This window comes from Microbacterium deferens (assembly GCF_045517775.1).
Classification (GTDB): domain Bacteria; phylum Actinomycetota; class Actinomycetes; order Actinomycetales; family Microbacteriaceae; genus Microbacterium.
On record NZ_JBEUWT010000004.1, the window covers coordinates 1 to 113,388 of the forward strand.

General features: G+C 70.0%; 108 protein-coding genes and 1 riboswitch (1 of these 109 only partly in view). Of the genes, 33 read left to right on the forward strand and 75 right to left on the reverse strand.

Translation table 11 applies throughout. The features are described from left to right. Positions 1-311: 311 nt before the first annotated feature. The 20 genes from ABTU82_RS13780 to infC all read right to left on the reverse strand — a co-directional run bounded on the left by ABTU82_RS13780 (position 312) and on the right by infC (position 20,077). Positions 312-1,130 carry a DUF4184 family protein gene (locus tag ABTU82_RS13780; RefSeq protein WP_116647305.1) on the reverse strand — a complete coding sequence of 273 codons (819 nt, stop codon included), beginning with the start codon at positions 1,128-1,130 and terminating at the stop codon, positions 312-314. 12 nt (positions 1,131-1,142) lie between these two features. Then, on the reverse strand, positions 1,143-2,414 hold the full coding sequence (gene tyrS / locus ABTU82_RS13785; protein WP_116647629.1) for a tyrosine--tRNA ligase: 1,272 nt from the start codon (positions 2,412-2,414) through the stop codon (positions 1,143-1,145). A gap of 60 nt (positions 2,415-2,474) precedes the next feature. Continuing rightward, entirely contained in the window at positions 2,475-3,905 is a 1,431-nt protein-coding gene (gene argH, locus ABTU82_RS13790; protein WP_116647306.1) for an argininosuccinate lyase, read from the reverse strand. Positions 3,906-3,909: 4 nt separating this feature from the next. Further along, entirely contained in the window at positions 3,910-5,043 is a 1,134-nt protein-coding gene (locus ABTU82_RS13795) for a heparan-alpha-glucosaminide N-acetyltransferase domain-containing protein (protein ID WP_407173865.1), read from the reverse strand. Next, positions 5,022-5,945, reverse strand: a complete 924-nt coding sequence (gene argF / locus ABTU82_RS13800; protein ID WP_407173866.1) for an ornithine carbamoyltransferase — start codon at positions 5,943-5,945, stop codon at positions 5,022-5,024. Before argF ends, ABTU82_RS13795 begins: the two co-directional genes overlap by 22 nt. Then, entirely contained in the window at positions 5,942-7,189 is a 1,248-nt protein-coding gene (locus ABTU82_RS13805) for an acetylornithine transaminase (protein WP_116647309.1), read from the reverse strand. The genes argF and ABTU82_RS13805 overlap by 4 nt, the downstream gene beginning before the upstream one ends. Then, entirely contained in the window at positions 7,186-8,088 is a 903-nt protein-coding gene (argB, locus tag ABTU82_RS13810; protein ID WP_116647310.1) for an acetylglutamate kinase, read from the reverse strand. Before argB ends, ABTU82_RS13805 begins: the two co-directional genes overlap by 4 nt. Next, entirely contained in the window at positions 8,085-9,242 is a 1,158-nt protein-coding gene (argJ, locus tag ABTU82_RS13815; RefSeq protein WP_407173867.1) for a bifunctional glutamate N-acetyltransferase/amino-acid acetyltransferase ArgJ, read from the reverse strand. The genes argB and argJ overlap by 4 nt, the downstream gene beginning before the upstream one ends. Continuing rightward, complete coding sequence (argC, locus tag ABTU82_RS13820; RefSeq protein WP_407173868.1) at positions 9,239-10,285, reverse strand: N-acetyl-gamma-glutamyl-phosphate reductase; 1,047 nt, start codon at positions 10,283-10,285, stop codon at positions 9,239-9,241. The genes argJ and argC overlap by 4 nt, the downstream gene beginning before the upstream one ends. Positions 10,286-10,575: 290 nt before the next feature. After that, positions 10,576-13,080 (reverse strand): phenylalanine--tRNA ligase subunit beta, encoded by a 2,505-nt coding sequence (gene pheT / locus ABTU82_RS13825; RefSeq protein ID WP_407173869.1) that lies wholly within the window; start codon positions 13,078-13,080, stop codon positions 10,576-10,578. After that, the gene (gene pheS / locus ABTU82_RS13830; RefSeq protein ID WP_407173870.1) at positions 13,080-14,120 is read right to left on the reverse strand and encodes a phenylalanine--tRNA ligase subunit alpha; all 1,041 of its coding nucleotides are present in this window, start codon (positions 14,118-14,120) and stop codon (positions 13,080-13,082) included. Before pheS ends, pheT begins: the two co-directional genes overlap by 1 nt. 69 nt (positions 14,121-14,189) lie before the next feature. After that, complete coding sequence (locus tag ABTU82_RS13835) at positions 14,190-15,122, reverse strand: amino acid ABC transporter permease (protein ID WP_407173871.1); 933 nt, start codon at positions 15,120-15,122, stop codon at positions 14,190-14,192. Next, positions 15,119-15,766, reverse strand: a complete 648-nt coding sequence (locus ABTU82_RS13840) for an amino acid ABC transporter permease (RefSeq protein WP_407173872.1) — start codon at positions 15,764-15,766, stop codon at positions 15,119-15,121. The genes ABTU82_RS13835 and ABTU82_RS13840 overlap by 4 nt, the downstream gene beginning before the upstream one ends. Positions 15,767-15,833: 67 nt before the next feature. Beyond that, positions 15,834-16,700: a glutamate ABC transporter substrate-binding protein gene (locus tag ABTU82_RS13845; RefSeq protein ID WP_407173873.1), complete on the reverse strand. Its 867-nt coding sequence runs from the start codon at positions 16,698-16,700 to the stop codon at positions 15,834-15,836. Between the two features lie 75 nt (positions 16,701-16,775). Then, positions 16,776-17,570: an amino acid ABC transporter ATP-binding protein gene (locus tag ABTU82_RS13850; protein WP_407173874.1), complete on the reverse strand. Its 795-nt coding sequence runs from the start codon at positions 17,568-17,570 to the stop codon at positions 16,776-16,778. A gap of 82 nt (positions 17,571-17,652) precedes the next feature. Next, the gene (locus tag ABTU82_RS13855) at positions 17,653-17,883 is read right to left on the reverse strand and encodes a hypothetical protein (RefSeq protein WP_407173875.1); all 231 of its coding nucleotides are present in this window, start codon (positions 17,881-17,883) and stop codon (positions 17,653-17,655) included. Between the two features lie 5 nt (positions 17,884-17,888). Continuing rightward, a complete protein-coding gene (locus ABTU82_RS13860) occupies positions 17,889-18,692 on the reverse strand; it encodes a TrmH family RNA methyltransferase (RefSeq protein ID WP_407173876.1) in 804 nt (267 codons plus the stop codon). A gap of 107 nt (positions 18,693-18,799) precedes the next feature. Then, positions 18,800-19,183 (reverse strand): 50S ribosomal protein L20, encoded by a 384-nt coding sequence (rplT, locus tag ABTU82_RS13865; RefSeq protein ID WP_121150511.1) that lies wholly within the window; start codon positions 19,181-19,183, stop codon positions 18,800-18,802. A 29-nt stretch (positions 19,184-19,212) separates the two neighbouring features. Continuing rightward, positions 19,213-19,407 carry a 50S ribosomal protein L35 gene (gene rpmI / locus ABTU82_RS13870; RefSeq protein ID WP_055835219.1) on the reverse strand — a complete coding sequence of 65 codons (195 nt, stop codon included), beginning with the start codon at positions 19,405-19,407 and terminating at the stop codon, positions 19,213-19,215. Positions 19,408-19,453: 46 nt separating this feature from the next. Then, positions 19,454-20,077: a translation initiation factor IF-3 gene (gene infC / locus ABTU82_RS13875; RefSeq protein ID WP_116647320.1), complete on the reverse strand. Its 624-nt coding sequence runs from the start codon at positions 20,075-20,077 to the stop codon at positions 19,454-19,456. A 241-nt stretch (positions 20,078-20,318) separates the two neighbouring features. Between infC and ABTU82_RS13880 the strand changes: the two genes are divergently transcribed. Continuing rightward, complete coding sequence (locus ABTU82_RS13880) at positions 20,319-20,735, forward strand: DUF1844 domain-containing protein (protein WP_187266807.1); 417 nt, start codon at positions 20,319-20,321, stop codon at positions 20,733-20,735. Between the two features lie 347 nt (positions 20,736-21,082). Here ABTU82_RS13880 and ABTU82_RS13885 read toward each other — a convergent pair whose 3' ends face one another. The 6 genes from ABTU82_RS13885 to ABTU82_RS13910 are packed head-to-tail and all read right to left on the reverse strand — an operon-like array spanning position 21,083 to position 25,343. After that, a complete protein-coding gene (locus ABTU82_RS13885; protein WP_407173877.1) occupies positions 21,083-21,853 on the reverse strand; it encodes an SseB family protein in 771 nt (256 codons plus the stop codon). After that, complete coding sequence (gene priA / locus ABTU82_RS13890; RefSeq protein WP_116647322.1) at positions 21,837-22,583, reverse strand: bifunctional 1-(5-phosphoribosyl)-5-((5-phosphoribosylamino)methylideneamino)imidazole-4-carboxamide isomerase/phosphoribosylanthranilate isomerase PriA; 747 nt, start codon at positions 22,581-22,583, stop codon at positions 21,837-21,839. Before priA ends, ABTU82_RS13885 begins: the two co-directional genes overlap by 17 nt. Before the next feature lie 45 nt (positions 22,584-22,628). After that, positions 22,629-23,279 (reverse strand): imidazole glycerol phosphate synthase subunit HisH, encoded by a 651-nt coding sequence (gene hisH / locus ABTU82_RS13895; RefSeq protein ID WP_407173878.1) that lies wholly within the window; start codon positions 23,277-23,279, stop codon positions 22,629-22,631. Beyond that, the gene (gene hisB / locus ABTU82_RS13900) at positions 23,276-23,884 is read right to left on the reverse strand and encodes an imidazoleglycerol-phosphate dehydratase HisB (protein ID WP_407173879.1); all 609 of its coding nucleotides are present in this window, start codon (positions 23,882-23,884) and stop codon (positions 23,276-23,278) included. The genes hisH and hisB overlap by 4 nt, the downstream gene beginning before the upstream one ends. Continuing rightward, positions 23,881-24,966, reverse strand: coding sequence for a histidinol-phosphate transaminase (locus ABTU82_RS13905; protein ID WP_116647325.1), 1,086 nt, complete (start codon positions 24,964-24,966; stop codon positions 23,881-23,883). The genes hisB and ABTU82_RS13905 overlap by 4 nt, the downstream gene beginning before the upstream one ends. 20 nt (positions 24,967-24,986) lie before the next feature. Beyond that, positions 24,987-25,343 (reverse strand): LysM peptidoglycan-binding domain-containing protein, encoded by a 357-nt coding sequence (locus ABTU82_RS13910; RefSeq protein ID WP_407173880.1) that lies wholly within the window; start codon positions 25,341-25,343, stop codon positions 24,987-24,989. 267 nt (positions 25,344-25,610) lie between these two features. Between ABTU82_RS13910 and lexA the strand changes: the two genes are divergently transcribed. Beyond that, entirely contained in the window at positions 25,611-26,288 is a 678-nt protein-coding gene (gene lexA, locus ABTU82_RS13915; RefSeq protein WP_116647327.1) for a transcriptional repressor LexA, read from the forward strand. A gap of 32 nt (positions 26,289-26,320) precedes the next feature. Continuing rightward, the gene (locus tag ABTU82_RS13920; protein WP_407173881.1) at positions 26,321-28,240 is read left to right on the forward strand and encodes a S9 family peptidase; all 1,920 of its coding nucleotides are present in this window, start codon (positions 26,321-26,323) and stop codon (positions 28,238-28,240) included. A 65-nt stretch (positions 28,241-28,305) separates the two neighbouring features. Here the strand turns inward: ABTU82_RS13920 and hflX are convergent, their stop codons facing one another. Beyond that, positions 28,306-29,823 (reverse strand): GTPase HflX, encoded by a 1,518-nt coding sequence (gene hflX, locus ABTU82_RS13925; RefSeq protein WP_121150497.1) that lies wholly within the window; start codon positions 29,821-29,823, stop codon positions 28,306-28,308. 103 nt (positions 29,824-29,926) lie between these two features. On the opposite strand from hflX, the gene ABTU82_RS13930 reads away from it, so the two are divergent. Then, entirely contained in the window at positions 29,927-30,613 is a 687-nt protein-coding gene (locus ABTU82_RS13930) for a class I SAM-dependent methyltransferase (protein WP_116647330.1), read from the forward strand. Here ABTU82_RS13930 and dapF read toward each other — a convergent pair. The 7 genes from dapF to ABTU82_RS13965 form a co-directional block, all read right to left on the reverse strand. Beyond that, positions 30,586-31,455, reverse strand: coding sequence for a diaminopimelate epimerase (gene dapF / locus ABTU82_RS13935; RefSeq protein ID WP_407173882.1), 870 nt, complete (start codon positions 31,453-31,455; stop codon positions 30,586-30,588). The two genes, ABTU82_RS13930 and dapF, sit on opposite strands and share 28 nt — an antisense overlap. A gap of 10 nt (positions 31,456-31,465) precedes the next feature. Beyond that, positions 31,466-32,431, reverse strand: a complete 966-nt coding sequence (miaA, locus tag ABTU82_RS13940; RefSeq protein ID WP_407173883.1) for a tRNA (adenosine(37)-N6)-dimethylallyltransferase MiaA — start codon at positions 32,429-32,431, stop codon at positions 31,466-31,468. Continuing rightward, a complete protein-coding gene (gene miaB, locus ABTU82_RS13945; RefSeq protein WP_407173884.1) occupies positions 32,428-33,978 on the reverse strand; it encodes a tRNA (N6-isopentenyl adenosine(37)-C2)-methylthiotransferase MiaB in 1,551 nt (516 codons plus the stop codon). Before miaB ends, miaA begins: the two co-directional genes overlap by 4 nt. 65 nt (positions 33,979-34,043) lie before the next feature. Beyond that, positions 34,044-35,768 (reverse strand): choice-of-anchor G family protein, encoded by a 1,725-nt coding sequence (locus ABTU82_RS13950; RefSeq protein WP_407173885.1) that lies wholly within the window; start codon positions 35,766-35,768, stop codon positions 34,044-34,046. After that, a complete protein-coding gene (locus ABTU82_RS13955) occupies positions 35,768-36,502 on the reverse strand; it encodes a hypothetical protein (protein WP_407173886.1) in 735 nt (244 codons plus the stop codon). The genes ABTU82_RS13950 and ABTU82_RS13955 overlap by 1 nt, the downstream gene beginning before the upstream one ends. Positions 36,503-36,513: 11 nt before the next feature. Beyond that, positions 36,514-37,113 carry a signal peptidase I gene (locus tag ABTU82_RS13960; RefSeq protein WP_165817953.1) on the reverse strand — a complete coding sequence of 200 codons (600 nt, stop codon included), beginning with the start codon at positions 37,111-37,113 and terminating at the stop codon, positions 36,514-36,516. Between the two features lie 8 nt (positions 37,114-37,121). Beyond that, the gene (locus ABTU82_RS13965) at positions 37,122-37,811 is read right to left on the reverse strand and encodes a SipW-dependent-type signal peptide-containing protein (protein WP_407173887.1); all 690 of its coding nucleotides are present in this window, start codon (positions 37,809-37,811) and stop codon (positions 37,122-37,124) included. A 333-nt stretch (positions 37,812-38,144) separates the two neighbouring features. On the opposite strand from ABTU82_RS13965, the gene ABTU82_RS13970 reads away from it, so the two are divergent. Next, positions 38,145-40,775 carry a LuxR C-terminal-related transcriptional regulator gene (locus ABTU82_RS13970; RefSeq protein WP_407173888.1) on the forward strand — a complete coding sequence of 877 codons (2,631 nt, stop codon included), beginning with the start codon at positions 38,145-38,147 and terminating at the stop codon, positions 40,773-40,775. A 29-nt stretch (positions 40,776-40,804) separates the two neighbouring features. On the opposite strand, the gene ABTU82_RS13975 is transcribed toward ABTU82_RS13970, so the two are convergent. From ABTU82_RS13975 to ABTU82_RS14025, 11 genes are all read right to left on the reverse strand, one after another. Then, the gene (locus tag ABTU82_RS13975) at positions 40,805-41,551 is read right to left on the reverse strand and encodes a regulatory protein RecX (protein ID WP_116647338.1); all 747 of its coding nucleotides are present in this window, start codon (positions 41,549-41,551) and stop codon (positions 40,805-40,807) included. 1 nt (position 41,552) lies between these two features. Next, on the reverse strand, positions 41,553-42,602 hold the full coding sequence (recA, locus tag ABTU82_RS13980) for a recombinase RecA (protein WP_116647339.1): 1,050 nt from the start codon (positions 42,600-42,602) through the stop codon (positions 41,553-41,555). Positions 42,603-42,858: 256 nt separating this feature from the next. After that, positions 42,859-43,083: a DUF3046 domain-containing protein gene (locus ABTU82_RS13985; protein ID WP_116647340.1), complete on the reverse strand. Its 225-nt coding sequence runs from the start codon at positions 43,081-43,083 to the stop codon at positions 42,859-42,861. A gap of 18 nt (positions 43,084-43,101) precedes the next feature. Further along, positions 43,102-43,410: a helix-turn-helix domain-containing protein gene (locus tag ABTU82_RS13990; protein ID WP_116647341.1), complete on the reverse strand. Its 309-nt coding sequence runs from the start codon at positions 43,408-43,410 to the stop codon at positions 43,102-43,104. Between the two features lie 157 nt (positions 43,411-43,567). Continuing rightward, entirely contained in the window at positions 43,568-44,095 is a 528-nt protein-coding gene (locus tag ABTU82_RS13995) for a CinA family protein (protein ID WP_116647342.1), read from the reverse strand. Next, on the reverse strand, positions 44,092-44,661 hold the full coding sequence (gene pgsA, locus ABTU82_RS14000; protein WP_407173889.1) for a CDP-diacylglycerol--glycerol-3-phosphate 3-phosphatidyltransferase: 570 nt from the start codon (positions 44,659-44,661) through the stop codon (positions 44,092-44,094). Before pgsA ends, ABTU82_RS13995 begins: the two co-directional genes overlap by 4 nt. After that, positions 44,661-47,297, reverse strand: coding sequence for an FtsK/SpoIIIE family DNA translocase (locus tag ABTU82_RS14005; protein ID WP_116647344.1), 2,637 nt, complete (start codon positions 47,295-47,297; stop codon positions 44,661-44,663). The genes pgsA and ABTU82_RS14005 overlap by 1 nt, the downstream gene beginning before the upstream one ends. Before the next feature lie 50 nt (positions 47,298-47,347). Further along, entirely contained in the window at positions 47,348-47,839 is a 492-nt protein-coding gene (locus ABTU82_RS14010) for a GNAT family N-acetyltransferase (protein WP_116647345.1), read from the reverse strand. Positions 47,840-47,884: 45 nt separating this feature from the next. After that, positions 47,885-49,561 carry a ribonuclease J gene (locus tag ABTU82_RS14015; RefSeq protein ID WP_116647346.1) on the reverse strand — a complete coding sequence of 559 codons (1,677 nt, stop codon included), beginning with the start codon at positions 49,559-49,561 and terminating at the stop codon, positions 47,885-47,887. A gap of 74 nt (positions 49,562-49,635) precedes the next feature. Continuing rightward, positions 49,636-50,613 (reverse strand): 4-hydroxy-tetrahydrodipicolinate synthase, encoded by a 978-nt coding sequence (gene dapA / locus ABTU82_RS14020; protein ID WP_116647347.1) that lies wholly within the window; start codon positions 50,611-50,613, stop codon positions 49,636-49,638. A 136-nt stretch (positions 50,614-50,749) separates the two neighbouring features. Next, complete coding sequence (locus tag ABTU82_RS14025) at positions 50,750-51,511, reverse strand: SDR family NAD(P)-dependent oxidoreductase (RefSeq protein WP_407173890.1); 762 nt, start codon at positions 51,509-51,511, stop codon at positions 50,750-50,752. 35 nt (positions 51,512-51,546) lie between these two features. Between ABTU82_RS14025 and ABTU82_RS14030 the strand changes: the two genes are divergently transcribed. After that, positions 51,547-52,092, forward strand: coding sequence for a DUF6578 domain-containing protein (locus tag ABTU82_RS14030; RefSeq protein WP_133241716.1), 546 nt, complete (start codon positions 51,547-51,549; stop codon positions 52,090-52,092). Here ABTU82_RS14030 and thyX read toward each other — a convergent pair whose 3' ends face one another. Continuing rightward, positions 52,093-52,842 (reverse strand): FAD-dependent thymidylate synthase, encoded by a 750-nt coding sequence (gene thyX / locus ABTU82_RS14035; RefSeq protein WP_116647633.1) that lies wholly within the window; start codon positions 52,840-52,842, stop codon positions 52,093-52,095. 103 nt (positions 52,843-52,945) lie between these two features. Between thyX and ABTU82_RS14040 the strand changes: the two genes are divergently transcribed. The 4 genes from ABTU82_RS14040 (at position 52,946) to ABTU82_RS14055 (ending at position 55,404) form a co-directional block, all read left to right on the forward strand. Then, positions 52,946-53,383, forward strand: a complete 438-nt coding sequence (locus tag ABTU82_RS14040) for a TlpA family protein disulfide reductase (protein ID WP_116647350.1) — start codon at positions 52,946-52,948, stop codon at positions 53,381-53,383. Beyond that, positions 53,376-53,963, forward strand: a complete 588-nt coding sequence (locus tag ABTU82_RS14045) for a DUF4395 domain-containing protein (RefSeq protein WP_407173891.1) — start codon at positions 53,376-53,378, stop codon at positions 53,961-53,963. Before ABTU82_RS14040 ends, ABTU82_RS14045 begins: the two co-directional genes overlap by 8 nt. Before the next feature lie 117 nt (positions 53,964-54,080). Continuing rightward, positions 54,081-54,506 (forward strand): OsmC family peroxiredoxin, encoded by a 426-nt coding sequence (locus tag ABTU82_RS14050; protein ID WP_407173892.1) that lies wholly within the window; start codon positions 54,081-54,083, stop codon positions 54,504-54,506. After that, positions 54,499-55,404: a TIGR01777 family oxidoreductase gene (locus ABTU82_RS14055; RefSeq protein ID WP_116647353.1), complete on the forward strand. Its 906-nt coding sequence runs from the start codon at positions 54,499-54,501 to the stop codon at positions 55,402-55,404. Before ABTU82_RS14050 ends, ABTU82_RS14055 begins: the two co-directional genes overlap by 8 nt. 7 nt (positions 55,405-55,411) lie before the next feature. Here ABTU82_RS14055 and ABTU82_RS14060 read toward each other — a convergent pair whose 3' ends face one another. Beyond that, positions 55,412-55,861 (reverse strand): tetratricopeptide repeat protein, encoded by a 450-nt coding sequence (locus tag ABTU82_RS14060; RefSeq protein ID WP_116647354.1) that lies wholly within the window; start codon positions 55,859-55,861, stop codon positions 55,412-55,414. Then, positions 55,858-56,688, reverse strand: a complete 831-nt coding sequence (gene dapB / locus ABTU82_RS14065; protein WP_116647355.1) for a 4-hydroxy-tetrahydrodipicolinate reductase — start codon at positions 56,686-56,688, stop codon at positions 55,858-55,860. The genes ABTU82_RS14060 and dapB overlap by 4 nt, the downstream gene beginning before the upstream one ends. A 30-nt stretch (positions 56,689-56,718) precedes the next feature. Between dapB and ABTU82_RS14070 the strand changes: the two genes are divergently transcribed. Further along, positions 56,719-57,189, forward strand: a complete 471-nt coding sequence (locus ABTU82_RS14070; RefSeq protein ID WP_116647356.1) for a GNAT family N-acetyltransferase — start codon at positions 56,719-56,721, stop codon at positions 57,187-57,189. 38 nt (positions 57,190-57,227) lie between these two features. After that, complete coding sequence (locus ABTU82_RS14075; RefSeq protein WP_407173893.1) at positions 57,228-57,596, forward strand: hypothetical protein; 369 nt, start codon at positions 57,228-57,230, stop codon at positions 57,594-57,596. A 166-nt stretch (positions 57,597-57,762) separates the two neighbouring features. Here ABTU82_RS14075 and ABTU82_RS14080 read toward each other — a convergent pair whose 3' ends face one another. The 3 genes from ABTU82_RS14080 to ABTU82_RS14090 form a co-directional block, all read right to left on the reverse strand. Further along, positions 57,763-58,365, reverse strand: coding sequence for a histidine phosphatase family protein (locus ABTU82_RS14080; RefSeq protein WP_116647358.1), 603 nt, complete (start codon positions 58,363-58,365; stop codon positions 57,763-57,765). 79 nt (positions 58,366-58,444) lie between these two features. Further along, positions 58,445-59,470: an aldo/keto reductase gene (locus ABTU82_RS14085; RefSeq protein ID WP_116647359.1), complete on the reverse strand. Its 1,026-nt coding sequence runs from the start codon at positions 59,468-59,470 to the stop codon at positions 58,445-58,447. Between the two features lie 224 nt (positions 59,471-59,694). Continuing rightward, the gene (locus ABTU82_RS14090; RefSeq protein ID WP_116647360.1) at positions 59,695-61,992 is read right to left on the reverse strand and encodes a polyribonucleotide nucleotidyltransferase; all 2,298 of its coding nucleotides are present in this window, start codon (positions 61,990-61,992) and stop codon (positions 59,695-59,697) included. Between the two features lie 387 nt (positions 61,993-62,379). On the opposite strand from ABTU82_RS14090, the gene ABTU82_RS14095 reads away from it, so the two are divergent. Both ABTU82_RS14095 and ABTU82_RS14100 read left to right on the forward strand, forming a co-directional pair. Continuing rightward, positions 62,380-63,519 (forward strand): aggregation-promoting factor C-terminal-like domain-containing protein, encoded by a 1,140-nt coding sequence (locus ABTU82_RS14095; RefSeq protein ID WP_407173894.1) that lies wholly within the window; start codon positions 62,380-62,382, stop codon positions 63,517-63,519. Positions 63,520-63,546: 27 nt separating this feature from the next. Next, a complete protein-coding gene (locus ABTU82_RS14100) occupies positions 63,547-63,735 on the forward strand; it encodes a DUF5302 domain-containing protein (protein ID WP_116647361.1) in 189 nt (62 codons plus the stop codon). A 45-nt stretch (positions 63,736-63,780) separates the two neighbouring features. Here ABTU82_RS14100 and ABTU82_RS14105 read toward each other — a convergent pair whose 3' ends face one another. After that, positions 63,781-64,473 carry a FadR/GntR family transcriptional regulator gene (locus ABTU82_RS14105; RefSeq protein ID WP_407173895.1) on the reverse strand — a complete coding sequence of 231 codons (693 nt, stop codon included), beginning with the start codon at positions 64,471-64,473 and terminating at the stop codon, positions 63,781-63,783. A gap of 52 nt (positions 64,474-64,525) precedes the next feature. Here ABTU82_RS14105 and ABTU82_RS14110 point away from each other — a divergent pair, with 52 nt between their 5' ends. Continuing rightward, positions 64,526-66,328: a 2-isopropylmalate synthase gene (locus ABTU82_RS14110; protein ID WP_479724362.1), complete on the forward strand. Its 1,803-nt coding sequence runs from the start codon at positions 64,526-64,528 to the stop codon at positions 66,326-66,328. Here the strand turns inward: ABTU82_RS14110 and ABTU82_RS14115 are convergent. Continuing rightward, positions 66,277-68,235, reverse strand: a complete 1,959-nt coding sequence (locus tag ABTU82_RS14115; RefSeq protein ID WP_407173896.1) for a GDSL-type esterase/lipase family protein — start codon at positions 68,233-68,235, stop codon at positions 66,277-66,279. The two genes, ABTU82_RS14110 and ABTU82_RS14115, sit on opposite strands and share 52 nt — an antisense overlap. 134 nt (positions 68,236-68,369) lie before the next feature. On the opposite strand from ABTU82_RS14115, the gene ABTU82_RS14120 reads away from it, so the two are divergent. Continuing rightward, positions 68,370-68,975, forward strand: coding sequence for a DedA family protein (locus ABTU82_RS14120; RefSeq protein WP_116647363.1), 606 nt, complete (start codon positions 68,370-68,372; stop codon positions 68,973-68,975). Here ABTU82_RS14120 and ABTU82_RS14125 read toward each other — a convergent pair. Then, the gene (locus tag ABTU82_RS14125; protein ID WP_407173897.1) at positions 68,972-69,733 is read right to left on the reverse strand and encodes a fructosamine kinase family protein; all 762 of its coding nucleotides are present in this window, start codon (positions 69,731-69,733) and stop codon (positions 68,972-68,974) included. The genes ABTU82_RS14120 and ABTU82_RS14125 overlap by 4 nt on opposite strands. 228 nt (positions 69,734-69,961) lie before the next feature. On the opposite strand from ABTU82_RS14125, the gene ABTU82_RS14130 reads away from it, so the two are divergent. Further along, entirely contained in the window at positions 69,962-70,774 is an 813-nt protein-coding gene (locus ABTU82_RS14130; RefSeq protein WP_407173898.1) for a DNA/RNA non-specific endonuclease, read from the forward strand. 14 nt (positions 70,775-70,788) lie between these two features. Here the strand turns inward: ABTU82_RS14130 and ABTU82_RS14135 are convergent, their stop codons facing one another. Beyond that, complete coding sequence (locus ABTU82_RS14135; protein ID WP_407173899.1) at positions 70,789-71,454, reverse strand: CE1759 family FMN reductase; 666 nt, start codon at positions 71,452-71,454, stop codon at positions 70,789-70,791. 1 nt (position 71,455) lies between these two features. Beyond that, the gene (locus tag ABTU82_RS14140; protein ID WP_407174014.1) at positions 71,456-72,661 is read right to left on the reverse strand and encodes an LLM class flavin-dependent oxidoreductase; all 1,206 of its coding nucleotides are present in this window, start codon (positions 72,659-72,661) and stop codon (positions 71,456-71,458) included. Positions 72,662-72,847: 186 nt separating this feature from the next. On the opposite strand from ABTU82_RS14140, the gene ABTU82_RS14145 reads away from it, so the two are divergent. Next, positions 72,848-73,870: an isopenicillin N synthase family dioxygenase gene (locus tag ABTU82_RS14145; RefSeq protein WP_407173900.1), complete on the forward strand. Its 1,023-nt coding sequence runs from the start codon at positions 72,848-72,850 to the stop codon at positions 73,868-73,870. Positions 73,871-74,119: 249 nt separating this feature from the next. On the opposite strand, the gene rpsO is transcribed toward ABTU82_RS14145, so the two are convergent. Beyond that, a complete protein-coding gene (gene rpsO / locus ABTU82_RS14150; RefSeq protein WP_056121136.1) occupies positions 74,120-74,389 on the reverse strand; it encodes a 30S ribosomal protein S15 in 270 nt (89 codons plus the stop codon). 192 nt (positions 74,390-74,581) lie between these two features. Between rpsO and ABTU82_RS14155 the strand changes: the two genes are divergently transcribed. Beyond that, positions 74,582-75,889, forward strand: a complete 1,308-nt coding sequence (locus tag ABTU82_RS14155) for an MFS transporter (protein WP_407173901.1) — start codon at positions 74,582-74,584, stop codon at positions 75,887-75,889. A gap of 83 nt (positions 75,890-75,972) precedes the next feature. Further along, positions 75,973-76,893 (forward strand): DMT family transporter, encoded by a 921-nt coding sequence (locus ABTU82_RS14160; protein WP_240606860.1) that lies wholly within the window; start codon positions 75,973-75,975, stop codon positions 76,891-76,893. A gap of 57 nt (positions 76,894-76,950) precedes the next feature. Here ABTU82_RS14160 and ABTU82_RS14165 read toward each other — a convergent pair whose 3' ends face one another. Together ABTU82_RS14165 and ABTU82_RS14170 are read right to left on the reverse strand one after the other, a co-directional pair. Then, on the reverse strand, positions 76,951-77,511 hold the full coding sequence (locus ABTU82_RS14165) for a YceI family protein (RefSeq protein WP_116647369.1): 561 nt from the start codon (positions 77,509-77,511) through the stop codon (positions 76,951-76,953). A 141-nt stretch (positions 77,512-77,652) separates the two neighbouring features. Continuing rightward, a complete protein-coding gene (locus tag ABTU82_RS14170; RefSeq protein WP_116647370.1) occupies positions 77,653-78,018 on the reverse strand; it encodes an FKBP-type peptidyl-prolyl cis-trans isomerase in 366 nt (121 codons plus the stop codon). Positions 78,019-78,222: 204 nt separating this feature from the next. Then, a riboswitch (TPP riboswitch) is annotated at positions 78,223-78,321 on the forward strand. Here ABTU82_RS14170 and thiM point away from each other — a divergent pair. From thiM to ABTU82_RS14185, 3 genes are all read left to right on the forward strand, one after another. Next, on the forward strand, positions 78,304-79,119 hold the full coding sequence (gene thiM, locus ABTU82_RS14175) for a hydroxyethylthiazole kinase (RefSeq protein WP_407173902.1): 816 nt from the start codon (positions 78,304-78,306) through the stop codon (positions 79,117-79,119). Its footprint overlaps the riboswitch before it by 18 nt. Next, positions 79,116-79,760: a thiamine phosphate synthase gene (gene thiE / locus ABTU82_RS14180; protein ID WP_116647371.1), complete on the forward strand. Its 645-nt coding sequence runs from the start codon at positions 79,116-79,118 to the stop codon at positions 79,758-79,760. Before thiM ends, thiE begins: the two co-directional genes overlap by 4 nt. Further along, positions 79,757-81,238, forward strand: a complete 1,482-nt coding sequence (locus ABTU82_RS14185; RefSeq protein ID WP_407173903.1) for a bifunctional hydroxymethylpyrimidine kinase/phosphomethylpyrimidine kinase — start codon at positions 79,757-79,759, stop codon at positions 81,236-81,238. Before thiE ends, ABTU82_RS14185 begins: the two co-directional genes overlap by 4 nt. Positions 81,239-81,254: 16 nt before the next feature. Here the strand turns inward: ABTU82_RS14185 and ABTU82_RS14190 are convergent, their stop codons facing one another. Further along, positions 81,255-82,412 (reverse strand): PrsW family intramembrane metalloprotease, encoded by a 1,158-nt coding sequence (locus ABTU82_RS14190; protein ID WP_116647373.1) that lies wholly within the window; start codon positions 82,410-82,412, stop codon positions 81,255-81,257. Positions 82,413-82,461: 49 nt separating this feature from the next. Here ABTU82_RS14190 and ABTU82_RS14195 point away from each other — a divergent pair, with 49 nt between their 5' ends. Further along, positions 82,462-83,328, forward strand: coding sequence for a fumarylacetoacetate hydrolase family protein (locus tag ABTU82_RS14195; protein ID WP_116647374.1), 867 nt, complete (start codon positions 82,462-82,464; stop codon positions 83,326-83,328). A 20-nt stretch (positions 83,329-83,348) separates the two neighbouring features. On the opposite strand, the gene ABTU82_RS14200 is transcribed toward ABTU82_RS14195, so the two are convergent. After that, positions 83,349-84,839, reverse strand: coding sequence for an aspartate ammonia-lyase (locus ABTU82_RS14200; RefSeq protein WP_116647375.1), 1,491 nt, complete (start codon positions 84,837-84,839; stop codon positions 83,349-83,351). Between the two features lie 118 nt (positions 84,840-84,957). Beyond that, the gene (locus ABTU82_RS14205; RefSeq protein WP_407173904.1) at positions 84,958-85,869 is read right to left on the reverse strand and encodes a phosphodiesterase; all 912 of its coding nucleotides are present in this window, start codon (positions 85,867-85,869) and stop codon (positions 84,958-84,960) included. A gap of 80 nt (positions 85,870-85,949) precedes the next feature. Between ABTU82_RS14205 and ABTU82_RS14210 the strand changes: the two genes are divergently transcribed. Both ABTU82_RS14210 and ABTU82_RS14215 read left to right on the forward strand, forming a co-directional pair. After that, positions 85,950-87,524, forward strand: coding sequence for a molybdopterin-dependent oxidoreductase (locus tag ABTU82_RS14210; protein ID WP_407173905.1), 1,575 nt, complete (start codon positions 85,950-85,952; stop codon positions 87,522-87,524). A 41-nt stretch (positions 87,525-87,565) separates the two neighbouring features. After that, entirely contained in the window at positions 87,566-89,686 is a 2,121-nt protein-coding gene (locus tag ABTU82_RS14215; protein WP_116647378.1) for a S9 family peptidase, read from the forward strand. Between the two features lie 126 nt (positions 89,687-89,812). Here the strand turns inward: ABTU82_RS14215 and ABTU82_RS14220 are convergent, their stop codons facing one another. From ABTU82_RS14220 to ABTU82_RS14230, 3 genes are all read right to left on the reverse strand, one after another. Next, positions 89,813-90,841, reverse strand: a complete 1,029-nt coding sequence (locus ABTU82_RS14220) for a 6-phosphofructokinase (RefSeq protein WP_116647379.1) — start codon at positions 90,839-90,841, stop codon at positions 89,813-89,815. A gap of 137 nt (positions 90,842-90,978) precedes the next feature. Further along, complete coding sequence (locus ABTU82_RS14225; RefSeq protein WP_116647380.1) at positions 90,979-93,138, reverse strand: DEAD/DEAH box helicase; 2,160 nt, start codon at positions 93,136-93,138, stop codon at positions 90,979-90,981. Between the two features lie 296 nt (positions 93,139-93,434). Continuing rightward, positions 93,435-95,708, reverse strand: a complete 2,274-nt coding sequence (locus ABTU82_RS14230; RefSeq protein ID WP_407173906.1) for a heavy metal translocating P-type ATPase — start codon at positions 95,706-95,708, stop codon at positions 93,435-93,437. An 85-nt stretch (positions 95,709-95,793) separates the two neighbouring features. Between ABTU82_RS14230 and ABTU82_RS14235 the strand changes: the two genes are divergently transcribed. Both ABTU82_RS14235 and deoC read left to right on the forward strand, forming a co-directional pair. Then, positions 95,794-97,155, forward strand: coding sequence for an MFS transporter (locus ABTU82_RS14235; RefSeq protein ID WP_407173907.1), 1,362 nt, complete (start codon positions 95,794-95,796; stop codon positions 97,153-97,155). A 10-nt stretch (positions 97,156-97,165) separates the two neighbouring features. After that, positions 97,166-97,882 carry a deoxyribose-phosphate aldolase gene (deoC, locus tag ABTU82_RS14240; RefSeq protein ID WP_116647382.1) on the forward strand — a complete coding sequence of 239 codons (717 nt, stop codon included), beginning with the start codon at positions 97,166-97,168 and terminating at the stop codon, positions 97,880-97,882. Positions 97,883-97,980: 98 nt separating this feature from the next. On the opposite strand, the gene ABTU82_RS14245 is transcribed toward deoC, so the two are convergent. The 5 genes from ABTU82_RS14245 to ABTU82_RS14265 all read right to left on the reverse strand — a co-directional run bounded on the left by ABTU82_RS14245 (position 97,981) and on the right by ABTU82_RS14265 (position 101,323). After that, positions 97,981-98,946, reverse strand: coding sequence for a bifunctional riboflavin kinase/FAD synthetase (locus ABTU82_RS14245; RefSeq protein ID WP_116647383.1), 966 nt, complete (start codon positions 98,944-98,946; stop codon positions 97,981-97,983). Then, positions 98,943-99,398 (reverse strand): hypothetical protein, encoded by a 456-nt coding sequence (locus ABTU82_RS14250; RefSeq protein ID WP_116647384.1) that lies wholly within the window; start codon positions 99,396-99,398, stop codon positions 98,943-98,945. The genes ABTU82_RS14245 and ABTU82_RS14250 overlap by 4 nt, the downstream gene beginning before the upstream one ends. A 64-nt stretch (positions 99,399-99,462) precedes the next feature. Continuing rightward, entirely contained in the window at positions 99,463-99,831 is a 369-nt protein-coding gene (locus tag ABTU82_RS14255; RefSeq protein WP_407173908.1) for a hypothetical protein, read from the reverse strand. Further along, positions 99,828-100,724 (reverse strand): tRNA pseudouridine(55) synthase TruB, encoded by an 897-nt coding sequence (gene truB, locus ABTU82_RS14260; protein ID WP_407173909.1) that lies wholly within the window; start codon positions 100,722-100,724, stop codon positions 99,828-99,830. Before truB ends, ABTU82_RS14255 begins: the two co-directional genes overlap by 4 nt. Next, on the reverse strand, positions 100,724-101,323 hold the full coding sequence (locus ABTU82_RS14265; RefSeq protein ID WP_116647387.1) for a nucleoside/nucleotide kinase family protein: 600 nt from the start codon (positions 101,321-101,323) through the stop codon (positions 100,724-100,726). Before ABTU82_RS14265 ends, truB begins: the two co-directional genes overlap by 1 nt. A 48-nt stretch (positions 101,324-101,371) precedes the next feature. Here ABTU82_RS14265 and ABTU82_RS14270 point away from each other — a divergent pair, with 48 nt between their 5' ends. Beyond that, positions 101,372-102,241 carry an HhH-GPD family protein gene (locus ABTU82_RS14270; protein ID WP_407173910.1) on the forward strand — a complete coding sequence of 290 codons (870 nt, stop codon included), beginning with the start codon at positions 101,372-101,374 and terminating at the stop codon, positions 102,239-102,241. Positions 102,242-102,324: 83 nt separating this feature from the next. Here the strand turns inward: ABTU82_RS14270 and rbfA are convergent, their stop codons facing one another. The 4 genes from rbfA to nusA form a co-directional block, all read right to left on the reverse strand. Next, on the reverse strand, positions 102,325-102,759 hold the full coding sequence (rbfA, locus tag ABTU82_RS14275; protein WP_116647389.1) for a 30S ribosome-binding factor RbfA: 435 nt from the start codon (positions 102,757-102,759) through the stop codon (positions 102,325-102,327). Between the two features lie 163 nt (positions 102,760-102,922). After that, positions 102,923-105,739: a translation initiation factor IF-2 gene (infB, locus tag ABTU82_RS14280; RefSeq protein ID WP_407173911.1), complete on the reverse strand. Its 2,817-nt coding sequence runs from the start codon at positions 105,737-105,739 to the stop codon at positions 102,923-102,925. A 93-nt stretch (positions 105,740-105,832) separates the two neighbouring features. Further along, positions 105,833-106,084: a YlxR family protein gene (locus ABTU82_RS14285; RefSeq protein ID WP_116647391.1), complete on the reverse strand. Its 252-nt coding sequence runs from the start codon at positions 106,082-106,084 to the stop codon at positions 105,833-105,835. Between the two features lie 42 nt (positions 106,085-106,126). Further along, entirely contained in the window at positions 106,127-107,116 is a 990-nt protein-coding gene (gene nusA, locus ABTU82_RS14290) for a transcription termination factor NusA (protein ID WP_116647392.1), read from the reverse strand. Positions 107,117-107,232: 116 nt separating this feature from the next. Between nusA and ABTU82_RS14295 the strand changes: the two genes are divergently transcribed. Beyond that, positions 107,233-108,042, forward strand: a complete 810-nt coding sequence (locus ABTU82_RS14295; RefSeq protein ID WP_116647393.1) for a DUF1206 domain-containing protein — start codon at positions 107,233-107,235, stop codon at positions 108,040-108,042. A gap of 6 nt (positions 108,043-108,048) precedes the next feature. Here the strand turns inward: ABTU82_RS14295 and ABTU82_RS14300 are convergent, their stop codons facing one another. Further along, a complete protein-coding gene (locus ABTU82_RS14300; RefSeq protein WP_407173912.1) occupies positions 108,049-108,870 on the reverse strand; it encodes an aldo/keto reductase in 822 nt (273 codons plus the stop codon). A 159-nt stretch (positions 108,871-109,029) separates the two neighbouring features. Here ABTU82_RS14300 and ABTU82_RS14305 point away from each other — a divergent pair, with 159 nt between their 5' ends. The 3 genes from ABTU82_RS14305 to ABTU82_RS14315 all read left to right on the forward strand — a co-directional run. Then, on the forward strand, positions 109,030-111,591 hold the full coding sequence (locus tag ABTU82_RS14305; protein WP_407173913.1) for a metallophosphoesterase: 2,562 nt from the start codon (positions 109,030-109,032) through the stop codon (positions 111,589-111,591). A 99-nt stretch (positions 111,592-111,690) separates the two neighbouring features. Then, the gene (locus tag ABTU82_RS14310) at positions 111,691-112,314 is read left to right on the forward strand and encodes a hypothetical protein (protein ID WP_407173914.1); all 624 of its coding nucleotides are present in this window, start codon (positions 111,691-111,693) and stop codon (positions 112,312-112,314) included. An 88-nt stretch (positions 112,315-112,402) separates the two neighbouring features. Further along, positions 112,403-113,388: the 5' portion of a COG1470 family protein gene (locus ABTU82_RS14315; RefSeq protein WP_407173915.1), read on the forward strand. The gene runs 523 nt beyond the window's last position; only the first 986 of its 1,509 coding nucleotides appear in the window; the start codon lies at positions 112,403-112,405; its stop codon lies off the right edge, out of view.

The following is a 113,388-nucleotide window of genomic DNA, read 5'->3' on the forward strand; positions in this document are numbered from 1 at the left end:
CCTCGCCCGCAGGGCAACTTCACTACCTTATCCCACCCACACCGACTGTCAAATCGACGTTTTCGACTCCGTGAAGAGCCGAGAGCGCGCCGAATCGACGCCCGTGTGGCGGGCAACCCGATTCCCTGACCTGACGGCCAGCCGCACTCTACGTGCGAAGGATTCGGGAGGTGTTCTCCGCTTGAGGGTGGGGCAAGTCTTTCGGACTTTCCGCTCTTCCCTGTGGGGCGAACAGATAGAAACTTACGCGGGATGCGGCGTCTCGGCGAATCGTGGTGCATCCCGGGCGTGTCGCGGCGTCGGAACGGCCGTCATCCGGTAGTAGATCCGCGTGATTCCGCGGATCGAGAGCGAATCACCGTCACCACTGCGGCGAGCACGAGCGTTGCCGCTCCCCACGCGCCGGCAGCCGCCGGAAGAACGCGATACGCCAGGTGCTGGATCGTCCACTCCGGCGTGATCGGTCCGTACGTGACGAGCCCCACCGCCCACGCGGAGACGAGGACGAGCGGCAGGGACAGCCACCACACCGCGCGAACAGCCGACGGCAGCATCCGGTGCACCTCGCTCGCGTCGCGACGGCCGATCCACACCGCCGCCCAGATGCCGATGATCACCAGGCCGATGACCGACGAGCCGTGCTGGAGCCACTTGTAGCCGATCATCGGACCCCAGGTATCGGCGAGCGCCGGGAACAGCGCAACGCCCCACCGCCCCTCGTGGGTGAAGAGATCCCAGACGATGTGCGTGATCACGCCGAACAGCAGCGACACGACGAGCAACACCACCGACGGCACCGTGATCCTGTCGCGGGCGTCGGCGAAGGTTTCGCGGAGCGCGCCCCGCGGGCCGGCCGACCACGACGCCGGAAGCCGCTCGGCGACCCATCGCGGCGAGAGCTCTCCCGCCGCCGGGCGCAGCACGCAGCGCCACACCAGCAGCAGCACAAGGGCGACGGCGACCGTCACCGGGAGTGCCGACGCGCTGTGCGTGATGCCGTAGAGCGGGAGCCCGGTGCGGACGAACAACGGAAGATCGGGCGTCATGGCGCCAATCGCGATGGCCGCGGGGATCAGCGGCGTGCGCACGAACGGCAGAGCCACCACGGCATGGCTCGGCGTGAACGGCATGATGCGCCCGGGTCAGCCCGCGACGAAGAGGCCGGCGAGGGTCTTCTTGCCCCGCCGGAGTACCGACACTCCCCCGGGCAGGCTCCCGGTGACCACCGCGTCGTCGGCCTCGATCCGTTCGCCGTCGAGCGAGACGCCGCCCTGGGCGATCGCCCGACGCGCTTCGCCCAGGCTCGAGACGAGTCCGGTCTCCACCAGCGCCTGCACCACCGTCGTCCCCGGCGCGACCTCCGCGTGCGGCAGCTCGTCGAGGGCTTCGCGCAGCGTCCGCGCATCGAGACCCGACAGGTCGCCCTGCCCGAAGAGGGCGTCGGATGCGGCGATCACGGCCGCCGTCGCATCTGCACCGTGGACGAGGGTCGACACCTCCGACGCCAGACGCTTCTGCGACGCACGCCGGAAGGGCTCGGCCTCCACGAGACGCCCGTACTCCTCGATCTCGGCACGGGTCAGGAACGTGAACACCTTCAGTCGCTCGACCACGTCGGCGTCGTCGGTGTTGAGCCAGAACTGGTAGAACGCGTACGGGCTCGTGAGATCGGCGTCGATCCAGATCGCGTTGCCCTCGCTCTTGCCGAACTTCGTGCCGTCGGAGTTCGTGATCAGCGGTGTTCCGATCGCGTGCACCGAGGTGCCCTCGACGCGGTGGATCAGATCGGTGCCGCTGGTGAGGTTGCCCCACTGGTCGCTGCCGCCGGTCTGCAGCACACAGCCGTACTGGCGGTGCAGCTCGAGGAAGTCGAGCCCCTGCAGGATCTGGTAGCTGAACTCGGTGTAGCTGATCCCCGCCTCGGAGTTGAGACGCGCGCTCACGGCGTCTTTCTTCAGCATCGTGCCGACGCGGTAGTGCTTGCCGATCTCGCGGAGGAAATCGATCGCGCTGAGGGGCGCGGTCCAGTCGAGGTTGTTGACCATGCGCGCGGCGTTCTCGCCATCGAAGCTCAGGTAGCGCTCGACCTGCTCGCGCAGGCGTTGCACCCACTCCGCGACGGTCTCGCGGGAGTTGAGAGTGCGCTCGGCCGTCGGTCGCGGGTCGCCGATCAAGCCGGTCGATCCCCCGACGAGCCCGAGCGGACGGTGCCCGGCCAGCTGCAGGCGTCGCATGGTGAGCAGCTGCACGAGGTGGCCGAGGTGCAGACTCGGAGCCGTCGGGTCGAACCCGCAGTAGAAGACGATCGGCGGCCCGGCGAGCGCCTCGCGCAGGGCCGACTCGTCGGTCGAGACGTGCACGAGTCCTCGCCAGACGATCTCGTCCCAGACGTTGTCGAAGGTCGGATCGATCATCGGTTCGGCGGCGTCAGACACGACGTCGAGCGTATCAAGCGGGACGGTGACCGCCCGACGTCACAGCCCGAGCTCGTGGGCGAGTGTCTGGGCGCGGGCGACGAGCTGCGCGCGCTGCTCGGCGACGCGCTCGGGAGCGGTGCCGCCGACCCCGGTGCGACGGCCGACCGAGCCTTCGATGGACAGCACCTCGCGCACGGCCGGCTCCAGCAGGGGAGAGACCGACGCGAGCAGCGCGTCGTCGGCGTCTTCGAGCCCGATCCCGCGGTCTTCGCACGCGCGCACGAGCTCGCCCGACACCTCGTGGGCGTCGCGGAACGGCACGCCGCGGGTGACGAGCCATTCGGCGACGTCGGTCGCGAGCGAGAAGCCCTGAGGGGCGAGTTCTGCCATGCGGTCGGTGTCGAAACGCAGGGTCGCGATCATCCCGGTGAAGGCGGGAAGTACCGTCTCGAGGGTGGCGACGGTGTCGAAGACCGGCTCCTTGTCTTCCTGCAGGTCTCGGTTGTACGCGAGCGGGAGCCCTTTCAGCGTGGCGAGGAGCCCCGCCACGTTGCCGATCAGGCGACCCGACTTGCCGCGCGCGAGCTCGGCGATGTCGGGGTTCTTCTTCTGCGGCATGATGCTCGAGCCGGTCGAGTACGCGTCGTCGAGGGTGACGAAGGAGAACTCCCGCGTGTTCCAGAGGATGATCTCCTCCGACAACCGTGACAGATCGACCCCGATGAGCGCTCCGACGAAGGCGAACTCGGCCACCACGTCGCGCGCGCTCGTGCCGTCGATCGAGTTCTCGGACGGGCGGGCGAGACCGAGTTCGTCGGCCACCAGCTGCGGGTCCAGGCCCAGCGTGGACCCGGCGAGCGCACCGCCGCCGTAGGGAGAGACCGCCGCGCGCGCCGACCAGTCGCGCAGTCGTTCGAGGTCGCGCACGAGCGGCCAGGCGTGCGCTTGCAGATGGTGTGCGAGCAGCACCGGCTGCGCGTGCTGCAAGTGCGTGCGCCCGGGCATGATCGCGTCGGCGTGGGCGTCGGCCTGCGACACGAGGGCGTCGATGAGCCGCACGACGTCGCGGGCGATCACCCGGGCGTGGTCGAGGAGGTACAGACGCACGAGGGTCGCGATCTGGTCGTTGCGGCTGCGCCCGGCGCGGAGTTTGCCGCCCAACGCAGGACCCACGATGTCGATGAGGGCTCCTTCGAGGGCGCCGTGCACGTCTTCGTCGTCGGGTGCGGCGACGAGCGAGCCGTCGGCGACGCGGCGACCGAGCTCGTCGAGCCCCTCGTGCATGGCGGCGGCTTCGTCGGCGGTGAGGTAGCCGGCGGCGGTGAGCGCGGTGGCGTGCGCGTGCGATCCGGCGATGTCGTACGGCGCGAGCACCCAGTCGAAGTGGGTCGATCGGCTCAGGGCGGCAAGCTCGGGCGACGGCCCCCCGGCGAATCGGGCGCCCCAGAGCGCTCCCTCGTTCGTACCGTGACCGCTCGTCGTGCTCATCCTCTCAGCCTACCGAGGGCGCCACGCGGCTCCCGTCCGGGTCGCGCACCATCCAGCGCGCCGCGCGGTCGATCGCCGCCTCCAGCGGCCCGCGCCCGATGAAGAGCGCCCATAGCGTGCACCCGACGATGAGGCCGAGGGTCAGCGGCCAGAACGGTTCGAGCCCCCGGAAGGCGGTCAGCGCACTGGTCTCGCCGAGGACGGATCCGGCCCAGAGCGCCCACACGATCAGCTGTGCGCTGTACGCGGTGAGCGGCATCGCCCCGACTGCGCGCAGCGGCACGACGACCCAGCGCAGCGGTGTTCGACACAGCAGCAGGCACCCGGCGATCACTGCCACGGCGAAGGCACCCGAACCGACGACCTCCAGCAGACCCGTCGAGTGCGCTTCGGCGGTCCAGACCGAGGCGAGGTAACCGCGATCGAACGTCGGGTCGGCCCCCGTGGTCACGGCGAGCGCCGAGAAGACGGTGGCGATCCCGGCCCCGACGGCGAGCATCGCCCCTTGCGCGGACAGGGAGCGCAGATCGATGCGGCCGAGGGCCATTCCGGTGAGCAGGAAGGCGATCCAGGTCGGGAACGGGTAGGCCCATCCGATCGAGACGGCCACCGTCTCTCCCAGGGTCGTCTCCCAGAACGGGAGGGCGTCGAGCCAGGCCTGCGCGAACGGCATCACCACCGCGACCGCCGCCGCGATGCCGAACAGCGCGGGCGCACGAAGGCCCAGGAACGGCAGGGACAGCAGGAAGAGGATCGCGTAGGCGGGAAGGATGACGTAGACCGGAACGCCGGTCGCCGCGAGCAGGAGACCCAGCACCCACAGCACGCCCGCCCGCACGGCGAGCCTGCCCGACGCACGGGCGCGGGCCCCGCCGCGCAGCGGCGTGCGCCCGCCGGTCACCAGCGCGATCGACACTCCCGCGAGGGTCGCGAACAGGATCGACGATCGCCCGTTCGCGATGTCGACCCACGTCTCGGGGCGCGCGGAATCCCACGGCTCGATCGACAGGAGGTGGGCGGCCAGCATCCCGACGACGGCCAGGCCACGTGCGAGGTCGAGCCCGGCCAGACGGCCGGGCCCGTCGAGGCGCGCCCATCGCGAGCGCACCCAGGAGGTCATTCCTGCCGCAGCAGCCACACCAGGAGGGCCTTCTGCGCGTGCAGACGGTTCTCGGCCTCGTCCCAGACCACGCTCTGCGGTCCGTCGATGACCTCGGCCTCGACCTCGTACCCGCGGTCGGCGGGCAGGCAGTGGATGAAGATCGCGCCGGGGTCGGCGAGCGTCATGAGCTCGCGCGTGACCTTGTAGGCGCCGAGGTCGCGCAGGCGCGCCTGCTTCTCCTCTTCTTTGCCCATCGACACCCAGGTGTCGGTGACGACGACGTCGGACCCTTCGGCCGCGCGCACCGGGTCGGCTTCGAGCACGACCGAACCACCCGTGCGGGCGGCGATCGCCTGCGCATCGGCGACGACGTCGACCCGCGGGGCGTACTCCGCGGGAGAGGCGACCCGCACGTGCATTCCGGCGGTGACCCCGGCCAGGAGGTACGAGTGCGCCATGTTGCTGCGCCCGTCACCGAAGAACGACAGCGTCAGCCCGGTGAGCTCCCCCTTGTGCTCGCGGATCGTGAGCAGGTCGGCCAGCAGCTGGCACGGGTGGAAGTCGTCGCTGAGGGCGTTGACCACCGGCACCCGCGTGCCCCGCGCCATCTCCTCGAGCCCCGACTGCGCGTAGGTGCGCCACACGATCGCGGCCACCTGACGCTCCAGCACGCGCGCGGTGTCGGACGGGGTCTCCTTGCCGCCGAGCTGGCTGTTCGCCGTGGAGATGATCAGCGGCGAGCCGCCGAGATCGGCGATGCCGACCGCGAACGAGACCCGCGTGCGGGTGGAGGACTTGTCGAAGATCACCGCGACCGTCTGGGGTCCGGCGAGCGGCTTCTGCGCCCACCGGTCGCGCTTGAGCTCGATCGCGAGGTCGAGGATCTCGGCCTGCTCGGCCGGGGTCAGGTCGTCATCGCGAAGCAGATGGCGGGTCACGCGGGTACCTCCGCAGGTGTATCGGGTGTGGCGTCGGGCGTCTCGTCGAGGATCAGGGCGTCGCCCACGGTCGCCAGCGACGCGGCGAAGAGGGCGAGGAACTCGCTCACCTCGGCATCGCCGATCGTGAGCGGTGGGGCGAGGCGGATCGTGTCGTCGTTCGCGGCGTTGACGATGAGCCCGTGCTCCTGGGCCGCAGCGACGACGGCCTTGGCGACCGGGTGGGTCAGCGCGACGCCGAGCAGCAGACCCGCCCCGCGGATGCCGCCGACGAGCGGCGACCCCAGGCCCATGATGCCTGCGCGGAGCTCTTCTCCGCGCGCGGCGGCGTTCTGCACGAGACCGGCCCGCTCGATCTCGTCGAGCACGGCGCCGGCGACGGCCGTCGCCAAAGCGTTGCCGCCGAAAGTGGAACCGTGGGTGCCGGGGAAGAACAGGTCGCTCGCGTGGCCGAAGGTCACGAGCGCGCCGATCGGGAACCCGCCGCCCATGCCCTTGGCGAGCGTGATCGCATCGGGCACGATGCCGGCGCGCTGGAAGGCGAACCACTCCCCCGTGCGCCCGGCGCCGGTCTGGATCTCGTCGATGATGAGCAGCGATCCGGATGCTTCGGTCAGCCGTCGAGCGGCCTCGAGGTATCCCTCCGGCAGCTCGACGACGCCGGCCTCGCCCTGGATGGGCTCGACGAGCACCGCGGCGACGCGCTCGTCGAGCGCCGCCTCGAGCGCCTCGATCGTCGGGTCGATGTGCTCGACGCCCGGGGTCATCGGCAGGAAGTCGGCCTGGAGCGCCGGCTTGCCGGTCAGCGCGAGGGTTCCCATCGTGCGTCCGTGGAAGCCGCCCTTGAGCGTCAGGATGCGGGGTCTGGCCGAGCCGCCGTGCAGGCGCGCCAGCTTGAAGGCCGCTTCGTTGGCTTCGGCCCCGGAGTTGCCGAAGTAGACCCGGCCCTCCGGCCCCGTGCCGGCGAGACGCTTCAGCCGAGCGGCGAGCGCCAGCTGCGGCGGGGTGGCGAAGTAGTTCGACACGTGCGCGAGGGTCGCCGCCTGCCGTGACACCGCGTCGACGAACACCGGGTGCGCGTGCCCGAGCGAATCGACCGCGATACCGGCGAGGAAGTCGAGGTACCGACGCCCCGTGTCGTCGAAGAGGTGGGAGCCTTCGCCGCGCACGAACAGCGCCATGCGGTCGCCGAAGCTCCGCACCAGGTCGCGTCCGGCGTCTTCCTGCCAGGTGGTGTCGGTCATGCGACGACCTCCGTTCCGATTCCCTTGCTGGTGAACAGTTCGACGAGCACCGAGTGCGGCACGCGCCCGTCGACGATGGCGGCCGTCGGAACGCCCCCGTCGACGGCATCGAGGCATGCCTGCATCTTCGGAATCATGCCCGACTCGAGCCGCGGCAGCATCGCGCGCAGTTCGGTCGAATCCAGGTGCGAGACGAGCGACTCCCGGTTCGGCCAGTCGGCGTACAGGCCCGCGACGTCGGTGAGCACCACGAGCTTCGTCGCGCCGAGCGCGACGGCGAGGGCCGCGGCCGCAGCATCCGCGTTCACGTTGAGCGAATGACCCGGGTGATCGAGATCGGGGGCGATGCTCGAGACCACCGGGATGCGCCCGGCGTCGAGGTGGTCGAGCACCGGGCGCGGGTCGACCGACACGACGTCGCCCACCCGTCCGAGGTCGTGCTCGACGCCCGCGACGGTGACACCGCGGCGCCGTCCGCCGAAGAGCCCGGCGTCCTCGCCGCTGAGCCCCGTCGCGAGGGGCCCGTGTGCGTTGATCTTCGCGACGAGCTGCGGATTGATCTGACCGGTGAGCACCATGCGCACGACGCTGATCGCCTCGGTCGAGGTGACGCGGTAGCCGCCCTTGAACTCACTCGGGATGGCGAGCCGGTCGAGCATGGACGAGATCTGCGGACCGCCGCCATGCACGACGACGGGCTTGACGCCGACGTAGCGGAGGTAGGCGATGTCTGCGGCGAAGGCATCCTGCAGCTCGTCGCTGACCATCGCGTTGCCGCCGTATTTGACCACCACGATCTGGTCGCGGAACTTCTGCAGCCAGGGCAGCGACTCCACCATGGTGGCCGCCCGCGCACTGGCGGTCGCGGGATCGGTGTCTTGCAGGTCGATGTCGCTCATGAGGAGTAGGCGCTGTTCTCGTGGACGTAGTCGTGCGTGAGGTCGTTCGTGTAGATCGTCGCGGTGGCGTCGCCGACCTTGAGGTCGATGACGACGTCCGTCTCGCGCGGCGTCAGGTCGACCTCCTCTCGAGGCCGGTCGGGCCCGCCGTTCGAGCACACGCGCACCCCGTTCATCTCGACGTCGACCGCGTAGGGATCGAACTCCGCCTGGGTGGTGCCGATCGCGGCGAGCACCCGGCCCCAGTTGGGATCGTTGCCGAAGATCGCGGCCTTGAAGAGGTTGTTGCGGGCGACGGAGCGCGCCACCTCGACGGCTTCGTCTTCGGTGGCGGCGTGCACGACGGTGATCCGGATGCTGTGGCTCGCACCTTCCGCGTCGGCCTGCAGCTGCACGGCGAGGTCGAGACAGACCTCGGTCAGCGCACGCCGGAACGCGTCGGGGTCGGGGACGACGCCGGAGGCGCCGCTGGCGAGGAGCGTGACCTGATCGTTCGTCGACATGCAGCCGTCGGAGTCGAGCCGGTCGAAGCTGACGCGAGTGGCGGCACGCAGGTGCGCGTCGGCGTCGGCCGCGTCGAGGACGGCATCGGTCGTCAGGACGACGAGCATCGTGGCCAGGCCCGGCGCCAGCATCCCGGCGCCCTTCGCCATACCGCCGATGGTCCATCCGTCGTGGCTGCGCACGACGGTCTTCGAGACCGAGTCGGTCGTCATGATCGCCTCGGCGGCGGCCTGACCGCTCTCGGCGTCCAGCGCCGCGACGCTCTGGGCGACACCCTCGAGCACCTTGGCGCGGAAGACCTCGTCACCGGTGCCGATGAGTCCGGTCGAGCAGACGAGCACGTCGCCCGCGCCGACCTCGAGCAGTTCACCGACGCGCTCGGCCGTCAGGTGCGTGGTCTGGAAACCGAACGCCCCCGTGAAGCAGTTGGCCCCGCCGGAGTTGAGCACGATGGCTTCCACGACACCGTCGCGGATCACCTGCTCCGACCAGAGGATGGGGTTCGCCTTGGCCCGGTTGGAGGTGAAGACGGCGGCGCCGACCTTGAGCGGTCCGCGGTTGACGACGAGGGCGACGTCGCGCTTTCCGGTCGACTTGAGGCCGACGGCCACTCCGGCCGCGTCGAATCCTGCGGGGGCGGTCACGGTCACGGGGCGACTCCGTTCACGGTGAGGGCACGGCCTTCGGGAAGACCGAGCGCGATGTTGAGCGACTGCACGGCGGCGCCGGCGGTGCCTTTGACGAGGTTGTCGAGCGCGGCGACGATGACGACGCGGTTCGCCGCCCGGTCGATCGCGAGGCCGAGAAGAGCGGTGTTCGCACCCAGCACGTCGGCGGTGCGAGGGAATTCGCCCTCGTCGAGCAGCTGGACGAAGGTCTCGCCCGCATATGCGTCGGCCCATGCCGCACGGATCTCGGCGTCGGTGACACCGGGGGCGATCGGCGCGGTCGAGGTGGCGAGGATCCCGCGCGCCATCGGGACGAGGACGGGCGTGAACGAGATGCGCACGTCGCCGACGGCTCCGGCGCCCACGAGCGCCTGCCGGATTTCGGGAATGTGCCGGTGCGAGCCCCCGACGGCGTAGGGGTTCGCCGACCCGAGGATCTCGCTCGCGAGCAGGTTGGTCTTGAGGCTCTTGCCCGCGCCCGACGGGCCGACGGCCAGGACCGTCACGATGTCGGACGCATCGATCACTCCCCCGGCCACGCCCGGCGCGAGGCTCAGAGCGACGGTGGAGGCGTTGCATCCCGGGGCGGCGATCCGCGTCGCACCCGCGAGGAGGTCGCGCTGCTTACCGCCGCCGACGACGAGTTCGGGCACGCCGTACGCCCACGGCGCGTGGAACTCGCCGCCGTAGAACTGCGCCCAGGCCGACGCGTCGGTGAGGCGGTGGTCGGCACCCGCGTCGATCACGATCGGTGTCTCGGCCAGCGCGTCGGTGTACTGACCCGACTGCCCGTGCGGGAGCGCGAGCACCACGATGTCGTGGCCGGCGAGCACCTCGGGTGTGGTGTCCTGCAGCGTGAGGTGCGAGAGGGAGCGCAGGTGCGGCTGGTGACGAACGAGCGGCTGGCCGGCGTTCGAGTGCGCCGTGACGGTGCGGATCTCGATGTCGGGGTGCGCGGCGAGCAGGCGCAGGATCTCGCCGCCGGCATAGCCGGATGCGCCGGATACGGCGACCGAATAGGTCATGCTTCCACCTTATTGTCTGGGTTCACGGGCCAAAGACGGCGACGCCCGTGCCGCACGACGGCGGGAAGCGGGGTCGCCTAGAGTCGGCGGCCGCGGCGCACGCCCACAACGCTCGTGACGAGCGAGACGGGGGCGGCGGAAAGCATGTCCCGACGATAGCCGCGCGGCCGCAGCATCCGCAAATCCTCCCGCCGAAGCGGCGAATCCACACTCACACGCTCGAATCCACACCCACGCGCTGCCGCGGAGTGCGGATTCGAGCGAGATCGGGTGGATTCGCTCGCGTGATGCTATTCGCGCAGGGTCGCACCGAAACGCTCGGCGGCGACGGCCACGCCCGCCAGGCGCGCCTCCGACGCCTCGGCCGCGGTAAGGGTGCGGTCGGGCGCGCGGAAACGCAGTGCGAACGTGAGGCTCTTGCTGCCGTCGGGGAGCCCCTGACCGCGGTAGTCGTCGACGAGGCGGAGCGACTCGAGCAGGCCTCCGGCCCCCTCGACGAGGGCGGCGCGCACGTCGCCCGCGGGAAGGGTCGCATCCACGACGAGCGAGACGTCCTGGGTCGCGGCGGGGAACCCCGAGAGCGACGCGGCGACGACGCGGTCTCCGCCGAGCGTCAGGAGCAGATCGAGATCGAGCTCGGCGACGACGACGCGACCGGGGAGGTCAGCGGCTTCGGACACGGCGGGCAGCAGCTCGCCGACGTAGCCGACCTCGGTCGCGCCCACCGTGACCACGCCCGCGCGCCCCGGGTGCAGCGCCGCACGGGTGGTCTGCGCCAGCTCGATCTCGACGCCGGCGGCCCCGGCGATGATCCGCACGGCGTCGATCGCGTCGGCGAGCCCGGCCGTGACGGCCGGCTGACCGGGCTGCTTGTCGACGATCGGCCCGGTGAGGAGCACGGCGACGTGACGGCGCTGCGGCGGGATGGATGCGTCGAGCGCGACGAGCGTCGCCGCGTCGGGACGCGCGCCCAGCGGCGGCACCGAGTCGGTGCCGTAGGTCACGCCGGGCTCGGGGAGGAACACCGCGCCGGCTTCGAAGACCGCGAGGTCGGTGAGACCGCGGGCGACGTTGCGGTGCGCCGCCTGCAGCAGAGCCGGCACGAGCGAGCGCCGCAGGAACGGCGCCTGCCCGTCGAGCGGGTTTGCCATCTTCACGCTCGGCAGGTGCTCACCGGTCGGCGAGCCGTGCAGATCGTTCTGCTCCTCCGTGGTGAACGGGAACGAGGGCGTCTCGACGTAGCCCGCAGCCGCGAGAGCGTTCGAGACCCGGCGACGACCCTGCTGCGCGGCGGTGAGGCCACGGCCCGAGGGCGGAACGGGCAGCACCGAGGGGATGAGGTCGTACCCCTCGATGCGCGCCACTTCTTCGGCGAGCGTCCACTTGTCGGTCACGTCGGGGCGCCACGACGGCGGCACGACGGCCCACGGTTCGACGGAGGTGTCGACGTCGCAGCCGACCAGGCGCAGGGCCGCGGCGATCTGCTCGTCGGTGTAGTCGACGCCGATGAGGCCCGAGACGAAACCGCGCGGCAGGGCGATCGCGTCGCGCTCGTACGTCGCTGACAACGATCCGCCGAGTTCGGTGTCGAGCGTGCCGCCGGCCAGCTGCACCATGAGCTCGGCGACGCGTTCGGCGGCGACGAACGGCACGAGCGGGTCGACGCCGCGCTCGAAACGACGGGATGCTTCGGACGGCAGCTTGTGACGGCGTGCGGTGCGCGCGATCGAAACCGTGTCGAAGGTGGCCGCCTCGATGAGCACGTTGCGGGTCGCGTCGCCCATCTCGGTCGTGCCGCCGCCCATCACCCCGGCCAGGCCGATGGGGCCCGACTCGTCGGTGATCAGGAGGTCTTCGGGGTGGAGCGTGCGCACCTGGCCGTCGAGGGTCTTGAGCGACTCGCCCGGCTCGGCGCGACGAACGGTGATGCCGCCGGTCAGGGCGTCGAGGTCGTAGCCGTGGATGGGCTGGCCGAGCTCGAGCATCACGTAGTTGGTGATGTCGATCAGCACGCCGAGCGAGCGGATACCCGCGAGCGACAGGCGCGCGATCATCCACGCCGGCGTGAGCCTGGTCGCATCCACATCGCGGACGATGCGGGCGACGAACTCCGTCGCGCCCACGCGGCCCCGGATGGGGAGGCGGTCGTCGACGACGATCGAGAATCCCGCGGGGGTGCGTGACGCCGCATCCGCGTGCCCGGCTCCGGGATCACGGAAGGCGGCTCCCGTGGCGTGGGAGTACTCCCGCGCCACACCGCGCATCGACAGCGCATACCCGCGGTCGGGGGTGACGTTGATCTCCACAGCGACGTCGTCGAGCCCGAGCAGCGCGATCGCGTCGGTGCCGGTGGCCGCGTCGATGCCCAGTTCGACCAGACGCAGAATGCCCGAGTGCTCCTGGCCGAGCCCGAGCTCCTTCGCCGAGGCGATCATGCCGTCCGAGACGTGCCCGTAGGTCTTGCGCGCCGCGATCGGGAAGGGCCCGGGAAGCACCGAACCCGGGAGGGTCACGACGACCTTGTCACCGGGGAAGAAGTTGCCCGCGCCGCAGACGATCCCCCGCGGGGAGTCCTCGCCGACGTCGACCTGGCACCAGCGGATCGTCTTGCCGTTGGACTGCGGTTCCTCGACGAACTCGAGCACCTGTCCGACGACGATCGGCCCCTGCAGCTCCAAGCCGTGGACGTCCTCCTCCTCGAAACCGACGCGCACGAGCGAGGCGAGCACGTCTTCGGGCGTGGCCTCGGGGGCGACGTCGACGAACTCGCGCAACCAGGAGAGCGGGACGCGCATCAGACCACCATTCCGAACTGTTCGCTGAAGCGCACATCGCCCTCGGCCATGTCGCGCATGTCTTGCACGTCGCTGCGGAACATCAGGGTCCGCTCGATGCCCATTCCGAACGCGAAGCCGGAGTAGACCTCGGGGTCGATGCCCGCCGCGCGCAGCACGTTGGGGTTGACCATCCCGCATCCGCCCCACTCGATCCAGCGCGCACCGCCCTTGAACGTCGGGTGCCAGAGGTCGAGCTCGGCGCTCGGCTCGGTGAAGGGGAAGAAGTTCGCACGGAACCGGGTCTTGGCCTCGGGCCCGAAGAGCACGCGGGCGGCGTGGTCGAGGGTTCCCTTGAGGTTCGCCATCGTGATGCCCTTGTCGATGACGAGTCCTTCGAACTGCGTGAACACGGGCAGGTGGGTCGCATCGAACTCGTCGGTGCGGTAGACCCGCCCCGGGCACAGCACGTAGATGGGCAGATCGCGCTCGAGCATCGATCGCACCTGCACCGGCGACGTGTGGGTGCGCATGACGAGGTGGCGGTCGACGGGGTCGACGAAGAACGTGTCCTGCATCTGACGCGCGGGGTGATCGACGTCGAAGTTGAGCGCGTCGAAGTTGAACCACTCGTGCTCGAGCTCGGGGCCTTCGGCGATCTCCCACCCCATGCCGACGAAGATGTCGGAGATCTGCTCCTGCAGGAGCGAGATCGGATGCCGCGCACCCACGCGCGCGCGGCGCGCCACAGCGGTGATGTCCACGCGCTCGGCCTCGAGCTTCGCGGCCGTCTCAGCCTCGGCGAGCTCGGTCTCCCGGGCGCCGAGCGCCTGGGTCACGCGCCCGCGGGCTTGGCCGACCAACTTGCCGAAGGCGGCCTTGTTCTCGGGGGCGACCTGGCGCAGCCCCGCGTTCAGCCGCGCCAGGGGCGAGCCTTCCGCGGTGTGCGCCGCTCGCGCGGACTTGAGGTCGGCGGTGGTGGTCGCGGCGGCGATGGCAGCGAGGGCTGCATCGACCGCGGCGGCTACCGCTTCAGGGGTGATCTCGGGGGCATCGGACACGAGAGACGAGTCTACCGACGGGCGGATGCTGCGTTCCGCGCACGCGGAACGTGGAGCCGCTGGACGAGGTCAGATGTTGCCGCCCTGGTGGGGCGATTGCTTCGCGGCCGCGGTCGCCTGGGCGGCGAGTATCGCCTGATCCGGATCGACCGGTCCGCCTCCCCGCTTCGTGCTTCGTCCGCCGCCGCTCGCCGTGCGGCGCGACAACCACCGCGCGAACCACGACAAGGTCAGGTTGATCGCGAGGTAGATGACCAGCGCCACCACGAACAGGGTGAACAGGTAGCGGTTGCCGAGCGCCGAGGAAAGCTGGTTCATTGTGGTGCGGATGAGCTCGTGGTATCCGACGATGTAACCCAGCGATGTGTCTTTGAGTAGCACAACCAGCTGCGCGACGATGATCGGCAGCATCTGGCGGAAGGCTTGCGGGAACTCCACCAGTCGCTTGGACTGGAATTCGCGCATTCCGATGCTCAGCGCTGCTTCCCGTTGCCCCTTCGGAAGCGCGACGAGCCCGGCGCGCAGGGCCTCCCCGATCAGCGTTCCGTTGTAGAGGATCAGTGCGATGACGACCGCCCAGAACGCACCCGTCGACGCGATGAGCAGGATGAACAGCATCATCAGCAGCACAGGCATGCCGCGGAGGAACTCGATGAGCCAGGCGGTGGGTACGCGTACCCACGGGATCGTCGAGCTGCGCATCAGCGAGAAGAGAACCCCCAGGACGAGCGCACCCACGGCCGCGACCGCTGCGGCGGAGAGGGTCGCGAGCACGCCGGCACCGACGATCTCCCAGAAGCGCGCGAGAGCGAGGGCTTCCCACCGGGAAGCGTCGAACATGCCGGGCAGGATGACGCCGCCCGACTCGCGCGGTGCCGCGAGCGTGACTACGAGCCACACGACGCCGCCGAGGATGAGCACGCCGGTCACGATCGACAGGATCAGCGAGAGCCGTCGCGCCCGTGGGCCGGGCGCATCGAAGAGAACGCTCTGACTCGTCATCGCTGCACCACCACTCGTCGCTCCAGCTGCCCGGCGAGAAGACCGAGCGGAACCGTGATCACCAGGTACAGGGCTGCCGTCGTGACAAGGATCGGGATCACCATGTTTCCGTTGTCGTTCGTGAGCGCGCGGGTCGCGGCGAAGAGCTCGACGACGAAGAATCCGCCGGCGACCGAGGTGTTCTTCGTGAGGGCGATGAAGACGTTGATCAGCGGCGGGATCGTCATGCGGAACGCCTGCGGAAGCACGACGAGCGAGACGGTCTGACCGAAACCGAGCCCGATGCTGCGCGCAGCCTCAGCCTGGCCGACCGGCACGCCGTTGATGCCCGAGCGGAGCGCCTCCGCGACGAAGGGCGACGTGTAGTAGGTGAGGGCCAGGACGGCCAGAGGGATGAACGCCCAGCGCAGACCGAGGAACGGCAGCACGAAGGCGCAGAAGAAGAAGACGAGGGTCAGCGGTGTGTTGCGCGCGATCTCCACCCAGACGGCGCCGAAGACGCGCAAGGAGGCGACCGGGGAGATGCGCATGGCGGCGATGAGTGTACCGAGGACGAGCGCGAGCACGCCGGACACAGCAAGCAGGAGGAGGGTCATGCGGAAGCCCTCCCAGTAAGTCGGCCAGAGGCTCAGATACTGATCCACTGCGTCCTCTCTAGGTCGAAATGACAGGGAGCGCCCCGGCCGAGCGGATCGGCCGGGGCGTTCCTCGTCAGTAACGGTCGGGCGTGGGCGGGGTGACGAACGGCAGAACCGTGCCCGCGGTGGCATCCCAGGCGGCCTGGTAGCTACCGTCCTCGTAGGACTCCTCCAGGACGTCGTTGATCCACATGCGGAAATCGGTGTCGTCCAGCGCAAGGCCGATGCCGTAGGGCTCCTCGGTGAACGGTTCGCCGACGACCTTGAACTCGCCCTCATTCTGCGCGGCGAGACCGGCGAGGATGACGTTGTCGGTCGAGACCGCGACGACGGCGCCGTTGCGGAGCGGCTCGAGGCAGTTCGAGTAGGTGTCGGTGAGGACGACGTTCGCTCCGAGCTCCGTCAGGTTGGCCGCGGGCGTCGAACCCGTCACGGAGCACACCGGCTGTCCGACCAGATCCTGCTCGCTCGTGATGTCCTCATTGTCGGAGAGCGTCAGGATCGACTGGCCCGCCATGTAGTACGGACCGGCGAACGAGACGACCTCTTTGCGCTTGTCGTTGATCGTGTAGGTCGCGATGACCATGTCAACCTCGCCGTTCTGGATGAACGGCTCGCGGTTGGCCGAAACGGCTTCCACCCAGTTGATGTTCTCCTCGGAGATACCCAGCTTGGCGGCGATGATCTTGCCGATCTCGACGTCGAAGCCCTCGGGTCCGTCGAGACCGTTCAGACCGAACAGGGGCTGGTCGAACTTCGTTCCGATGGTGATCTCGCCGGCCTCTGCGAGCTCGGCCATCGTCGTGCCGGCCTCGAAGGTGTCCTCGGATTCGGGAGTGACCTCGGGTGCTGAGCCGCCCAGATCGCCCGACGCGCACGCCGTGAGGGCGAGCATGCTGGCGGCGGCAAGACCCAGGAGGGAGAGTCGCGTTCGCTTCATCTCGGTTCCATCCTTTGCTGTGTGGACCGTCGTGCGGTCGCTGTGGGTTCTCGGCCGTTGGTCGGCCGAGTCTGATCAGTGCTCGAGGATCTTCGAGAGGAAGTCCTGAGCCCTGGTGCTCTGGGGGTTGGTGAAGAACTCCTCGGGAGTGGCCTCTTCGACGATCGCGCCTTCCGCCATGAAGAGCACGCGATCGGCAGCCTTGCGTGCGAAGCCCATCTCGTGGGTGACGACGATCATGGTCATGCCGTCGGCGGCGAGGCCCACCATGACGTCGAGCACCTCGTTGATCATCTCGGGATCGAGAGCGCTCGTGGGCTCGTCCATGAGGATGAGCTTCGGCTCCATCGCCAGCGACCGCGCGATGGCTACCCGCTGCTGCTGTCCGCCGGAGAGCTGGTTCGGCATCTTCTTCGCCTGGTTCGCGACACCGACGCGGTCCAGCAGCGCCATCGCGCGCTCCTCGGCGTCCTTCTTCTTCAGTCCTCGCACGCGCATCGGGCCGAGCGTGACGTTCTCGAGCACCGTCTTGTGCGAGAACAGGTTGAACGACTGGAACACCATGCCGACATCGGCGCGCAGCTGGGCGAGCGCCTTCCCCTCCTCGGGGAGCCGCGCGCCATCGATCGTGATCACACCCGAGTCGATGGTCTCGAGACGATTGATCGCGCGACAGAGCGTGGACTTACCGCTTCCGGAAGGACCGATGACGACGACGACCTCACCTCGGTCGACGACCGTGTTGATGTCCTTGAGCACGTGAAGTTCGCCGAAGTGCTTCTCCACGTGCTCGACCACGACGAGCGGCTCGCCACGACGGGCGGTGATGTTCGACGTCTTGGGATGCGCGGAAGGCTGGGCGGTCGACATACGTCCAACCTAAGGACTTGCTGCGCAACCACCCAGCCGAACGCTCGAGCGTTACTGAGCCGTAACCGGCCCGGAACAAGATCTACCGCACGTAAGACCCCGAGGAATTGAGGGGCTCGTAGGGGTCGGTGTGGATCCCGGTGAGCAGATCACTGGTGACCACGTCGTACGTATTGGTCCCAGCGGGCGCGTTCGCGGTGATGTACAGGGTGCAGTTGAGGTCGTGCGTGCCGGTGCCCAGATCACGCGGAAGAACGCACTGGTGATGGTCGAGCTGCAGGTGAACGAACCGCGAGGCGGGCAGGGCTCGCAAGGACCCTAGCGAGCGTTTTCGCGCTGCGCGAACGCCGTCTCGTACAGGCACACGCTCGCCGCGGTCGCCAGATTCAACGACTCGGCCCGACCGTAGATCGGCAGTCGGAGCGCCAGGTCGGCGTGGGCCAGGGCCGGCTCTTCGAGCCCGCGCGCCTCGTTGCCGAACAGCCACGCGGTGGGCTCGGCGAGCAGGTGCCGTGAGGCGAGGAAGTCGGTGCCGTCGACGTCGGCGGCGACGACCCGCATGCCGGCGGCGTGGGCGCGCTCGACGGCCGCCTCGAGCTCGCCGCCCACCGCGATCGGCAGGTGGAAGAGCGATCCGGTCGTCGACCGCACGACCTTCGGGTTGTACGGATCCACGGTGCGCCCGGTGAGGACGACGGCGTCTGCGCCCGCAGCATCCGCCGCTCTGATGATGGTGCCCAGATTGCCGGGGTCGCGCACCTCTTCGCAGATCGCCACCAGCCGCGGGTTCGAGGCGAACACCTCGCGCATCGACGTGGGCTGCTGACGCGCGACGGCGACGATCCCCTGCGGGGTCACCGTGTCGGCCATCGCGTCGAGCACCGCCTCGGTGGTGTACTCCACCTCGAGGTCGGCGGCGCGCGCCGCGTCGCGGATGTCGGAGTGCCTCTCCATCGCCGTCGGCGTCGCGAAGAGGTCGACCAGCGACTCGGGCGCATACTGCAGCGCCTCGCGCGCGGCCTGCGGACCCTCCAGGAGGAAAAGACCCGTCTCTTCACGCGCACTGCGCTTGGCCAGCTTCGCGACCGCGCGGACGCGCGGCGAACGGGGATTCTCGAGCACGGGGCCAGCCTAGGGCTCCCGCGCGGTCCGCTCCGCGACCGACGCGGTCGGGGCAGCAGAAAGGGCGCCCTCCCGAAGGAGGACGCCCTTTCTCGAAAAACGGATGCTTACGCGGTCTTGGCTGCGTTCACATCGGCCGGGAGCGCGGCCTTCGCGGTCGCGACGAGCGACGCGAAAGTGGCGGGCTCGTTGACCGCGAGCTCGGCGAGCATGCGACGGTCGACCTGGACACCCGCGAGGCCGAGGCCCTGGATCAGACGGTTGTACGTGAGGCCGTTCTGACGCGATGCCGCGTTGATGCGCTGGATCCACAGACGACGGAAGTCGCCCTTGCGCTTGCGACGGTCACGGTACGCGTAGACGAGCGAGTGGGTGACCTGCTCCTTCGCCTTGCGGTACAGGCGCGAACGCTGTCCGCGGTAACCGGAGGCGCGCTCGAGGATGACGCGACGCTTCTTGTGGGCGTTTACTGCCCGCTTGACTCTAGCCATTTCTTATCGTTCCTAACGTGCGTCGGCGCTCAAAGGCCGAGGAGCTTCTTCGCGACCTTGGCGTCGCCCTTGGCCAGGACCTGCTCCTGGTTCAGACGGCGGGTCCGCTTCGAGGCCTTGCCCTCGAGGTTGTGCCGCATGCCGGCCTGCTGCTTCATGAGCTTGCCGCTACCGGTCAACTTGAAGCGCTTCTTGGCACCCGAGTGGGTCTTCTGCTTCGGCATCTGTCTTTCCTTCGTTGGGTTTCCCGCGAGGCGGGAGTCTGGGGGCCTACTCGGCGGATGCCGCGGCAGGCTCGGAGTCGGAGGAGTCCGGGCGCGAACCCGAGCGGGCCGCTTCCTTCGTCGCAGCGCGCTGAGCGTTCTGCTCCGTCTTGACCTCGGACTTGTTCTTGTGGGGTGCGACCACCATCACCATGTTGCGGCCGTCGATCGTCGGGTTCGACTCGACCGTGCCGAACTCGGCGACATCCTCCGCGAACTTGCGGAGCAGGCGCACACCCTGGTCGGGACGCGACTGCTCGCGACCACGGAACAGGATCATCGCCTTGACCTTGTCGCCCGCCTGGAGGAAGCCCTCAGCGCGCTTGAGCTTGGTTATGTAGTCGTGGGCCTCGATCTTCAGACGGAACCGCACCTCTTTGAGGACGGTGTTCGCCTGGTTGCGACGCGCTTCCTTTGCCTTCTGCGCAGTCTCGTACTTGAATTTGCCGTAATCCATGATCTTGACCACGGGCGGCTTCGAGTTCGGGGCTACCTCGACGAGATCGAGGTCGGCCTCCTGGGCCAGGCGCAGTGCCACCTCGATGCGGACGACGCCGACCTGCTCACCAGCGGGACCCACGAGGCGGACCTCGGGGACGCGGATGCGGTCATTGGTGCGGGGATCGCTGATGCGGGACTCCTCTTACGTTGCGGGAGACCACCGCGACACGGGAGCGTCGCGGGCGGAAGAAGACGCATTCCACCCGACTCGACGTGCGAAACGCCGGCTCTACACCCGTGCAACCCCGGGCGACCGGAGCGGAGTGCGTGGACCCGGTAGCCTTGAGCGGCAAGCGCGGGTGGGATGTGATCCTCTTTCGTTCGGAACAGAAAAGCTCCGAAGCCCGCCACAGTCTAGCAGAGAGAAACACGTGCACACGATTCCCGGTAACGACGCCCCCTCCGACTCCCCCGAGGGCGGCGACGAACGACTCACGCGATGGGAGGAGGACGGCGAACGCTCGGCCGAATCGGCGGGACGCGACCTCGCCGACGTCCCCGCCGTCGAGGTGATCACCACCACCGCCGTGCACCTCATGAGCGCCGCCGCCGTCAAGGTCGGTCTCGCCGACGACCCGGCGCACCAGACCGACCTCGACGAGGCCCGCAAGCTCATCAACGCACTCGCGGGCCTCATCACCGCCGCCGCGCCCGAGATCAGCGACATGCACGCGCGCTCGCTCCGCGACGGCCTGCGCTCACTGCAGCTCGCCTTCCGCGAAGCATCCGTCATCCCCGACCCCATCGGCAAGGGTCCGGGCGAGAAATGGACCGGGCCGGTCAACTGATCTTGGACACACGGGGCGGGTGACGCGGCGACGCGCTCCGGGCTCCGACTCCGGGCTCCGGGATGTTCCCCTCGAGCCAAGAGAGGGGCCCCTACCCCGATTGGCTCGAGGGGAACATCCCTGCGCCCTCCGTCGGAGTCCGGGGCGCTCCGTCGTGCTACCCACCCCGGCCGCGATCGTCGACCTCGGGAGAGGAGGGCGGATGCTGCGCATCCGATTGGCTCGGGGACGACATCCCTGCACCCTCCGGCGCGGCCCGCAGACCTCCCGCGTCGCGCGCTCCCGGCCGCGATCGTCGACCTCGGGAGAGAGGCGGATGCGGCGCATCCGCGGGCGTGGGAGCGGGGCTACTCGCGGTGGAGTTTGACCGTGAGGGAGTCGACCAGCACGGCGATGCGGTCGTCGGCGGCCCAGCGGCGGGCGAGACGGGCGAGGACGGCGTCGAGCTCGTCCTGCTCGAGACCCTGCATGAGCTGCAGGTGGACGATGAGCTCGGGCCCCCGGAGGCGATCGGTCGGGTCTCCCGGCTCGACGGCGAAGTCGAGCACCGCGAGCTCGGCTCCGACGCTCTGCTGCAGCCCCGTGAACACCTCGGCCGACGTGTGACTGGGCTCCCACGCGATGCCCTGGCCGATCGCCCACACCGCCGGCCGACGAAGCACGAACTCGGTGTCGGAGCCCGGGTCGATCACGATCAGCTCGGTGTCGTCTCCGGCCGCGGCGACCGCCGTGCGCACGCCGTCTGCGGGGATGGGCCTGGCCACAGAATCCCACCGCTTCATCGCGTCCACCGACGTGAAGACCGGCAGCACCTTGCGCCCGTCGGGGGCCGCCACGGTGACGATGGAGAGTTCCTGCGTCTTGTCCACGACGAGACCGTGCGGACCCACGCCCTCGTCGCCCTTGTCGGCGACCAGCGGAATGAGCAGGCGAGCGGTGCGATAGGCCTCGACGACCGCGCGCGCATCCCGCGCACCGTCGGCGTCGGCGGTCAGCGCGACCAACAGCGCCGGATCGGCGGAACCGTCGTCGGCCGCGTGGCGATTGTCTTCGAAGCGTCGCCCCTCCCAGGGGACCCCTGCGGAGTCGCCCGCGGGAGTGTCAGCCTCCGGCGACATCCAGTGCCTCAGCCAGGGTGAACGCCCCGGCGTAGAGTGCCTTGCCCACGATCGCGCCTTCGACGCCGAGCGGCACGAGTTCGCGAAGGGCCGCGATGTCGTCGAGGCTCGAGACGCCGCCCGAGGCCACGACAGGCTTGGGTGTGCGCTCGGCGATCTCGCGGAGAAGGTCGATGTTCGGGCCCTTGAGCGTGCCGTCCTTCGTCACGTCGGTGACGACGTATCGGCTGCAACCGGCGTCTTCGAGACGCGCGAGGACGGTCCAGAGGTCACCGCCGTCGCGGGTCCATCCCCGCGCGGCGAGTGTCGTCCCACGCACGTCGAGGCCGACAGCGATCGCGTCGCCGTAGCGGCCGATGACGTCGGCGGCCCACTCGGGGTTCTCCAGCGCCGCGGTACCGAGGTTGATGCGGCTGGCGCCGCTGTCGAGAGCGGCCTCGAGCGAGCGGTCGTCTCGGATGCCCCCGGAGAGCTCCACCTGGACGCCGCGCACCTGCTTGATGACTCGACGCATCACCGCGGTGTTGTTGCCGCGCCCGAAGGCCGCATCGAGGTCGACCAGATGGATCCAGCCCGCGCCCTGGCGTGCGAAGTCGGCGGCCGCATCGACCGGATCGCCGTAGTTCGTCTCGGTACCCGCCTCGCCCTGCGTCAGCCGCACGGCCTTGCCGCCTGCGACATCGACAGCGGGGAGGAGGATCAGCTCGGGTGTTGACGCGAAATCGTTCATGGCTCCTCGTGCACGCGGACGCCGGTCGCTCGCTGTGGCACGAGGTTAGACAGTAGCGGCGCCGAGGCCGTCGATCCAATTGGCGAGCAGGCGGATGCCCGCATCCCCCGATTTCTCGGGGTGGAACTGCGTTGCGGCCAGCGGACCGTTCTCGACCGCGGCGAGGAACGGCTCGCCGTAGTCGCACCACGTCAGCGACGGCGCCGGGAAAGGCGGCTGCACGTCGAGTTCCCAGCGCTGGGCGGCGTACGAGTGCACGAAGTAGAAGCGCTCGTTCTCGATGCCGGCGAACAGGCGCGACCCCGCATCGGGGCGAACGGTGTTCCACCCCATGTGCGGCAGGACAGGCGCCTCGAGCTGGGTCACGGCACCCGGCCACTCCCCCAACCCCTCGCTGTCGACGCCGCGCTCGACGCCCCGCTCGAACAGCACCTGCATACCGACACAGATACCGAGCACGGGGCGGCCTCCGGCGAGGCGCCGATCGATCAGATCGCCCCCGCGGTGAGCGCGCAGCGCCCCCATGACGGCCTCGAAGGCGCCGACCCCGGGCACGACCAGGCCGTCGGCCTCCAGCACGAGATCGCGATCACGAGTGAGGCGCGCGTCGGCACCGGCTGCCACCAGAGCCTTGACGGCGGAGTGGACGTTGCCCGATCCGTAGTCGAGCACCGCGACGACGGGACGCGAGCTCACAGGGCGCCCTTCGTGCTCGGGATGCCGTCGACCAGGCGGTCAAACGCCTTCGCCTGGCGGAATGCACGCGCGAACGCCTTGTACTCCGCCTCCGCGATGTGGTGAGGGTCACGGCCGCCCAGAACGCGGACGTGCACAGTGAGGGCGCCGTTGAACGCGATCGCCTCGAACGTGTGGCGAACCAGCGAGCCTGTGAAGTGCCCTCCGATGAGGTGCTGCTCGAAACCGTCGGGTTCACCCGAGTGCACGAGGTAAGGGCGTCCGCTGATGTCGACGACCGCCTGAGCGAGGGCCTCGTCGAGCGGCACCAGGGCATCGCCGTACCGCGAGATGCCGGCCTTGTCGCCGAGGGCCTCGCGGATCGCCGTGCCGAGCACGATCGACACGTCCTCGACGGTGTGGTGGGCGTCGATGTGCGTGTCACCCGCCGCGCGGACGGTGAGATCGGTCAGCGAGTGCTTCGCGAACGCCGTCAGCATGTGGTCGAAGAAGGGAACCGACGTGTCGATCGAGCTCTTGCCCGAGCCGTCGAGGTTGAGCTCCAGCTCGACGCTCGACTCGCTGGTCGCGCGGCGGATCGAGGCGGTTCGGGAGGGGCCGGTCATGAGCCCGATCCTACCGAGGCCAGTGCGTCGAGGAACGCGGTCGTCTCGTCGGCCGTCCCTGCCGTGACCCGCAGGTGGTGAGGGATGCCGATGTCACGGATCAGCACTCCACGGTCGTACAACGCCTGCCAGGTCGCTGCCGGGTCTGATACGCCCCCGAACAGCACGAAGTTCGTCCACGACTCGTGCGCCTGATATCCGAGGGCTTCGACGGTCGCGGAGATCCGGTCGCGCTGCGACACGATCTCGTCGACCATGCCGAGCATCGTGGCGGCGTGTCCGAGAGCCGCCGTCGCCGCCGCCTGGGTGAGCGCACTCAGGTGATACGGCAGCCGTACGAGTCGTAAGGCGTCGATCAGCGCGGGATCGGCCGCGAGGTATCCGACCCGTGCTCCCGCGAAGGCGAAGGCCTTGCTCATCGTGCGAGACACGACCAGGCGCTCTCGCCCGGGGAGGAGGCTGACCGCCGAGGGCGCGTCGTGCGGGGCGAACTCCTGATACGCCTCGTCGACGATGACGATGCCCTCGGTCGCGTCATAGGCGGCCTCGATCACGTCGAGCGACATCGGGGTTCCGGTTGGGTTGTTCGGCGCGCAGAGGAAGGTCACGTCAGGGCGCACCTCCGAGATCTGCTCGGCCGCCGAGGCGGCCGACACGGTGTAGTCGTGCGACCGCGCACCCGACACCCATCGGGCGCCCGTGCCTCGCGTGAGCAGCGGGTACATCGAATACGTCGGATCGAACGAGAAGGCGGTGCGACCGGGCCCCGCGAAGGCCTGCAGCAGGTGCTGAAGTACCTCGTTCGACCCGTTACCGGCCCAGATCTGCTCGCGAGTGAGCCCCTCGCCCAGGTAGTCGGCGAACGCTTCGCGAAGTGCGGTGAACTCGCGGTCGGGGTAACGGTTCACATCGCGCAGGGCACGTGCCACCGCGTCGAGGATGTCACCGGCGACGTCGTCGGGCACCGGATGCGTGTTCTCGTTCACGTTCAGAGCTACCGGCAACGCCGCCTGGGGCGCACCGTAGGGTTTCATTCCGCGCAGATCGTCGCGGAGCGGAAGGTCATCGAGCCTCGTGGTCACCCTTCGATGGTAGGGCGGGCTCAGGGGGCCGAGGAGTACTCCGCAGGAATGGCGAGCCGCTGGCCCGCGGAGAGCTCCACCCCATCGAGGGCGTTCAGTCGCACGATCGCGTCGACCACGTCGCGCGGATCGGCGGACGGCGCGACCTCCTGGGCGATGCCCCAGAGCGACTCACCGGCCATGACGGTGACCTCGGTGAACGTGCCCGCTGGCGCACCCGCATCGCGGGATGCCAGCGCAGAACCGCCGCTGATCGCCGCGACGGCGATGGCCACCACGAACGGGAACGCGGCGAGACCGGTGAGCACCCGGCGACCGCGCGCAGTCAGACGAAGACGCGTGGTCGGGACGACGGGGGCGATGCCGATGCTGGTCATGGGGTTCCTCCTCAGGTGAGAGATTCGCATCCGGCGCTCGGGCCGGAGTACCGGATGCGAAGCTCTCTTCCGAATCTATCTTCGATACAGTCAGGGTGTCAACACCGTTCTTCTCGGAGATGGATCGAACGCGACACGCGGCAGGCAGCCGCTGAGTGCGTGCGAATCCGTATACGGTTTCGACAGGGAGACACCATCACGGACCTCCGACATTCGAAGACCGGCGCCCCTCGGGCGCGAGAGGGAGCAGCCAGAATGAGCGACGCGATGCCGTCCGGCGCCCGGGATAAACCGCAGACCCGCCGCCGCAAGAGCCTGAGCGACAAGCAGATGGCGATCCTCGAAGTGATCCAGCGCTCGATCAGCCGTCACGGGTACCCGCCCAGCATGCGAGAGATCGGCGACGCGGTCGGACTCAAATCGCTCTCCAGCGTCACGCACCAGCTCAACCAGCTCGAATTGAGCGGCTACCTCCGTCGCGACCCCGGCAAGACGCGCGCGATGGAAGTGCTGATCGACCTCCCCGGCACGTCGGTCGAGAACCCCGCCGACAACGCCCCGGCCGTGGGCGACGCCGCGCTCGTCCCCCTCGTCGGGCGCATCGCCGCCGGAGTTCCCATCACCGCCGACCAGCAGGTGGATGAGATCTTCCCCCTGCCCCGACAGCTCGTGGGCAAGGGCGATCTGTTCATGCTGAAGGTCTCGGGCGAGTCGATGATCGACGCCGCCATCTGCGACGGCGACTGGGTGGTCGTGCGTTCGCAGCAGAACGCCGAGAACGGCGAGATCGTCGCGGCGATGCTCGATGACGAGGCCACGGTGAAGACGTTCCGCCGACGCGACGGCCACACCTGGCTCCTCCCGCGCAACAGCGCCTTCGAGCCGATCCTCGGCGACGACGCCGTCGTCCTCGGCAAGGTCGTGGCGGTGCTGCGGGCCGTCTGATCCCCGTCCGACCCCCGCCCTAGGGTGAGGGGATGGATTCCCCGCTCCCCTACGGTTCCTGGCCCTCCCCCTTCCGTGCGACGTCTGTCGCCGCTGCGTCTCCGCGCACCGACGGAGCACGTTTCGTCGGCGACGACATCTGGTGGGGTCAGACGATGCCCTCCGAGGGCGGACGAACGACGGTCCTGCGCCGGCGACCCGACGGATCGATCGACGATCTACTCCCCGCTCCGCTCAGCGCGCGCTCGCGCGTCCACGAGTACGGAGGCGGTGCGTGGACGGCCGCCGACGGCGAGCTGGTCTTCTCCGAGAAATCCGACCAACGCGTGTGGGCACTCACGCCCGGCGGTCGCCCGCGCCCGCTCACCCCCGATGACCCCTCCGCGCGATTCGCGGGACTCACGTGGGGCGCAGGGACGCTGCTGGCCGTCCGCGAACGCCACGAAGGAGCCCCGGTACCCGCTCGCGACATCGTGCGGATCCCGCTCGACGGGTCGGCCGCCGACGATGCCGATCGCCTCGTGAGCGTGGCGGGCGGCACCGACTTCGTCGCGCAACCCGCGATCTCTCCCGACGGCGCGCGTCTGGCCTGGGTCGCGTGGAACCACCCCGACATGCCCTGGGATCGCACGCAGCTGCGCATCGCCGAGATCGTCGACGGCCGCGCATCCGCTCCGCGGACGATCAACGCCCGCGGCACGGCCGCGCTGCAGCCGGTGTGGACGGCCCCGAACGAGGTGACCTACTCCGATGACCCGACCGGACGGTGGAACCTCTGGCGTGCAGACGGCGACGCCGCGCCCGTCGCCCTGGCTCCGGCAGACGCCGACACCGGCGGCGCGCTCTGGGTGCTCGGTACGCGCTGGTTCGGAGCGCTCGACGACGGTCGCCTCGTCGCGGTCCGCACGAACGGGGCCGACGAACTCGTCATGGTCGACGGCGACCGGGTCGACCCGCTGCCGGTACCGATCGTCGCCGGCGCTGCCGTCGAGGACGTCTCGACGACGCGCGCGCTCGTCTCGGGTGCGACCGCCTCGGGCGGCGCCGGTCTCTGGCTCGTCGACGCGAGCGATCTCGGTGCTCCGACGGTGGAACGCCTCGCCGGCGGCTCGAACGGCCCGGGCCCGGAGTGGTTCCCGACCGCGCGGTCGATCACCGCCCCCGGACCCCACGGGCCGGTGCATGCCTTCGCCTACCCGCCGACGAATCCCGAGGTGACCGCCCCGGCGGATGAGAAGCCGCCGTACCTCGTGCTGGTGCACGGGGGTCCGACGTCGCACGTGGGTCCTGCGGCGTCGGCCAAGATCGCGTACTTCACAAGCCGCGGAATCGGTGTGCTCGACGTCAACTACGGCGGTTCGACCGGCTACGGACGCCCCTACCGCGATCGCCTTCGCGGGCAGTGGGGCGTCGTCGACGTCGACGACGTGGCCGCCGCCGCGACCGCTCTCAGCGACGACGGGCTCGCCGACCCGTCGCGGATCGCGATCGAGGGCGGCTCCGCCGGCGGATGGACGGTGCTGTCGGCCCTCGTCCGCACCGACGTCTTCGCGGCCGGTATCTCGCGGTACGGCGTCGGGGACGCCCGTGCCCTCGCCGCCGACACGCACGACTTCGAAGCGCGCTATCTCGACGGCCTCATCGGCCCGCTCCCCGAGGCCGAGCCGCTCTACATCGAGCGCTCACCGCTGACGTCGGCCGACCGATTCCGTGTGCCGATGCTCATCCTCCAGGGGTCGGAAGACGCCGTCGTACCGCCCGCGCAGGCCGAGGCCATCCGCGATGCCCTCGTCGCGCGAGGGGTCCCGCACGCGTACGTCCTGTACGACGGCGAGGGGCACGGCTTCCGCACCGCCGAAACGATCGTCCACGCTCTCGAGAGCGAACTGGCGTTCCTCGGTGCGGCCTTCGGATTCGACACGCCCGACGTGCCCGAGCTCACTCTCGACTGACGACTCGTCCGCAGCATCCGGCCCCGGCACAGACGGATGCTGCGGAGACGGATGCTGCGGAGAGGTCAGGCCAGGAACGGCTGCAGGTCGGAGGCCAGCTTCGCCCCGACGTGGGCGTGCAGGAATGTTCCTTCGGCCTGGTGCTCCTGCGAGACGATGATGCCGCTCTCGTGCGCCGCGGAGACCAGATCACCGCGGTCGTACGGCACCACGGCGCGCACCTCCACGGCGGGCAGAGGCAGGGCCTCCTCGATCACCGCGCGCAGCTCGTCGATTCCCTCGCCGGTACGCGAGGACACGAACAGCGCGGAGGACTCGAGGCCGCGCAGCACGAGACGCGAGTCGGCATCGATGAGATCCGCCTTGTTGAAGACGACGATCTCGCGTGTCGATCGCGCACCGACGTCGCCCATGACATCGCGAACCGTCGCGAGCTGCGCGGCGGGGTCGGGGTGCGAGCCATCCACCACGTGCACGATGACGTCGGCGTCGCCGACCTCCTCGAGCGTGGAACGGAACGCCTCGACCAGCTGGTGCGGGAGGTTGCGTACGAAACCGACGGTGTCGGTCAGCGTGTACACGCGCCCGTCTGCGGTCTCGGAGCGGCGCACGGACGTGTCGAGCGTGGCGAACAGCGCGTTCTCCACGAGGACACCGGCGCGAGTCAGACGGTTCAGGAGGCTCGACTTGCCCGCGTTGGTGTATCCCGTGATCGCGACGGCCGGAATGGTGTTGCGCTTGCGCTCGGCCCGCTTCGCTTCGCGCGCGGGCGCGAAGTCGCGGATCTGGCGGCGCAGCACGGCCATCTTGGTGCGGATGCGCCGGCGATCGAGCTCGATCTTCGTCTCACCCGGACCACGAGACCCCATACCGGCACCGCCGGCACCGACCTGGCCACCGGCCTGGCGGCTCATCGAGTCACCCCAGCCGCGCAGGCGCGGAAGGAGGTACTCGAGCTGGGCGAGTTCGACCTGCGCCTTGCCCTCGCGGCTCTTGGCGTGCTGGCTGAAGATGTCGAGGATGACGGTGGTGCGGTCGATGACCTTCACCTTGACGACGTCCTCGAGCGCGCGCCGCTGGCTGGGTGCGAGCTCGGTGTCGACGATGACCGTGTCGGCGCCGACCGACGCGACGATGTCGCGCAGCTCCTGCGCCTTCCCACTGCCGATGTAGGTCGCGGGGTCGGGGTTCGGACGCCGCTGCAGCACGCCGTCGAGAACGACCGCGCCCGCGGTCTCCGCGAGGGCGGACAGCTCGCGCAGCGAGTTCTCGGCCTCTTCCTGCTGTCCTTGCGGGTGCACGCCGACGAGAACGACGTTCTCGAGGCGCAACTGTCGGTACTCGACCTCGGTGACGTCTTCGAGCTCGGTGGACAGACCGACCACGCGGCGCAGGGCGGCGCGGTCCTCGCGGTCCCACTGGTCGCCGTCGGTGTCACCGTACGAAACGGTTCTGTCGTCCTGGAGCGCCTGGGCTGCTCCGAACACACGCACCCCGGAGTGCGCTTCGGCGCGCGCGAGCACTCGATCCACCGGGTCGACCGGCATCTCATCCGCGCTCTGGGGGATTGTGGTGTCTGTCATCTGTTCCTTCCATCGCGCCGCCCTCGGCCGAAGGCCGGGGCCGCAGCATCCATAAACTCTAATCCTCCCGTCGGGAGGACGATCTCTCCGATACGCTCTCCGCATGGGGAGCGACCACTACTTCACCGGGTCTCCCTCCAGCGCAGAGAACCTCCGGCGCCTGCGAGTGACCCTCGCCGGCCGCGATGTCGAGGTTGTCACCGCTGGTGGCGTCTTCAGTCCCGACCGTCTCGATGCCGGCACCGCCGTGCTGCTGGCCAACACGCCGTCGCCCCCTGCAGGCGGCGATTTCCTCGACCTCGGGAGCGGGTGGGGGCCGATCTCGCTGTCCCTCGCACTCGACGCCCCGCACGCCACGGTGTGGGCGGTCGATGTCAACGAGCGAGCACTCGACCTCGTGCGTCGCAACGCGGAGATTCTCGGGCTCACCAATGTGAACGCCGTGCGGCCCGAGAATGTTCCCGCCGACGTGGCCTTCCGCACCATCCGCTCGAATCCCCCGATCCGAGTGGGCAAGAACGAACTGCACGGAATGCTGGAAACCTGGCTCCCCCGGCTCGAGGAGAGATCGGACGCGTGGCTCGTCGTGCAGCGCAACCTCGGCTCGGACTCCCTGCAGCGCTGGCTCGGTGCCACGCTTCCGCGGGGCTTCAGCGTTCAGCGCGCGGCGACGGGGCGCGGGTACCGCGTGCTGAAGGTGCGCCGACACGGTACGCCCGCGACTGCGGCGATCGACATCGTCTCGGCCGACGACGGCGACGTTCAGACTAGCGAGACCTCACCCGAGTAGACGAGCACCGCCGGTCCTGACAGCAGGACGTGCTCGCCGTCGGACTCATCGACGATGCGCACGCCCAGCGTGCCGCCGGGTACGTCCACCTGCCACCGTCGCGGAGCCGCAGGACCCGCCCAGTGCCGCACCGCGAGAGCGGCGGCCGCGACGCCCGTGCCGCACGAGAGGGTCTCGCCGACGCCCCGTTCGAACACGCGCATCCGCACTTCGCCGACGCCGTCGCGCACCAGCGGGTCGCCGGGCACGACGAACTCGACGTTCGCACCGTGGCGCGGCTCGGGGTCGAGGATCGGGCGGTAGGACAGGTCGAGCGCGTCGAGCTCGGTAGGCGACGACAGAGCGACCACGACGTGCGGGTTGCCCACATCGATGCCCGTGCCCGGCCGGGCGACATCGAGGCCGCGTGCGCGCACCAGGATGTCGTCCGGCTCCGCACGCCAGACCCCGAGGTCGACCTCGAATCCGCGGTCACTGCGGGTGAGCGTCTTCACGCCCGCTCGGGTGCCGATGCGCAGGCCGCCGTCGATGGAGGCGAGACCGGCGTCGACGAGGTAGCGGGCGAACACTCGCGTTCCGTTGCCGCACATCTCGGCCTTCGAACCGTCGGCGTTGCGGTAGTCCATGAACCACTCGGCCCCGGATGCTGCAGCCTCGGCTCCTTCGTCGATCGCCGTGGAGCGGACGACGCGGAGGAGGCCATCGGCGCCGATGCCCATGTGCCGATCGCAGAGCGCGGCGATCTGGTCGTCGGTGAGGTCGAGGGAGCCGTCAGGGTCGGCGATCACGACGAAATCGTTGCCGGTACCGTGACCCTTCGTGAACGGGAGGGTGCGCGACATGCGACCCAGTCTACGAGTCGTGCGAACCGGGGTCGGGAGCCTGGGTCGCGCCGACAAGAGTTCGCTCGACGAGCGCCGCGGTGTCGACCGAGCGGGAGTCGACCCACGCGACGTCGCGATAGCGCCGGAACCACGACACCTGTCGTCGGGCGTAGCGGCGGGTCAGCGCCTGCGTCTGGGCGATCGCCTCCGACTCGGTGAGTTCGCCTCTGAGTTGCCCGAGGGCCTGCGCGTAACCGATGGCCCGACGCGCCGTGACGCCATCCTCGAGCCCGCGTTCGCGCAGCGCCGCGGCCTCGGCGACGAGGCCGTCGCGCCACATGCCCTCCACGCGCGCGTCGAGCATGGGCACGAGCTCGGCGCGTTCGATACGTGTTCCGACGGCGGTGGTCGCCTCGTGCCACAGCACCGGCTCGTCGGGCAGCGCGGCGCCATGGGTGTCCTCGCCCTGCGCGAGCACCTCCAGCGCGCGCACGATGCGTCGGCCGTTCTTCGGATCGACGCGTGCCGCCGTGACCGGGTCCTGTTCCTGCAGCCGGGCGAAGAGCATCCCGGGTCCGAGACGCTCGAGCTCGGCCTCGAGCTCGGCGCGGACGGCGGCGTCACGGGGCGGGAACGCGAAATCGAACACCACGCTGGAGACGTAGAGCCCCGAACCCCCGACGAGCACCGCGTCTGCTCCGCGGGCGTGGATGCGACGCACGACATCTCGCGCAGCATCCTGGTACCAGGCCACGGCGGCTTCGTCGGTCACCTCCAACGCGTCGAAGAGGTGGTGCGGGATGCCACGTCGTTCGTCGTCACGCAGCTTCGCCGTTCCGATGTCCATGCCGCGGTACAGCTGCATCGCGTCGGCGTTGACGATCTCGGCCGCCGTTCCCCGGGCGGTGAGCGCCTCGGCGAGCGCGAGGGAGAGCCCGGTCTTGCCGGTGCCGGTGGCACCGACGACGGCCCAGAGCCTCGGCGGGCGGCTCACACCCCGACGCGCAGCGACGGCAGGCCGAGCGAGATCGCGCGAGGCGCGCCCGCTTCGCCGGCGGGGGTCGGTACACCGCACGACTCCGCCTGGGATCGATCCCAGGCGTCGCCCGCACGCGTGCGCCGGATGCGCAGCGGCGCACCGTCGGACGCGTCGGCGAGGAGGTAGTACGGTGCCGCGCGGGTGATCCCGACCGTCACGATGTCGCCCGGGCGCGGGACGGCAGATCCGGCCGGCAGTTCGAAGTGCACGAGGCGGTTGTCTTCGGCTCGACCGGTCAAGCGGTGCGTCGAAGCGTCTTTCTTGCCCTCGCCCGTCGAGACGAGCACCTGGACCTCCCGGCCCACCTGCATCGCGTTCTCCTCGAGCGAGATGCGGTCCTGCAGGGCGAGGAGACGTTCGTAGCGCTCCTGCACGACGGCCTTCGGAACCTGGTCCGCCATCGTCGCCGCCGGGGTGCCCTCGCGAATCGAGTACTGGAAGGTGAAGGCGCTGGAGAACCGGGATGCTTCGACCACCCGCAACGTCTCTTCGAAGTCGGCCTCGGTCTCGCCCGGGAATCCGACGATGATGTCGGTCGTGATCGAAGCCTGAGGGATGAGCGCGCGCACCCGCTCGAGGATGCCCAGGAACTTCTCGCTCCGATACGACCGGCGCATGGCTTTGAGAACGCGGTCGCTTCCCGACTGCAGCGGCATGTGCAGCTGCGGCATCACGGCGGGCGTCTCGGCCATGGCGGCGATCACGTCGTCGGTGAAGGCGGCCGGGTGCGGGCTCGTGAACCGGATGCGCTCGAGCCCTTCGATCTGACCGGCTGCTCGGAGCAGTTTGCCGAACGCGAGGCGGTCACCGAACTCGACGCCGTACGAGTTGACGTTCTGCCCGAGCAGCGTCACCTCGATCGCGCCGTCGTCGACGAGCATGCGGATCTCGTTGAGGATGTCGCCCGGACGGCGGTCCTTCTCCTTGCCGCGAAGGCTCGGCACGATGCAGAACGTGCAGGTGTTGTTGCACCCGACCGAGATGGAGACCCAGCCTGCGGCGACGCTGTCGCGTTTGGTCGGCAGGGTCGAGGGGAAGACTTCGAGCGCTTCGAGGATCTCGAGCTCCGCATCGCCGTTGTGACGCGCGCGCTCGAGCAGGCTCGGCAGCGATCCCATGTTGTGCGTTCCGAAGACCACGTCGACCCAGGGCGCCTTGTCGAGCACCGCCTGCTTGTCCATCTGAGCCATGCACCCGCCGACCGCGATCTGCATGCCCTCGCGGACGTCCTTGCGCGATTTGAGGTGACCGAGGGTTCCGTAGAGCTTTCCGGCGGCGTTGTCGCGTACCGCGCAGGTGTTGATCACGACGACGTCGGCGTCCGTGCCCGCCTCGGCGGGCAGGTAGCCCGCGCTCTCGAGCGAGCCCGAGAGGCGTTCCGAGTCGTGGACGTTCATCTGGCACCCGAAGGTCCGCACCTCGTAGGTGCGGGGCTGACCGTCGAAGCGCAGGGCCGCGGGCGACCGATCGATCACCGTCGGGGTGCGAGAAGGCATGCTCATGATGGGCCCATTCTACGAGCCGCGCCCCGTGCGGGCCCGCGACCCGGTCGGCTCGACCGGGTCGCTCACGGTGCCGTAACCGGCCCCGCAGAAGCCGTGCCGAGGGTGACGCGCGCAATGCTCGAGGGGGTCAGCGCATCGGCCAGCCCGATCCGCAACGCCGAGACGAGGTACTGCGGCGTGGAGTCGTCGGTGCCGGCGATGTACGTCGATCCGGGCGGTGCGCCCGGGCGGTCGGGTTGCACGTTGACCATCAGCGACAGGATCGACGGCAGCACGTTCACGACGGAGCCCACGCGAGCGACGATCGTGTTCACGGCGGTGGAGAGCGTCGCGCCGAGCGAGGTGATCGCGCCGAGCGCGGTGGTGGTGATCTGGTTCGCCACGACGGCGACCAGCACGGACGAGAGCAGCTCGACCGAGGCGATCAGCTGGCCGACGGTCGGAAGGCCCAGCGCTTGGAGAAGGATGCTGATCGCGCCGACCACGCCCGCGGCCTCCGCATCGATCGCGAACGTCGCCGTGCCGTCGAGCACCGCGCCGACCGGCCCGACATAGTCGATCGACACGTCGAGAACGTCCAGACCGGGCAGGATACCGATCCCCGGTGCGCCGATGACGGCGCTCAGATCGATCGTCAGGGTGGCCGCACGCAGGTTCTGCTGCAGCGCTGCGGTGATCTGCGACGTCCAGGTGTTCAGCAGATCGCCGACCCGGGTGACGATCGGCGCCAGCACGTCGGAGTTCACGACGATCTCGGTGTTGGGTGGGGCGTTGTTGAGCGACGGGAGCAGAGCATCGAGATCGATGTCGACCATGCCGCTCTGCAGATCGACCGTCACCACGCCGTCCGTCAACGGCGTGGACAGCAGCGACGCCACCGCTCCCCCGAGATTCAGCCCGGAGAGCGTGACGTTTCCGCCGATGCTCGTGGTCAGGATGCCGGGAAGAGCGAGATCCAGGCGGGCCCCGATCGCCGACGAGATCAGACCCGACGAACCGAGGAGCGAGGCGATCGCCGAGTTGACGTTCGTGATCCCCGTCGTGGCGGTGCCCGCCAGCTCGCCGACAGCCGGCACCTCGACGTCGAGACCGAGGCCCGCGACGGCATAGCTGCGCGTGCTTCCCGTGACCATGCCGTCGCCCCACGTCGACGACCTCAGCGCGGCGCAGCCGTCCAGCTCCGAGCTCGCACCGACGGCGCCCACCCGCAGATCCGCGCCCGCGATCCCCGTGAGGAGGGGAAGCAACTCGTCTAGGCGGATGGTCGCCGGCGACGGCAGGGAACCGCTCGGAGTCGTTCCGACCGTGACGACGCCGCTGTCGTTCACCAGGCCCGAGGCACCGGCGGCTGACCCGAATCCCGACACCCGCGCGTACTGGTTGGCGGCGCCGAGCGCCGCGCCGGGCACCGGCACCTCGAATCCGCTCATGTCGACCCCCGCGATGCCCAAGAGGTCGACGTCGAAGGGATTGGCGTAGGTGAGGGCGGCGAGATTCACGGCGTCCGGGGGCTGAACCGACAGCACGCCGTCGGCCCCGAGCACGAGCCGCATCTCTTCGAGGTCGGCCACAGGGTCGAGGTCGGCGCCGAGCAGATCGCCCGAGAGGAAGCGCCCGTGCGACGTCGACGCGAAGCCGGCGTCTTCCCCGCACCGCAGCGACGACGTGCCGATATCTCCGTTCGCCCACTCCTCGTCGGTCCACGCGGCGGTGGTCGCCGTGACCGACAGCGGAACGACGACGACCGCGACCGCGGCGAACGCGAGCGCCGTGAGCGACCGTCGCATCACCGCTCCCCTCGGAACGGTCGCATCCGCAGGGCCGCACCGAGACCCAGAAGACCTGCCGCCATCGAGCCCACCGCCACCCAGAGCCACACGTCCGCCCCCGTCGCGGGAAGAACGCCGCCCCCTCCCGGCGGACCGACCGCAGGATCGACCGCGACGGCGGTGAGGCCGATGCCCATCGTTCCGACCAGGCCCATCAGCGAAGCATCCGCTCGCGCATCGGTCGAATCCTCCACGGCCAGGGTCACGAGCAGGAACACCGGGGCGGATGCTGCGCGCGACCCGAGCTGGAACGTCGGGCTCGACGCCGCGTACTCGTCGGACCGCGTCGCGACGGCGACCGGTGTTGCCGTGCCGGCGCACACCGGGGCCTCGCCCAGGCCGGTCCAGGGGACGTCGCATTCGTCCACGGTCATCTCGAGCCCCCGCGGGTGCGATACGAGTTCGCCGGTCTTGCGCAGTTGCACCGAGAGTGTGGCTCCGACGGCGTCCTCGAGGCGGGCGGCCACCTGCCAGTACGACGGATCGCCCGGGCTGAGATCGAGGAACTCCGCGGGGTACGGATCGGAAGACAGCACCAGTCGGCCGGGATGCCCCGTGGGCGGGACGTCGACCAACGCCGCGCGGGCAGCGGCGCCGGCGATGAGGCCCCCGCCGACCAGCAGCGCGAGTGAGACCACGGCGGTCAGCACCGCCGCGACGGTGCGTCGCAGAGGGAGGCGTGGGAAGGGCATCCGGGGTTCCTCTACTGCGGTCGCGGGACGCGAGAAGCGGGGGCAGGCCACAGCGCCCACGCGACCGCGGCGGCGACCACGAGAGTGATCCCCCCCATCGCGGCGGGAGTCTTCGCCGCGATCACCACCCACCCCGCTCCGGGCGCACCGACCATGACGCGACGCACGTCCTCGACGATGTACGGGTCGGGATCGTCGATCGTGTTCGCGTCGCCGCGAAGCACGAGGCTGCGGGCCTGCGCGTTGCCGGGTACGCCGTCGATCGCCACGACCCGGTGGGTGACCGGCGCCGTGGAGTTCGGGCGTGGCACCGTGACGATATCTCCCACCGCGAGTTCCGACGCCGCGACCTCCCGGACCACGGCGGCCGATCCCGTCGGCAGCGACGGGCCCATCGATCCCGTCACGAAGACGATGATCGACAGCCCGAGCGCGGCGGACGCGACGAGCCACACGATCGTGAGGATCCCGACCACTCCGAGCACCGCGATGACGGCATCTCGAACGACGTCCCGACGTCGCGGAGTCGCTGCCGCGTGCGCCGCGACCGGCCCGCCGGCCCGCGCGTGGTGCGCGGGTCCGCGGGCCGGCGCCTCGGTGAGAGAGGGCACGACGGGTGTCAGGACGTGGCCGCGAACTGCCAGGCGGGAGCGCCGGTGAGGCCCATGTAGTCCTCGACGTCCACGCCTGCGGCCGGGACGAAGGGGTCGGGCAGCGAGACCTCGAAGCAGTAGTACTGGGTGGAGTCCGCCGCAGCGAGGAGCGACTGCGCAGACGTGCCGCCGGACGCGAGCAGCGGCCCGTCGGCGATGAGCACGGGCGCGCCGGGTGCACCGCTGAATGCGGTGGCGTCGCACGTGAAGGGGGCGTCGTCGGTGACGACACGCACACCGAGGGCGGCAAGGAACAGGTCGTCGGGGTCGGTCACCGCCACCCCGGCGGCGGGGACGGCGGGCTGGAGCTCCACCTCACCGGCAACCGACGCGACAGTCGTTCGCAGGGCGACCGGCGCGTAGACCGCGTCGCCGGGCGAGAGCGCCAGCGCGGCGAGGCCGAAGACGATCTCGCCGCCGGGGTTCTCCTCCTCGTCGGTCCACGTCGCGTCCGCGAAGGGTGGCACGGTGTTCTGCTGAACCTCGAACGTCGACGTGCCGACCCCGGGCCCGCCGGCGCCGTTGCCGCCGAACACCCACTCGGTGTCGGTCCACGCGGCCAGCGTGGCCGATACGCCCAATCCGAGCACGGCGGCACCCGCCGTGACCGCGAAGACCTTCCGTCGCGTCGCTCGACGCCGCTCCTGTGTTTCCATGTCTACTCCCGCTCGTCTCCTGCGTCCGGAGGGCCCTACGCACACCGGCGATCGTGTGATCTGTGAGGACGCTAGAGCGCGGTGGGCCGATGCACGCGCCCCGCGCAGCGTTCCCGGTGAAAGATGCGAAAGCCGATCCGGATAGGGAGCGCAACCCCTTGGACCCAGAGCACGATGCGGGTAATTTTCGCGGTACTGGTGTCGTACCCCAGTGGTCGGTTGGGGGGATTCTTCCGCTACCGGGTAGTACGAGATCAGTAGGGTTGAAGATCCGCGCGGCAGGGCTGAGCCGCGACTCTCTCTGTCAGGTGCACAAGTGGGGGCCGCGAAAGCATGAGAACTCATCGAGATGACGACGGCGTCATAGGTGACGATCGCGATGTAGCGCGCGTCATCGATCTGCTGGAAACGGGCACGAGCATCGTTCTCGTCGGTCCGCTCGGAAGTGGGAAGAGCCACTTTCTCCGGCAGGTGATAGGCCGGCTGTCGACGACCTCGGACGAGCCTGTCGTCCTGCGCTCGATCGGGCCGCACGCCGCGGTGCCGCACGGAGCGCTGACGGCGTCGAGAGACCCGCGCGCCGCGCGCCTCCGCGACGGCCGGCCCGAGGAGACCGAGCGTCCGATCGTCATCATCGACGACGCGCAAGAGCTGGATCCGGCTTCGGTGTCTGCCGTCGTGCGTGCGGTCTACAGCGGGCACGCGACCGTACTGTTCGCTCTCACGGTGTCGCGCGAAGGGTCGACACGGCCGGCCGACGGCAACCCCGATGCGGCTCAGATGGCAACCGATCTCTGGCTGCGGGGCCTCGCGGAACGAATCGACCTCGCAGCCCTCACACCACGTGACGCAGATCTTCTCCTCGACCAGTTCGCTGCACCCGAACTCGACGCCATGACGCGTGCGTCGATCGTCGCCCTGGCCGACGGTTCCCGGATGCTGCTGAGAGAACTCGCCGCCGAGGCCGGTCACGCCCTCCGGCGTGGCCGGGATCCCATCGATGCGATGCGTGAGAGCCTGCCCAACGGGCGTCTCTCCGACGCCCTCGCGGCACACGGCGCTCAGCTGACGTCCGTGGAGAGGAGCACGCTGGCGACGCTGGGCAGGGTTCCCGGCATCTCCCGGGCCGACGCCGCGCGGTTCCTGCCCACGGCCGCCCTCGACTCACTCGTCAACGCGCGCCTCGTGCACGACGACGCGACCCCGACCCATCGCCTGACGGCCAACGCCGCACTTGCTCACGAGGTCGAGCGACGAATGGGAGCCGACGCGGTCACGCCGCTCCTGGACGGCGCGATTCGTCGAATGTTCGCACCGTCGAGCGAGTGGTGGTGCCCGCCGCTCGCCGTGCTCGCCGCACAATCATGGCTGCAGGAGGGCTCCCTCGGACCCGACTACGAATCGGTACCGCCCGCGATCCGCAACAAGGCCTCGCTCGAGGCGGCCCGACGGGCGAACGACCAGGGCGAGCCCGCGCAGGCCGTCGCACACGCGAGCCTCGGCCTGCGGGACGACGATGACGCCTTCCTCCTTCTGGAGCATGAGTTCGGGCGGGCGGCTCAGGGCGGCACCATCGACGTCGATGCGTTGATCGAGAGTCTCTCGGGGGTCCTCGTCGACGCCACGACCCTCCTTCGGTGCGTCCGCGTGGTGGGGCTCGCCGGACCGACGAACGCCGATGCCCTCGAGGCAGCCGTCGACCGGGTGGCCGCGGTGGAGTGCCCCGACCCCCGCGGCTCCGCAGAACTCGCCATGATGCGCGCCGACATCCTCGGCGCGCGTATGGAGTGGTCATCGGCCGTGGCGATCGCCGAGGCGGTCTTCGCCCAGCAGAGCAACTCGGCGTCCCTGCGGGTTCGAGCGGCCGCCCTCGCCGGGCTCGGGCACTCGTGCCTCGGAGCCGTGAGTGAGGCGCAGACATGGTTCCTGCGGGTTCACCGCACCGCCGGAGAGCGTGGAGGCATCACACCGATCACGACGGTCGACCGGCTGCGGATCGCCTGCAGCGAGATCGTGGCGGGCGCGGTGGCTGACACCGATCTCGGTCCGGTGCTGGCGAGGCTCGGCGGCGAGGTCGACGCGGCCGCCCGCCAAGGCGATGCGGAGTCGATTGCGACGGCCGGCCTCGTGCTGTCGTGCGCCTACGCCGTCACCGCAGACCCCGAACGCGCCGCGCGCGAGCTGGATGTCGCGGTGCGCCGGGCACGGCCACCCGCCGCCGCAGACCTGGTGCCGCTGGCGCAGATCGCCGTCGCGCATTCGCTCGCGCTCTTCGACCACGCCCACGAAGCGCGCCAGCTGCTCGACCGTATGGACCCTGCGGCCTTCGACGGTCTGCCGACCCTCGAGCACGCGCGAATGGTCGCGGAGACGTATGTCTTCACCGCACTCGGTCAACCCACCGAGGCCCTCGACGCCGCCCGCTCCGCTGCCACGGCCTCCGAGACAGCACCCGCGCTCCAGGCGCGCGATCTCTTCCAGATGGTGGCCCTGGGCGCCAATGACGACGCCCTCCCCCGGATGCAGCGGATGGCCGCCTCCTCCGACGCACCGGCGACGCAGAGGCTGTCCGCCGCAGCCGAAGCGTTGTCGGCACTCGACGACCCCGAGCGCGACCTCGTCGCGGCCATGCGACGAGCGACGACGTGGGGCGACAACGGTCCCACGCGCGGCATCGGTATCGCGCGCGACTCACCGGCACCGAACGGCGCTCAGCGCGGCGCGTCGTCTGCCACCACCGACGTGGAGCTCACGCGTCGCGAACGCGAGATCGCGCTGCTGGTCGCAGAAGGCCTCGGCAACCGCGAGATCGCCGAGCGTCTCTATCTCTCGGTGCGCACAGTCGAGTCCCACGTCTACCAGGCGCGCACGAAGCTGGGCGCGGCGTCGCGCGTAGAACTGGGGCGGACCGTCGCTCCGCGCGGCGGCACGTCGCAGAAGACGCACACCGTGCGAGGCCTCTGAGACGAGTCGATCGACGCGAGGTCGGATGCCTACAGCTCGTCGAGCGCCTGACGAGCGGCAGTCATCGACACCGACGAGGGGTAGCCGCGTCGGGCGAGCTGACCGAGAAGCCGCCGCAAGGCCGTCTCTCGGTCACGCGCTCCCAGAGAACGCGCCTTGGTGCGTGCGAACTCGAGAGCGCGTTCGAGATCGTCATCGGGCATCTCCGACAGGACGGTCTCGACCACGTCACGCGGGATGCCTCGCCGTGTCAGAAGTGGCGAGATGGCCTGCCGCCCCTGCCCCTTGCGCTCGACGGCCGCCCGCACGAGCTGCTGGGACAGCGACACATCATCGAGGTACCCGAGGCGTTCGAACTGGTCCAAGAGCTCGTCGGCGGCACCGCCGGTCATTCCCGCAGCGATGAGCACACCCCGCGACTCGGAAACGGACAACTGCCTCGTCCGGAGCTTTCGAAGCAGACTCGCCTCAGCCGCGTCGCGCACCTCGCTCGGATCGACCGCCTCGGCACCGGGCGCTCCGTCGTCGGCCGACACCTCGGCGGCCCTCCGGCCCTCCGACGATCGCCGAGCGTTGGATTCGGGGGTGACCCAACTCGCGTGCCACGGGATCTCGGTGTCGCCGCGGGATGCCTCCGCCCGTGGCGCCTCCGGTGGCACCGAACGCGGGCGGTCGCTGCGCGGGGCTTCCCGGCGCCCGGAATACTCACCGCCGAAAAGCGGGATCACGGGGGCGAGAGCGGATTCCTCGCTCTCGCCCCCGTCGATCGGCGCCATGTCAGGCGGGGCGGCGAGCCGCGAGCTCGTCTGAGACGGAGGCGTCGTCGCGGGCGCCGCCGATACCGAGCTTGCTCTTGATCTTCGACTCGATCTCGGTGGCCATGTCGGGGTTCTTCAGCAAGAAGTTGCGGGCGTTCTCCTTGCCCTGCCCGAGCTGCTCGCCGTCGTAGGTGTACCACGCACCCGACTTCTTGACGATCGCGTGTTCGACCCCGAAGTCGATCAGGCTGCCCTCGCGCGAGATTCCGATGCCGTAGAGGATGTCGAACTCCGCCTGCTTGAAGGGCGGGGCCATCTTGTTCTTCACGACCTTCACACGCGTGCGGTTTCCGACCGCCTCGGTGCCGTCCTTCAGGGTCTCGATGCGTCGGATGTCGAGGCGCACCGAAGCGTAGAACTTCAGCGCCTTTCCGCCGGCGGTCGTCTCGGGCGAACCGAAGAAGACACCGATCTTCTCGCGCAGCTGGTTGATGAAGATCATCGTCGTGTTGGTCGTGTTCAGGCCACCGGTCAGCTTGCGCAGTGCCTGCGACATGAGACGTGCCTGCAGACCGACGTGGGAATCGCCCATCTCGCCTTCGATCTCGGCGCGCGGCACGAGGGCTGCGACGGAGTCGATGACGACCAGGTCGACGGCACCCGAACGCACGAGCATGTCGGCGATCTCGAGGGCCTGCTCACCGGTGTCGGGCTGCGACACCAGCAGGGAGTCGATGTCGACACCGAGCTTCTTCGCATAGTCGGGGTCGAGGGCGTGCTCGGCGTCGATGAACGCGGCGATGCCACCGGCTCGCTGGACATTGGCGATCGCGTGGAGCGTCAGGGTGGTCTTACCCGAAGACTCGGGACCGTAGATCTCGATGATGCGGCCGCGCGGGAGTCCGCCGACCCCGAGAGCGACGTCGAGCGCGATGGATCCGGTGGGGATGACCTCGACGGGAGCACGGTCGTCGCTGCCCAGTCGCATGACCGAGCCTTTTCCGAACTGCCGATCGATCTGGGCGAGTGCCGATTCCAGGGCCTTCTCGCGGTCTGCGGGTGATGGCATGACGTGCTCCTCTTGTTCGCGTTCCGTCGCCTGTAGGCTGTCGCGCTCCTCGCCGACGGCGGGGATGCAGAGACAAGGCGTGGGTGTCATCCGACGATGTCCACGCTAGGGAGGGCCACCGACATCGAGCCGGGGCTGCGCCCGAACGCGGACACTCACGTCCTCGAACACCACTGTGCAGGAGACTACGCCGGTATCGAACACTTCTTCGATGACACGCCGACGGGAGCGAGGTCGGATTCGTCGGTGATTTCCGTCAGCGCCGACGCGGTTCGAGGCGTCCTGCGCCGTACCGGCGACTCTCGGGGACGTCGGTCTCGGCGCACAGCGCCAGCCAGACGTCTCGCGGAGGCACGCCCGCCGTCAAGGCCTCACGCGCGGTTCGGCCGCCGAGCGCCATCAGCGACAGGTCTGCGGCGAGCGAATCGCCTTGCGGGCCGAACTCGTCGGAGACGGCTCGATCGAACTCGCTACGACGCACAGTCGACGAAGAGTGCGCTCAGCGCAGGGACAGCTGGGGCTCGACAGAGGCCACCAGGTCGTCGGGAACGACGTCGGGGAAGGTCTGCAGGCCTTCGATCACCGAGAGCCGGTCGCCGACCTCGCGCATGATCGTGGAGATGGGCACGTCAAGTGCCTCTGCAACCGAAGCGAGGATCTCGCTCGACGCCTCTTTCTGACCGCGCTCGACCTCGCTGAGGTAACCCAGCGCCACACTCGCACGGCTCGCGACCTGACGAAGGGTGCGACCCTTTTGCTGGCGGAGATCACGAAGGACTTCACCGATCTCTTGACGTACCAGGATCATTTGGGGCCCCTCCTCACTTCGATTCCGCCGTCTGTCCGAGTGGACAACGGTACAACACCTGCTCTGCAAATCTAGCGCCGTGCGCTGGGCAAAGGGTGGGAATCGCCGAATGTAACGGAGCAGAAACACGTTCTGTTCCCGCTGCTCGCGGCGGATCTCACAGCGCCGCGAGAGCGCGACGCACAGCGATGCGCGCGGACTCCTGCCGGATGGCCTCGCGGTCGCCGGTCAGCTCGAGGGAATCGACGCGGGTTCCCAACGGGGTGGAGATCGCGATATGCACCGTTCCGACCGGCTGCCCGTCGGGCGACTCGGGGCCGGCGATACCCGTCGTCGCGATGCCGACGTCGGCGGGTCGCCCGCCGACGACCAGCGCGGCGCGGACGCCCTTGGCCATCTGCCGCGCGACGCGGGGGTGCACCGCGCCGTGCGCCTCCAGGAGCGTGGGATCCACACCCAGCAGCGACTGCTTGATCGCCGAGTCATAGGCGACGATGCCTCCGCGCAGCGCCCGCGACGCACCGGGCACACCGACCAGCGACGAGACGACCAGGCCGCCGGTGAGCGACTCGGCGACGGCCACCGACCAGCCGAGTTCGGCGAGCCTGTCGATCAAGCGTGCGGCGCTCTCCTGCGGATCACGGACGAGCGTGGACTCGAGATCGTCGGGCAGCCCGTCGATCACGCGGTACGACGCTTCCGGGCGCCGCGGACCTCGGATACGACGTAGTCGAGACCGCTCGCGACCGTCAGGATCACCGCGGCCCACATCGTGACGATGTTCAGCCACACGATCCAGTCCCCCACGACCGCCGCGAGCGGAAGGAGCGCGAGCGAGAGGGCGATCGACTGCGCGACCGTCTTCAGCTTGCCCATCCATGCCGCAGCCAGCACGTGATCGCTCACGACCATGAATCGGTAGACCGTTATGCCGATCTCCCGCACGAGGACGATGATGGTCACCCACCAGTCGAGCTCGCCCAGGATCGACAGTCCGACGAACGCGGCGCCCGTGAGCACCTTGTCGGCGATCGGATCGAGCAACTTGCCCAGATCGGTCACGATGTCGTACCGGCGGGCGATGTACCCGTCGATTCCGTCGCTGGCGATCGCGACGATGAACAGCACGGCCGCCCACCAGCGAAGGGCTCCGTCGTCACCACCGTCTGCGAGCAGCATCCAGAGGAAGATCGGCGCGCACAGGATGCGCACGATCGTGATCGCGTTGGGGAGTTGACGGGGCACGGACATCAGTCTCTCCCGGTCAGCTGCCACATGTCTTCATCGCCTTCGTCGCCGTCGACGACCTCGAGCCCTTCGAACTGCGCGTCGACCGGGTCGGGGGCCGGTGCGTCCTGGCCGCGCAGGCGCGCGAGCACGGCGGGGAGCTGCTCGTTCGTCACCAGCACGTCGCGGGCCTTGGACCCCTCGGACGGGCCGACGATCTCGCGCGACTCCATGAGATCCATGAGACGCCCTGCCTTGGCGAAGCCCACGCGGAGCTTGCGCTGGAGCATCGAGGTCGACCCGAACTGGGTCGACACGACCAGCTCGGCGGCCGCGAGCAGGAGCTCGAGGTCGTCGCCGATGTCGGCGTCGATCTCTTTGCGCTCGGCGGATGCGGCGACGTCGGAGCGGTACTCGGGACGCGCCTGGTTCGTGACGTGGGCGACGACCTTCTCGATCTCGGACTCGCTGACCCACGCGCCCTGCACGCGCAGCGACTTGTTGGCGCCCATCGGCAGGAAGAGCGCATCGCCCTGGCCGATGAGGCGGTCGGCGCCGGGCTGGTCGAGGATGACGCGCGAGTCGGTCACGCTGGTGACGGCGAACGCGAGACGCGAAGGCACGTTGGCCTTGATGAGGCCGGTGACGACGTCGACCGACGGGCGCTGGGTCGCCAGCACGAGGTGGATGCCGCTGGCGCGGGCGAGCTGGGTGATGCGCACGATGGAGTCCTCGACGTCGCGAGGGGCCACCATCATCAAGTCGGCGAGCTCGTCGACGACCACCAGCAGATACGGGTAGGGCTTCAGCACGCGCTCACTGCCGACAGGCAGCGTGACCTCACCGGAGACGACGGCCTTGTTGAAGTCGTCGATGTGCCGGTACCCGAACGACGCGAGGTCGTCGTACCGCATGTCCATCTCCTTCACGACCCACTGCAGCGCCTCGGCCGCCTTCTTGGGGTTCGTGATGATGGGCGTGATCAGGTGCGGAACGCCCGCGTACGACGTCAGCTCGACGCGCTTCGGGTCGATGAGCACCATGCGCACCTCGGAAGGTTTGGCGCGCATCAGCAGGCTCGTGATCATCGAGTTCACGAAGCTGGACTTACCCGAACCGGTGGAACCCGCGACGAGGAGGTGAGGCATCTTCGCGAGGTTGGCGACGACGTAACCGCCGCCGACGTCCTTGCCGACACCGATCGTCATGGGGTGGGTGGATGCTGCGGCGTTGCCCGAGCGGAGCACATCGCCGAGCGTGACGATCTCGCGGTCGGCATTGGGGATTTCGACACCGATCGCGCTCTTGCCCGGAATCGGCGCGAGGATGCGCACCTCGTTCGAGGCGACGGCGTAGGCGATGTTGTTCGTGAGCGCGGTGATGCGCTCGACCTTGACTCCGTGCCCGAGCTCGATCTCGTACTGCGTGACGGTCGGTCCGCGCGAGAAGCCGGTGACCCTGGCATCGACCGAGAACTGCTGGAGAACGCTCTCGAGAGCCTTCACCACCGCGTCGTTCGCCGCGGAGCGTTCTTTGTGCGGCGGGCCGGCAGCCAACGCCGTGTCGGACGGCAGACGGTAGTCGGATGTCGGCGGCATGCCGGCGCTGTCGCCGCCGAGCCCCGAGATCGTGCCGAGCTCGTCGTCGGCGCTGTCGGAATCGTCGCGCAGGCTCACGGCGGCCGCAGGCGGCGTGGCGATCGTCGGACGCGCGAACACCTCTGTCAGCGCGTCGGGCATCGGCGGGAGCGGCGGCGCCTCCGGCGCCTCGAAGACCTGCTCGAACCCGCCCTCGGACGTCCCCGGGGTGAGCAGTTCGGTCAGATCCTGCGAGCCGAGCGCACCGTCGGCGTCCTCTTCACGACCCGATCGATTGCGACGCCACCACGGGCGCGCCTCGCGGCCGGACTCGTCGTCGTCGGTGTCGACGGCGGCGTCTTTCGAGCGGTCGGACGGAGCCGCCCGTTCGGCGTCGAACATCCAGGCGTACAGGTCGCCGAGACGGGTGCCGATGCGGTTCGGCGGAGTCTTGGTCAGAATCAGGATGCTGAGGATACCCACGAGCGAGAGCACGATGCCCGCGCCGATCGGCGTGATGAGCATCGCGAGAGGTTCGCCGGCCATCCAGCCGAAAAGACCTCCGGCGGAGCTCAGGGCGGGGAGCCCGGCACTCGGCTGGGGACGATCGCCGAGAACGTGGCAGAAGCCCGCCACCGCGATCACGAAGAGGGCGAAGCCGATGCCGATGCGACCGTTGTCGTGCACGGATGAGGGGTGGCGGAAGAGCCATCCCGCGAGCAGCAGCAGCAGCACCGGGAAGACGAAGGCCTCACGACCGATGAGACCGCCGACCGAGTAGGCGCTGATGGCGGCGGCGACGTCGGAGCCGATGAAGAACCACTCGACGGTCGCCCCGGCGGCCGCGAGCAGCACCAGGAGGAAGGGCAGGCCGTCGCGGCGCTGATCCTTCTCGAGATTCTCCGGGCCGAACGCGCGGAACACACCCCCCACGGCGTGGGCGACGCCGAGCCATGCTCGGACGGCGACGGCCGGCTTGTCGGGCTCGCCGACGTACTTCTTGGGTGCGGGCGCGGGCTTGCGGGCGCGTGAGGCGCTCTTCGCGGGCGCGCGACCGCTGGTCGCCGGAGTACTGCGGGGCATGCCTCCACGGTAGGCGTGACCTACGACGTTTGCCCGGAACGACGCGGCGATCAGCGCAGGAGCTTGACCATGGTGTCGCGGCCGATGCCGCTCTGGGTGACCGCGAACCCCTCCGATCGATAGAGCGCGACGGCGTAGTTGCCCCGCTCGACGCTGAGGCTCAGGCGCGCGTACCCGCGGGCCCGTGCCTCGTCGGCGAGACGGTGCAGCAGCATCCGCCCGATCCCGTGCGCCCGCCAGATCGGGCGGACGCCGATGACGAGCTCGGGCACCCCCGTGCCGACGTACCCGAACCCCGGTTCGCTGCGCGGGAAGAGCCGGAACCACGCCGCACCGACGGCCTCCCCCGTCGGCACCTGGGCGACGACGCCCACGTCGGCCGGCCGCATCCAGCCGGTGAGATAGCGCTGATAATCGGCGGAGGTGAGCACCTCGTGCCGCGGGCGGGCCGCGCCCTCCCTCCAGTTCGCCGCCTCCACGACCATGTCGGCCAGGAACGCGCCGTCGGACTGCGTGGCGGCGCGAACGACGAAGGCGGGCATGCCCGGAATACTAGCGATCCCCGGCCTGCCCGCCTCGGCGGATTTCTACGCCTCGATGACGAGGGGCACGATCATCGGTCGACGGCGCAGCGACTGGTTGACCCAGCGGCCGATCGTGCGCCGAACGATCTGCGACAGCGCGTGCGGGTCGCGGACGCCCGACTTCGCGGCCTCCGCGAGAGCGGCGGCGATCTTCGGCTTCACGGCCTCGAACACCTTGGTGTCTTCGGCGAAGCCTCGCGCGTGGATCTCGGGCCCCGTGACGACGCGGCCGGTGGCCGAGTCGACGACGACGATGACCGAGATGAAGCCCTCCTCGGCGAGGATGCGGCGGTCCTTGAGATCGGCGTCGGTGATCTCGCCGACGGTCGACCCGTCGACGTAGACGAAGCCGATGTCGAGCTGGCCGACGACCGTGGCGACACCGTCGCGCAGGTCGACGACGACACCGTTCTCGCCCAGGATCGTGCGCTCGGCGGGGATGCCGGTCTCCTGTGCGAGTTTGGCGTTCGCCGTCAAGTGGCGGTACTCGCCGTGGATGGGGAGCACGTTCTTCGGCTGCAGGATGTTGTAGCAGTAGATCAGCTCGCCCGCGGCGGCGTGGCCCGAGACGTGCACCTTGGCGTTGCCCTTGTGCACGACGTTCGCGCCGAGCTTGGTCAGGCCGTCGATCACGCGGTACACCGCGTTCTCGTTGCCCGGGATGAGGCTCGAGGCGAGGATGACGGTGTCGCCGGGGCCGGGCTCGATCTCGTGATCGAGGTTGGCCATGCGACTGAGGACGGCCATCGGCTCGCCCTGCGAACCGGTCGACATGTAGACGATCTTGTCGTCGGGGATATCGCGGGCCTTCTTGTAGTCGACGAGCACCCCGTCGGGCACCTTCAGATAGCCGAGCTGCTCGGCGATCGTCATGTTGCGCACCATGCTGCGGCCCATGAGCGCGACCCGGCGCCCATTGGCTGCCGCCGCATCCAGCACCTGCTGCACGCGGTGCACGTGACTCGAGAAGCTTGCGACGATCACCCGGCGCGGAGCCTTCGCGATGACCTGGTCGAGCACGGGGCCGATGCTGCGCTCGGTCGGGGTGAACCCGGGCACCTCGGCGTTGGTGGAGTCGACCAGGAAGAGGTCGACGCCCTCCTCCCCCAGCCGGGCGAAAGCGCGGAGGTCGGTGATGCGGCCGTCGAGCGGCAGCTGGTCCATCTTGAAGTCGCCGGTGGCCAGCACCAGGCCCGCGGGCGTGCGGATCGCCACGGCGAGGGCGTCGGGGATGGAGTGGTTGACCGCGATGAACTCGAGGTCGAACGGGCCGACCTGCTCGCGCTGCCCTTCCTTCACCGTCAGCGTGTACGGCTTGATGCGGTGCTCCTTGAGCTTCGCCTCGATCAGCGCGAGCGTCAGACCCGAACCGATGAGGGGCAGGTCGCCCTTGCGCTTGAGGAGGTACGGCACGGCGCCGATGTGGTCTTCGTGACCGTGGGTGAGCACGATGCCGACGATGTCGTCGAGGCGGTGCTTGATCGGCGAGAAGTCGGGCAGGATCAGGTCGACACCGGGCTGGTGCTCCTCGGGGAACAGCACTCCGCAGTCGACGACGAGGAGCTTCCCCTCGTACTCGAAGACGGTCATGTTGCGTCCGACCTCGCCGAGTCCGCCCAGCGGGTACACGCGGAGCGTGCCGGGGGCGAGGGCGGGCGGGTCGTAGACGGTGGTGGGCATGGATTGCCTCCTCGGGACGCCGCGTGCGCAGCATCCGCTCTCTGTGCCCGCGCAGCTCTTCCGCGCGAGCGTCGTTATCTGGTCGTGCCGTGCACCTTCGGCAGTGCGCCACCGGCGGCGGCGTTGCGGTCGGGGCGGAAGTTGGAGAAATCGGCGCCGGGCACGTCGCGCACGAGGTCGAGCTCGTCCTCGATCGCGGCGGCCTCCCACTCCTCGGGACCGACGAGCGGCAGGCGCACGCGCGGACTGCCGATGCGGCCGAGGCCGTGCAGGATGTACTTCGCCGACACCGTGCCGGGTACGTGGGTCATGACGGCGCGCACGAGGGGCTCGAGGCGCTGGTGCTCGGCTGTCGCCGTGGCGAGATCACCGCGGTTCACCGCGTCGACGATCGTGCGGTACGGGGCAGCCGCGATGTTCGCGGTGACCCCGATGAGGCCCGTGGCGCCGATCGCGAGGTGCGGGAGCACGTTGGCGTCGTCGCCGGAGAAGTACATGAGGTCGGTCTGGTTGAGCACGCGGCTGACCTCGCTGAAGTCACCCTTGGCGTCTTTGATGGCGAGGATGTTCGGATGCTTCGCCAGGCGCAGGATCGTCTCGTACCGGATCGGCACACCCGTGCGTCCGGGGATGTCGTAGAGGATCACGGGGAGATCGGTGGCGTCGGCGACGAGGCGGAAGTGGGTGAGGATGCCCGCCTGGGTGGGCTTGTTGTAGTACGGCGTGACGATCATGATGCCGTCGGCGCCGGCCTTCTCGCTCGCGCGGTAGAGCTCGATGGCGTGGGCGGTCTCGTTCGAGCCGCCGCCGGTGACGATCTTGGCCCGACCCGCGGCGACGTCCTTGCCGACCTCGACGAGGCGGATCTTCTCGGGGTCGGTCAGGGTCGACGTCTCGCCCGTGGTGCCCGTGACGACGATGCCGTCGGCGCCTGCCGTGATGACGGCGTCCATGTGCTTCTCGACCGCGGGCCAATCGACTTCGCCGTCGGCCGTCATCGGAGTGACGAGCGCGACGAGAACCTGTCCGAAAGGATTGCCCGTGTGCGTCATGGGTCCAGGCTATCGGTCCGCGGGCCGCTGGCTGGAGGCCGACCCCGCACGAGCGGAGGAGATCTCACCGGCGGAGGACCGGTGTGCACGATATCGTCCGCCCTCCGTGACATGTCCTCCGGGGATGGCGCCGGACTCAGCGCCCGCGTTCGGCGGCCCGCATCACCAGCGCGTCCGGCAGCACGCGCGACAGCCCGACGAGCGCCCTGTACCGTGCCGACGGGATGGAGACCGACCGACCGCGCGCGACGTCGCGGAGCGCTTCGGACACCACCGCCGGCGCCTCCAACCACATCCCGTTCGGAACGCCCTCTTCTCCCGGCGGCAGTCCGAGCCGCTCGTGGAAGTTCGTGTGCACGAATCCCGGACACACCGCGGTCACGGTGACCCCTCGCCGTCGATAACGGGCGTTCGCCCAGCGACTGAACTGGATGAGCCAGCCCTTGACCGCACCGTAGGTGCCACGCGGCACGAAGCCGGCGACGGAGGCGACATTGACGATGCGCCCGCTCCCCCGCTCGAGCATGCGCGGCAGCACCGCGTGCATCAGCCGCATCGGCACCTCCACGTGCAGAGCGAGGTGCCGCGCCTCGTCGTCGACGTCGTTGGTCTCGAACGCGAGGTCGAGTCCGTACCCGGCGTTGTTCACGAGCATGTCGATCGGATGCTGCGGGTCGGCCAACCGCGCCGCGACCGCGTCGCGCTGGTCGGGGTCGAGGAGGTCGGCGACCAGCACCTCGACGACGGCGCGCCCACCGCGCACCTCGGCAGCCACGGCCTCGAGCGCCGACCGGTCGCGGGCGACCAGCACCAGTCCGACCCCGCGCGCCGCGAGCTGGCGGGCGAACTCGGCGCCCAACCCCGAACTCGCCCCCGTGATCAGTGCCGTGCGCGCCATGGCGGCCAGCCTAGGCCTGTCGATAATCTGGCGCGATGACGCGTGCCTGGCTGACCGGATGGGAGTGGAGCTGCTGCGGGGATCCTTTCCGGGTCGGGGATGCCGTGGACTTCGGCGTCGCCCGTCGCGGGGCCTCTCACGAGTTGACGCAACTGCTCGGGGCGGATCTCGCTGCCACGATAGATGCTGTCGAATCACACCACGAAGAGGAATTCCTCGACCGCGTGCGCGGCAGAGTCACCGCCATCGCGGCCGTCCAGGTGGAACAGATCGAGCACCATGAGCTCCGGCGCCCGGGCTTCGGCGCACCCCCTCACGCCGTGGCGCCGCCGACGGGCGAGGACTGGCCCTTCGTCGGTCGAGAGCTCGAGAACGGGATGCGTATCGGCTCGTATCCCTCTCGGTACGTCGTCGTGGCGGAGCCGGTGCCCGAAAGCACCACGACGCGTCCCGTCGACGGCATCCGCCTCACCGACGATTCCACGCCCCCGCACGAGCAGCCCGCTTCGCCGACCGGCCCTCCCCCGGACCGCCGGGTACTGGTCGGGGTCGGGTGGATCGTCTCGATAGACGAGGACTGACTACGGCGAGACGCGGCCGTTGGCGTTGAAGGCCGCGTGGGTGAGCGGCATCAGCCCGGTCCAGATGGATTCCATCTTCTCGGCGCACATCTCGATCTCGCGCTGCGGGAACGACGGGAAATGCGTCCCCTCGACCTTCGTGCGGAGGGAGAGGAAGTTCATGAGCGCTCGCGAGTTCATCGTCACGTACATCGACGAGTAGATGTTCAACGGCAGCACGATGCGAGCGACCTCGCGGGCGACGCCGGCGTCCAGCATCCGCTGGTAGGCGAGGAAGGCGAACTCCGACGCATCGCGGGTGGCGGTGTCGACCAACGCGTGCTGCTCGGGCGTGCCGGGCAGGAACTCGTATGCGCCGGGCTTGCCGACCTGCAGGAGGTTGCGCTCGGGCGCGGGGACGTAGAACACCGGCCGCAGCTCGCGGTAGCGGCCCGATTCCTCGTTGTAGGAGGCGATGCGGTGCCGCATGAACTCGCGGAACACGAAGATCGGCGCCTGGATGTAGAACGTCATCGAGTTGTGCTCGAAGGGCGAGCCGTGGCGGTCGCGCATGAGGTAGTTGATGAGGCCGCGGTCTTTCGCGGAGGCCTCCGTGCCGGCCTGAGCCTCGCCGAGGGTCTGCTCACCCTGCGTGGACACTCGGGCGGCGAACAGGACGTCGGAGTCACTGGCGCTCGCGCGCACCAACTCCACCGTCACATCGCTGCGGAACTGGATCTCGGTCGCGGGGCTGGCTTCGACGTCGCTCACGGGTGCCACTTTATCCGCCACATCGCGCCCTCTGTTACGCCACTCGCGTCATAAGGGGCATCACCGGCCTCCGAGGCCCGCACAGCCATTAGCGTGGACTGCTATGACTTTCGTGGAAGCCCTGATCGGCCTCGCCGCCCTCCTCGCGGTAGCCGTGCTGGTGGGCGTGGTGCTGCAGGTACGGCAGGGACGCGCCCGCTCCCACGTGCGATCCGAGATCGTGGAGCCGCAACGTCTGGGCGCCGACAGCCTCGGAGAGCAGGCGACCCTCCTGCAGTTCAGCACCGAGATGTGCTCGCGCTGCCCCGGAGTGCACCGCACGCTCTCGGCTCTGGCGTCCGAGCACGACGGGGTGCGTCATCTCGACGTCGACCTCACCCACCGTCCGGACATCGCCCGGCACTTCCAGGTGATGCAGACTCCCACCACTCTCATCCTCGACCGCCGCGGCGCGGTGCAATCCCGCATCGGCGGGGTGCCCAACCTCCACGTCGTGCAGCTCGAGCTCGCCCGTCTCGCCGAGGAGACCGCCGATGTCTGACTCTCCCGCCCGCGGAATCGATCCGCGCGGACCGCGCTTCGCCGCATCCGTGACCACCGTGCTGCTCGCGATCGCCGTCGTGCTCTCGCTGGTCGGGCTGTCGACGGCTCGCGGCATCGGGAACTTCGGAGCGTTCGCCTCGGCGCCGGCGGGCGACTTCGCGTTCGTCGCCGGATCCGAGCCGTGGGCGCTGCCGGCCGCCTCGGTCGCCCAGCGCGTGCTCGACCCCGCATTCCTGCTGCTGCTCGTCGTCGCGCTCCTGTTCGTCTGGGGCGTCGTCTCGCCGCGCACCGCGCCGTGGGCGGTGCTGTTCCGCAAGGTCGTGCAGCCACGCCTCGCCCCGCCGCGCGACCTCGAAGACCCCCGCCCGCCGCGCTTCGCGCAGGGCGTCGGACTCTTCGTCGTGACCGTGGGCCTCATCCTTCAGGTCGCCGGCGTGCCGTGGGCGCTGCCGATCGCGGCGGCGATGGCCTTCGTCGCGGCCTTCCTCAACGCGGTCTTCGGCCTCTGCCTCGGTTGCCAGCTGTATCTGGTGTTCCAGCGCGCGGGTCTGGTCGGTCGGGCCCGCGCGGCCGTCTGATCACCGCGAGTACCACGGGCGCTCGCCCGCTGTCGAGGCACGCCCGTGACAGCCACCCGGTGGCTAGGCTGGCGCTCGACGTGCCGTGCCGCGCGGCGCGAACTATCGGAGGTCACGATGTCGGTCACCAGCGAAGCCACCACCGCCTGGAAGGGCACCCTGTTCGAGGGCTCGGGATCCGTCGCACTCGCGTCGTCGGGTGCCGGAACGTTCGACGTCGATTGGAAAGCTCGCAGCGAAGGCTCCAGCGCCGTCACGACCCCCGAGGAACTCCTCGCCGCGGCGCACTCGTCCTGCTTCAGCATGGCGCTCTCCAACGCGCTCACCGAGAACGGCACTCCGCCGGAATCGATCGATGCGACAGCATCCGTCACCTTCACACCGGGCACCGGCATCACCGGCAGCCACCTGAACGTCAACGCCGTCGTCCCCGGTATCGACGCTGCGGCGTTCGACGCGATCGCTCAGGACGCGAAGGCGAACTGCCCCGTCTCCCAGGCGCTCGCGGGTATCGAGATCACGCTCGAGGCAACGCTTGCCTGAGCCTCGTCGCGTCGTCGTCGCCGGCGCTTCCGGACTGATCGGCGAGGCCCTCGTCGCCTCCTTGCGCGCCGACGGCGTGGCCGTGACGACGCTCGTGCGCCGCCCGCCGGCACGCGATGACGAGGTGCAGTGGCTCCAGGATGCGACTCCTCTCGCGCCGTCCGTCCTGGAAGGCGCCGACGCGGTCGTGGGCCTCAACGGCGCGAGCATCGGGAAGTTCCCGTGGACGCGGTCGTACAAGAGCACGCTGCTGTGGTCGAGGATCACACCCACGCGCACGCTCGCCAGCGCGGTCCGCGCGCTGGGCGAGGACGCCCCGGCTCTCATCAACGCCTCGGCGACGGGCTTCTACGGCTCGGCGCCGGGCGCCCGCCTCACGGAAACCTCGCCCCGGGGCGAAGGGTTCATGGCCGATCTGACCGGCGAGTGGGAGAACGCCGCTCGCGGAGCCGGCGGGAAGGCGCGCGTGGCGCTGCTGCGCACCGCGCCCGTGGTGCACGAGCGGGGCGTACTCAAACCGCTGCTGCTGTTGACGAAGTTCGGAGTGTCGGGCCCGATCGGGCGGGGCACGCAGGTGTGGCCGTGGATCTCGCTCGATGACGAGGTCGCCGCCATCCGGCACGTCATCGCCCGCGACATCGACGGACCGGTGAACCTCACCGGCCCCACGCGCGCCACGGCGAACGACCTCGGCTTCGCTCTCGCCCGCCGCATGAACCGCCCGTACGTGCTGCGGGCACCCGTGTTCGCGGTGAAGCTGGCCCTCGGGCGCGACGCGACCGAGGGGCTCCTCACGAACGACGCGCACGTCGTGCCCGAGGTGCTGGAGGCGTCGGGTTTCACCTTCTCGCAGCCGACCGTCGAAGACGCCGTCGCGCACGCGGTGCCCGGCGCCTGAACCGGCTTCAGGCGCGGCGGGTGGCCGACTCGAGCTTGATGGCGGTCCGGATGGCTCCCCGGGCACGGCGGCGGTCGCCCGAGCCGTCGTAGGCCAGGCCGAGCCGGTACCACGAGCGCCAGTCGTCGGGGTTCTTCTCGACCTCTTCCCGGTAGGCGGGGAAGACGGCGTCGGCGTCGTCGCGCACGACGCGGCCGCTGGGGCGCACCTCGAGCTCTTCGGCGGGCAGCGCATTGTCGGCGGCGAGCCGCTTGCCGAGCTGTTCCGCCCGCACGCCGAACCAGAGTTCGCGCCCGAGGCCCCAGATGGCCACCACGGGCAGCACGACGAGGGCCACGCCGAGGCCGATCCCGACGCCGTCTCCGCTGGAGAGAAGCACCCAGGCGCGCTGGCCGACGAGACCGATGTACAGCAGCAGAAGCACCGCCATCACGGCGACGCCGATACGAGCGGTCATGCGTCGGTCGCGCGGTCGAAGGCCGTCGCGCTGGCGACCTGGCCGGGCACTCCCGAGTCGTCGATCGGCTTCGTCTCGCGCTCGCGGGGCGTGCGCAGGCCGAGGTCGATGAAGGTGTCGAGGCCGACGATCACCCCGCGGGCGTCGCGGGCGGCGGCGAGGGCGATGCGGATGCCCGGGGCGTAGGCGAGCGCCGGTTCGATCGTGTCGTGGACGATCGTGACCGACTCCCCCGGGCCCGACAGAACCGTCTCCTGGCGGGCCACCACGCCCGGGCGGCGCAGCGAGTGGATGGGCACGCTCGCGACCTGCTGACCCCGCGCGCGCTGGTCGGCATGGGGCGACTCGACCGGGCCCGCCGACGAGCGCGCGGCCGCGATCATCTCCGCGGTGCGCACGGCCGTGCCGCTGGGCGAGTCGATCTTGGTGTCCCGGTGCGCTTCGACGATCTCGATGGATGCGAAGAACGGGGCCGCGGCGGCCGCGAGGGCCGAACCGATGATCGAGCCGAGCGAGAAGTTCGGGATGAACACGACGCCCGTCCCCGCCTTCTCGACCAGGGGACGCACCAGCGCGATGCGCTCGTTCGACCAGCCCGAGGTTCCGACGAGAACGTTGATGCCCCGCTCGACGGCGGCCCGCACCACGTCGAGGGAGACAGCGGGCGTCGAGGCGTCGATCACGAGGTCGGACCCGTCGAGGTCGGCCAGGTCGGAGCGCGACGTCAACACGCCCACGACCTCGAACCCGGGCTCCGCCTCGACGACCTCGCGAATCACGCCGCCGAGCTTCCCCGTACCGCCCACGATGGTCACGCGCGTCGTCATGCCCCCAGCCTACGGCGCTACCCTCGACCCATGACCGAGATCCGCCCCGTGCCGGTCGATCACTCCGACGCGCACGGTCTGCTCGAGGAGTACTTCGCCCTCCGAGCATCCATCTTCCCGGGTGGCACGTACCGCACCGTCTTCCCGGAGGCCGCCACTTTCACCGAGCCGGCCGGCGTCTTCGTTGTTCTGTACGACGGCGACGAGCCGGTCGGATGCGGCGGTATCCGCCGTCTCGCCGACGGCCCGCACGGCACCCGCTACGAGGTCAAGCACCTCTACGTGTGCGACGCCGGCCGCGGCCGCGGGTGGGGCCGGATGCTGCTCGCCGACCTCGAGACCAGAGCCGCCGCTCTCGGCGCCGCCGAGATGGTGCTCGACACCCACCACACCCTCGACGCCGCCGGCGCGCTCTACGCGCGGTCGGGTTACGAGCAGATCGACCCTTACAACGACAACGCGAACGCGACGCGCTGGTACGCGAAGGCGCTGGACGCGTAGCGAGAACCCTTCCGACGTCGCCCCGCTAGGTTGAGCGGGTGCCCATCGTCACGCCGCCCGTCGCGGATGACTCGCTCACGCCCTTCGACGGTGGGGTCGGAGTGCTCACTCGCGGCGGTGAGGTCATGGGCCACGTCGCAACGACGCTGGGCTCGTTCTGGTCGCCGTTCAGCCCGCTGCGAATGCAGTGGTGGGTCTGGTACATCGTGGCGTGGAGCGATGGCGCACGCGAGCCGTCTACCGAGGATTATCCGCCGTTCCTCAGCGTGAGCCAGATGAAGGCCGGGCACCTCGAAGTGCTCAGCCGCGATCCGTCGCGGACCGGCCGGTACGACTTCGCGTGGTTGGGCTCCGCGGAATCCGCAGCGACGCTCGCCCGGCTCCGCATCACTCCCGAGGATTTCTGAGGCCGGTCACGCACCCCACGAACGCGCCGCGAGGTTTCGGGCACGCTCGGCGCGCAGCATCCGCCCGCGCGGCGACTGTCGAGACGCGGGCTATCGGCCGGGGCGCGGGCTTTCGGGACGGGATTGCCCGCGTGCGGGCCGAAAGCCCTCGTGCGGGCGGGGCGAACTAGACGGGGATCGTCTCGGGAAGGCCGGTGCGCAGCTCGAACGGAAGGTGCGCGAGATCGTTGTGGGTGAGCATCGACCAGGGGCGGCCCTTGCGCTGCGACAGCACCGTCAGGCCGCAGTGCGCCTGGTTGAGCGTCATCCAGCGCCAGTCGGGCGTCTGGAGCACCTCGCGCACGAACCACGCGATCACGAAGTTGTGCGTGATGAGCAGCTCGTGAACCTCGCCCGGCTTGCGCACGAGGAACTCGCTCGTCGCGTCCGCCATCTGCGCACTGCCGGCCTCGACCTCGGCCTCGGTGACGCTGCCGAAGAAGGGCTCGTAGGCCCCGGGGGTGTCCTCGGTCATGCCCGTCGGCACACAGTCGAACAGCAGCGCCGAGGGCTGCGGTGACACCGACGGCAGGCGCTCGGCGACTGCGGCGGCGGTCTGGGCGGCCCTTTCCAGCGGCGAGTGCCACACGGCGTCGAGAGGCACCCCCGACAGCCGATCGGCGATCAGGGCGGCCTGGCGCATCCCCCGCGGCGAGAGCGGACCATCGGTGAGACCGTGCTCCGCGTCTTGATGCTCGCCGTGGCGCACGAGATACAGGTAGTGCGTCACGTCAACTCGATTCGTCGTCGGGCGGCGTACTCCGTGCCACGCATTTCAGCCTACGACACGGGTCGCGGCAGCGCTCGGGTTACTCGACGGCGCGTGCGATATCGGCGAGGTGCGCACGACTCAGTCGCGCGCCGACTCCCTGGATGAGCTCGACCACGTTCTCGGGCGCCACGGCGTTCACGATCGGAGCGGTGACGACCTTCTGCGCGAGCAACCACGCGACGGCGACGGCGGCGTCGGGAAGGCCCAGCTCGGCACCGACCGCGTCGAGGGCGCGCAGGGCGCGGCTCCCGCGGCGGTTCAGGTTCGCGGTGAGCTGCGCACCACGGACGGAGCGCACGACGCTCGGGCGCGTGCGGTGCCCGCCGGCAAGGAATCCGTGCTCGAGGGCGTGCGACGGCGTGAAGGCCATGGCCTGCGCGCCCGCCACCAGACGCAGGTCTCCGGTGAACTCCTCACGACGCAGCAGGTTGTACGGCGCGTCGAGGACGGTGACGCGCGGGTATCCGGCCGACGAGAGGATGCGGGCCTCCACCAGCTGGGCGGCGGTGTACCCGTAGGCGCCCACCGCTCGGACCTTGCCCGACTCGACCAGCCACTCGGCGGTGGCGAGGGTGTCTTCGAGTACTGCACCCCGGTCACTCGTCGCGTCGAGGTACAGGACGTCGATCCGGTCGGTCATGAGGCGCGCGAGGGATGCTTCGACCGCGCGTACGAGCGACACCGAACCCAGCCCCGGGTTATCCGGGTGGCCCCCGACCCGAACGGCGACCACCGTGTCATCGCGCATTCCGCGGGAGTGCAGCCACTGCCCCACGATGTACTCGCTGCGTCCTGCCGAGTAGCTGTCTGCGGTGTGGATCGCGTTGCCACCGAGCTCGGCGTAGGTGTCGAGGATGGCGTGACTGGAGGCGATGTCGACGTTCCAGCCGAACTCGGCAGCCCCGAGGAAGAGGGGGAAGACGTGAAAACCCGAGTCGCCCAGGGCCACGCGCACGACGCTTCCCACGCCGGCGCCCTGCACCGGGATCGGAGCCGACGGGTGGGGGAACCCGGCTGCGGGCGAGCCGAAGGGCGCCGTACCTCCGACGCTCAACCCCGACATCACGCGACTCCCTGCTGATCGGTTCCGCTGCGGGGGGCGTTCTCGACTTCGCGACTCGTCCTGGATTCCCGCGTACTTCGAGGGTAGAGCAGACAGCGCACGCGGCCTCCGCCCGTCCCACCCGCCCGATAAATATTCGGTAACGCTTTCAGACGGCGAATGCCCGCCCCGCCGAAGCGGAACGGGCATTCACGGTCGTCCGGTCAGGAGGACCGGACGGAGGATCACCCCTCGGCGGGAGCCTCGGGGCCCTCGCTCGCGGCTGCGGAGCCCTCCTGATCGGCGGCCTCCTGGTCGTCGGTCACGGGCTCGAGCGACAGCTTGCCGCGGTCGTCGATCTTCGTGATGCGCACGAGGAGCTTCTGACCGACCGAGAGCACGTCGTCGACGTTCTCGACGCGCTTCCCGCCGGCGAGCTTGCGCACCTCGCTGACGTGGAGCAGCCCGTCCTTGCCCGGGAGCAGCGAGACGAACGCACCGAACGTGGCGATCTTGACGACGGTTCCGAGGAACTGCTCGCCGACCTCAGGGTTGGTCGGGTTCGCGATCGCGTTGACCTGGGCGCGAGCGGCCTCGGCCGACGGACCGTCGACGGCGCCGATGTAGACCGTGCCGTCCTCCTCGATGGAGATGTCGGCGCCGGTCTCGTCCTGGATCGCGTTGATCGTCTTGCCCTTGGGGCCGATGAGCTCACCGATCTTGTCGACCGGGATCTGCACGCTGATGACGCGGGGCGCGGTGGGCGCCATCTCGTCGGGGGCGTCGATCGCGGCGTTCAGGACACCGAGGATCGTCAGGCGGGCTTCCTTGGCCTGGGTCAGCGCGGCGGCGAGCACCGACGACGGGATGCCGTCGAGCTTCGTGTCGAGCTGGATCGCGGTGATGAACTCGCTCGTACCGGCGACCTTGAAGTCCATGTCGCCGAGTGCGTCTTCCGCACCGAGGATGTCGGTCAGCGCGGCGTAGCGGGTCTGACCGTCGACCTCGTCGGTGACGAGGCCCATCGCGATGCCGGCGACCGGCGCGCGCAGCGGCACACCGGCGTTCAGGAGCGAGAGGGTCGAGGCGCAGACCGAGCCCATCGACGTCGAACCGTTGGAGCCGAGAGCCTCGGACACCTGGCGGATGGCGTAGGGGAACTCGTCGCGCGCCGGCAGAACCGGAACGAGCGCGCGCTCGGCGAGGAAGCCGTGCCCGATCTCGCGACGCTTCGGGCTTCCCACACGGCCGGTCTCACCGGTCGAGTACGGCGGGAAGTTGTAGTGGTGCATGTAGCGCTTGCGCGTGATGGGCGACAGCGAGTCGATCTGCTGCTCCATCTTCAGCATGTTCAGCGTGGTGACACCCAGGATCTGGGTTTCGCCGCGCTGGAAGATGGCCGAGCCGTGGACGCGCGGGATGACCTGCACCTCGGCGTCGAGCGGGCGGATGTCGGCCAGGCCGCGGCCGTCCATGCGGACGCCCTCGGACAGGATGCGTCCGCGCACGATGATCTTGGTGACCGACTTGTACGCGGCCGAGAACTCCAGCGTCGCGACGGCGGGCAGCTCGCCGGCCTCGACGGCGGCGAGCAGCTCGGCCTTGACGGCCGCCTTGAGCTCGTCATCGGCGTTCTGGCGCTCCTGCTTGTCGGCGATCTGGTAGATCGGGACGAGCTTGTCGTAGGCGCGGCCGGCGACGAAGTCGTAGGTCTCCTGGCTGTAGGCCGGGAAGACGGGGAACGACTGGATCTCCTTGGCCGCGGTGTTCGCCACGGCGTTCTGGGCATCCACGAGCTGCTTCAGGAACGGCTTCGCGGCCTCGAGGCCCTCGGCGACGACCTGCTCGTTGGGCTTGACGGCGCCGCCCTTGATGAGGTTCCAGCTGCCCTCGGTGGCTTCGGCTTCGACCATCATGATCGCGACGTCTTCGTTGCCGTTGGCGTCGGTGATGACACGGCCGGCCACGATGAGGTCGAAGACGGCCTCCTCGAGCTGCGACACGGTCGGGAAGGCGATCCACTGGTCGGCGGTCTCACCGGCACCGGGGATGAGCGCGAGGCGCACACCGGCGATCGGACCAGAGAACGGCAGACCCGAGATCTGGGTCGAGAGGGATGCGGCGTTGATCGCGAGCGCGTCGTAGAACTCGCCCGGCGCGATCGACAGGACGGTGACGACGATCTGCACCTCGTTGCGGAGGCCGGAAACGAACGACGGGCGCAGCGGCCGGTCGATCAGACGGCAGACGAGGATCGCTTCGGTCGAGGGGCGGCCCTCGCGACGGAAGAACGAGCCGGGGATCTTGCCCGCGGCGTACGAGCGCTCTTCGACGTCGACGGTCAGCGGGAAGAAGTCGAAGCCTTCGCGCGGGTGCTTGCCGGCGCTGGTGGCCGAGAGGAGCATCGTCTCCTCGTCGAGGTACGCGGCGACCGCGCCCTGCGCCTGCTGCGCGAGACGACCGGTTTCGAAGCGAACGGTGCGGGTGCCGAAACGGCCGTTGTCGAGAACGGCTTCAGCGGCGGTGATTTCAGGACCTTCCAAGAGGTCTCTCCTTCTGTTTTGTGAGAGCACGTTGTCGCGCTCACGCGCGACGGTGCCGTCGTCTTTGTTTAGACTCGCGTGCCCGAATGACGACGCGAGGCAATCGAAGGAGCAGGAACAGGCAGAAAAGGGCACGCGGACAGCATCCGTGTGAGATCCCGGCGACTGGCCACCAGTAGACGACCACCCGGCTATCGCGACGGGGAGTCCACCACAGGGGACCAGCGTCCTGCCGGCCTGCTCCATGAGCTCATATGTAATTGAGCGGATTGCCGAAGCAACCCGACTCAGCCTACCAGCGCGCTGCTCGCCGCCGCCGCTCCGCTGCGGGGCGCGCCCCAGGATTCGGGATAGCGCCGAGACCGCGCGACCGTTTACCTTTGCCCCATGCGTCCCGTTCGTCACACGAGTCACAGCGCGCTCGTCGTCGCGCTGGTGATCGGGATGCTGCTGACCGCTCCGAGCCCCGCCCGTGGCGCGACCGTCGACGAGATCGAGGCCGAGCTCGCGACCGTGGAAGAAGCGGCCGCGTCGGCGTCGGACGACGCCCTCGTCGCAGAAGCTGCCGCGCAGGATGCGCGCGGGGCCGCCGAGACGGCGGCCGCGCGCGTCGCCGCCCTCGACACGCAGGTCGATGCGACGGAGGCGGAGGCGACCGCGCACGCCGCTCGCGTGGTCGCTGCGGTCGTCGCCATCTCACGAGCGACGGCCGACAGCCCCCTCCTCGCCCGGGTCCTCACCTCCGCCGACCCGGAGAGCCTGCTCTCGGGACTCAGCACGGCCGAGAGGACGGGTCGGCTCTCGGCCCAGCTCGCGCGATCGGCCCGAGAGTCGGCGAACGCGGTCACCGCACAGCGCTCTCAGGCCGACGTCGTGCGCGCCGAACGAGACCGGCTCGCCACCGAGGCCGAAGCGGCCGCAGCCCGGGCCCGGAGCCTGGTCGACGCCGAGACCTCCGCCATCGCGTCGGCTCGAAGCGAGCTCGATGCCCTGTACACCCGGCTCGCCGCAGCGCAGCGCACAACGGTCGAGCGCGCGAAGACCCAACGCGAGCAGCGCACCATCGCCCAACAGGCGGCGCAGCCGGCGGCCGGGGTGCCCACGTCGCCCTCCCGCGCGCCGGTGACGCCCGTCACATCTCCCCCCGCTCCCGCAACTCCCCCGGCTCCGGTGACCCCCGCGCCTCCGCCGGTGGTACCTCCCGCGGGCACGCCGATCGCCTCGCCCGCCGAAGCCCAGGCGATCGCCCGCCAGATGTCAGCCGCCCGCGGCTGGGGCGACGATCAGTTCTCCTGCCTCGTGCGCCTCTGGAACCGCGAGTCGGGGTGGCGCGTGCAGGCCCGGAACCCGTCCAGCGGCGCCTACGGGATCCCCCAGGCGTACCCCGCCGAGAAGCTCGCCGCCGCCGGCCCCGATTGGCGCACGGATGCGGCGACGCAGATCTCCTGGGGATTGTCCTACATCGCGTCCCGCTACGGGTCTCCGTGCGGGGCATGGGATCACTCCGAGCGCACCGGGTGGTACTGAGCGGCCCGGCCGACCTAGGGTGGGGACATGAGTACCGAGGAAAAGCCCGCAGGCGCAGCATCCGATGACATGAAGCGCAAGTTCCGCGAGGCTCTCGAGAAGAAGAACGCCCACCAGCGTTCGGGCGAGGCCCACCTCGACGGAGACTCCGCGGTGCACTCCACCAAGGGGCCGGCCAGCGGCAACCGCGACTTCAGCCGCCGCAAGAGCGGCTGAGCCCGACCGTGGTCGGCGAGTGAGACACCGCTCGCGGCGACCGCGTCATGACGGTTCGCCGTCGTCGGTCGAGGCGACCCCGGTTCGCAGCGCCGTCAGGTGACGGCGGCTGCGATCGCTCGCACCTGCGGCATCTCCCGCCGCGATGGCCTCGACGATGTCGGCGTGGAGACGCTGATCGGCGTCGGTGGCGGGTTCCGCGCTGAGCGCGAGCATCTGCACCATCGCGTCGCGACTGCGCGCGGCGAACGTATCGAACAGCTCGACGAGTAGAGCGTTCTGGCTCGCGGCGACGATGCTCCGATGGAATGCGGTGTCGGCGTCGACCCGCTCGACGATGTCGTCCCGGGCGAGATCGCGGCTCGCCAGCGCCGCGCGGATATCGACCAGGTCTGCGTCGGTGCGCCGCGCGGCGGCCAGGGCGGCCGCTTCGCACTCGACGGCGATGCGCGCCTCGAGGATCGCCACGATGTTCGTTCGCATCACCAGCGAGTCCCAGTCATCGGTCGGCGCCAGGGCGCGCAGGAAGACCCCCGCGCCCTGACGGCTGACGAGCACACCCCGTCCGGCGAGCTGTCTGATCGCCTCGCGCATCGTCGAGCGTCCCACTCCGAGCTGCGGCGCGAGGGTCGTCTCGCCGGGGAGCTTCTCTCCGACCTCCCACTCTCCGGCCTGGATGCGCTCGAGAAGCAGACGCGAGACCTGGTCGGAGAGCGATTCACGGTGCACGGATGCCATAGGCACCATCATACTCCTCAGCTTGTCTGATGAGTTGTGTTACCGTCATCGCGTGACTCCTCCAGACTCTCGACTGTCGACCCCGGTCGGCCCCGTTCCCCGTGATGCGCCCCACTGGAACCGGCAGCGCCATTCCCAGATGCGCTCCTCCCGTTACCGCGACGTGTTCGCCCGAGTGCCGGTCCCCGCGCTCGAGCGCGAATGGCCGTCGCGTCGACTGACGGCGGCTCCGCTGTGGGTTCCGGTCGACCTGCGCGACGGCAATCAGGCCCTCGCCGAGCCCATGGACCCATCGAGGAAGCGGAGCTTCTTCGAGCTCATGGTGTCGATGGGTTACAAGGAGATCGAAGTCGGCTACCCCTCGGCCTCGCAGACCGACTACGACTTCGTGCGCCTGATCGCCGAGAGCGACATCGCGCCCGCCGACGTCACGGTCGTCGTCTTCACGCCGGCCCGGCGCGATCTCATCGAACGCACCGTGGAGTCGATCCGCGGCATCCGCAACAGCGTCGTGATCCACATGTACACGGCCACGGCGCCGGTGTGGCGAGACGTCGTGCTCGGTCATGACCGCGCAGCGCTGCGCGAGCTCATCCTGGATGCCGGTCGCGACGTGCTGCGATTCGCCGGCGACCTTCCGAACGTGCGGTTCGAGTTCTCGCCGGAGGTGTTCAACCTCACCGAACCCGACTACGCCCTCGACCTGTGCAACGCCGTCACGACGCTCTGGGACGCCAGCGCCGATCGCCCGGTGATCCTGAACCTGCCGGCGACCGTCGAAGTGGCCACTCCGAACGTGTACGCGGATCAGATCGAGTACATGCACCGCAACCTCGAGCGGCGTTCGTCGGTCATCCTGTCGGTGCACCCGCACAACGACCGAGGAACCGGGGTCGCCTGCGCGGAGCTCGCCGTCCTCGCGGGCGCTCAGCGCGTCGAGGGGTGCATCTTCGGCAACGGCGAGCGCACCGGCAACGTCGACATCGCGACACTGGCCCTCAACCTCCACGTCCAGGGCATCGACCCCATGATCGACTTCTCGGACATCGATCACATCCGCCGGGTGGTGGAGCACAGCAACCGCATCGAGCTCCACCCGCGGCACCCCTACGTCGGCGACCTCGTGCACACGGCGTTCTCCGGCACCCACCAGGACGCGATCAAGAAGGGCTTCGCCGAGCATCGCGATCGCTCCGTGCAGTCGGGTACCCCCGGCGACCGACTGGCCTGGCGCGTGCCCTACCTTCCGGTCGACCCGGCAGACCTCGGCCGCAGCTACGAGGCGGTCATCCGCGTGAACTCCCAGTCGGGCAAGGGTGGCATCGCCTTCCTGCTCGAGCGCGACTACGGCATCGACATGCCGCGGCGGCTGCAGATCGACTTCTCCCGCCGCGTTCAGCAGCACGCCGACGAGACCGGACTCGAACTCGACGCGGCGCAGCTGTTCGCGATCTTCGAACGCACCTATCTCTCCCCCGTTCCGTCGGCGATCGAGCTGCGTTCGCTCGAGGTGTCGACGACGAACGGCGAGACGGCGGTCGGGCTCCGCGTCGGCATCGACGGCGTCCAACACGCGGGGACTTTCGCCGAGGTCGGCCCCGTCGAGGCGACCGCACTGCTCCTTCTCGAGGCCGGGCTCGGCGTCGAGATCGTCTCCCTGCACCAGACTTCGCTCGCCGCCGGCAGCGACGGCGACGCGCTCACCCTCATCGAGCACCGGGTCGACGGCGAGGCACGCTGGGCGGCGGGTCGGCACCGTTCCGTGCTCGAAGCCTCGGTCGCGGCCGTTCTCGGCGCGGGCGCTCAGGTGCTCGACACGCGCTTGCGGCGCCCCCGTCCGGGAAGCTCGACGTAGGTCAGGTGCTTCGCGATGCGTCCGTCGCCGGCGGTGCGCCCGTGCAGCCGCCGCCAGACCCACGGCAGCGCGTCGCGACGCAGCCACGACCCGGGCATCGGCATCTCGTCGGAGTGGAACGCCTCGTCGAGGTCGCTGAGCGCCTCGGCGTCGGGCACCCCCAGCACGTCGGCCGCGCGGTAGGCGACGAGGCGGTGCCCCGCCGGACGCAGGTGCACCCGGTCGTCCGACCACAGGGGCAGCTCACCGAGCGCCGGCGTCGCTTCCAGGTCGAGCAGGATGGCGCCCGTCTCGGCCGCGATCCGACGCAGTTCGGAGTTGAAGGTCGCGAACCGTCTCGCGAAGATCACGGCCGCACGCCGACGCGGGAGGAACACCGTGGCCAGGAGCACGTCGGCGCCCGTCGCCCGCACCTCGCGCACGACCCGCTCGAGCTGCGTCACCAGCGCGGGGATGTCGACCTTCGGCCCGACGAGGTCGTTCGACCCCATGAGGATCGAGACGAGGTCGGGGCGCATCCTCAGGGCGTGCGGCACCTGTTCCTCGACGAGGTCTCGCATCTTGCGGCTGCGAACGGCGAGGTTCGCATAGCGGAACACTCCGTCGCTCGATGCCGCGAGCAGTGACGCGAGCCGGTCGGCCCACCCGCGGTACTCGCCGTCCGGCATGCGCGAGCCATCGCACAGCCCCTCCGTGATCGAGTCGCCCAGCGCGACGTAGCGCCGCCACGGCCGTGAGACCGCGGGCGCGGCGATTGCCGGCCGATGGCGGCCTCGGGCGGGCAGGCCGTCGTCCATGGGTCGCAGCGCGATCGCCTCGCGGTAATGCCCGACGAGCTGCGCCCCCAGGGCATCCCAGGTGCGGCCCGCGACGCTCTCCCGGGCCGCGCGGGCGAACGCGCGGCGCTTGGCGGCGTCGCCCACGAGGTCGGACACCCGCGCGCGCAGGTCGTCGAGATCGCCGGGTCGGTACAGCCAGCCGTCGATGCTGCTGCGCACGAGGTCGAGAGGTCCGCCCACTCCGGTCGCGACGACGGGGACACCGCTGGCGAGAGCCTCCTGGATGGTCTGCCCGAACGTCTCGCTCTCGCCGGGGTGCACGAACACGTCGAATCCGGCCATCACCTCACCGAGCTGCGCCCCCGACAGGTGTCCGGTGAACACGGCGTCCGGCAGCATCCGCTCCAGACCCGCCCGCGACGGACCGTCGCCCACGACGACCAGGCGCGTGCCCGGCAGGTCGGCGAGCGCGCGGAGGTCGTCGACCTGCTTCTCGGGGGCGAGACGGCCGACGTAGCCGATGATGACCTCGCCCGCGGGAGCGACCGCCCGGCGCCAGGCCTCGTTGCGGTGGGCCGGGTCGAACCGCACCGCGTCGACGCCTCTCCCCCACCGTCGGATGCGGTCGACGCCGAGCTCTTCGAGCTGCGCGGTCGAGGCCGACGAGGGCGCGAGCGTCAGGGTCGCGCGACGGTGCAAACGGGACACGTGGGAGCGGGCGAACGCGGTGGCCTGCGACACCCCGTACTTCTGCGCGTAGGCGATGACGTCGGTCTGGTAGACGGCAACCGTCGGGATACGCAGCGCGTCGGCCGCGGCGATCCCCTGCCAGCCGAGCACGAACGGCGAGGCGAGGTGCACCACGTCGGGCCGGAAGCTGCGCAGCAGCGCGGTGAGCCGAGCCGCACGCGCGAACACGACCCGCACCTCGGGGTAGGACGGCAGCGGTACCGAGCGCAGCAGCTCGGTGCGGGCACCGTGGAGGTCGGTCGTCACCTCGCCCGCCCGCGGGGCGATGACGAGCGTCTCGTGGCCCTGCGCGTTCAGGTGACGGAGAACGTGGAGCACGGAGCCCGTGACCCCGTTCATGTGCGGGAGGAAGGATTCGGCGAGCAGCGCGACTCTCACGCCTCCAGGGTGAGGGCATCTCGGCGTCCACGGACGCCAGGAACGCCCCGATCGCCGAGAGTTCACCTGATCAACCCCGGGGCGTCACCGGCCCGTCGACGGGACGTTCGGAGTTCACACGGACGTGGTAGGCAATGCGGGTGATCGACGAGGTGCTGGCCCAGGTGGCCTCGAGCCCCTGGGCGCTTCCGCTGATGTTCGTGCTCGTGTTGGGCGATGCGTTCCTCGTGGTCATCCCGGGCGAAGCCGCCGTGACCGCTTTCGGGGCGCTCGCCGTCTCCAGCGGCGCCCCTCCCCTCGTCGCGGTCATCGTCGTCGCGACCGCGGGCGCTCTCCTCGGTGACGTCGGCTGCTACCTCGTGGGGCGGCGGATCGGACTCGATCGATGGCGGTGGATGCGGCGACCCCGCGTGCAGGCAGCATTCACCTGGGCGCGTACGCGCCTGGATCGACGCACCGCGCTCGTGCTCTTCACCGCCCGGTTCATCCCGTTCGCGCGCCTCGCGGTCAATCTGACCGCCGGCGCGTCGCGCGTGCCGGTGCCCCGCTACGTCGCGGTCGCCGGGCTCGCCGCGCTGGGATGGGCCGCCTACCAGGCGCTCATCGGCGCGGTCGTCGCCTCGATCGTCCCCGGCGGACCGGTCGTCGCGGTCGTGGTCTCGGTCGTCGTCGCGATCGGCATCGGTGTCGTCGTCGACGCCTTCCTGGCCCGTCGCGGGCGGCGCACCGGGCGGCTCTAGACGAGTGCGAGCGTGCGCCTGGCGGCGCGGACGAGAGCGGACCCGTAAGCCGGCCCGTGCCCGGCGGCGTGCACCGCGAGCGGATGCAGCTGGTGCAGCGGTATGCGTTCGTGCCACCCGGGGCGGAGCGCATGCTCGGCGTCGTACGCGGCGAGGACGCGATCGAGGAAGGGACACCCGAAGAGGTCGAGCATCGCCAGGTCGGTCTCGCGATGACCGCCGTGCGCGGCCGGGTCGATGAGCACCACGCCCCCCGATGCCCACAGGACGTTTCCCGACCACAGGTCGCCGTGCAGACGAGCCGGCCGGTCGCCGTCGTCGAACGCGCCCGCCGCGATGAGGTCGCAGACGCGGTGGACGACCTCGACGTCGGCCGTCGAGAGACTGCCCGCGGCGACCGCCGGACCGAGGAAAGGACGCACGCGCTGCTCGGCGTAGAACGCGCCCCACGCGGAGGTCGGGTGACAGGGCTGGCGTCGGCTGCCGATGAAGACCGGGCCGTCCCACCCGTCGGGCGGCGCCCCGAAAGCCGGCGCCCCCGCGTCGTGCATCACGGCGAGAGCGCGACCGAAGGCGCTCGCGGTCGCCGCATCCGGTCGGGTCTCGGTGACGCGCTCGAGCGAGATGCGATCGGGGGCGACGTGGTGCACGCCCACCACCCGCGGGCCGCCGTCCACCTCGCGCAGCCAGGCGAGCCCGGCGGCTTCGGCCTCGAAGAATGCGTCCGGGGCTCCGGAACGCTCTTTGACGAAGAGCACGGCTCAGTGGGGGGCGTCGTGCTCGTCGTGGGGCTCGTCGGGTTCGGCCGCGGTCGTGGTGTCGGGCTCGGGTCCGGGTGTGATGGGAGGTTTGCCGTCCTTGTCCATGCCCCCAGTCCACACGAGCGTGCGATCGATCGCGAACCGTTGACAGGCCGCGCGGACCCACCGACCGGTGGTTCACCGGCCGTTCTGCGCCGTGTCGGTGGCTACCCGCAGGATGAGGACATGGATGCTGTGTCCCCGACCGATGGCTACGACCCGCTGTTCCTGGGCATCACCGTGCCGCTGCCGATCTCGTCGGTTTCCTCGCTCGTGATCGACTACCCGCGGTTCAGCGTCGTTCTCGACCTGTCACGGCGCTTGGCGCGGGCGACGGCGGTGAACATCGACGGCACACGGCTGCGCGAGGTCCCTCGCACGGGCGACTGGCGGCTCGACCCCCGCGCACCCGCAGACGCGCAGACCGGGCCGGAGGTCTACGCGCGCAACGACCTCGATCGCGGGCATCTCGTGAGGCGCCGCGACCCCGGCTGGGGCGACGTCGACGAGGCACGACGGGCGACCGAGGCAACTTTTTTCTACACGAACGCGGCACCCCAGGCGGCGGGCTTCAATCAGTCGAAGGAGCTCTGGCTGGGTCTCGAAGACCACGTGCTCGACCACGCCGAGGCGCAGGACGTGCGGCTCTCCGTCTTCACCGCCCCGGTGCTGGGCGACGACGACCCGCCCTATCGCGGCATCCGGGTGCCCCTGCGGTTCTGGAAGATCGCAGCCTGGGCGACCGGCGACGCCCAGCGCCCGCTCGCGGCCGCCGGGTTCGTGCTCGATCAGACCGATCTCGTCGACACGCGGCGAGAAGCACGGGCGGTGGCCCCGCTCGGGGGGTTCCGCACCTTCCAGGTGCCGATCTCCGACATCGCCCCGGTGAGCGGACTCGACCTGGGCCCTCTCGTCGAGGCCGACGTGCTCCCGCGCGAGGGAGCACGTCCGACGCCGTGGCACGAGATCTCCACGACGTCGGACGTCTCACTGGGCTGAGCCCGGCGGCGGAGTCACTCCCCCGCGAGGCCACCGAGCAGGTGACCGAACGATCGGCCTTCGCCGAGATAGGTCGCGGGGTCGTACGGATCCTCATCGCGCACCGGCATGCGAGCCGCGATCGCGTCGGCGAGCTCGCGCGCCCCGCGATCGATGCGGGCGCCGAGAGGGGCGACGCCGTCGGCGTTCGCTCCCCAGTCGCTCGATGCGGCGAAGACGCCGGTGGGCACCGGGTTCGCGTGCAGGTAGGTGAACAACGGCCGGATCGAGTAGTCGATCGCGAGCGAGTGGCGGGCGGTACCCGCGTTCGCACCGAGCAGCACGGGGACACCCGCGAGGGCATCGGGGTCGAGGATGTCGACGAACGACTTGAACAGTCCCGAGTAGCTCGTGGAGAAGATCGGCGTGACCGCGATGATCGCGTCGGCCGACACGACGGCGTTGACCATCGCCTCGAGGGCAGGTGGGGCGAACCCGGTGAGCAGGTTGTTCGTGATGTCGTGCGCGTAGTCCCGCAACTCGAACACGTCGACCTCCGCGGCGATCCCCGTCGGCTCGCTCGCGGTGCTCTTGGCACGCAGAGCGGCGACGGTCGCATCGGCGAGGCGGTCACCCAGCATCCGGGTCGTCGAGGGATTCGACAGTCCCGCGGTCACGACCGCGATACGGCGCGCGCTCACGTCAGGCTCCCGTCCGCGTCGCCGCAGCGCCGAAGGCACTGCCCGCGGCGACCGGGGCGTCGCGGTAGGGCGAACCGTCGGTCAGGTTGTCGCCGCGGTTGGCCTTCGGCACAGCCTGGCGGGGTGCACCGTCGGCGTAGGCCTTCGCGACGAGGTTCGCATGGGTCGGCGCGTCGGGCACCTCGGCCGGGCGGTTCTTCTGCAGCTCCCTGCGCAGCACGGGTACGACCTCCCCGCCCAGGATGTCGAGCTGCTCGAGCACGGTCTTCACCGGAAGGCCGGCGTGATCGATGAGGAACAGCTGACGCTGGTAGTCGCCGAACGTTTCGCGCATGGCGGCGTACCGGTCGATGACCTGCTGCGGCGAACCCACGGTGAGCGGGGTCATCTCCGAGAAGTCCTCGAGGCTCGGGCCGTGACCGTAGACGGGCGCGTTGTCGAAGTAGGGGCGGAACTGCCTCACGGCGTCCTGCGAGTTCGCGCTCATGAAGACCTGGCCGCCGAGTCCGACGATCGCCTGCTCGGCCGTGCCGTGACCGTAGTGGGCGAACCGCTCGCGGTAGAGCGTGATGAGGCGCTGGTAGTGCTCCTTCGGCCAGAAGATGTTGTTTGCGAAGAAGCCGTTGCCGTAGAACGCGGCCTGCTCGGCGATCTCGGGGGTGCGGATCGAGCCGTGCCACACGAACGGGGGCACGCCGTCGAGGGGGCGCGGCGTCGAGGTGAAGCCCGACAGGGGGGTGCGGAACTGTCCCTCCCAATCGACCACGTCCTCGCGCCAGAGGCGGTGGAGCAGGTTGTAGTTCTCGATCGTCAGCGGCAGGCCCTGGCGGATGTCCTTGCCGAACCACGGGTACACCGGGCCGGTGTTGCCGCGCCCGAGCATGAGGTCGGCGCGACCGCCCGAGACGTGCTGCAGCATCGCGAAGTCTTCGGCGATCTTCACCGGGTCGTTCGTGGTGATGAGCGTGGTCGACGTGGTGAGGATCAGTCGCTCGGTCTGGGCGGCGATGTACGCCAGCGTCGTCGTGGGCGAGGACGACCAGAAGGGCGGGTTGTGGTGCTCGCCGAGAGCGAAGACGTCGAGACCGACCTCTTCGGCGTGCTTGGCGATGGTGAGGGTGTTCTGGATGCGCTCGGCCTCGCTCGGCGTCTGCCGAGTGGTCGGGTCCTCCGTGATGTCGCTGACCGTCATGATGCCGAACTGCATCCCGGGCCAGGTGGTGGTGTCGTTCACGATCGCTCTCCGTATCTCACGCTGTGTTCGAAGTGTATTCGCGTGAATGTACTGTGTGCAACGCTGCGGTCCCGAGACTATTCCCGCGTTCCGTCCGGGGCGCGGGTAATCCTCTGCAACATTGGCCGACGCGCACTCGAGCCCGCCTAGTCTCGGCACATGTCCGATCTGAATCTGCCCGTTCTCGACCTCTCGCTCCTCGATCAGGGGCCGGATGCTGCGACCCGGTTCCGCAATGAACTGCGCGCCGCCACGCACGATGTCGGCTTCTTCTATCTCGTCGGCACGGGAGTGACACCCGAGCTCGAGGCGCGACTCAACCGCGTCGCCCGCGAGTTCTTCGAGCTGCCCGAGGCCGACAAGCTGGCGATCGAGAACGTCAAGAGCCCCCACTTCCGCGGCTACACCCGCATCGGCGGCGAACGCACCCAGGGAAAGGTCGACTGGCGCGAGCAGATCGACGTCGGACCCGAGCGGGCCGCGATCGAGACCCCCGGCCCCGACTACGAGCGACTGACCGGCCCGAACCTCTGGCCCGACGCCCAGCCCGAGCTGCGCGAGGTCGTCTCCGAGTGGCACGACCGCCTCACCGGCATCGCTCGGAAGCTGCTGCGCGCCTGGGCGCTCGCGCTCGGCGCCGACGAGGAGTACTTCGACCGCCACTTCGGCGACCCCTCGACTCTCATCAAGATCGTGCGCTACCCCGGCAAGGACGACCCGACGCCGCAACAGGGTGTCGGCGCGCACAAGGACTCCGGCGTCCTCACGCTGCTATGGGTCGAGCCCGGCAAGGGCGGACTGCAGGTGCAGCGCGACGGGCAGTGGGTGGACGCCCCGCCCGTGCCCGGGTCGTTCGTCGTGAACATCGGCGAGCTCCTGGAGTACGCCACCCAGGGCTACCTCATCGCGACGAACCACCGGGTGATCTCGCCCCGCTACCCCGACGACCGCATCTCGGTGCCGTTCTTCTTCAACCCCGCGCTCGACGCCCGACTTCCGATCATCGAGCTCCCCGCCGAGCTCGCAGCCGTCGCCCGCGGCGTCACGGAGGATCCGACCAACCCGATCCACGCGACCTACGGCGAGAACGCGCTGAAGTCGCGGCTGCGCGCCCACCCCGACGTCGCCGAGATCCACCACCCCGACCTCGTGGCCGCCCGCGCGGCGTCCGCGACCGCGTAGCCCCGCAGCATCCGCTCGTCCTCTGACCGCGAGACTTCATCCCAGCTACGAGACTCCCACTGCAGTGCGCAGTCTCGTAGCCCGGATGAAGTCTCGCGGTTCTTCAACGCCAGGGAACGACGAAGGCCTCCCCACACCTGGGGAGGCCTTCGAAGAAAGCGATTGAACGCTAGGAGCGCGGTGCCTTAGCGGCGGCTTCGGTCGGCATACGCCGACCTTCGCAAGAGGCTGTGCCTTTTGCGACTCCGCCTAGCGGCGGAGTCCGAGACGCTCGATCAGCGACCGGTAACGGTTGATGTCGATGTCCTGGAGGTAGCCGAGCAGACGACGGCGCTGACCCACCATCAAGAACAGACCACGACGCGAGTGGTGGTCGTGCTTGTGCTCCTTGAGGTGCTCGGTGAGGTCTTTGATGCGCTGCGTCAGCATCGCGACCTGCACCTCGGGGGATCCGGTGTCACCGGGGTGCGTCGCGTACTCTTCGATGATCGCCTTCTTGGCGTCAGACTCGAGTGGCATAGATGGGATCCCCTTTCAGCTTGTTGCGCGGCGCCCGACGCCGAATGCGTGGGCTCTCTTTCTCCGCGGCCGATCCAACGGCAACCGCATGAGTCTACCAGCGAACGGATGCTGCGGCGAACCCGCTCCCGCAGCCCCGGGGTAGCCTCGAAGGATGCGTCTGCTTCGCCCCTTCCCCCGGACGAAGTGGTGATGGCCACCCGCCTCAGCCGCAGCTCGTTCATGGACCTGCGTCCGCTGCGCGTCCCGGCGTTCGCACGCCTGTGGATCGGGTCGCTGCTGGCCGGGCTCGGCGGCCAGCTGACGGTCGTCGCGGTGATGCTGCACGTGTTCGCCCTCACCGGCGACACCTTCGCCGTGGCGATGATCGCCGTCGCGGGTCTCCTCCCGATGATCGTCGCGGGCCTGTACGGGGGAATGCTCGCCGACGCGTTCGACCGTCGCACCGTGGCACTGATCGCGGCCACCGTCACGTTCGCCTCCACGGCACTGCTCGCCGCGCTCGCGTGGACGGGGGCCGAGACCGTCTGGTGGCTGTACGTGCTCAGCATCGTCAACTCCGCGGCCAATTCGATCGTGCTGGCCACCCGCTCCGCGATCGTCCCGCGGCTCATCCCGCGCGAACTCCTCCCCGCAGCGGCCGCGCTGCAGGGTGTGAGCACCGGCGTGATGGTGATGGCCGGCCCCGCACTCGCGGGCGTGCTCGTCGCCGTGGCCGGATACGCGTGGACGTACAGCATCGACGTCGTCATGATGCTGGGTCTGTTCCTCGGCCTCTGGACCCTCCCCCGCATCCGCCCCGAGGGCGCGGTGGTGCGCGCGGGCGTCGAATCGCTGCGGGATGGATGGCGATTCCTCCGGCGCGCATCGAACATCCGCCTGCAGTACATCCTCGACATCGTCGCGATGACCTTCGGCCAGCCGCTCGCGCTGTTCCCGGCCATCGGTGCGGTGCTGCTGGGCGGCGGCGCGATCACCACCGGTGCGCTCACCGCCTCGATCGCCGCGGGAGTGCTGCTGTCGAGCCTCTTCTCCGGACCCATCGGGCGGGTGCGGCGCCAGGGGCTGGGCATCGAACGCGCGATCTACGTCTACGGCGGCGCCATGGCGCTCTTCGGCCTCGTGCTGCTCGCCGCCGCTCTGGGGTGGCCGGCGCCCGCGATCGTCGACGAGTCCTCGCCGAATCCGGCCGCGATCGCGCTGGCGACCGTGGCACTCGCGATCGCCGGTGGGGCCGACAACGTCAGCGCGATCTATCGCTCGACGATGATGCAGTCCGCCGTCCCCGACGCGATCCGCGGACGCCTCCAGGGCATCTTCATCGTCGTCGTGGCCGGCGGCCCGCGCCTCGGCGCGCTCTACGCCGGCACTCTCGCGACCTTCACCGCGCTGTGGTTCCCGCCGTTGATCGGCGGCATGATCGTCATCGCGCTGGTCGGCCTGCTCGTGCGACTCAACCCGCGCTTCCGCTCCTACGACGCCGACCACCCCGAACCGTAGGGCGAGCGACAGCGATCGGCGGAAAACGGACGACGCAGTCCGACCGGGCTCGCCGCGCTCGGGCCGCGGTCTAGAGTCGGCGGGTGCCCTCGCCCTCAGCCGCTCCCTCGCAGACCTCCGTCGCCGTGCAGTTCGCCCTGACCGGCATCGTCTGGGGGTCGAGCTTCCTGTTCATGAAGGTCGCCCTGACGGGCCTGGCCCCGGGGCAGGTCGCGTGGGGCCGCCTCGTACTCGGAGCCCTCACCCTCGGTGCGTTCATGCTCCTGCGGCGCGAGAGCCTCCCCCGCCGCCCGATCATCTGGTTGCACCTCGCCGTGGTCGGTGTCGTCTTCTGCGTGCTGCCCTTCCTGCTCTTCTCCTGGGCGCAGCAGCACGTCACATCGGGGCTCGCGAGCATCTACAACGCCACCACGCCGATCATGACGGCGGTGATGGCCTGGGCGGTCTTCCGCGTCGAGAGCCTCAAACCCGTGCAGATCACCGGCATCGTGCTCGGGATCCTCGGGGTGCTCGTCATCGTCGGTCCGTGGCAGGGGCTCGATCTCGACCAGAGCCTCGTCGCCCAGTTCGCGATCCTCGGGGCGACCGCCTGCTACGGCGTCGGCCTCGCGTACATGCGTCGCTTCCTCGCGAACAGCGGGCTCTCACCCCTCAGCTTCGCCTTCACCTACATCGCGCTCGCCGCGACGGTCATGCTGGTACTCACTCCCGTCATCGCCGTGGGTCCGGTCGAGTGGAGCCCGTGGGTCATCGCCAGCATGCTCATGCTCGGTTGCCTCGGCACGGGAGTCGCCTACATCTGGAACCAGAACGCCCTGCGCGCCTGGGGACCCACGCGCGCCTCCACGGTGACGTACATCACCCCCGTCGTCGGGGTGGTGCTCGGAATGGTCGTGCTCGGCGAACCGCTCGCGTGGAACGAGCCGGTGGGGGCGCTCATCGTCTTCCTCGGCATCCTCCTCGCCCAGGACCGCCTGCGTCGGCGACGGCCTGCGCTCGCCTGACCGGGCACGCGAAAGGGGCGGATGCTGACAGCATCCGCCCCTTCGCCGTGCAGAGTCTTACGCCTGGAGCGCACCCTGGAGGTCGAGCTCGATCGTGACGTCCTTGCCGACGAGGACCCCACCGGTCTCGAGGGCGGTGTTCCACGTCAGACCGAAGTCCTCGCGGTTGATGACCGTCTTGGCGGTGGCGCCGGCCTTGTAGTTGCCCCACGGGTCGGTGCCGAAGCCGCCGAACTCGAACGAGAACGTGACGGGCTTGGTGGTGCCCTTGATGGTGAGGTCGCCGTCGACGAGCATGTCGCCGTCCTCGACGCGCACGCCGGTGGAGCGGAACTCCATCGTCGGGAAGTTCTCGGCGTCGAAGAAGTCGGCCGAACGGAGGTGGCCGTCGCGGCCCTCATCCTTCGTGTCGATCGATGCGACGTCGACGGTGGCCTCGACCGTCGACTCGAGGGGGTTCTCGGTGGTGACGAACGTGCCGCTCTTCACACCGAAGGCGCCGCGCACCTTCGAGATCATCATGTGGCGGACGCTGAAGGTGACCTCGCTGTGCGCGGGGTCGAGAGCCCAGGTGCCCGCCTTGTAGCCGGGGACGTCGAGCGTGGTGGTGTCGGTCATGGTTCTCCTCGAGTGGTGGGGGTGCCGGTTCGATCGGCTCCTGTCGACTGAACCGCGGCAGTGTCGAATGTATTCCACCGAATATAGAAATGACGAAACCCGGGCCGCCGAAGCGCGCCCGGGTCTCGTGATGAACCGGTGTCAGCCGACCTTGAGCAGGTCGATGATGAAGATCAGGGTCTTGCCGCCGAGGAAGTGTCCGCCGGCGGGGCCATAGGCGAGGTGCGGCGGGATGACGAGTTCACGGCGTCCGCCGACCTTCATGCCCGGGATGCCGTCCTGCCATCCCTGGATGAGGCCGCGGAGCGGGAACTGGATGCTCTCCCCGCGTCCCCACGACGAATCGAATTCTTCACCGGTGTCGTACTCGACGCCGAGGTAGTGCACCGTCACGGTGTCGCCGGGCTTCGCCTCGTCGCCGTCGCCCACGGTGATGTCGCGGATGACGAGGTCGGTGGGCGCCGGGCCCTGGGGGGCGTCGATCTCGGGCTTTGTCGCATCAGTCATGCGTCCATCCAAGCACGATCGGAGTCCGTCCGACTGCCCTTGACACCACTCAGCGCCCGGTGCCGCGGCGATGCCTGCGTGACTCCCGAGCGCTGAGTTGGTCTGAAACCAGGATGCTCCGAGCCTCCGGCCCTGTCAAGACCCGGCCGCGCGCACGCCCCGCATCGACGATCCCGCGCACCGCGTCGCATGTGCAACGATGGGTCCACTGGCACGGGGTGCCCCTCACGACGAGGGGCTGAGATCACACCCGGAGAACCTGCTCTAGTTCGTACTAGCGAAGGGATGTCGAGCGTGACGATCACGCCTGCACTTCTGCAATCCGTCCGAGACGCCGTCGGAGAGGTGCGCTCCGCCGCGCCCCTCGTCCAGTGCGTCACCAACAGCGTGGTGGTCAATTTCACCGCCAACGCCCTGCTCGCCATCGGCGCGTCACCCGCGATGGTCGACATCCCCGAGGAGTCGGGGGTGTTCGCCTCCGTGGCCGACGCCGTGCTCATCAACCTCGGGACGCCGAATGCCGAGCAACGGGCGGCCTCCGTCGAGGCCGTCGGTGCCGCCTGCGCCGGCGGCACGCCCTGGGTTCTCGATCCCGTGGCCGTGGGCGCACTGCCCGTGCGCACCGCTCTGGCCCACCGCCTGCTCGAAGAGCGACCGTCGATCGTGCGCGGCAACCCGTCCGAGATCCTCGCGCTGGCGAGCGCGGGTGCCGGCGGCCGCGGCGTCGACAGCGCCGACGGCGTGGACGATGCGCTCGAGGGCGCGCTCTCGCTCGCGCGATCCACCGGGGCGGTCGTCGCCGTCTCCGGGGCGGTCGATCTCCTCACCGACGGCGAGCGGGTCGTCCGCATCGCCAACGGTGATCCGCTGCTCACCCGGATCACCGGCGGCGGATGCGCTCTCGGCGCGGTGCTCGCCGCCTTCGCCGGTGCGCACGCCGACCGCTTCGAAGCCTCCGTCGCCGCCGTCGCCGCCTACACGGTCGCCGCCGAGCTCGCGGCGCCCGGAGCCGACGGGCCGGGGTCTTTCGCCGTGAGGTTCATCGACGCCCTCGCCTCGCTCGACGGCGCGACCGTCGCCGAGCGGGTGGTTCTCTCATGAGTGTCGACCTTGCGCTGTACCTCGTCACCGACGCCGTCATCGCGACCCGCGCCGGGCACCGGTTGCCCGATCTCGTGGCCGCCGCGGTCGCCGGCGGGGTGACGGCCGTCCAGGTGCGCGAGAAGCACGCCCCCGCGCGCGCGTTCCTCGACACCGTCCTCGCGGTGGCCGCCGCCACTCCCCCTCACGTGCCGGTCATCGTGAACGACCGGGTCGACGTCTACCTAGCCGCGCGCGCGGCCGGCGCTGCCGTGTCGGGCGTCCACCTCGGGCAGTCGGATCTCCCGGCGTCGATCGCACGCACGCTCATCGGCCCCGAGGGCATCATCGGCGTGAGCGTGTCGACGGACGCCGAGATGCGCGAAGCCTCAGCCCACGCCGACTACCTCGGAATCGGACCGTTCCGTGCGACGAGCACCAAGCCGGATGCAGCGCACCCCCTCGGCGCGGGTGCGACCGGCCGCCTAGCCGATGTGAGCACCCTGCCGGTGGTCGCTATCGGCGGCATCACCGCGACGGACGCCGCGGTGCTGCGGGCGGCGGGTGTCAGCGGCATCGCCGTCGTGTCGGCGATCTGCGGCGCAGCCGACCCCTCCGCCGCCGCCGTAGCCCTGCGGTCGGCCTGGGAGGCCGGCCGATGAGCGCCGGCGTCCCCCGGGTGCTCAGCATCGCCGGCACCGACCCGACGGGCGGGGCAGGGGTGCAGGCCGACCTGAAGAGCATCGCCGCCAACGGCGGATACGGGATGGCCGCGGTCACCGCACTCGTCGCGCAGAACACGCGCGGCGTGCGGTCGGTGCACCGCCCGCCGACGTCGTTCCTCGCCGAGCAGCTGCACGCGGTCAGCGACGACGTAGCGATCGATGCCGTGAAGATCGGCATGCTCGCCGACGTGGGGGTGATCGCGACGGTGCGCCAGTGGCTTTCCGCGGTGCGCCCACCCGTCGTGGTCCTCGACCCCGTGATGGTGTCCACCAGCGGGCACCGGCTGCTCGATCCGGGGGCCGAAGATGCGTTGCGCCTGCTCCTCCCCGTGGCCGACCTCGTCACACCCAACGTGCCGGAGCTCGCCATCCTGCTCGCCTGTGAGCCGGCATCGGACGGCGACGCCGTCGTCGCCCAGGCCCGGGAACTCGCCCGGCGTCACGGTGTGCGGGTCTTGGCGAAGGGCGGGCATCTCGAGGGTTCCGACCTCCGCGACGCGCTCGTGGAGCCCGACGGCCGCGTCAGCGACTTCCGCTCGCCGCGCATCGAGACGCGGAACACCCACGGGACGGGGTGCTCCCTGTCGTCCGCGATCGCGACCCGCCGCGCGGCGGGCTCGACCTGGTCTGATGCGACGGATCTCGCCCTGCGCTGGCTGTCGGAGAGCATCCGGCACGGGTCAGAGCTCGCCGTCGGGGGCGGGCACGGGCCCGTGAGCCACTTCGCCGGGCTCTGGGCGCGCGGCGGCCTCGACACCGCGCCGACGCCGGGCGAGATCGCCGACGAGTGGTGGCAGGACACGGCCGACGTGCGGGAGGCGATCGACGGGCTCGACTTCATCCGGTCTCTCGGCGAAGGAACGCTCGATCGGGAAGCGTTCGCCTGGTACCTCGCGCAGGACGCCGTGTACCTCCGCGAGTACTCGCGCGTGCTGGCACAGGCGTCCCGTCTCGCGCCCAGCGCCGAGGAGCAGACGTTCTGGATCACCGGCGCTCACGCCGCCGTGGCCACCGAGCTGACCCTCCACGAGCAGTGGCTCGATCTCGGCGGCGGATCGCGCGTACAGGCGAGCCCCACCACGACCGCCTACCTCGACCATCTGGGGGCGGCTGCCGACAGCGGCGACTACGAGCGGCTCATCGCGGCGGTCCTCCCCTGCTACTGGCTCTACCACGACGTCGGAAGCCGGCTGCATCCGCTCAGCGGCGACGCACACCCGTACCGCGACTGGCTCGACACCTACGCCGCGCCGGAGTTCGCCGACGCGACGCTGACGGCGATCGAGATCGTCACCGCCGCGGCCGCTCGCGCGGCGCCGCGTCGTCGCGCGGTGATGGCGGAGGCGTTCCGGGCGTCGGCGACGCACGAACTGTCGTTCTGGCGCGCCCCCCTCGACGCCGTGGCGGTCCGGTGAGGGCGGGGCCCTTTCCTCAGGGGGCGAACAGTTCCGTCCTCGCCCGCGTCGCACGCTCGAGCAGCTGACGCTCGACGGTGGCCGCGTGAGGGTCACGGCCCGACAGCGCCCGCTGTCGGGCCGCGGCGAGCGCGGTCGCATCGGCGATGAAGCGCCGCATGACGCGCGTGCGGTCGCCGTTCAGCGTCTTCGCCCAGCGGAGCGCCGCGCGGCGGCCGGGCCCGGTCGCCAGCATCCCCACCTCCTGCTCGGTGAACCATCCCGCCGCGGCGTATTCACCGAGCCGCACCCGGGTCAGGCGCGACTCCTCGCGGCGCAGCAGCAGCACCCCGAGGATGAAGAGAACGAAGAGGGGCACCTGCACGGTCACGTAGAGCGCGAAGAAGTCAGCGAACACCGCCGAGCCGTTCCAGAGCGCGTGCAGGAGGATCGCTGCGACCAGCCCGGCGAGCCCATAGCCGAACGCGGCACCGGCGGGCAGTGACCGCCGGGCGGCCAATCCGAACGCGAATCCGATCAGCGCGGTGAACATGACGTGCGCGAAGGGCGAGAGGATCGCGCGGAGGAAGAACGTCGTTGACGCCTGGGAGAGGCCCCCCTCGATGAGACTGATGGCGAAGTACTGGATGTTCTCGGTGAAGGCGAACCCCGCGCCGACGAGCGCCCCGTAGACGATGCCGTCGACGGGTCCGTCGAACGACCGCCGGGCGGCGACGTAGATGAGGAAGACCCCGAGACCCTTCGCGACCTCCTCGACCACGGGGGCTTGCACGACGGAGGAGAACTCGGCCGGCAGCGGACCGACGACGAACGTCAGCGCGAGGTCGACGCCCAGCGCGATGGCGACCGCGGCGATGGCTCCCCAGGCGACGGCGAACACGACGATTCCGCGCGGTTCCGGCTCCCACCGATCGATGAGGCGCACGACCGCCGCTACCACCGCGAGCGGCACGAGCGCGAGGATCATCCCCACGGTCGACGCGCCCGGCCCGAGGAAGTTCACGAAGTACGCGACGAGGGCCACCAGCACGAGCGCGAGCACGCCGCCGATCCACACGAGCGCACCCCCGGTGCGTCGGGAGCCGACGGGTACGGTCGCGGGCACGGACCCCGCGGGCGAGATGGGGGCGCCGGCCCCCGGATGCGGCTGCGACAGCGGCGAGGGGTAGGCCATGCGATCAGCCTAGAGCGGGGTGCCCCACGCCGCCGGGTAGCGTGGACGCATGCGGTTTGCCCACGTTCAGTCAGCGTCGTCCGAACTCTCCCCCCGCCTGGTGGTCGTCAGCGACGAGGCGATGACCTTCGTCGACGAGTTGTTCGACGACGCGCCCGGCACCCTCGAGGCCCTCATCGCCGGCGGCGACGAGCTGCTGGAGCGCGTGCGAGGCGCGGCCGACGCCGCATCCTGGATCTCGATCGACGGGGCGGCGTTCGCATCGGCCGTCCTGACACCGCCGGTGATCCTGGCGATCGGATTGAACTACTCCGCGCACTCGGGCGAGCTCGGGCTCAAGACAGACTCGACGCCCACCGTCTTCGTGCTGTGGCCCAACTCGCTCGCCGGGCACGAGGCGACCACGTCGTGGCCGCGAACCCTCAGCGAATCGGTGGACTACGAGGCGGAACTGGGCGTGATCATCGGACGAGCGGCGAAGGACGTCGCCACGGAGGACGCCCTCGACCACGTCTGGGGCTACACGGTGGTCAACGACATCACCGCCCGCGACATCCAGTTCTCCGAGGCGCAGTGGTCGCGCTGCAAGTCGTTCGACGGGTTCACACCGACCGGCCCGTTCGTCGTGACCGCCGATGAGATCCCCGATCCGCAGAACCTCCACATCTGGACCGTCGTCGACGGACACACGGTGCAGGACGCCTCCACCGGCCAGATGGTGCGCTCGGTCGCGACGCTCATCTCGCACTTGTCGCAGTCGGTCACCCTGCTGCCCGGGACGCTCATCTCCACCGGCAGCCCGGGCGGGGCGGGCTACTCCCGCGACCCGCAGATCTTCCTCCGCGACCGCTCGACCGTCACGGTCGGCGTCGACGGGGTGGGCGCACTCACGACGCACTGCCGAATCATCGGCTGACCCGCCGTCTCGCCAGCCGCTCAGCCCTCGGGAGGCGAGACGACGTCGGTCGAGGAGCGGATGACGGGGATCGCCTCGGTGATCGCCTCGAGCCCCGACAGGCGCATCGGCGAGATCTGCTTCGTGACCTCGGCTCGTGACATCAGGCCCGCCTCGACGACGAGGTCGGCGACGTTGCGTCCCGTCAGCAACGCGGTCTTGGCGAGGGCCGCGGCCGCCGCGTAGCCGATGAAGGGCGTGAGAGCGGTGACGACGCCCACCGACGAGCCGACCATCGCGCCGAGTCGTTCCCGGTTCGCGGTGATGCCGTCGATGCAGTTCACCCGCAGCGTCCACATCGCCCGCTGCATCCAGGTCATCGACTGGAAGATGGAGTGCGCGATCACCGGCTCGAAGGCGTTGAGCTGCAGCTGACCGCCCTCGACCGCCATCGTGACGGTGAGGTCGGCGCCTGCCACCGCGAAGGCGACCTGGTTGACGACCTCGGGGATGACGGGGTTGACCTTGCCCGGCATGATGCTCGAGCCCGCCTGACGGGGCGGCAGATTGATCTCGCCGAACCCGGCCTGCGGGCCGCTGGAGAGGAGTCGGAGGTCGTTGCAGATCTTCGACAGCTTGATCGCGTTGCGCTTCAGCGAAGACGAGAACGACATGAACGAGCCCGTATCGCTCGTCGACTCCACGAGGTCGGTCGCGGTGTCGAGGTCGAGCGCGGTGATGGAGCGCAGATGGTGCAGTACGGCCTTCGCGTAGGTCGAGTGTGCCGTGATCCCCGTGCCGATCGCGGTCGCTCCCATGTTGACCTCCGCGAGGAGGTAGGCGTTCTCGGTCAACCGGTTGTAGTCCTCGCCGAGCGTCGTGGCGAAACCGTGGAACTCCTGTCCGAGCGTCATCGGCACGGCGTCCTGCAGCTGGGTGCGCCCGACTTTGAGCACGTCGTGGAACTCGACCGACTTCGCGAGGAACGACTGCCGCAGGAGCGAGAGCTCTGCCAGCAGGCTCTGGAGGTTCAGCGCGAGCCCGACCTTGACGGCCGTCGGGTACACGTCGTTGGTCGACTGGCTGCGGTTGGTGTGGTCGATCGGCGAGAGGAAACCGTAATCGCCCTTCGCACGCCCGGCCTCTTCGAGGGCGATGTTGGTCAGCACCTCGTTGGCGTTCATGTTCGTCGACGTGCCGGCGCCGCCCTGGATGACGCCCACGACGAACTGATCGTGGAACTCGCCGTCGATGACCCGCTGGGCGGCGCGATCGATCAGCTGCCCCCGCTCGGCGTCGAGCACGCCGATCTCGATGTTGGCGCGGGCCGACGCCTGCTTGACCATCGCCAGAGCCCGGACGAGATCGGGGTAGACCGAGATCGGACGCTGGGAGATCGGGAAATTCTCCAGCGCGCGGGCGGTGTGGATGCCCCAATACGCCTCCGCGGGGATCTCCAGCGACCCCAACGAATCGGTCTCCGTGCGGGTGCGCTCGGTGGTGTCCTGGAGCTTCGTCGCGTCCTGTGGCATGTAGATCCTTTTGGGTTACGGCCGGTCGAGGTGCGTCGAGCCTACCCGCGCGGGCTGAGCGCCCCCGGTGGACACCGGGGTGACCGACGGTCACCGCACGGGCCGCCGCGTACAGCCGTCAGGAGCGCTTGCGCGAGAACGCGTCGAGTCGTTCCTCGGGGGTGAGACCGGCCATGCGCTCGGTCCACTCCGCCGTGAAGTACTCCCCCGTCTGCGCATCGTCGACGACGGGTACCACCGCGTGGGTGATCGTGTCGTCGTAGACGTGCACGAGGTGAAAGGACTGCCCGGCGTCCATCCCGTTCACCTCGACCGCCGGGCGGGCGAGATCCATCGTGTAGCAGGTCGCCGCCGCCACGCTCACCGGCACCCCGGCGAAGGTGCCGCTGGTCGAGTAATGCAGGTGGCCGGCGAGGATGCCGCGCACGTCGGTTCCGGCGACCACCTCGGCGAGTGCGTGCTGGTCGCGGAGCTCGAGGATGTCGAAGAAGGGGATGTGCGACGGGAGCGGCGGATGGTGCAGCGCCAGGAGCGTGCCCAGCGGGGACGGATCGGCGAGGACGCCGGCGAGCCAGTCCCGTTGGGCGGCATCGATCTCGCCGTGATGCCATCCGGGCACGGTCGAATCGAGGGCGACCAGCCGGAGGCCGTCGAGGTCCCACACCCCCGTGATCGGCTCCTGCGTCGCCTCCGTGTCGAGGAGGTGCTGGCGCATGGCAGGACGTTCGTCGTGGTTGCCGGCCACCCACACCACCGGCGCCCCCAGTCGTTCGGCGACCGGCTCGACCTCTGCCCGGAGAGCCGCATAGGCCTCGGGTTCGCCCAGGTCGGTGAGATCGCCGGTGAAGACGAGGGCATCGGGACGGATACCGAGGTCTTCGACCGCGCGCATCGTGCGCGCGAGGTTCGCCGCGACGTCGTACCGACCGCCCAGCCGGCGGTCGCCGGCGAGGAGATGCGTATCGCTCAGATGCACGATCACGCGCCGCGCGGGCGGGTACTGACCGAACTGCGGCGATGCTCCGACCATGCCCCCAGCCTAGAGCGCACATCCGAATCGTCGGCGGCCGCGAATAGGTAGCGACCACGACGAGACGGGGAGGCCCAGCCATGGCCGCACGACGCAAGACCTTCACCGCCTGGTCGGCGGTGGCCGGCATCGTCTCGGCTGCCGCGTTCCTCGCGGCCGCCGAACTCATCGCCCTCCTGGTCGCGCCCCAGGCGAGTCCGCTGCTGGCGGTGGGGTCGTTCGTGATCGACATCGTGCCCCAGCCGCTCAAGGAGTTCGCGATCTCGACGTTCGGGGCGAACGACAAGATCGCTCTGCTCGTCGGCCTCGGCCTCGCGGTCGTCATCGCGTCGGCGATCGCCGGAATCCTCGAGTACGTGCGACCACCGCTGGGCGCCGTGCTGCTCGTCGTCGCCGGAGTGCTCTCCGGCGCGGCGATCCTCACCCGCGCGGGTGCGGGCGTCCTGTCCGCGCTTCCTCCGCTGGTCGGCACGATCGTGGGGGTCGTGCTCATCCTGATGCTGGGGCGACGTCTGCGGGCCTGGCGCGACCGTGCGGCGGCCGCTCCCACGGAGTCGGACCCTGAGGAGGGCGCTGAGACCGCAGGGGCGAGCCGGCGCGGATTCCTCGGGATGACCGCCATCGCCGCCGCCGCCTCCGTCGTGGTGGGTGTGGGCTCGCGGGTCATCTCGGCGACGACCTCGTCGATCGCGGCCGTCCGCGACGCCATCCAGCTTCCCGCGGTGCGCTCCACGGTCACCGTGCCGGCCGGCGCGGAAGCCGACGTGGAGGGCCTCTCCCCCCTGTTCACGCCCAACGCCGACTTCTACCGCGTCGACACGGCTCTGACCGTTCCCTCGATCGACCCGTCGACCTGGCGCCTCGTGATCGACGGCATGGTCGATCAGCGCATCGAGCTCTCCTTCGACGACCTCGTCGGGATGGGTCTCGACGAGTACGGCATCACCCTGACGTGCGTCTCGAACGAGGTCGGTGGCGGCCTCGTCGGCAACGCGATCTGGCAGGGCGTTCCCATTCGCGACATCCTCGCGATGGCGGGGCCCCAGGCCGGCGCCGACATGGTGCTCTCGCGCAGCGTCGACGGCTACACCGCGAGCACTCCTCTCGACACGCTGACCGACGACAACCGCGACGCCATCTTCGCGGTCGCCATGAACGGCGAACCGCTTCCGCTCGAGCACGGTTTCCCGGTGCGGATGGTCGTCCCCGGTCTCTACGGCTACGTCTCGGCGACGAAGTGGGTCACCGAGCTGAAGGTCACCACGTTCGCCGCCGACGAGGCCTACTGGACCCCGCGCGGGTACGCCGCTGAAGCCCCCATCAAGATGTCGTCGCGCATCGATACCCCGCGTTCGGGAACGCCTGTCAACGCCGGCACCGTGCCGATCGCGGGCATGGCGTGGGCGCAGACCACCGGCATCCAGAGTGTCGAGGTCTCGATCGACGACGGCGACTGGCAGCAGGCGAACCTCTCCACTCCGGTCAACGCCGACACCTGGGTGCAGTGGTGGATGGAGTGGCAGGCCGAGGCAGGCACGCACTACGTCACCGTGCGTGCCACCGACAAGAACGGTCAGGTGCAGATCGAGGACCGCGCGCCCATCGCCCCCGACGGCTCGTCGGGGTGGCAGCGCACCCTCGTCACCGTCCGCTGACGACCGGCCGGGGCGCGGTGCTCCTCGGCTAGCGTGGGATCGTGAACGACGCTCAGGCCCTTCCCGATCCCCCCGTCGCCGAGCGCCGCTCGACGATCCGCTCCCACCACGGCGACACCTTCGACGACCCGTACGAGTGGTTCCGTGCGAAGGAGGATGCGGCGGTCCTCTCGCACCTCGACGCCGAGAACGCCTACACCGACGCCCGAACGGCTCACCTCGAGGGGCTTCGCGAGCAGGTGTTCCAGGAGATCAAGGGCCGCACCCTCGAGACCGACCTGTCCGTCCCCAGCCGCCGCGGCGCGTGGTGGTACTACGGCCGCACCGTCGAAGGCAGCCAGTACGGCATCCAGTGCCGCGCTCCCCTGGCCTCGCCCGACGACTGGACGCCGCCCGAACTCACCCCGGGAGAGCCCGTCCCCGGCGAGCAGGTGCTCCTCGACGGCAACATCGAGGCCGAGGGCACCGACTTCTTCTCTCTCGGCAGCTTCGAGGTCTCGACCGACGGAGGGCGCATGCTCTACGGCGTCGACGTCGTCGGCGACGAGCGCTACACCCTTCGCGTGCGAGACCTCACCACCGGCGAGAACCTCGCCGATGAGATCCCCGACACCTTCGCGGGTGCCTCGTTCTCGCCGGACGGTCGCTACGTGGTCTACACGACCGTCGACGACGCCTGGCGTCCCGACACCGTATGGCTCCATGAGATCGGCACGCCGGTCGATACCGACGTGAAGCTGTTCACGGAGCCCGACGAGCGGTACTGGGTCGGCGCGGGCTTCACCCGCAGCGACCGCTATCTCGTCATCGATGTCGGATCGTCGATCACCTCCGAGGAGTGGATCCTCGACGCCGACGACCTGCGCGGCGAACCGCGCGTGGTCTGGCCGCGCCGCGAGGGGGTGGAGTACTCCGCCTCCGACGCCGTCGTGGACGGCGAGGACGTGCTCTACGTGCTCCACAACGACGACGCTCTCGACTTCGAGGTGGTGCGGGTCACCGCATCCGACCCCCAAGGCGAACGGTCCGTCGTCATCGCCCACCGGCCGGGTCAGCGACTGCTCGGCGTCGACACGTTCCGCGACTGGGGGGTCGTCGGTTACCGCCGCGACGGCCTGCCCCGACTCGGCATGCTCGACTACGCCGATGGTGCGGTGCGCGAGATCGAATTCGACGAGCCGCTCTACAGCGTCGGTACGGGCGGCAATCCCGAGTGGGCGCCACCCCTCCTGCGTGTCGGTTACGGCTCGTTCGTCACCCCCGGCACCGTCTTCGACTACGAGATCGCCACCGGTGAGCTGCTGCTGCGCAAGCGCCAGCCCGTGCTCGGCGGCTACGACGGCGCCGACTACGGCCAAGCCCGCGTGTGGGCCACCGCTCAGGACGGCACCCGGGTGCCGATCTCGCTGGTGTGGAAGCGCTCGTTCGGCGAGGTGGGCTCGGCCCCGCGTCCGCTCCACCTCTACGGATACGGGTCGTACGAGCACTCGATCGAGCCCGGCTTCTCGGTCGCGAGGCTGTCGGAGCTCGACCGCGGCGTGGTCTTCGCGGTCGCGCACGTGCGCGGCGGCGGCGAGATGGGCAGGCAGTGGTACGAAGACGGGAAGACGCTCGCGAAGCGCAACACGTTCACCGACTTCGTCGACGCCGCGCGCCACCTCGTCGAGGCGGGGTACACGACCCCCGACCGGATGGTCGCGGAGGGCGGCAGCGCCGGCGGTCTGCTGATGGGCGCCATCGCGAACCTCGCTCCCGAGCTGTTCGCCGGCGTGCTCGCGAGCGTGCCCTTCGTCGACGCGCTCACCACGATCCTCGACCCCTCGCTCCCTCTGACCGTCATCGAGTGGGACGAGTGGGGCGACCCGCTGCACGACGCCGACGTCTACGCGTACATGAAGTCGTACTCGCCGTACGAGAATGTGCGCGAAGGCGTCGTCTACCCCCGCATCCTCGCCGTCACGTCGCTCAATGACACGCGCGTGCTCTACGTCGAACCGGCCAAGTGGGTCGCCCGTCTGCGCGAGGTGGGTGCCGACGCGATGCTCAAGTGCGAGATGGTCGCCGGTCACGGCGGAGTCAGCGGTCGGTACAACTCCTGGCGTGAGCGGGCGTTCGAGCTCGCTTGGCTGCTCGACGTGCTCGGCGTCGCCGACGCGTCCTGACCGCGCGCGACCGGCGCGCAGCATCCGCTCGCCGGTCGCGCAGGTAGGAGAAGGGCCCGGCGTAGGACGATCTCGGTCGGATCGTCCTACGCCGGGCCCTTGTCCTACGTCGGGCACAAGAAGGGATCAGCCGAAGAGCGCGGCGGCCTCTTCGTAGCGGTACAGCGGCACGGTGTTGAGCTCGCCGAGCGCGTCGGCGAACGGCACGCGAACGATGTCGGTGCCGCGCATGGCCACCATGTGACCCCAGTTCTGCTCGAAGAGCGCGTCGGCGGCGTGGAGCCCGAGACGCGTCGCGAGCACGCGGTCGAAGCCCGAGGGCGACCCGCCGCGCTGGATGTGGCCGAGCACCGTCGAGCGGGTCTCGATGCCCGTGATGCGCTCGATCTCGGGGGCGAGCACCTCGCTGATGCCGCCGAGACGGGGACGGTTGAACGCGTCGAGGCCCTTGTCGCTGAACGCCTCGCTCATGCCCTTGAGCGTGAAGCCCTCGGACACGACGATGAGCGGCGCACGACCGCGGTCGTGGGCGCGTGTGACCTGGTCGACGATCTCGTCGAGCGAGAGCGGCACCTCGGGGATGCAGATGACGTGGGCCCCCGCGGCGATGCCGGCGTGCAGGGCGATCCAGCCGACGTGGCGGCCCATCACCTCGGCGACCATGCACCGCTGGTGGGAGTCACCGGTCGTGCGCAGGCGGTCCATCGCGTCGGTGGCGATGTTGACCGCGGTGTCGAAACCGAACGAGTAGTCGGTCGCGCGCAGGTCGTTGTCGATGGTCTTCGGCACGCCGATGACGTTGATGCCGTCGTTCGAGAGGCGGTCGGCGGCCGCGAGCGTGCCCTCGCCGCCGATCGCGACGATGCCGTCGATGCGGTGACCGTAGAGGGTCTTGGCGATGTTCTCGGCGCCGCCGCGGGTGCCCTCGTAGGGGTTGGTGCGGCTGGTGCCGAGGATGGTGCCGCCGACCTTGGACAGCCCCTTCACCTCGTGGCGGGTGAGGGGGAAGAAGTCGGCGTCGACGACGCCTCGCCAGCCGTCTCGGATGCCCACGAACTCGATGTCGTAGTTCGTCGTGCCCTTGAGCACGATTCCGCGGATGACGGCGTTGAGACCGGGGCAGTCGCCGCCGCTCGTCAGAATGCCGATCTTCATAGCTGTGGTCCTCGCTGTGTCGGGTGGGAGAGCCGGCGACGTTGCCACACCGACCATAGCGTCGGAGGCGATGCGTCAGCCACTTGGCGGGCGCGTGTGCGGGTGCGGCGGCCGGTCTCCCGCCGCCGCACCCGGGATCACTCGCCGCCGAGAGTGCGTCGCAGCACGTGCATGAGCGCGCTCAGCTGCACCGAGTCGCTCGATGCCGGGTCGACCGCTTCGCCGTCGAGGGCGCGAGCGGCCAGACCCTGCTTGGAGTCGATGAGCTCGGCGATCTTGGTGTCGATCGTGTGCGCAGCGATGATCCGCCAGGCGGTCACGGGCTCTTCCTGACCGATGCGGTGCACGCGGTCGATGGCCTGCGTCTGCTCGGCGGCGGTCCAGCTCAGTTCGGCCAGCACGACGTTCGACGCGGCCTGCATGTTGAGCCCGACACCGGCTGCGGTGAGCGAGCACACCGCGATCCCGACGTCCGGGTCGTTGTTGAACGCGTCGATCGCGAGCTGCCGTGCGGGGGTCGTCTGGTCTCCGCGGATGGAGACGGTGCGAAGACCCGACGCGGCGAAGTGGGACTCCGCAGCATCCATCACGTCGATGTGCTTGGCGAAGAAGACCACCTTGCCGACGGAGCGCTGCAGCTGCACCGCGTAATCGGCGGCGAGGTGCGCCTTGGCCTGGCCGATCTTTCGCACCATCGTGAACACGTTCTCGGAGCCCGTGCCCGCGGCCTTCGACTCTTCGAGCTCGTTGTGCGCAACCAGCCGCACGATGTCGTCGTCGATCTCGCCGGGAGCGAGGCCCCGGTCGCCGCGAGCCTCGAGGATGCGGCGGTACCGCGCGGCGAGTCGTTCGCCCAGCTCGCGCTCGGCCTGGCGAACGGAACGACCGAATTCGTCGTCGAGCTCGACGGGGAGGTCGGCGATGAGCTTGTCGGGCAGGTCGGCCGCGACGTCCTTCTTCTTGCGGCGGACGATGCCCATCGAGATGACGGCCTCGCGCGCCTCCGGGTAGAACGCCTTGTCGGCCGGGGTGAGGCCGGTCGACTCGAGCTTGTCCATGAGCTCGGCACCGGGCTTCTCGCCCAGCGTCCAGCCGAGGAAGCGCCAGATCGCGTCGAAGTCCTCGACGTCGTTGATCAGCGGCGTGCCCGTGAGAGCGAGCATCAGAGGATCGCGAACCTGTTCGCGGATGCGTCCGGCGAGCGCCAGCACGTTCTGCGATCGCTGCGACGTGAGGTTCTTGATGAAGTGCGCCTCGTCGACGACCATGCCCTTGAGGCCGATCGAGCCCAGCCATGACAGGTGGCGATCGAGGATCTCGTAGTTGACGATGAAGACGTCGGCGAAGGCGTCGACATCGCGTCCATCGCCGCTGACGACCGTGGCCCGTCGCTGCGGAGTCCACCGGCCGACCTCGCGCAGCCAGTTCATCTTCACGACGTTCGGCACGACCACGAGCAACGGATAGGCGCCCGCCACCGACGCGGCGAGCACCGACTGAGCGGTCTTTCCGAGGCCCGGCTCGTCTGCGAGGAGGAAGCTGCGGTGCCCCTCGCGCACAGACTCGAGGAAACGGGACTGATGCGCCATGACCTCCAGGCCCTTGGGCGACAGCCGGTCGAACTCGGGCACCTCGGGAAGAGTCATGGATGCGGCGGATCCGCCCGCGCCGGTCTCGAAGGCCTTGAACAGCGGGCCCATGAGCTCCCAGCCGTCGAGCCGACGGCGCGGCGCGCTCTGGGACACGGCCGCGGTCAGGTCGGGCGCGAGGAAGGGGTTGGCCATCTGGCGCGACTCGATCGCGGGCGGCACGACCTGGCGCTCGGCCAGCGCGGCCGGCACGACCGGCTGCGAGACAGGCGCGACGTCGGTGATGATGAGCTCGTCCGGCGGCAGCTCGGCGCCCGACTCGATGAGCCAGTCGCGGCGCATGCGCCGCGCCACCGGCGACGTGGCCTGGTCGACCTCGAGCAGCTGGATGAGCGACGTGTCGCGCGCAGCGGTCTTGGCGAGGATGGTCGCCACCCCATCGAGACGCTTGAGCAGCTCGGCGCGGGCACCGGCGTCGAGGTCGGCCTCGGCCTTCACCCGCGCACGCTCTTCACGCACCAGGAAGGCGATCACCTGGAACTTCACGCGATTGGTCGGTCCGAGCTTGCCTCGCTGCGCCTTGGCCTCGACCTCGCGCACCTTGCGGGCGAGGATCGGGATGAGGGGTGCTTCGTCGTCGCGGCGTGCCGCGGAAGTCTTTCTGCGCCGCGATGAATTGTTCTGCGCGGCGGGTGCCGTGGTCGGCATGCTCCTCCTGAGCGTGTCAGCCGGATGACCCGGCGATGACCGGTCGAGCCGGTGTTGTCTACGATCCCGCGGGGGCGGTCAGCCGTCACGCACGCGGGGAGGGACCGTCGAACGGACGCGGATCGGCATCCTGGCCGATTCGTTCCGGCGAGTGCGGCACATTCCCGCGAGTGGTCCCCGACGCCCAGTCTAGCGTCTGGTGCCGATACATCACTCCCCGCGGCGAGGATGTCCGTCGCGGGGCCCCGGAGACACCGCTCGTTCTCAGCCGATGGGCGCGGCGCCCCCGGTCGGCGTCACCGGGCGCGTCGCAGGCGCAGGCTGTTGAGCACGACGAACACGCTGGAGAACGCCATCGCCGCCCCCGCCAGCATGGGGTTCAGCAAGCCCAGCGCCGCCAGGGGCAGAGCAGCGACGTTGTACGCGAACGCCCAGAACAGGTTGCCGCGGATGACCCCCATCGTGCGGCGGCTGAGCCGGACGGCGGTGACGATCGCGCGCGGGTCGCTGCGGACGAGCGTCACGTCTCCGGCGTGCATCGCCGCATCCGCTCCCCCGCCCATCGCGATCCCGAGGTCGGCAGCGGCGAGGGCGGCGGCATCGTTCACACCGTCTCCGACCATCGCGACGACGCGACCTTCGGCGCGCAGGCGCTCGATCTCGGCGAGCTTGCCCTCGGGGAGCACCCCCGCGCGCACCGTGTCGATACCCAGCTCGTGGGCCACCGCCTCGGCGACCCCGGCGTTGTCGCCGGTGAGCAGCACGACGTCGAGGCCCAGGCCGCGCAGGTCGGCCACGGCCCCGGCGCTCTCGGCGCGCACCGTGTCGGCGATCTCGAAGACGGCCCGCGCCCGCGGGCGCTCCTCGCCGACGGCCCAGCCCGCGACGACCACGGTGCCCCGGCGCTCGCCCGCGGCGACCGCGTCGGCGAGCGCCGGGGACAGCTCCGCGCCCTGCTCCGTCGCGAAGGCCGGGCGCCCGGCGAAGACGGCGACCCCGTCGACCGTGCCGATCACGCCGCGACCCGCGAGCGAGCGGACGTCGTCGGCCACCGCACCGGCACCGGCCGCGGAGACGATCGCCCGGGCGACGGGGTGTTCGGAGCCGCGCTCGACCGCCGCGACGAGCGCGAGCGCCTCGGCGGCGTCGGTCGCCCCATCGGTCACGACCGAGGCCACCGTCATGCGGCCCTCGGTGAGGGTGCCGGTCTTGTCGAGCACGACCGTGTCGATCTTCTCGGCCGACTCGAGCGCTTCGGGACCGGTGACCAGAATCCCCAGCTGCGCGGCGCGACCCGTGCCGACGAGCACGGCGATCGGCGTCGCCAGGCCCAGCGCGCACGGGCAGGCGATGATGAGCACCGCGACCGCGGCGGTGAAGCCGGCGGCGAGGGGCTGTCCGGCCAGCATCCACGCCGCGAGGGTGGCGACGGCCAGCACGATCACGATCGGCACGAAGATCGCCGACACGCGATCGGCGAGGCGCTGCACGCGGCTCTTGCCGAGCTGGGCGTCTTCGACGAGACGGGCGATCCGAGAAAGCCGGCTCTCGCTGCCGACCGATGTCGCCCTCACGACGAGGCGCCCGTCCGCGGAGATGGTGCCACCGGTGACCGGGTCGCCGGGGCCGACGTCGACCGGCACGGACTCGCCCGTGAGCATGCTCTCGTCGACCGACGCCGTCCCCTCGACCACCGCGCCGTCGGCGGCGATCGTTCCGCCGGGGCGGACCACGAAGAGCTCACCCGCGGCGAGGCGCTCGATCGGCACGGTGGTGCCGTCGGGGAGCTCGACGGTCTTCGCGCCGAGTTCGAGGAGCGAGCGCAGCGCCGATCCGGCGCGCCGGGTCGCGCGCTGCTCGACGAAACGTCCGAGGAGGAGGAACACGGTCACCGCGGCGACGACCTCGAAGTAGACGAGGGCGGCGGCATCGTGCACGGGGCCGAAGAGCACGACGTCGTGCCGCAGGCCGAGCTCTCCGGCATTGCCGAAGAAGAGCGCCCACGTGCTCCAGAGGTACGCGGCCACCGTGCCCAACGTGATCAGCGTGTCCATCGTCGCCGCGCCGTGGCGGGCGTTCGCCACCGTCGCACGGTGGAAGGGCCAGCCGCCCCAGACCAGGATCGGGGTGACGAGCACGAACGAGACCCATTGCCAGCCGGTGAATTGCAGCGCGGGCACCATTCCGAGCACCACGACCGGCAGCCCGAGGAGGGCGCTCACGATCAGCCGGGTACGCAGCGACGTCGCCCCGGGGCGGTCCTCGGTGTCGTGCACGTGGCCCTCGGCACCGTGGGCGTGGTGGTCGGGGGCGGATGCTGCGCCCGCCGCCGTCTCGTCGCGCCGCACCCGCGCGTCGTATCCGGCGCCGCGCACCGCCGCGACGAGCGCGTGGGCGTCGAGGTCGTCGGGGAACGTGACCCGCGCCGACTCCGTGGCGAGGTTGACCGCCGCATCCACGCCGTCCACGGCGCGCAGCCGCTTCTCCACGCGCGCCACGCAGCTCGCACAGGTCATGCCCTCGATGTCGAGAACCGCGGTGCGTCGTCCGTTCGGGTCGTGCTGGTCCATCACGCCTCCTTCGTCCACGTACACAACCACGATACCCCCCTGGGGTATTCCTGTCTCGTCGCGCAGACGGCCGTACAGTGAGCAGATGGCCGAGCAGATGACCCGCGATCAGAGAATGGTGCTGACGATCGCGATCCTGTCGTCGTTCGTGTCATTCCTCGACGGCACCGTGGTGACGGTGGCGCTGCCCGCGATCTCCCGCGACCTGGGCGGTGGCCTCACCACCCAGCAGTGGGTCGTCGACGCCTACCTCATCACCCTCGGCGCTCTGATCCTCGTCGCGGGGTCGCTGAGCGACGTCCTCGGCCGACTCGTCGTGCTGCGCATCGGGCTGATCGGCTTCGCCGTGACCTCGATCGCGATCGGGGCCGCTCCCACCTCGGAATTCCTGATCATCATGCGCGCGCTGCAAGGTGTCGCGGGGGCGCTCCTCGTGCCCAGTTCCCTCGCGCTGATCACCGCGAACTTCCGCGGCCCGGCGCAGGCGAGGGCGATCGGGGTGTGGACGGCGGCGACGACCGGCGCGATGATCGCCGGCCCGCTCGTCGGAGGGCTCTTCGTCGACCTGCTGTCGTGGCGCCTGGTGTTCTTCATCAACGTGCTCCCCATCGCCCTCACCCTCTTCCTCCTCGTCAGGCTCGGTCACCCCGATCACCGCCGAGAGGGCGCCCGGGTGGACTACCTCGGGGCGATCCTGTGCACCGTCGGGCTCGGCGGTTCCGTCTTCGCCCTCATCGAGCAGTCCGCGCTCGGGTGGGCCTCCCCGGTGATCTGGGGCTCGATGACGATCGGCGTGCTCTCCTTCGCCGCCTTCCTCCTGCGGCAGCGCTTCGCGCGCGACCCGATGATGCCCCTCGACCTCTTCCGCGCCCGGAACTTCTGGACCGGCAACGTCGCGACCGCGTTCATCTACGGCGCGCTGTCGCTCAACGGCTTCGTCCTCGGCGTGTATCTGCAGCAGGGCGCCGGCCTCCCCGCCACTCTCGCCGGCCTCGCATCACTGCCCGCGACGGTGCTCATGATCCTCTTCAGCTCGCGCGTCGGCGCTCTCGCGGGCACGTGGGGGCCTCGACTGTTCATGACCATCGGTCCACTCCTCGCTGCGGGGGGCTCTCTGCTGCTCCTCTCGATCGGCGAGGACTTCGACTACTGGTGGCAGGTGCTCCCCGGCATCATCGTGTTCGGCTTCGGGCTGACCCTCACCGTCTCCCCCCTCACCTCGGCGATCCTCGGCGCGATCGACACCAGTCGGTCGGGTATCGCCTCGGCCGTCAACAACGCGGTCTCGCGCGTCGCCGGGCTCATCGCGGTCGCGATGGTCGCGCTGATCGTGGGCGGGTCGATCGACCTCGACGGCTTCCACCGCGCCGCCGTCGTCACCGCAGCTCTCCTCGCGATCGGCGGGGTGGTCTCGTTCCTCGGCATCCGCAACGCCCCTCGCGCGTAGGCTGGGAGCCATGTCGAACCTCTCCGAGCGCGAGCTCGCCGCCACCATCGATCACGCGATCCTCAAGCCCGAGCTCGTCCGCGCAGACGTCGACGCCGAGCTCGACATCGCCGCCGAGTGGGGCGTTTTCAGCGTGTGCGTCCGCCCCTCCGACATCGCCTATGCCGTGCAGCGCCTCGACGGCACGGGCGTCGCGGTGGGAACGGTCATCGGCTTCCCGCACGGCACCACGTCGACCGCGGCCAAGACAGCCGAGGTCGCGCAGGCCCTGGCAGACGGGGCGAGCGAGGTCGACATGGTCGTGAACATCGGATTCCTGCGCTCCGGCTTCGACGACGCCGTCGCCGACGACATCCGCGCTGTCGTGAGCGCCGCGGAGGGGCGCATCGCCAAGGTCATCCTCGAGACCTCCTACCTCGACGACGAGCAGATCGCCCGCGGCAGCCGCCTGACCGAGGCCGGCGGCGCCGCGTTCGTGAAGACGTCGACCGGCTTCGGCGGCGGCGGCGCGAGCGTCGAGCACGTGCGCCTCATGCGCGCGAGCGTCGGTCCCGCCGTGCAGGTGAAGGCCTCCGGGGGCGTCCGCAATCTCGCCACCGCCCTCGCGATGATCGACGCCGGCGCCACCCGCCTCGGCACGAGCGCGGCCGCGACGATCCTGGGTGAAGCCCGCGCGATCGAGCGGGGCGACGGCCCCACCGGCGCGACCGACACGGCCTCGTACTGACCGAGCGCCGCTCAGCCTGCCGCTGAGAGTCCAAGACACCCGGGCCGCCCGAGGGCGCCGTCCGGGTGTTTTGGACTCTCGCGCGCGCGGCGGCGGTGTCAGTGGGCGCCGAGCACGGCCCGGACACGCTCGACGTCGTCGGCCATCTGCGCCTTGAGAGCCTCGACGCCGTCGAAGGCGACCATGCCGCGGATGCGCTCGACGAAGCGCACCTGCATCAGGTGCCCGTACAGGTCGAGGTCGGTCTCGTCGAGCACGTAGGCCTCGACCTGACGAACGAGGACGTCGTCGAAGGTGGGATTGACGCCGATACTGATCGCCGCCGGATACCGGGTACCCGGGCGCAGACCGTCAGCCGAACCCTCGTCGATGAGCCAGCCGGCGTAGACCCCGTCGGCGGGGATGAACCCCTCGAGGTCGGGCGAGAGGTTGGCGGTCGGGTAGCCGAGCTCGCGGCCGCGCTTGAGTCCATGGACGACCTCGCCCCACACCGACGGGGCTGCCCCGAGGAGCTTGCCCGCCGACGCGACGTCGCCCTCGGCGAGCAGTTCGCGGATCCAGGTCGATGACACGCGCCGGTCGGAATCGATGGCCCGCACGTCGTCGACGATCTGCACGACGAACCCGAAGCGCTCCCCCATCGTCCGCAGCAGCTCGGCGTCACCGGCCCCGCCTCGCCCGAACCGGAAGTCGCCCCCGACCAGCACGCTGCGAACGCCGAGCGCCCCGACGAGCACATGGCGCACGAACTCCTCGGCGTCGAGACTCGCGAGTTGCTCGTCGAAGGTGAGCATGAGGGTCGCATCCACACCGGCGCGTTCGAGCAGTTCGATCTTCTGGGTGACGCCCACCAGGCTCACGGGGCACAGATCGGGTCGCAGCACGCTCAAGGGGTTGCGATCGAAGGTGACGGCCACCACCTTCGCGCCCGTGGCCGCAGCATCCACCTTCGCCCGGTCGATGACGGCACGATGCCCGGCGTGGACGCCGTCGAACTTGCCGATGGCGACGACCGAGGGCCCGAACCCGGCGGGAACCTCCGAGGGGTCGCGAAATGTGATCACCAGGACGACCTCTCCATCGGCTCGGACTCGGGCACGGCGACCTCACGCCCGGGGCGGTGCGTCACGAGCCACCAGATGCCGACGAACGGCAGCACCAGCGGGACGAAGACGTACCCCGACCCGAACCACGACCACACGGTCTCCTCCGGGAACAGGTCGTGCCGGATCAGGCTGAACACTCCGACCACGAGCACCCCGACGAGCTCGAACGAGATCGCCGCCCACGCGACGAGGTACCAGACGCGGGAGGCGGAGAAGATCAGGGCGAGGGTCGCGACGATATACACGGCCGCCGAGATGGCCGAGAGCGTGAACGCCAGCGGTGCGTGGTCGAAACGCAGCACGATCTGCACGAAGGAGCGCCCGGTCGCGGCGAGGGCCAGGATCGCGTAGACGACGACGAGAACCCGGCCGACGCCGGTCATGTTCCGGGTGCGAGTGCGGGATTCCATGGCTCTTCGATCTTAGAGTCGCGCGGGGCGGGTGCTCTCCGTGCGCGCAGGATGAGGCAACGCCTCACCCGATCTGGACGGTCCAGATCACGTGCATGCGCCACACCATGATCGCCACCGAGGCGGCGCCGATGCCCATGATCACGGTGCTCCACCGACTGCGTTCCACGAGCGCCCACGCGACAGCCGCCGGCGGGATCAGCACCGCCGAGACCAGGTAGACCCAGAACTCCAGCGCGCTCCCCGTCGAGGGGTTGCCGGCGAACGGGGCGATGATCGCCGTCACGACCTGCGCGATGAGCAGCACCTCGATCAGCGCCAGGCTGCCGACCGTGACGTCGCCGGGACGCCTTCCCGCGAGCCCGGCGATCACGGCCACCAGGGCGGCGACTGATGCCACGGCGACCTGTGCGAGCGTGAACCAGAGGATCATGCGTTCTCCCCCGTCGGCAGGTTCATCACGCTCTTGACGTCGACGCCGCGTCGTTCGACGACGCCGATGAGCACGCCCTCGGGATCGATCGCGGCGGCGGGCGACGCGGGCAGACGGGATGCTGCCCCCACGAGGCGCTTGCCGTGCCGGAGGTCGCGCGCCTCGTCGGCCGAGACCTGGAACGCTCCGAGAACCGTCGCGCCCGCATCGGCCGGAGTGAGAAGCGGAACACCCGCCAGGGCGTCGAGCTGCGCCGCATCCGTCACCGAGAACGGGCCGATCCGCGTGCGCCGGAGTGCGGTCAGGTGACCGCCGACGCCGAGAGCTGCACCCAGGTCGCGCGCCAACGCACGGATGTACGTGCCGCTGGTGCAGTCGACCACGACGTCCAGCTCGATGCGATCGTCTTCGCGCCGGCGTTCGATCACGTCGAATCTCGAGACGACGACGTCGCGGGCCTTGAGTTCGACCTCGACGCCCTGGCGGGCGAGGTCGTACGCACGACGGCCGTTGACCTTGATCGCCGACACCGTAGTCGGCACCTGCGAGATCGCACCGGTGAGTGCTGCGATCCCCTCGTCGATCGCGCCATCCGTCACCGCGGCGATGTCCGAGAGCGAGGCACGGTCGACGACCTCCCCGTCGGCGTCATCGGTATCGGTGGTCGCCCCGAGCAACATGGTGGCGGTGTAGGTCTTGTCGGCGCCGACGATGAACGTGAGCAGGCGCGTCGCGGCGTCGACCCCGAGAACGAGCAGCCCCGTCGCCATCGGATCGAGGGTGCCGGCGTGGCCGACCTTGCGGGTGCCGCGCGCCTTCCGCGCGCGCGAGACAACATCGTGACTGGTCATGCCCGCCGGCTTGTCGACGAGCAGCACGCCTCCCGCGGGCATCAGCAGAAGTCTCCGAAGATCCGCGTCGGGTTCTCGGGATCGGTGTTCTCGATGAGAGCGGATGCTGCCGCCCCCGGGTTCGACGAGCGCCGGTAGGAAGCGACGGCATCCCGGACGGCGGCGTTCGAGGCGGCGGCGGGGTCGGCATCGGCACGGCCGTCGTGAGCGAGTCGCGCGAATGCCGACGTCGGATGTGTTTCGAGCCACACCGACCAGTTCCACAGGCCGCGCAGCTCGCGGGTGAGCAGGAAGTCACCGTCGACGACGAGCAGCGCGTCGGCGGGGGCGGTCGTCGCTTCCGCTGCGGGCGTGAGAGAGAAGCCCTCCGGCGACGAGGAACGGAACGGCTCCACCAGTAGGCGGCGCACCTCGTCGGCGTCGAGACGGCCATCGGCATCCGCGAAGTCGGCGGCGGAGGCGCGCAGCGCCGTCTCGCCCTCCTCCGTGAAGGCGGCCGCGAGGGCGTCGGCGACGGCCGCCTGGCCGGATCCGGGGGCACCGTCGACCGCGACGATCACGCGTCCGCGGCGAAGGTTCTGTCGCACCTCGGCGCGCAGCTCGCGCATCATCGAGGCGGCCGAGGGGCTCGGGGAGTTCATCCCTCCAGCGTACGTTCCTCCGCACCCCGCCTGACGTACGCTGGCCTGATGCCCGAGCTCGCCGCACCGCTGGTCGAGTGGTACGGCCGGAACGCCCGAGACCTCCCCTGGCGGCGCGAGGGGTTCGGTGCGTGGGGAACGCTCGTGAGCGAGTTCATGCTGCAGCAGACGCCCGTCGCCCGTGTCATCCCGCACCTCGAGGCGTGGCTCGCCCGGTGGCCGACTCCCGGTGCGCTCGCGGCCGACGCCCCGGCCGAGGCCGTGCGGCAGTGGGCCAACCTCGGTTACCCCCGCCGCGCGCTCTGGCTGCACCGCGCCGCGACGGAGATCCGCGACCGCCACGCAGACGTCGTGCCCCGCGACGTCGACGCTCTGCTCGCCCTCACCGGGATCGGCGACTATACCGCCCGGGCCGTCGCGGTCTTCGCCTACGGCGACCGCCATCCCGTCGTCGATACGAACACGCGCCGCGTGCTCGCGCGAGCCGTCGCCGGCCGAGCCCAGCCGGGCCCGCCGTCGCGGCGCGACCTCGTCGACATGGCCGCGATCCTCCCCGACGACGTCGAGGCCGCCGCCGTCGTCAACGCGGCGGCGATGGAACTCGGCGCGACCGTCTGCACCGCCCGCGCGCCCCGCTGCGAAGCGTGCCCTCTCGCCGACATCTGCCGCTGGCGCGCCGACGGCTACCCCGACACCGGCGACACCCGCCGCCGCCAGGCGAAGTACGAGGGAAGCGACCGTCAGGCACGAGGGGCGGTGATGCGGATGCTGCGCGACGCCGCGCCCTCGGCGGTGCCCCACGAGGCGATCATCGCCGACTGGCCCGATCCACGGCAGCGGGACCGCGCCATAGACTCGCTCGTCGTCGACGGCCTCGTCGAAGCATCCGACGGTCTTCTGCACCTGCCCCGCGGCTGAACCGGCCCGGAAACACGATTCCCCTGTCTCGAACGGTGGGTATCAGCCGCCGAACGTGACAGGGGAATCGTCGTGAGACGCGCTCAGTCCTCGTCGTCGTCCTCGCGCGGCTTGACGTAGGGATCGGACTCGCCCGCGTAGGCCGCACCGGCTGCGATACCGGCGACGGCGGCATCGCGCTCGGCCGCCTCACGGAGGAGGTCGGCGATGTTGCCGGCGTTCTCGGGGATCGCGTCGGCGATGAACTCGAGCGTCGGGGTCAGTCGGATGTTGAGCTGCTTGCCGACCTCGGCGCGGAGCAGCCCGGTCGCGGACTTCAGGGCAGCGCCCGTGTCAGCGCGCTCCTCGGGGGTGCCGAGGACCGTGTAGAACACGGATGCGTGCTGGAGGTCGCCGGTCACCCGGACGTCGGTGATCGTGACGAAACCGAGGCGCGGGTCGCGAAGACCCTTCTCGAGCCTCTCGGCCACGAGCACCTTGATGCGGTCTGCCAAGCGCGCTTGACGCTCTCCAGCCATGTTCTTCCTTCTCTCAATTATCCCAGCGAGCGATGAGTCGAGGGAGGCCGGCGGAAACCGGAGGCTGCGAGTGTCTCCTCCTGAGCATCGGGGTAGGGGCCCCGCTCTGCGATGGAGGAGACACTCGCTGCCGGAGGTTGTAGCCGGCCGGAGTGACGCAGGATCAGCCTCGCGGCTTCTCCACCATTTCCGTGGTCTCGATCTCGTCACCGATCTGGATGTCGTTGAACTTGCCGAGACCGATACCGGCCTCGAAGTCCGTACGAACCTCGGTGACGTCGTCCTTGAAGCGGCGCAGCGACTCGATCGCGAGGCCGTCGGCCAGCACGACACCGTCGCGGATGACGCGAGCCTTGGCGTTTCGCGTGATCGTTCCCGATCGCACGATGACACCGGCGATGTTGCCGACCTTGGAGGAGCGGAACACCTCGCGGATCTCGGCGACACCCGACTGCACCTCTTCGAACTCCGGCTTGAGCAGGCCCTTGAGCGACTGCTCGACGTCGTCGATCGCGTTGTAGATGACGGAGTAGAACCGGGTGTCGACACCCTCGCGGGCGGCGCGCTCACGGGCCTTGGTGTCGGGACGCACGTTGAACCCGATGATGATCGCGTTGTCGATCGTGGCGAGGTTCACGTCGGACTCGGTGATGGCTCCGACGCCGCGGTGGATGATCCGCAGCTGCACGCTGTCGTCGACCTCGATCTTGAGCAGCGACTCCTCGAGCGCCTCCACGGCACCCGACACGTCGCCCTTGATGATGAGGTTGAGCGACTCGACCTTGCCCTCTTCGAGCGCACGGGTGAAGTCCTCGAGCGAGATGCGCTTGCGGGCCTTGGCCAGCTGGGCGTTGCGCTCTGCCGCTTCACGCTTCTCGGCGATCTGACGGGCCAGGCGGTCTTCCTCGGTCACGATGAACGTGTCGCCGGCGCGGGGCACGGAGTTCAGACCCTGCACCTGCACGGGGCGCGACGGCCACGCCTCGAGCACGGCCTCGCCGTTCTCGTCGGCCATGGCGCGGACGCGTCCGTACGCCGTTCCGGCGACGATCGCGTCGCCGACGCGCAGCGTTCCGGACTGGATGAGCACGGTGGCCACCGAACCGCGGCCCTTGTCGAGCTTCGCTTCGATCGCGACACCACGGGCGGCCTTGTTCGGGTTCGCCGTGAGGTCGAGTCCCGCGTCAGCCGTCAGCAGCACGGCGTCGAGGAGGTCCTGGATGCCGATGTTGTTGCGCGCCGACACGTCGACGAACATGACGTCTCCGCCGTACTCCTCGGCGACGAGGCCGTACTCGGTCAGCTGCTGACGCACCTTGGCCGGGTTGGAGTCGGGCTTGTCGATCTTGTTCACCGCGACCACGATCGGCACGTTGGCCGCCTGGGCGTGGTTGAGCGCCTCCACCGTCTGGGGCATGATGCCGTCGTCGGCGGCGACCACGAGGATCGCGAGGTCGGTCACCTGCGCACCACGTGCACGCATGGCGGTGAACGCCTCGTGACCCGGGGTGTCGATGAAGGTGATCGCGCGCTCGATGCCCTCGTGCTCGGTCCAGACCTGGTAGGCACCGATGTGCTGCGTGATGCCGCCGGCCTCGCCCGCGACCACGTTGGTCTGGCGGATGGCGTCGAGCAGTCGGGTCTTACCGTGGTCGACGTGACCCATGACGGTGACGACCGGGGGCCGGATCTCGAGGTCGTCTTCGCTCTCGGCCTCGAGTTCTGCGTCGAGGTCGAGACCGAAGCCCTCGAGGAGCTCTTTGTCCTCGTCCTCGGGCGAGACCATCTGGATGTTGTAGCCGAGCTCGCCGCCGAGCACCTCGAAGGTGGCCTCGTCGAGCGACTCGGTCGCGGTGGCCATCTCGCCCAGGTTGAACAGGATGGTCACGAGCGTGCCGGGCTGAACCGTGTAACCGGTCAGGGCCTCGATCTTGTCGGCGAAGTCGGAGATCGACGCGCCGCGACGCATGCGGATGATCTCGCCGTTGCCCTTGGTGACGTTGACGCCGCCGACGACCGGCGCCGACCGCATCTCGAATTCCTGCCGCTTCGCCCTACGCGACTTGCGCTGCTTGGACTTGCCGCCACCCTTGCCGAAGGCACCCGCGGTACCGCCGCCGGGGCCGCGGCCACGGCCGCCACCACCGCCGGGACGGCCGGCGAAGCCGCCGCCCGCCGGTGCGCCGGGACGGGAGAACCCGCCGCCACCGGCACCGCCGGGACGACCGGGACCGCCGGGACGCTGCTGGAACGGAGCGCCGGGACGACCGCCACCACCGGGACGACCCGCACCGCCGGGACGCGGAGCGCCCGGTCGGGGGGCACCGGGACGCGGCGCCTGCGGGCGGGGGATGTTGCCGGGGGTCGGCGACGGGCGCTGACCCATGCCCTGCGCCGACGCGAACGGGTTGTTGCCCGGACGCGGACCGGCCGGGCGCTGACCCATGCCCTGCGCCGACGCGAAGGGGTTGTTACCCGGACGCGGGGCGCCACCGGGACGCGGCGCCTGCGGGGCGCCGGCGGCCGGAGCCGGGCGCGGGGCACCGGGGGTGTCGGAGGACGCCGCGGGGGTGGATGCTTCGGACGCCTCGGGCGCGGCGGGTGCTGCCGGTGCCGGGACGGAGGGAGCGGGAGCGGCGACCTCGGGGGCGGCGGGTGCTGCCGGTGCCGGGGTCGGAGCGGGGGCGGGGGCCGGAGCCGGACGCGCGGGACCGGGCTTGGCCGCCGGGGCGGCGGGCCGGGCCGGGCCGGGTCGACCGGCTGCGGGGCGCGGCGAAGCCGCGGGGGCGGCCGGCGCCGATGCGCCCGCCGATGCGGAACCGTCGGCCTCGAGGGCCGCACGGAGCTTGCGAGCCACGGGGGGCTCGATCGTCGAGGACGGGCTCTTGACGAACTCGCCGAGTTCCTTGAGCTTCGCGAGGGCGATCTTACTGTCGACGCCGAGCTCGGAAGCGATCTCGTGTACGCGTGGTTTTGCCACAATTCTCCTGTCAGGGGGCCTACCCCGGACAGGGCAGACCGTTAGATGCGGACGGGTCTCATTTCGAGCCGTTCACTTTGAGTCCATAGCCGTTCAGCCGTTTCGCTGGAGGGATTCTTCGAAGGTCTGCGTGTCGAGAGGACCCGACACACGTAATGCTCGCACGAATGCGCGGCGCCGCAGGGCGAGCTCCACGCACGTGTGCGTCTCATGAACCCACGCGCCACGCCCCGGGAGACAGGCCCGATCGTCGCGGACGAGGACCGAACCGTCGGCCACGACTCGCAGGAGCGTGGACCGTGGTGCGCGCGCACGACATGCGACGCACGTTCGTACGGGTTCCATTCTACACCTCGGGCGCGTCGTAGCCGATCGTGGGCTGGGCGATCAGTCGTCTTCCAGGATGCTGTCGGGCTGGATATCGATCTTGGCGCCGGTGAGCTTGGCGGCGAGGCGGGCGTTCTGGCCCTCCTTGCCGATCGCCAACGACAGCTGGTAGTCGGGCACGAGCGCCCGGACGGCCTTGGTCGAGGCGTCGAGGATGAAGCTCGAGGTCACCTTCGCGGGCGAGAGGGCGTTGCCGACGAACCGGGCGAGCTCGGCGTCGTAGTCGACGATGTCGATCTTCTCGCCTCCGAGCTCCTCGGTCACGGCGCGGACACGGCGGCCCAACTCGCCGATGCAGGCGCCCTTGGCGTTGATGGTGGGGTCGGTCGCCTGCACCGCGATCTTGGTGCGGTGCCCCGCCTCGCGGGCGAGGGAGATGATCTCGACGAGACCCGATGCGATCTCGGGCACCTCGAGCGCGAACAGCTTGCGAACGAGGCCCGGGTGGGTCCGCGAGACGGTGATCGACGGGCCCTTGGTTCCCTTCGACACCGACGTCACGTAGACGCGCAGGCGCGAACCGTGCGAGTAGTTCTCCCCCGGCACCTGCTCCTCGGGGGGAAGGATGGCCTCGATGGTGCCGAGGTCGACGTGCACCATCCGAGGGTTGGGCCCCTGCTGCACGACACCGGCGACGATGTCGCCCTCTTTGCCCTTGAACTCGCCCAGCACCGCGTCGTCGGCGATGTCGCGCAGGCGCTGGCTGATGACCTGCTTGGCGGCGAAGGCGGCGATGCGCCCGAAGTCCTCGGGATGCTGCTCCTCCTCGCCGATGACGACGTCCTCGTCATCGAGCACGGGAGCGAAGATCGCGACGTGGCCCGTCTTGCGGTCGAGCTGCACGCGCGCGCCCGCAGGCACTTCGCCGTTCTCGGACGTGTGGCGGCCGTAGGCGGTGAGGATGGCCGATTCGATGATCCGGACGAGTTCGTCGAAGGGGATCTCCTTCTCGCGTTCGACCGTCTTCAACAGACCGAGATCGATGTCCACAATGGGGCCCTCCGTATTCAGCTCTCATCGGCGCGATCGCGCGTCGACATTCCCCCTACATTACCGGACGGTCCGCGCCGCCGGTGGTGCAGCGCCCACTGGCCTACGGTGGTCGCATGCCGTCCTCCCCGCGTTCCGCCGCCGCGTCGGCGCAGTCGTCCTCCGCCTTCCGCGCGCTCGCGCGCGCCGGCTTCGTCGCCAACGGTCTCGTGCACGTCCTCCTCGGCGCCCTCGTGGTGACGGTCGCGTTCGGCGGCGATGAGCAGACCGATCAGTCCGGCGCGTTCGAGGCGATCGCGGCGGCTCCCTTCGGCGCCGTCCTGCTGTGGGCGTGCGCCGCGGCGCTCTGGGCGCTGGGCGCCTGGCGAGCGGTCGAGGCGTTCGTCGCGCGCGGCACGAGCGGCGCCGATCGCGCGAAGCGGGCGGTGAAGCAGGGCGCCCGAGCGATCACCTATCTCGCGGTGGGCGGCATCGCCGCATCCGTCGCTCTCGGCGCCCGGTCGCAGGGCGATCAGAGCGCGCAGAATGCCAGCAGCAGTGTGCTCTCGCTGCCCGGCGGACCGTTTCTTCTCGCAGCGGTCGGGATCATCGTCGCGGCCGTCGGCGTCGGGTTCGTCGTCATCGGCGCACGACGCTCGTTCCGCAAGAAGATCTCCACGCCCGGGGGCACGCTCGGAACGGCCCTCGTCGTCCTCGGCACCGTCGGATACATCGCGAAGGGCATCGCTCTGGCCACGGTGGGAATCCTCGTCGTCGTCGCCGCCGTCACGGTCGACCCCTCCGCCTCGGGGGGACTCGACGCCGCGGTGAGCGCGCTGCTGCAGACCCCGGCCGGACCGTGGTTGGGCGGCGCGGTAGGAGTCGGCTTCATCGCCTACGGGCTCTTCACCATCCTTCGCGCGAAGTACGCCCGGCTCGACGCCTGACCCGCCTCAGTCGAGGTCGGGGTCGCGCCCGGTACGGACACCGGTCTCGAGTCGATCGATCGCCGCCACGTCGTCGGCGTCCAGCACGAAGTCGAACACGTCGGCGTTCTCTCGCAGACGCTCCGGTGACGTCGATTTCGGGAAGAGCACCAGCCCGCGGTCGAGGTGCCAGCGGATGACGACCTGAGCCGGGGTCTTGTCGTGGTGCTGGGCTATGGAGCGCAGGGCGGGTTCGTCGAGCAGACCGCCGCGGGCCAGGGGCGCCCACGCCTCGGTGACGATGCCGTGGCCCGCATTCCATTCCTGGAGATGACGCTGCGGGAATCGGGGGTGCAGCTCGATCTGGTTGACGACCGGACGCACCCCGGTCTCGGCGACGAGCCGATCGATGTGATGCGGGTGGAAGTTGCTGACTCCGATCGACCTCGCCCGCCCCTCGGTGGCGAGCTTCACCAGTGCCCGCCAGGTGTCGACGTAGCGGTCCTGACTGGGCACGGGCCAATGGATGAGGTAGAGGTCGACCTCGTCGAGCCCGAGTCGGTCCAGGCTCGCGTCGAAGGCGCGCAGCGTGGAGTCGTATCCCTGGTCGTCGTTCCACACCTTGGTCGTGACGAAGACGTCGTCGCGGTCGAGGCCGCTGCGGCGCAGGCCCTCCCCCACCTCGGCCTCGTTGCCGTAGAGGGCCGCGGTGTCGACATGCCGGTAGCCGTCGGCGAGCGCACCCGCCACGAGGTCGGCCGTCCGTTCGGCCGGCACCTTGTACGTGCCGACGCCGAGCTGAGGGATGCTGCGGCCGTCTGCCAGCGGGATGAGCGGGACCTGGATCATCCGTCCACGCTAATCCCGTAAGCATCCAGACGCGATTCATAGCTCGTTCATCTCGCGAATATAGCTCGGCCCCTCACGCCGACGAGCCTTCGGAGGTACTCAGAACGCGCCTGTCCCCGGTCGGGAGAGCGTTCGATCCGTTCCCGAGAAGGAGACCTCGTGGCCACCACCACATCCCGTCCGATGCGCCGCGTCGCGCATCGCTGTCTGGCTGCCACAGCCACCGCCGGCCTGGCCGCCGGACTGCTGACCGCCGTGGCAGCACCCGCCGCAACGGCGGCGCCCACCACCGATGACCTCGCCTCGCGGTTCACCCTGGCGGTGCTCCCCGACACGCAGTTCTACTCGCGCTACTCATCCGACCAGTTCTTCCCCCGCTACGGCACCGACCCCTTCGCCGAGCAGACGAAGTGGATCGCGGAGCACGCGGACGAACTCAACATCCCCTTCACGGCGCACCTCGGCGACATCGTCGACCGCGCGGGCACGCAGCGCGAGTGGGAGGCCGCCGATCGAGCGATGAAGACGCTGGACGACGCCGACCTCCCCTACTCGATCCTCCCCGGCAACCACGATGTCCGCGACAGCGGCAAGTGGGACAACGAGCTGGATGCCGCCAACGAGCCGTTCAACCGCTGGTTCGGCGCGACGCGCGCCGCGCTGCAGTCGACCTACGAGGGATCGGACCCGACCGGGCTGAGCCAGTACCACATCTTCGAGGCCGAGGGACAGCAGTTCATGTCGCTCGCGCTGTCGTGGCGCCCCTCCGACCAGACCCTCGCCTGGGCGCAGAGCGTGATCGACGCACACCCCACCGTCCCGGTGATCCTGACGAACCACGCGCTCCTCAACGTCGCGGCCGACCAGACGTCGCCGCTGGAGACCGGGGACAGCGAGCGGATGTGGGAGAAGCTCATCAAGAGCAACGACCAGATCTTCATGACGCTGAACGGACACTTCCACGGCGCGACCCGCCAGGTGAAGACCAACGACTTCGGTCACCCGGTCCACCAGATCCTCATGGACTACCAGATGGCGTACGAGGGCGGCAACGGCTACCTCGGCCTGTTCGAGTTCGACCTCACCAACGACACCATCTCGCTCGAGACCGCGTCGCCCTGGGTCACGTTCAAGCCGCAGGAGACGCTCACCTCGTACGACCAGCCGCTGCTGGACGGCGTCCACCAGCGCTACACGCTCGACATGGACTTCAGCGAGCGTTTCGCCGGCTTCGCGCCGACCTTCACCGCCGGGACGCCCGATGAGCCGTCGCTGAGCGCGGCGGCCCGCGGCATCCTGCTCGACGGCTTCGAAGGTCCCGACGCGATCACGACCGAGCTGCCCGGTAACGAGCTCGACTTCGTCGAGGTCGACGGCACGCTCGCCCACTGGCGCTTCAACGGCAACGAGGGCGTCGTCGACGCCGACACCGTGATCGAAGACGTCGCGGGCGACAATGACCTCACCCGTCCGGACCCGGCCACCACCAACTCCGTCGGAACCACGTGGGAGGACCTCACGGTCGAGAACACCGATGTCCACGGGTTCTCCTCCGACGGGGCTGCGGCGTGCTTCGACAACTCGTCGGGCTCGCGCTACAGCTACCTCACCACGGCGGCGGACGCGGCGATCAACGACGCCGACCTCTCCAACGGCTACACCATCGAGACCTTCGTCAAGATGGACGCCGACTGGACCGCCGCGAGCAACCAGTGGTCGAAGTTCCTCACGCGCACCGGCAACCGCTCGCAGATCGGCGTGCCGCGCACGCAGTGGGACTGGACGGCCTCGCCGAGCGCGCTGGGCATCTCGAACCTGCGCGAGTTCCAGTGGACCAGCCTCGACAAGAATGCGGCGCTCGGCGACCGCACGAACTGGTCGGGCGAGATCATGGTCGACAACTGGTCGCACGTCGCGGTCGTGAACGACCCCACGTCGCGCACCACGACCATGTACGTCGACGGCGCCCCGGTGCTGCGCAACGCGACGAACGTCGGCGGCATGGCCTGGCACGAGGGGTACTCCTGGATCCTCGGCTCGGACTGGGTCGACAACGCCGCGCGTAACGGGTGGCACGGCTGCGTCGGCGAGACCCGCATCATCGACCACGCGACGACGCCCGACCAGTGGTTGACCCAGCGCGCCGACCTCACCGCTCTGACCATCGACCAGGCGCCCGAGGGCACTCTCGCCGCCGACACGTCCTCGGTCCGCTTCGCGGGCACGGGCTTCCCGGGTGCCGAGGTTCGTCTTGCTCCCGCCGCCGGATCGTCCAGCGAGATCGCGCCGGCCCAGACCGTCGTCCTCGCCGACGGCACCTGGGAGCTGGAGGTGTCCGACGGTATCGCCGCCGGTCAGCACGACCTCGAGATCGCCCAGGCGCTCGGCAGCCGTTCGGCCGAACCCCGTCAGGTGAGCTTCGCCGTCGAGGCGGCGCCCGCCCTCGATGTCACCGCCACCACCGGCACGCGCACCCTCGCCGGCAAGAAGTACCTGTCGGTCGTGGTGACCAACAACGAGTCGGTCAACGTCGACATCACGATCCAGACCGCGTACGGCACGAAGACCTTCACCGCCGTCAAGCCCGGCGCATCGGCGAACGTGTCGCTGAACTCCCGCCTGGCCGCGCTTCCCGCCGGTGAGGCGACGGTCACCGTGACCGGCGTCGTTGGCGGAGCACCCGTCACCCTCACCCGGACCGTGGCCTACGCCGCGTCCTGACCCCTGGCCCCGGGGTCGGCGTTCCCGACGCCGACCCCGGGGCGCTCCCTCCCGCCCCCATCCGGGCGGCAACCTCGCACCCTCAAGGAGAAACCAGACATGAACACCTCCCGCGCGCTGCGCTGCAGCATCATCGCCTTCGGCGCCGTTCTGCTCGTCTCGGTCGGTACGGCCGCCGCGTCGGCCGATGAGACGAACATGGGCGACCAGGACATCGACGTCAACGTCGAGATCACCGAGATCGAGGAGCCCGGCGTCCTCGCTCTGACCGTCGCGGGCTCCGCGTCGACCCAACTGACCGAGAGCGGCTCGACCGAGCTGGTCCGTCAGTTCACCGGCACGCTTCCCACGGTCACGGTGACCGACACCCGCACCGAGGAGGAGATCCCCGCCGGTGCGAGCTGGTACGTCCTCGGCTCGGCGAGCGACTTCACCGGCCCCGGCGAGACCACGATCACCGCCGACCACCTCGGCTGGACGCCGGCGCTGGTCGAGGGGGCCGGCGAGGGCGAACCGTTCATCTCGGTCGGTGGCGACGTCCTCGGCGCCGAGGACGGCGGGCTCGGTCTCGGGAACGTCGAGAAGGAGCTGCTGTTCCTCGGCGACTCGGCCGAAGCGGCCAGCGGAGCCTGGAGCGCGACGGCCGGCCTGCAGCTCAAGGTCGGCGCCGATGTCGAGCCCGGCTCTTACGCCTCGGTCGTGACCCTGTCGCTGTTCGAGTAACCACTCATGGCGAGGCCGGGGAGTTCCGCTTCCCGGCCTCGCCGTCTCATCCTGACGCGTCTCCATCGGCGCGTCGCGAGGTCTTCCCATGAACGCACTGTGGACGCACGCCGCCGCCTCCGCACTCTCGGCGATTCTGCTCCTCTCCCCTTCCGCCGTCGCGGGCGTCGCGCCGGCGGCCGCACCCTCGTCGGTGCCGTCGACGCCCTCGCCGGGCACCGTCGAATCGAACGTGACCTGGTCGGTGCGCCCGGGAGACTCCGCCGGGCCCGACGGTCGCTCGTGGGTGGAGTGGGAGACGGACCCCGGCCAGACCCGGACCGAACACCTGGTCGTGTCGAACTTCGGCGACCGCGAAGTGGAGTTCCGCTTGACCGCCGCCGACGGCTACTTCACCGACACCGGGCGCTTCAGCATGCTCCCCTCCGACCAGGAGTCCGCCGAGGCCGGCACCTGGATCACGCTCCCCGAGTCGGTCGTCGTGCCCGCAGGAGGGGCGGAGATCGTGCCCTTCAGCATCCGTGTGCCCGCGGATGCATCGCCCGGCGATCACCCCGCCGGCGTCGCCGCCAGCATCCTCTCCTCCGGCACGGGAGCGGTCGGCGTCGAGTCGCGCGTCGGATTCCGCGTCATGACGCGCGTGACCGGTGAACTGCGCGCGGAACTCGCCACCGCGGTGACCGGCTCCTATACCGGCTCGGTCAACCCGTTCGATCCGGGGCGCCTCGAGCTGACGTATGCGATCACCAACAGCGGCAACACGCGCGTTCGCACGCACCCCACCGTCTCTCTCGCCGGGCCCTTCGGCCTGACGGCCAGCGAGCGCAGCGGCGAGGAGATCGTCGACATCGCGCCGGGTGAGACCCGCACGGGCACGCTCGAGGTGTCGGGAGCCTGGCCGCTGTTCTGGTACGACGCGCGTGTGACGGCGACACCGATCGCGGTCACGGAAGACCTGACCGTCGAGGGCGCGCGGACCACCTCGAGCTCCGTGGGCATCGCTGCCCTGCCCCTCTCGCAGCTCGTGACCCTGATCGCGGCGCTCGGGCTCCTCGCCTGGTTCCTCCGGCAGCG

Bases quoted from the DNA above. Each gene is read 5' to 3' on its own strand.
- ABTU82_RS13780 (WP_116647305.1), bottom strand. From the start codon at position 1,130: ATGCCGTTCACGCCGAGCCATGCCGTGGTGGCTCTGCCGTTCGTGCGC.
- tyrS (WP_116647629.1), bottom strand. From the start codon at position 2,414: ATGATCGATCCGACCTTCGACAACGTCTGGGACGAGATCGTCTGGCGA.
- argH (WP_116647306.1), bottom strand. From the start codon at position 3,905: ATGAGCACGACGAGCGGTCACGGTACGAACGAGGGAGCGCTCTGGGGC.
- ABTU82_RS13805 (WP_116647309.1), bottom strand. From the start codon at position 7,189: ATGACCGACACCACCTGGCAGGAAGACGCCGGACGCGACCTGGTGCGG.
- argB (WP_116647310.1), bottom strand. From the start codon at position 8,088: ATGAGCGACATCGACCTGCAAGACACCGATCCCGCGACCGCCAGTGCG.
- argC (WP_407173868.1), bottom strand. From the start codon at position 10,285: ATGACCTATTCGGTCGCCGTATCCGGCGCATCCGGCTATGCCGGCGGC.
- pheT (WP_407173869.1), bottom strand. From the start codon at position 13,080: ATGCGCGTCCCGCTCTCCTGGTTGCGCGAGTTCGTCGACGTCGCCCCC.
- ABTU82_RS13835 (WP_407173871.1), bottom strand. From the start codon at position 15,122: ATGACGAGTCAGAGCGTTCTCTTCGATGCGCCCGGCCCACGGGCGCGA.
- ABTU82_RS13845 (WP_407173873.1), bottom strand. From the start codon at position 16,700: ATGAAGCGAACGCGACTCTCCCTCCTGGGTCTTGCCGCCGCCAGCATG.
- ABTU82_RS13850 (WP_407173874.1), bottom strand. From the start codon at position 17,570: ATGTCGACCGCCCAGCCTTCCGCGCATCCCAAGACGTCGAACATCACC.
- rplT (WP_121150511.1), bottom strand. From the start codon at position 19,183: ATGGCTAGAGTCAAGCGGGCAGTAAACGCCCACAAGAAGCGTCGCGTC.
- rpmI (WP_055835219.1), bottom strand. From the start codon at position 19,407: ATGCCGAAGCAGAAGACCCACTCGGGTGCCAAGAAGCGCTTCAAGTTG.
- ABTU82_RS13885 (WP_407173877.1), bottom strand. From the start codon at position 21,853: ATGTCGCCGGAGGCTGACACTCCCGCGGGCGACTCCGCAGGGGTCCCC.
- priA (WP_116647322.1), bottom strand. From the start codon at position 22,583: ATGAACGATTTCGCGTCAACACCCGAGCTGATCCTCCTCCCCGCTGTC.
- hisB (WP_407173879.1), bottom strand. From the start codon at position 23,884: ATGACCGGCCCCTCCCGAACCGCCTCGATCCGCCGCGCGACCAGCGAG.
- ABTU82_RS13910 (WP_407173880.1), bottom strand. From the start codon at position 25,343: ATGACCAGCATCGGCATCGCCCCCGTCGTCCCGACCACGCGTCTTCGT.
- lexA (WP_116647327.1), top strand. From the start codon at position 25,611: ATGCCGTCCGGCGCCCGGGATAAACCGCAGACCCGCCGCCGCAAGAGC.
- ABTU82_RS13920 (WP_407173881.1), top strand. From the start codon at position 26,321: ATGGATTCCCCGCTCCCCTACGGTTCCTGGCCCTCCCCCTTCCGTGCG.
- hflX (WP_121150497.1), bottom strand. From the start codon at position 29,823: ATGACAGACACCACAATCCCCCAGAGCGCGGATGAGATGCCGGTCGAC.
- ABTU82_RS13930 (WP_116647330.1), top strand. From the start codon at position 29,927: ATGGGGAGCGACCACTACTTCACCGGGTCTCCCTCCAGCGCAGAGAAC.
- dapF (WP_407173882.1), bottom strand. From the start codon at position 31,455: ATGTCGCGCACCCTCCCGTTCACGAAGGGTCACGGTACCGGCAACGAT.
- miaB (WP_407173884.1), bottom strand. From the start codon at position 33,978: ATGAGCATGCCTTCTCGCACCCCGACGGTGATCGATCGGTCGCCCGCG.
- ABTU82_RS13950 (WP_407173885.1), bottom strand. From the start codon at position 35,768: ATGCGACGGTCGCTCACGGCGCTCGCGTTCGCCGCGGTCGCGGTCGTC.
- ABTU82_RS13955 (WP_407173886.1), bottom strand. From the start codon at position 36,502: ATGCCCTTCCCACGCCTCCCTCTGCGACGCACCGTCGCGGCGGTGCTG.
- ABTU82_RS13965 (WP_407173887.1), bottom strand. From the start codon at position 37,811: ATGGAAACACAGGAGCGGCGTCGAGCGACGCGACGGAAGGTCTTCGCG.
- ABTU82_RS13970 (WP_407173888.1), top strand. From the start codon at position 38,145: ATGAGAACTCATCGAGATGACGACGGCGTCATAGGTGACGATCGCGAT.
- ABTU82_RS13975 (WP_116647338.1), bottom strand. From the start codon at position 41,551: ATGGCGCCGATCGACGGGGGCGAGAGCGAGGAATCCGCTCTCGCCCCC.
- recA (WP_116647339.1), bottom strand. From the start codon at position 42,602: ATGCCATCACCCGCAGACCGCGAGAAGGCCCTGGAATCGGCACTCGCC.
- ABTU82_RS13990 (WP_116647341.1), bottom strand. From the start codon at position 43,410: ATGATCCTGGTACGTCAAGAGATCGGTGAAGTCCTTCGTGATCTCCGC.
- pgsA (WP_407173889.1), bottom strand. From the start codon at position 44,661: ATGTCCGTGCCCCGTCAACTCCCCAACGCGATCACGATCGTGCGCATC.
- ABTU82_RS14005 (WP_116647344.1), bottom strand. From the start codon at position 47,297: ATGCCCCGCAGTACTCCGGCGACCAGCGGTCGCGCGCCCGCGAAGAGC.
- ABTU82_RS14010 (WP_116647345.1), bottom strand. From the start codon at position 47,839: ATGCCCGCCTTCGTCGTTCGCGCCGCCACGCAGTCCGACGGCGCGTTC.
- ABTU82_RS14015 (WP_116647346.1), bottom strand. From the start codon at position 49,561: ATGCCCACCACCGTCTACGACCCGCCCGCCCTCGCCCCCGGCACGCTC.
- dapA (WP_116647347.1), bottom strand. From the start codon at position 50,613: ATGACGCACACGGGCAATCCTTTCGGACAGGTTCTCGTCGCGCTCGTC.
- ABTU82_RS14025 (WP_407173890.1), bottom strand. From the start codon at position 51,511: ATGGCGCGCACGGCACTGATCACGGGGGCGAGTTCGGGGTTGGGCGCC.
- ABTU82_RS14030 (WP_133241716.1), top strand. From the start codon at position 51,547: ATGACGCGTGCCTGGCTGACCGGATGGGAGTGGAGCTGCTGCGGGGAT.
- ABTU82_RS14040 (WP_116647350.1), top strand. From the start codon at position 52,946: ATGACTTTCGTGGAAGCCCTGATCGGCCTCGCCGCCCTCCTCGCGGTA.
- ABTU82_RS14045 (WP_407173891.1), top strand. From the start codon at position 53,376: ATGTCTGACTCTCCCGCCCGCGGAATCGATCCGCGCGGACCGCGCTTC.
- ABTU82_RS14050 (WP_407173892.1), top strand. From the start codon at position 54,081: ATGTCGGTCACCAGCGAAGCCACCACCGCCTGGAAGGGCACCCTGTTC.
- ABTU82_RS14060 (WP_116647354.1), bottom strand. From the start codon at position 55,861: ATGACCGCTCGTATCGGCGTCGCCGTGATGGCGGTGCTTCTGCTGCTG.
- dapB (WP_116647355.1), bottom strand. From the start codon at position 56,688: ATGACGACGCGCGTGACCATCGTGGGCGGTACGGGGAAGCTCGGCGGC.
- ABTU82_RS14070 (WP_116647356.1), top strand. From the start codon at position 56,719: ATGACCGAGATCCGCCCCGTGCCGGTCGATCACTCCGACGCGCACGGT.
- ABTU82_RS14085 (WP_116647359.1), bottom strand. From the start codon at position 59,470: ATGTCGGGGTTGAGCGTCGGAGGTACGGCGCCCTTCGGCTCGCCCGCA.
- ABTU82_RS14095 (WP_407173894.1), top strand. From the start codon at position 62,380: ATGCGTCCCGTTCGTCACACGAGTCACAGCGCGCTCGTCGTCGCGCTG.
- ABTU82_RS14100 (WP_116647361.1), top strand. From the start codon at position 63,547: ATGAGTACCGAGGAAAAGCCCGCAGGCGCAGCATCCGATGACATGAAG.
- ABTU82_RS14105 (WP_407173895.1), bottom strand. From the start codon at position 64,473: ATGGCATCCGTGCACCGTGAATCGCTCTCCGACCAGGTCTCGCGTCTG.
- ABTU82_RS14120 (WP_116647363.1), top strand. From the start codon at position 68,370: ATGCGGGTGATCGACGAGGTGCTGGCCCAGGTGGCCTCGAGCCCCTGG.
- ABTU82_RS14130 (WP_407173898.1), top strand. From the start codon at position 69,962: ATGGATGCTGTGTCCCCGACCGATGGCTACGACCCGCTGTTCCTGGGC.
- ABTU82_RS14140 (WP_407174014.1), bottom strand. From the start codon at position 72,661: ATGCAGTTCGGCATCATGACGGTCAGCGACATCACGGAGGACCCGACC.
- ABTU82_RS14145 (WP_407173900.1), top strand. From the start codon at position 72,848: ATGTCCGATCTGAATCTGCCCGTTCTCGACCTCTCGCTCCTCGATCAG.
- rpsO (WP_056121136.1), bottom strand. From the start codon at position 74,389: ATGCCACTCGAGTCTGACGCCAAGAAGGCGATCATCGAAGAGTACGCG.
- ABTU82_RS14155 (WP_407173901.1), top strand. From the start codon at position 74,582: ATGGCCACCCGCCTCAGCCGCAGCTCGTTCATGGACCTGCGTCCGCTG.
- ABTU82_RS14165 (WP_116647369.1), bottom strand. From the start codon at position 77,511: ATGACCGACACCACCACGCTCGACGTCCCCGGCTACAAGGCGGGCACC.
- ABTU82_RS14170 (WP_116647370.1), bottom strand. From the start codon at position 78,018: ATGACTGATGCGACAAAGCCCGAGATCGACGCCCCCCAGGGCCCGGCG.
- thiM (WP_407173902.1), top strand. From the start codon at position 78,304: ATGTCGAGCGTGACGATCACGCCTGCACTTCTGCAATCCGTCCGAGAC.
- thiE (WP_116647371.1), top strand. From the start codon at position 79,116: ATGAGTGTCGACCTTGCGCTGTACCTCGTCACCGACGCCGTCATCGCG.
- ABTU82_RS14185 (WP_407173903.1), top strand. From the start codon at position 79,757: ATGAGCGCCGGCGTCCCCCGGGTGCTCAGCATCGCCGGCACCGACCCG.
- ABTU82_RS14190 (WP_116647373.1), bottom strand. From the start codon at position 82,412: ATGGCCTACCCCTCGCCGCTGTCGCAGCCGCATCCGGGGGCCGGCGCC.
- ABTU82_RS14195 (WP_116647374.1), top strand. From the start codon at position 82,462: ATGCGGTTTGCCCACGTTCAGTCAGCGTCGTCCGAACTCTCCCCCCGC.
- ABTU82_RS14200 (WP_116647375.1), bottom strand. From the start codon at position 84,839: ATGCCACAGGACGCGACGAAGCTCCAGGACACCACCGAGCGCACCCGC.
- ABTU82_RS14205 (WP_407173904.1), bottom strand. From the start codon at position 85,869: ATGGTCGGAGCATCGCCGCAGTTCGGTCAGTACCCGCCCGCGCGGCGC.
- ABTU82_RS14210 (WP_407173905.1), top strand. From the start codon at position 85,950: ATGGCCGCACGACGCAAGACCTTCACCGCCTGGTCGGCGGTGGCCGGC.
- ABTU82_RS14220 (WP_116647379.1), bottom strand. From the start codon at position 90,841: ATGAAGATCGGCATTCTGACGAGCGGCGGCGACTGCCCCGGTCTCAAC.
- ABTU82_RS14225 (WP_116647380.1), bottom strand. From the start codon at position 93,138: ATGCCGACCACGGCACCCGCCGCGCAGAACAATTCATCGCGGCGCAGA.
- ABTU82_RS14230 (WP_407173906.1), bottom strand. From the start codon at position 95,708: ATGGACCAGCACGACCCGAACGGACGACGCACCGCGGTTCTCGACATC.
- ABTU82_RS14235 (WP_407173907.1), top strand. From the start codon at position 95,794: ATGGCCGAGCAGATGACCCGCGATCAGAGAATGGTGCTGACGATCGCG.
- deoC (WP_116647382.1), top strand. From the start codon at position 97,166: ATGTCGAACCTCTCCGAGCGCGAGCTCGCCGCCACCATCGATCACGCG.
- ABTU82_RS14250 (WP_116647384.1), bottom strand. From the start codon at position 99,398: ATGGAATCCCGCACTCGCACCCGGAACATGACCGGCGTCGGCCGGGTT.
- ABTU82_RS14255 (WP_407173908.1), bottom strand. From the start codon at position 99,831: ATGATCCTCTGGTTCACGCTCGCACAGGTCGCCGTGGCATCAGTCGCC.
- truB (WP_407173909.1), bottom strand. From the start codon at position 100,724: ATGCCCGCGGGAGGCGTGCTGCTCGTCGACAAGCCGGCGGGCATGACC.
- ABTU82_RS14265 (WP_116647387.1), bottom strand. From the start codon at position 101,323: ATGAACTCCCCGAGCCCCTCGGCCGCCTCGATGATGCGCGAGCTGCGC.
- ABTU82_RS14270 (WP_407173910.1), top strand. From the start codon at position 101,372: ATGCCCGAGCTCGCCGCACCGCTGGTCGAGTGGTACGGCCGGAACGCC.
- rbfA (WP_116647389.1), bottom strand. From the start codon at position 102,759: ATGGCTGGAGAGCGTCAAGCGCGCTTGGCAGACCGCATCAAGGTGCTC.
- ABTU82_RS14285 (WP_116647391.1), bottom strand. From the start codon at position 106,084: ATGGAACCCGTACGAACGTGCGTCGCATGTCGTGCGCGCGCACCACGG.
- ABTU82_RS14295 (WP_116647393.1), top strand. From the start codon at position 107,233: ATGCCGTCCTCCCCGCGTTCCGCCGCCGCGTCGGCGCAGTCGTCCTCC.
- ABTU82_RS14300 (WP_407173912.1), bottom strand. From the start codon at position 108,870: ATGATCCAGGTCCCGCTCATCCCGCTGGCAGACGGCCGCAGCATCCCT.
- ABTU82_RS14310 (WP_407173914.1), top strand. From the start codon at position 111,691: ATGAACACCTCCCGCGCGCTGCGCTGCAGCATCATCGCCTTCGGCGCC.